The following is a 115,343-nucleotide window of genomic DNA, read 5'->3' on the forward strand; positions in this document are numbered from 1 at the left end:
ATCCCAAGCGATGGATGGAAATGGCGGAGAGTAGAGGCATAACAGCTCCGGATCGTTTTCCGTGGGACGAGGTATACGATATTTTTGGAGATGGCAGTCTGCTCGGTGTCGATGTATCGGGTCATGCGGAAGGCATGATGGGATTGTTACTGCGGACAGAACAGCATGAATATTTTTTATGTGCAGATGCGGTATGGTCAAGTCGGGCTTTTCGTGAACAACGCAGACCTCATGCACTTGCGGGTATCATTATGTCAGATCGGCAGCAGTACAGACAGAACTTTGACAAGTTGATACAGTTGCATCAGCAGTTTCCTGCACTTCGTATAGTGCCGAGCCACTGCCAAGAGGTGCTGAGCGAATGGGGCACAGGAGGAACGGGGCGATGAGTAATCCCATTCGAATTGTAACTCATTATGCTCTGGCGCGTGGCCTGCGCAGATGGCCTACACGGGCACAGCTTGAACGCTGGCAGGAACGCCGAATCAAGCGGCATGTCGAGCGGATTCGGACGCAGTCTCCATTTTATCAAAAGTGGTGGGAGGGTCTGAACGCATCCGAGTGGAGACAGTTTCCGCAGATTGATAAATCAATCATGATGCAGCATTTTGATACTCTGAACACCGTTGGGATTTCGAAAGAAGAGGCATTGATCCTGGCGGGTGAGAGTGAAGATACTCGTGATTTCAAGCAGTCTTCCATCCAGGGGGTAACGGTGGGACTCTCTTCTGGCACATCCGGTAACCGGGGCATATTTCTGGTCAGTGATCAAGAGCAGGACGCATGGACGGGTACGGTGCTTGCCAAACTGTTACCAGGCGGGCTGTGGAAACCTGCAAAGATCGCTTTTTTCTTACGCGCGAACAGCAATTTGTATGAATCGGTGAAGCGTGGCAAGCTGCAATTTCAGTATTTTGACCTGCTGGAGCGGGTGGATGTACTCATTGAGCGCATGGAAGAATATCAACCCACGGTATGGGTAGCTCCGCCCTCCATGCTTCGTATGCTGGCTGATGCTTGTCTACAGGGACGTTTAACCCACGTGCCAGACAAAATCATTTCTGTAGCCGAGGTGCTTGATCCACTGGATCGTAACGTGCTGGAGCATGTTTTCGGGCAGACCGTTCATCAGGTGTACCAGTGTACAGAAGGTTTCTTGGGGGCGACCTGCGAGCATGGGACATTACATCTGAATGAAGACATTGTGTATATTGAAAAAGAATACCTTGATCCGGCCACCCGGCGGTTCGTGCCTGTGATCACGGATTTTACCAGAACATCACAGCCGATTATCCGGTATCGGCTGAATGATATATTAACCGAGGCGGCAGAGCCGTGCGCCTGTGGTTCATTGTTTACTGCCATTGAAGGGATTGAGGGCCGCTGTGATGATACGCTTTATTTTTCACATCAACATGAGGGTAAGGCTGTTTCGGTCTTTCCGGATTTCATCAGTCGTGCGGTCATTGCGGCCTCGCCAGCCATTGAGCATTATCGCGTGGTGCAGGGCGGCAGTGGAAGGTTGGAGGTATCCGTGCGGATCAGCGAAGAAGCGGGTCAGGAGCAGGTACACGCGGCCGTGTTGCATGAACTGGGGAAATTAGCACAGCGGCTGCAATGTGTGCTTCCAGAGGTACACTTTGTGCCGTATACGTTTGAACCGGGGATAACGAAGCTGCGGCGGGTGGAGAGACGTGTGGATTCATGAGGCTTGCTTGCCCAATGAACGATATAAATTGAACTATTCTTTTACACTTAAACGGAGGTGATCTAATGACCGCGTGGGCCTATAAAATAGGAGAGGATTCGCCAAACCCTGCAGATGGCGGTGGTACAGCGGAATCGGGCAAGACAACAGCTTCTCCATCCACAGTAAAGACAAAGGAAACAAGATCAGCCGGGCCGGGCAATCAACATCCTGTAGCTTTGATCACAGGAACATCCAGTGGCTTCGGTATGCTGACTGCCATCACACTTGCCAAGCAAGGTTATCGTGTTATTGCCACGATGCGTGATCTGAGCCGTAAGGGAGAACTTTCGAACCGTGCCGAGGAGGCAGGAGTGACCGATCGACTCTACTATGTACAGCTTGATGTAACAGATTCGGAATCAGTGCAGACCGCTGTGGAGAAGGTGCTACAGCAATATGGGCGAATTGACATGTTGGTGAATAATGCGGGCTTTGCCGTAGGCGGATTTATTGAGGAAGTGTCGATGGAGGATTGGCGGCGGCAGATAGAAACGAATCTGTTTGGACTTATTGCAGTTACCCGCGCCGTTCTGCCTGTCATGCGTGAACAGAAGCGCGGGTTGATTGTTAACCTTTCGAGTGTGAGTGGTTTATCCGGTTTTCCTGGATATGCACCTTACGCTGCTTCCAAGTTTGCCGTGGAAGGGTTCAGCGAAAGTCTGCGCCATGAGATGTCCTCATTCGGTATCCGCGTGGTGCTGGTGGAACCCGGGGCATACCGTACACCCATCTGGAACAAAGGGTTGGGAGAGATCCACCAGAAGGAGAATTCCCCTTATAAACATAAGCTGGATGCGGTTCTGCGGTATTCCAAACAGGCCAGTGAGACTGCACCTGATCCGCAAGAGGTCGCTGATCTGATCGGACGGATTGCGCAAATGCGTGCACCGAGGCTACGTTATGCACTGGGCAAAGGATCACGACTACTTATCATCGGGAAGGCACTGCTACCATGGAAGTGGCTGGAGTGGCTAATTGCACGTGGTCTTCAATAGTTCATAGTTCAAGAGTGCGCGAGGGTGTGCTTATACGCCAGGCGAAGTCATAACCTTTTCAAAGGGAGGGCTGATTCATGTTTGAAGTCATTGTTACTGTTCTGCTGATTATCATTACAGGTTTGCTATTGCATATCAACAACAAATTACCGGCGCGTGATCGGGTACATGAAGCAATGGAACGGGATCGTCATCGGAGTGACAACGTTAATCAGGACTGAAAAATACAGGGAGTGGATGAGGGATGACAACAGATGCCGGACAGGGCAAGTACATTCTGCGTAATATCCGCAGGGATGAATCTGATCTATATTGGCCTTTACGGCTTGAAGCACTGCGAACACACCCCGAAGCGTTTGGAGCTTCCTACGAGTTATCCAGCAAGTTGTCCATGAGTGAAGTGCAAGATCGCATACATAACGAGCCTGATGATTACATTTTGGGGGCGTACACCTTTGACGGCAAACTCGCGGGCATGATGGGCTTTAAAAGGGAATACGGCCTGAAGCTCAGACATAAGGGAGTTATTTGGGGTGTCTATGTATCACCTGCTCATCGGGGGATCGGATTGGCATCCCGATTGTTATCCGAAATTCTGGAACGGGGCAAACATCTGGAAAACCTCAAGCAGATTAACCTGAGTGTAGTGACGAGCAATGTTTCTGCGAAACGGTTGTATGAAGGGCATGGATTCGAAACCTACGGAATCGAGCGCAACGCGCTGGAAGTAAGCGGGCAAGGGTATGATGAGGCGCACATGACGTATTTTTACAGTCAAGAGGAGATGTTCAATGACAAATCAGATCGTTCATGAGATAGATGGAATCTCGTTTATGTTAAAAGAAAAACATGCCTTCGACTGGCTAATGCCGCTCGGAACTGTCTTCTGTGTATTTGATTGGGCGGAAGATCTGTCGCTGAATTTGGTCGGGCTTGGAAAGAGGCAATGCGCAATGACGCAACAGCAGATTCGTAACAATGCAGGAAATCCCGTATAATGGAAAATATTGAGGAGGTGATGACGATGTGCCGATATGCCATGTCTGGACCCTATAAAGAGATCTATGCTTGTTTCCACTGTCGCAAGTCTTTTAAACAAGTATCACCTTACGATTTGAGCTTGGAAACCGCAGAAACTCTTGAACATAAATGCCCGCAATGTGCGGGGGTTATGGTGAGCATGGGGCATGATTTTCAAGCTCCTAAGCAAAAGGACATCAAACAGTGGACCAAAGTGATGACGCTCTATCGTCATGGTGTTACTTATCATAACTGTGGTTGTGGGGCAGGGTATCGTCCAGCCGAACTGCGTGAAGTCCCCGGATTTCTGCAGCAGCAGGCTGCTGCACGAAGAAGTGAAGGGGAGAAACTGCTTCATCGCTGGATGGAATAGGAGATCAAACCGCATGATTCGTACATTCATACAAAGAGACTTGCAATATGTCATAGAAGCGCATATCCGTATTTATCGCAACGAGTATAATTATGATGACAGCTTTGCGGCATATATTGCCGATGCGGTAGAAAAGCAGAATATGCGCCGGGAGATAGAGCAATGAAAACAGAGCCTGTTTATGCTGAAAATACAATTGTTGGCGTTTGGTTTCAGAGCCGGTGGCGCTGGTACGTCACTGAACGGGAGTATTGGTTTTTAAACGTAGAGATGGAAGAACGTTTTGGTATCCATGTGTTGAATGAGGAGACGGCGGCTGTTTTCTTACAGGCGATTCAGGAGGAGCAGGTAAGCTCGGGCGAACTGAGGAGTGTGCTTCTGCAGTTTCGGGAGATGCATCACGTGGGTGATGAATGGCTTAAGTATGTGCCGTCCTTTCTTGTCGATTTTGACAGGCGGCTATTCTTCTCTATGTTCCCGGAGCCTGCTTCCTTTGAGCATTACATGCCGGATGGCTGGACAGGGAGTTACAGGGATTTTTTAGAGCAGGTCCCAGAGGATGAACGATACTGGAAGTTGGAAGACAAGTCATTGTTTGAAGGAAACCTTTAAGCTTCACCTCCAGTCAGCATGAGCAGTAATGAGCGGTTCACCGAACCGAAAGAATACGTTATAGAGGTGACATCTTTGACGAAAAACATTGCTTTTTTTGATTCAGGCATCGGTGGATTAACGGTACTGCATACCGCTTTGCAGCAGTTTCCGGAAGAGTCCTATATCTATTACGCAGATACATTGCACGTTCCTTATGGAACCAAGTCTGCGGACGAAGTCCGTCGTTATATTTTTGCCTGCGCGGATGCTATTGTTCGAGAAGGGGCAGACGCGATTGTAATCGCGTGTAATACAGCAACAAGCCTGGCCGTTAATGCTCTTCGTTCCATGTATGGCATTCCGATCATCGGTATGGAGCCGGCGGTGAAACCGGCTGTTGAGATGAACCGGGATAACGATAAGCGCGTGCTTGTGTTTGCTACGGCTCTGACACTGAGTCAAACGAAGTATAACGAACTGGTGTCACGTGTGGATGATGAGCACCGGGTTGATTCCTTCGCGCTCCCTGAACTGGTGGAGTGGTGTGAGCAGCTGGAGTTTGATCCGGTCAAAATAACAGCATACTTCCGCTCCAAGCTGGCCGACCTGGATCTGGAACAATACGGGACGGTGGTCATGGGCTGTACGCATTATCCGTTCTATACACCCATCTTACGTAAGATGTTGCCGAATCATATTCAGATCCTTGATGGTAGCCAAGGGACGGTAAATCACTTGCAGCAGCGGCTTGGACTTGGTGTACAACAGCAATCTGAAAGTATTAAGCTGGATCAGGAAGGGAACGTGTCCTTTTTCAGTTCATCAGGCCGAACGGAAGATCAGGATAAAATGCGTATAGCACTTCAATATCTCAAAGAAAGATCATTGTAGACCATACCACCGGAGGTGTTAGCAATGGAGTCCATTGTTCTGATTCGTCACGCAAAAGCCGAAGGACAGGAGCCATACGCGAGTCTGACGGATGAGGGATACAGACAGGCTGAGAAATTGGCAGAAATGCTGTCCAGTCACCCAATTTCCTATATTGTATCCAGTCCATGGAAAAGGGCGGTGCAAACGGCCGTGCCTTTAGGCGCGGCAATACAGCAGCACATTCATACGGATGAACGCTTGCAGGAAAGGGTGCTGAGTACACAGAATCTGCCGAACTGGATGGATGTGCTGAAACGTACATATGAGGATGAAGATTGGGCCGCAGAGGGCGGAGAATCGTCTCGAACCGCGGCTTCCAGAGGTTTGGCATTGCTGGGGGAATGTTGGAGCAGACCAGAAACCCATGGAGCGGTTATCACACATGGTAATCTGTTATCATTAATCATTCGTCATTATGATTCTTCTTTTGGTTACTCCGAGTGGGCTAAGCTTTCCAATCCGGATGTATATATTTTGAGACGGGCGCAGGACTCGTCAGAAGAAGGAAGTTCCCAAGAGGAGGGGCATAAGTTCACTATATCCAGACTGTGGATGGAGTGAATGAAAAAGAGCGCTCTAGCATCACGTTCGTTCAGCTGGAACACTCTGTAAGATCGATGAAAATGGCTCTCTTTCTTCTTACAGTGCTGCGAACAGCAAGGTAATCCAGCCGGCGAGGAAGGCTACACCACCTATGGGTGTCACGGCTCCCCACTTGCGGATACCTGTAATGCTTAGTGTATAGAGGCTTCCGGAGAACAGAATAATTCCGGCAAATAAGAGCCAGCCCGCTGTTATGACAAGGGATGAGGAAGTTAGCCGATCTGCGAACAATCCAAGTAGGATGATGCCGAGTCCGTGAGCAATATGATACTGAACACCGGTTTCATAGATTTTGATCATGTCAGCGGATAACTTACGTTTGAGCGCGTGTGCCCCGAAGGCGCCTAGTGCAACGGCCAGAAACATCATAATACTGCCGAGAACTACCAGCGTTTGCATGTCGTTTTCTCTCCTTTATAAGGGTAATTTATAACTTGCGTAATTGAATCTGTTGAATGGAGTGATCAGCTTCTTTTTTCAGAATTAACCGTGCACGTCCTTTGGTTGGCAAAATGTTTTCATGCAGATTTTTCGCGTTAATGTCTTGCCAGATCTGGTTGGCCGTCTCAATGGTTTCCTCTTCGTTAATATTGGCGAATCGCTGATGGAAGAAGGAATCCTTGTTCTGGAAAGCAGTCTGACGAAGCAGTTTGAAACGTTCAACGTACCAGTGCCGGATGTGCTCCTCCTCTGCATCAATGTAGATGGAAAAATCAAAGAAATCACTAACCAGTAAAGGCGTCTCCCGCTTCACTTGTAGCACGTTGATGCCTTCAATAATCAAAATGTCCGGCTGGCGGATTGTTTTCTCTTCACCTTTAATTACATCGTAAGCCAGATGTGAATAAACAGGTGCTTTAACCTCAGGCTTGCCTGATTTCACATCGCCCATGAATTTAATGAGAGATTTGATATCATAGCTTTCGGGAAAACCTTTGCGGTTCATGATGCCTTTCTCTTGTAACACCGCATTTGGATATAAAAAGCCATCCGTGGTGACCAGATCGACCTTCGGTTTGTTCTTGCCTCTGGCGAGTAAAGCCTGGATCAGCCGGGCTGCTGTACTTTTTCCCACGGCAACACTGCCCCCGATCCCGATAATATAGGGGGTATGAAGTGCTTCCTTTTTCATAAAAGAGGCCGTTAGCTGGTCAAGCTCCCGTGAAGCTCTGGCATATAAGTCAATGAAGTGGGTAAGGGGCAGATAAACATCCTCGACTTCCTGAATGGATACTTCTTCGTTCAAGCCCTTTAACTGTTCCAGTTCAGCTTCTCTCAGCGGAAGAGTGGTCTGATGTTCTTTGAGTCCAGCCCATTCTTGGCGGTTAAACTCGATGTAAGGTGAGTATAAATTCATGAGATCCCGCTTTCTGTATGTAATGTAATCGAAGACACAATCATTAGTGTACCAAATTTCAGCGAACTGACAACACCTTTACATGCTCTGTTTTAGGATGACCGTTATGTATACAGGATGTAAAGCAGCTAAACGCGGTGTGTATAATGGCCTATAAGAAAGTGTAACCCAATTTATGTTAAAGTCAACGTATACCATGCGGAAGGGTGACAGCAAATGATCGTATATGAGAGAGAGCATGATTTTGTTTTGACCGCACAGCATGAGCATGGAATTGTCGCTGGAGACATGGCCGCTCATTGGAAAAAAGAGTGGCTTCCCCTTGGATCACATCGGGATGAATTGATTTTTGCTGCGAAGGAGCATGACCGGGGCTGGATTGAGTTGGACGCTGCACCGCTATGGAACGATTATAGTCAGATTCCGTACTCCTTTCGTGATTTTCCGTTGCGTCCGCGTTTTGTGTTCTACCGCAAGGGAATTGAAGAAGTTAGACAGCAAAATTCATATGCGGGTTTACTGTGTAGTCTGATGTATACAGAACTGTTTCAGAAAACGCTTGGAGCAAGTCCGGAGGATGATGACGACATCCGGGAATACCTGCTCGAAGAGCAGAAAAAGCAGGAACACTGGAAGCAAGAACTTGGCGGTGATGCCGCAGAGCTGGAACAGCGGCTGAAGAACGATGTAGAGATCATGTTGTTCTGCGATCAACTCAGTCTCTTTTTATGTATGGAGGAGCCAGGTACACCTACGGCACGTTATGATTTTTTTGCAGAAGGGCTCGGCTGTGGCTTCGATACCTGTCCAAGTACAAATATCCAAGTCGAGTGGGCATCAGGCGAGAAGGTAGCGTTATCCTTTTTCCCATTTGATGAGGATTTCGAAGTCACGATGTCTTATAAAGTGTTGCCCAAGGCCAGCATCCGCAAATTTGGAATGTTACAGGCATATCGCCGGGCTAATTGGAAGAAACGCAGTGTATGGATAACAGAGTTATCCTGAGCTAGAGCTATGCATACCCATGTAGTTCAGGTGATACGGCATATATACATGATCATTCAAGCGGGCATCTGATATTACGGGCGTCCGTTTTTGATGTGGAAAAAGTCTAGCAGGAATAATCGGATGATTTCCAGAAATCTTAGTGAAACGAGAGATAAGCGCATCTTGGGAGGCTGAACATGAATCATCAGGTTGAGATTTATACGATGTGTATGGTATGGAACAAAGTTACCGATCAGGTTTTGCTGATGAACCGTCCGAATCACAAGGGGTTCCCGGGATACATTGCACCTGGAGGGAAAGTGGAATTTCCCGAAAGTATCGTGGACGGGGCCATTCGTGAAGTTTGTGAAGAGACAGGGCTTGTTGTGAAGGAAATTATGTACAAAGGGCTCGATGAGTTCTGTGATCCTGAACAAGGGTTAAGATACATGGTGTTTAACTATTTGGCTACGTCATACGAAGGCAAACTTCTTACTGATCCGCCAGAGGGGGAGTTAATCTGGGTATCCTTGAACCAGGCATTGGATTTGCCGATGCAGGACTGGTTTGCAGAGCGGTTCCCGCGTTTTTTTAACTCAGGTACATTTGAACGAAGTGTTGTTTGGGAGAAGTCGAGCGGACGAACCCTGCAAGAAACCTTCAAGACATACACGGATTAGGGCGTGACATGGCCATAGAGCATTTAAGCTGTCTGAATAGGAACGATTAGATCGTATCCATATCTATATATTTAGTTCCAGATATTATGATATAATGAAGTTTACTTTGTTTTGGAGGTGCAGATGTGGGAATTGGTTTTCGGGATACGCTGGCGGGAATGGACTGTGAGCAATTAAGTGGAGGTTTTTTTGACGGTTGGCCGAACCCGCCATCCACTTCAACGTTTCTCAAATTGTTAGAGCGGTCGTATGCGATTGAGCTGGCTGTCGATGAGCAGACAGGGAATGTGGTGGGTTTTATTCAAGCCATATCGGATGGCGTACTCAGTGCATACATTCCTTTACTGGAAGTATTGCCGGAGTATAAGGGTCAAGGGATTGGCAGTACGCTTATGCAACGCATGCTTCATCGTCTCCAGGGACTATATATGATTGATCTTCTGTGTGATCCGGAAATCCAGACATTTTATGAAAAACATTCGATGCAGAGGTCAACGGGCATGTCCGTTCGCCATTATTCCAATCAAGCAGGACACATAGGCAACAAACAGAACGACTAACATAGATTGCAGAACAGCAGAAACAGCAGAAAAATCAGGAATAACAGACACATCAGGCACCTCGGGTAACTGGGGAGCTTCAGAATGAGTAGTTCAGAATGAGTAATTTGTAGATTTGCCATACATAGGCTTCTGCAAAAGGCATGGAAAGAATAATTTGGATGTGAAAAGGTGGGGATTGGCATGAACTTGTCGTTCCGAATATTGGACTGGGATGAAGAAAAACCGTATGAACTTTTGCTGATGGCAGATCCTTCAAAAACGATTGTGGACGAATACCTCAGCAGAGGCGTTTGTTTTATAGCGGAGTATGAAGGCGAAATGGTAGGAGAGTTTGTATTACTCAAAACTCGTCCGGAGACAGCAGAGATTGTGAACATCGCCGTACAAGAGGAACTGCAAGGACAGGGTGTTGGCAAACACATGATTAAGGAAGCCATGGAGGCTGCGAGAAGACTTGGTTGTCGTATGTTGGAGATCGGAACGGGGAATTCCAGTTTTCATCAATTGAAATTGTACCAGCGCTGTGGTTTTCGGATTACCGGCGTGGATCGGGATTTTTTTGTAAGGCATTATGAGGAAGAGATCATCGAGGATGGTGTTCGCTGTGTGGATATGATTCGTCTTGCCGTTGATCTAAATGCTGTAACAGATGAGGAGGAGAAGTAGAGGCGGAAACGGATGAAGAAGACTCGCTAGGAGCAATGCGGTTCACAACGGAGCAATTGAAAGTGTTGGAGTGGAGTTAAACCCGTTTGCAAAAATGCACATGATCAATCTGTCCCAGGAGGAAAATAGGACAGAGCGTAAAGAAGCCGCCGGAAGTTTTGATTCGAGCGGCTTTATTCTATGTAGTATGGGGTGATGAAGTATCAGGATTCTCCCTGGAAAAATCCAAATTTTTGTTGAATAACATGCCAATTGGTTAATGTTTAAATGCACGGTTTGTTTTTGGACAGAATGGACCACAATTCTTATTAAGGAGGTTTATACGGAAATCAGATCTGGATTTGAAGAAATCCGGCGTTCGTGGCTTGCCCTGAATTGCACCAATTATTCGATTCATCTAATTTATGCATCAATCGAGCTAAAAATAGGAAATGCTCCTGAGCGTAAAAGTTTATAGAATAGATATTAGAACACGAACTTCTCTGTAATTGGAGAAGAACGTATAACCTTCGAACGGATCAGGACATTTTTCGACATCTGTGCGACGGTAGACTAATCATTGTTTTACTTTGATTTTGAAAACGCAGACAAACCTTTGACGGAGCGTCGGAACAACGTTATTACCACGAACAGCATGAACATTGGACTTCATGAAAAATTTCGCTTAAAATGTTGAACGAACGCGAATTACGGCTTATTCAATGATTTCCGTCAAACCCTATGACAAAATCAAGACGGAGGGAACGTCGATGACGATCGAGAAAGGCAACATGAAACCCTGGGAGAGTTACTATGGTCCCAATATGGGATACGTACAAGAACAGTATGAATTATTCACTCAAGACCCGGGTGCAGTTACACCGGCATATCGTGAATTGTTTGAACAATGGGGCGCACCGCCGATGTCTGGCAGAGGTGCAGACGCTCTTTCGAATTCCGGTAATGCCCAAACTGCATCCGGAAGCGTAGATATCCAACTTTTGCAGAAAGCGGTTACAGCGGGCAAGCTCGTATGGAACATCCGTACGTACGGCCACCTGGCTGCGGATATTGATCCACTTGGAATCAGTGAAGCTACAGATACATCATTGCTGGAGCCAAAACATTTTCAATTAAACGAGGAAGATTTGAAAGCATTGCCTGCCTCTCTGATCTGGGAAGGTGCAGACGGTCAGACAACAACGGGCTGGGATGCTATTCAACGTCTTCGTCAGATTTATACAGGACCGATTGCTTACGAATTCAGTCATGTACATGAAGTACAGGAACGTGAGTGGCTGAATCGCCGTGCGGAATCCCGCACATCCCCGGCTCCGCTTACACAGCAAGAACGTACGGCGCTGTTGGAACGTTTGGTTGAAGCTGAACAATTCGAAGATTTCCTGCACAAAACGTTTGTTGGACAGAAGCGTTTCTCCATCGAGGGTAATGATGTGCTTGTACCCATGCTGGATGAAGCAGTCCGCCTTATGACAGAAGCAGGCTCCAGTCACATTCTGATGGGTATGGCTCACCGTGGACGTTTGAACGTTCTCGCTCACGTACTGGGCAAGCCGTACAGCAAAATTTTCTCTGAATTCCATCATGCCCCGAACAAAGACTTGGTTCCATCCGAAGGTTCAACAGGAATCAACTATGGATGGACGGGGGATGTCAAATATCATATGGGCGCCAACCGTTTTGTAAAAGACGGGGAGACTGTGCAGGCTCGCCTGACACTTGCGAACAACCCGAGCCATCTGGAATATGTCAATCCGGTTGTGCAAGGTTTCGCACGCGCAGCTCAGGATGACCGCCGTGAACCAGGTTATCCGAAGCAGGATGTAACGAAGGCAGCAACGATTCTGATGCACGGGGATGCGGCTTTCCCAGGTGAAGGCATTGTGGCTGAAACGCTGAACTTCAAAGCATTGCCCGGTTACCAAAATGGCGGAACGATTCATATTATCGTGAACAACCGTCTTGGTTTCACTACCGATAGCAGCGATTCACGTTCAACTTATTATGCAAGTGACCTTGCCAAAGGTTACGAGATTCCGATTGTACATGTAAACGCAGATAACCCTGAAGCTTGTATTGCGGCTATCCGCATGGCAGCAGAGTATCGCAACCGTTTCAAAAAGGACTTCCTGATCGACCTGATTGGATATCGCCGTTATGGTCATAACGAGACCGATGACCCTGAAACTACACAACCGCTCGTGTATGACAAGGTGAAGAACCACCCAACAGTAAGTCATCTGTATCAGGAAATGCTTAAGAAGGAATCTGTCATTGATGATGCATCTATCGCAAGCGTACGCGATGGTGTAGCAGATCGCCTGAAAGAAGCTTATGACCAGATGAAGAAAAATGAAGTGCATGAGTACTACCAACGCAACATCAGTGAGTCCGAGGCAGTTACAATCACGCCAACAGCGGTGCCACTGGAGCAATTGCGTAGCATTAATGCCGATCTTTTGAAATGGCCGGAAACCTTCAATGTTTATCCCAAATTGCAACGGATTTTGCAACGCCGGAATACAGCTCTGAATGACGGAGAGAAAGTCGACTGGAGCCTTGCCGAAACGCTGGCATTTGCAACCATTCTGGCAGACGGCAAGCCAATTCGTATCAGTGGTCAGGATGCAGAGCGCGCAACCTTCGCGCACCGTAACCTTGTCCTGCATGACGCGAAAAATGGTGATAAATTCTGTCCGTTGCATCATCTGCCACAGGCGAAAGCGTCGTTTGCCATCTATAACAGTCCGCTGTCTGAAGAATCTGTCGTTGGGTTCGAATATGGATACAACGTATACTCACCAGATACACTCGTGATCTGGGAAGCACAATTCGGTGATTTTGCGAACTGTGCACAGGTTATTTTTGACCAGTTCATATCAGCAGGACGTGCAAAATGGTCTCAAAAATCGAGCCTGGTTATGTTGCTTCCACACGCAAACGAAGGACAAGGGCCAGAACACACAAGCGCGCGCCTGGAACGTTTCCTGCAACTGTGCGCCGAAGACAATATGACGGTGGTGAATCTGTCGAGTGCTTCACAGTACTTCCACCTGTTGCGTCGTCAAGCTTCGTTAACCGAGACTGAAGATGCTCGTCCGCTCGTCATGATGTCTCCTAAGAGTTTGATCCGTAATCCGCGTGTTGCGTCGCCAGCTGTGGAATTCAGTGAAGGTAAATTTGAACTTGTGCTGGAGCAGCCGGGTCTGGGTACGAAACCGGATCGGGTAGAACGAATTATTTTGTGCAGTGGTAAAGTTGCCATTGATCTGGAAGATGCGATTGAGAAGGATAAGGGTGACTTGTCCTGGCTTCATATCATTCGTGTCGAGCAGCTTTATCCGTTCCCGGCGGAAGAGATCAAACGTGTACTCGCACGTTTCAGCCAATTAAAAGAGCTGGTATGGGTGCAGGAAGAAAACAAAAACATGGGTGCCTGGACGTATATGGAGCCTCGTCTTCGCGAAATCGCGCCTGAAGGCACTACAGTGAAGTATGAAGGCCGTCCGGAACATGCGAGTCCTTCCAGCGGTTATCAGCTTGTGCATAGCATGGAGCAGCAATTGATTATTACAGCAGCGTTGAAACAAACGGCGAAGAATAATATTCCACTGGGGAGGTAACAGCTGTGAGTGAAATTAAAGTACCTGCAATGGGTGAATCAATAACTGAAGGAACGGTATCCAGATGGATGGTTAAAGAGGGAGACACCGTCAACCAAGGCGATGTTCTACTTGAACTGGAGACAGATAAAGTCAACATCGAGATCAGTGCTGAAGAGAATGGCGTACTCGAAAAAATCATTCGTCAAGAAGGCGAGACGGTAGTTATCGGTGAAACGATCGGTACACTTTCGGCTGGAGCAGGGGGAGGAAGCGCTCCGGCTGCTTCCGAACCGGCAGCGGCTGAATCCAAGCCCGCTTCTGCACCAGCTCCGGAAGCTCCAGTAGCGCCAGCTGCTGTTGCGGCACCACCAGAGTCGTCCGACAGCAACAAAACAGCGTCTCCTTCTGCACGCAAGCTTGCTCGTGAGCGTGGGATCGAATTGGATCAAGTGCAGAGCAAAGATCCGATTGGCCGAGTGTATCAGGATGATGTGAAAAGCCATGGCAGTCAGCCGTCTGCTCCAGCGGCGCCACCTGCTGCCAAAGCTCCTGCTTCAGCGCCTAGCGCTCCAGCAGCCGGCGGCACAACGTCTGCGAAGCCGGTAGAGCGTCAGCGTATGTCCCGCCGCCGTGCAACCATTGCCAAACGTCTGGTTGAAGCGCAGCAGACTGCAGCCATGTTAACAACCTTTAATGAGGTTGACATGACAGCGATTATGGACGTTCGTAAACGTCGCAAGGACAAGTTCAAAGAGAAGCATGATATCAACCTGGGTTTCATGTCTTTCTTCACCAAAGCGGTTGTTGGTGCACTGAAAAAGTTCCCAACGGTTAACGCAGAGATTGATGGCGAAGATGTTGTGCTCAAGAAATTCTATGATATCGGTATTGCGGTATCCGCTAAAGAAGGTCTGGTTGTTCCGGTTGTGCGGGATGCTGACCGTCTGGGCTTTGCCGAAATCGAGAAAAGCATTGCAGACCTTGCGTCCAAAGCCCGTTCCAATACGCTGGCATTGTCTGACCTGCAAGGTGGTACATTTACCATTACCAATGGCGGAACATTTGGTTCCCTGCTGTCTACACCAATCCTGAATACTCCACAAGTAGGTATTCTCGGGATGCACAAAATTCAGCTTCGCCCAGTAGCGATTGATGCTGAGCGGATGGAAAACCGTCCAATGATGTATATCGCTTTGTCATACGATCACCGGATTATTGATGGAAGCGAAGCCGTACGATTCCTGGTAACGGTAAAAGAATTGCTTGAAGATCCAGAATCCTTGCTGATTGAAGGTTAATGAGTTTTAATGTCTGCAATGGACTATTTCATACCTATGAGATTTAAGATTTCGCGATAGAACAAAATCCCCTGATCAAGCACAGTTTGTACTGCGCCGATCAGGGGATTTTTTTGTAATTGGATCAACCTGAACTCTGGATGGAGTGGGCTGTATCTTTCCGATCATGGAGTAGTTCACCATTTTGATCAGTATTTGGCATGTGGCATTTCAACCAGTTCAGGACATCTCGTGCCACTTCTGTACGATTTGTCTCGTGCAGCATCTCATGGCGGCCTCCAGGATAAAGACGATATTGCACGTCTTTCAGTCCAAGCTTCTGATACTGGGAGTAAAGGTTAAGTACGCCTTTGCCCCGAAGCCCGACAGGATCGAGTTCACCTGAGAATAGAAAAACCGGCTTGTGTTTGGGAATACGCTCCATATTCTGCGGAAGATGAATTTGGAGTAACAATTTAAAAAAATCCCGAAAAAAACCAGCTGTGCATATCGCTCCACACATCGGGTCCTCAATAAACCGCTGCACCTCCTGATGGTCACGGGACAACCAGTCAAAGGGGGTTGTTACTGGCCGAAAGGCACGGTTAAATCCGCCAAATACAATGGCATTTAGCAGCAGGCTTCGATGATGGTCACCTTGAATGCCGCACTGTAACAAAGCAAGTTTTTCTCCAAACCGAAGCAGTCCTCGTTTGCCGTTGGTACCGGACAACATAAAAGCGTGGTACCTTTCATGTCCGGTGTACATGAGGTACTGTACTAAAAAAGATCCCATGCTGTGTCCCATGAGAAACAGGGGAACTCCAGGGTGCTCCTCGGCTGCCACTTCGCCCAAATCGACGATATCACTAGCCATCCAGCGGAATGCGTCCACCCCTGCATCGCCCAGTAACTCGGTGTTCTCTACAGTTTTGCCATGACCTCGATGGTCATTGGCATACACGGCATACCCGTGCTTGGTGAGATAACCCGCAAATTCGGCATAACGCGCTGCCGTCTCGCCCATTCCGTGTGCAATCTGCACAATGCCTTGAATGTGTTCGTCCGAATCGGGAAGCCAGCGGTACACATGAATACGGGTACCTTCATCGGCGATCAACGCAAAGGTAGATTCCTGCATCTCGTGTAATTCCTCCTTCACAGGTTATCGGTAACTAAAGCTTAAGGAAGATAGGATCGAAGAACGGTTGTATTTCCGTTCAGTGTATAGGCACCCAGATTAGCAGGCAGGAGATAACATTGACCCGCTTTCAATGTCAGATGCTCGCCCGCTTCAGCTCCATTCCATTCAAGTGTACCTTCGCCTTCACATACGACAAGAATGGTAAAGCTGTCTGGTGTAGTTGATAACTCCCAACGATCCGTTACCACGCCTTTCTCTACAACAAAGTAAGGGCAAGATGCGAGCTGTAGCCATTCACCAGCCACTGCATTGCCGGTTTTCATCGTTGTGGCCCCGGCGCCTTCATATGCAGTGACATTCAAGGAATCTTCCACATGCAGTTCACGCGGTTTGCCGTCCAGTCCGGGACGGTTGTAATCGTAGATCCGGTACGTTGTATCCGAATTTTGCTGGATTTCGGCCACGACAACGCCTGCGCATAGAGCATGCACTGTTCCAGCAGGGATAAAGAATGTATCCCCAACCTCCACGGGTACTTGACGGAGGGTATCCATCACGGTGCCTTTTTCCAACGCATGCTTCAACACGTCTCGATCTACACCTTCATTAAGGCCGTAGATAATATGAGCGCCGGGCTCGGCATCAAGCACGTACCACATCTCCGTTTTACCCAGTTCGCCCGGAGGAAGAGCAGCGTAATCATCAGTAGGATGTACCTGAACGGACAAATCATCGTTACAGTCCAGCAATTTAATCAGCAGAGGAAAACGTCCGCCTTTTTCCGAAACACCTTTGGTTCCAAGCCAGGCTGTTCCGAGCTGTTCACGTACCTCGTCAAGTCCTTTGCCAGCGAGTGGACCGTTCAGTACCTTGGTTGTGCCATTGGCATGATCTGCGATCATCCAGCCTTCACCAATATGTCCTTCGGGGGGCGTCAGGCCGAATTGCTCCAGCGCGCGACCTCCCCATACACGTTCTTTGAATTCGGGTTGGAATTGTAATGGGTAAGGCGTAGACATGGATATCTCTCCTCTAGTATATGAAATGGTGAATCGATTTAACCAGTTCCGGGCGGCCCAAAACGGCTGGCACATGAAGATGAAGCGATAACAAGTGTATACGTTTGCAATAGCTTATATGGAACACAGTGACATGGAGGAAGCCGGAGAGGCTCGTCCAGTGAATGTGTCCAGTGTATTTCATTTGGGGAACAAAGGAAATTGTTTTTTATTTTTTCTCAATACCGATTAGATAAGGTGAAGTTTCGCGTTGCATCTGGCGGTACATCACAACTTGTGCTTGTTCGACAGGCAAAGCAGCAGCCCAGGTTGACACAGCTTCAGCTTCCTGAGCTCCCCCGTCATGACCGGGATACAGAACGACTGTAATAATGCCGCGGGGACGCAATAACGTTGTAGCAGCCTCAAGTGCTGTAATTGTACTTGCCGTCTCGGTAATGACAGAAGTGTTCGCACCTTCAGCAGGTAAGTATCCCAGATTAAACATGACGGCTCCGACCCTGCCAATCCAGACGTCAGGTACGGCTTCTGCCATCCGTGCATGGCTTAATTCCAGCATGGATATAGAGCCGAGCTTGCTGCCTTCAGAATGTTTACGAATCCGGCTCTGGGCCAGTGTCAGTGCCTCGCTCTGGATATCAAATCCGATCACATGACCACGAGGTCCCACCTGTTGAGCCAAAAACAATGTATCAGCGCCTGTACCTACCGTAGCGTCGACTGCACAATCTCCTGGCTGGAGCCGGGAACCGACCCATTGATGTGCACAACTTAGAACCGATAGAAAACCCATTTAGACTTCCCTCCAATACTTACCCTGCCAGGTATCCCTTTCACGCAGCTCCCGGTCAATGGAATTCAGAACTTCCCATTTGTTCAATGACCACATGGGTCCAATAAGCAGGTCACGCGGGGCGTCTCCTGTAAGACGATGTACAATCATTTCGGGCGGGAGCATCTCGAGGGTATCCACGATCAATTTGATATATTCATCTTGCTCAAGGAATCGAAGCAAACCGGCTTCATATTGCTTCACCATTGGCGTTTTGCGCATTAGATGGAGCAGATGAATTTTAATGCCCTGTACATCCATATTGGCTACCGCACGACCTGTATCCAGCATCATTTCGTGTGTCTCTTGTGGCAAGCCATAGATAATGTGTGTACAGACTCGAATATTGTGTTTGCGCAGCTTGTCTACCGCTTCTTCATAACACTTCGTATCATGTGCACGGTTGATCAGAATCGAAGTGGAGTCATGGATCGTCTGTAGACCCATCTCTACCCATAAGTAGGTGCGCTCATTAAGCTCTGCCAAATACTCCACCACATCATCTGGTAAACAGTCTGGGCGAGTAGCAATAGATAAACCGACAACACCAGGTTGTTGCAAAATTTCTTCAAAATATTCGCGCAACTCATCGACGGGTGCATAGGTGTTGGTGTACGCCTGGAAGTAACCGATATAGTGTGCAGAAGGCCACTTCAGATGCTGCCTGTCTCGAATCGTATTGAACTGGCTTACGAGGTCTTCACGTCTGCTGCCCGCAAAATCGCCTGAACCTCGTGCACTGCAGAAGGTGCAGCCGCCTTTGGCAATGGAGCCATCCCGGTTGGGGCAAGTGAATCCGGCGTCCAGCATCACTTTGAAGACTTTGTTATTAAATTGATCGCGCATTTCGTAATTCCAGGTATGGAATCGTTTATCCCCCCACATGAGGGGAGGTTGTAAAGCGGGTGCATTCATTTTCAAGGTACTCCTTCTAAGGTCTATGTCTTTATATGCATACGTATTTCGTACGGTAATATCTTAACTGAGCAGATGTACAAGCGCTGTGCGGTTTTCGTCACTTATTGTATCAAAAATTCGAAAAAAAGGGGAATAAAAACGAAAAAAAGGCCGTCAAATCAACGTTTTTCACTTGATACAGTTTACACCTTATGTTATATTTAAATCAGCGTCAGACACCATCCAGTGAGTAGTTATCATCGTGGCATTTGAATGAATGTCGACGTCATGGATCATACTATACCGTGAGGTGATATGAATGAATTCCCAAGTTAAAGATAATGAATTCCATCATGTGTCCGTTGAACTGACTGCAGAAGAGGCGCTGGCTTTAACAGGCGTTCGTTTTAATGGAAATCCAAAAGTGAAAGCGGCTGCAAGACAAAAAGTTCGTGATGCTTTCGAAAAGACATTTGATTTTTCACACCAAGATAAGGTAGACTATGAACTACTAAAGTAGTTGGACCCCAATTCCAAATAAATCGAAAAGGGAATCTTTGAGATTTGCCCAACGTGGCAGGTCCGGAGATTCCTTTTTCATTGCTCTTTACAATTTGTCAGTTCTTCGGCAAAATAAGTTTAAGACAAGTATAGACAAACGGAGGAATAAAATGCGTTTACGTGGTAGAAAAGGGATTAGAGAAAATCTGGAGCAGCAAGAGGATCTTGTTGTACTGGAGCCAAAGCAATACAAAGGTAAATGGGCCGAGCTGTTTGGCAACGATCATCCGATCTTTGTCGAATTTGGCATGGGTAAAGGACAATTCATCAGTCAGATGAGTTATAAATATCCGGAGTACAATTTCATCGGATTTGATATGTATGATGAGCTCGTCCGTCGTGCCAGTGAGAAAGCGCGTAATGCTTGGAGTCAGGCTGAGGTGGAGACACCTCCGAATCTGAAGCTGGCGCTGGCCAACATTGAACAGATCGAAGAGGTATTCGAACCGCAGGAACTGGAGCGCATTTATTTGAATTTCAGTGATCCCTGGCCAAAAGCGAAACATGCACGCCGCCGGTTGACTCATCCACGTTTCTTGAAAAAATATATCGGATTGCTGAATCCGAAAGGACAGATTCATTTTAAAACAGATTCAGAGACGCTGTTTGAGTTCTCCCTGAACTCTATTGCTGACTTCGGCTTGCAGATGACCAATCTGTCTTTGAATTTGCACCGTGACGGTTTGAATGAAGAGCATGTCATGACCGAGTATGAACAAAAATTCATGGGTAAAGGCATGAACATTCATCGGGTCGAAGTGATTGTTGGGGAAGAGGCTTTGCGAGAATATAACGAAATGCGTCTGGATAAGTACAAAGTGCGTGAAGCGGCAGACGAGTCTGGTGAAGATCAGGACGAAGCATAATAAAAAAAGAGCGATATCTGAAGGCGGATGTTAGGCTTTCGGATACCGCTCTTTTCTTTTAAAGCTCCCGTCAGAGAGGGTCGGAATGAATCTTTTTTCGGCGATAATCATTGGGAGTAACCCCGTTTAACTTTTTAAACATTCGATAAAAATAAGAGCTATTCGTAAAGCCGGTTCTCTCGGCAATATCCGCAACGGAATTTTCAGTCTGTACGAGCATGTGTTGCGCTTTGGCAATGCGTGTCTCATTGATCACATCTGTAAGCCCTCTCAACGTGAGTTGTTTATACAGCCTGCTGACGTAAATGGGTGACATACTTAGTTCCTCAGCAATAGAGGTCAGGCACAGATTTGGGTCAGCATAGTCCCGTTCAACAATATCGTTGACTCTTTGAATGAGTTCCTCGTGCTTGAGTGTACGTTTTTCCTCTACTTTGGAACCGAGTTCATCAAACATGCGATAAAAATGTTCATGCACCTCGCTAATATCCTCAGCATTTTTCACTGGAAGCATCAAACTTCCTGATACAGAATCCAGTGTAAGTTGATTGTTCTTCTTGAGGGTGTTACGTACGTGATTAAGGGTCATTGTCAGATGTGACAAAGCGAGTTGAAACACGTTGAACGGATATGTCACGGTCTCACTCACAATCTCTGCGTAGAGTTGCTTGGCTTCCTCGGTCTTGCCTGTCATCAAGCAATCCACAAGCTGTCTTTCTTTGCCTGCGGGGAAAGTGTACTCCTTGCTCTGATACGCCATAATATTCGAGGTATGAATTAGACATCCAGGTCCCATGAACAAGCGGTGAAGTGAAGCTTCACCGGAGCGTGCATAACCTTCAATACATTCCTCAAGCGAGTTTTCCTCGGACCCCAGTGTACAGGAGATAGAGCATTTCAAATGCGTCATGACCGCGGCCTGCATCATACGAAGCAATTCTTCAATGTGATGTGAGTCCTGGTGTCTTATAAGAGAATCATTTCCCGATTTTTCATTAAACAACAGTGTAATCAAGTCACCGCCCATATCCACAGCCTCTGTATTGTAATGAAGGTCTGCTGTCTCGGTACAGATGTTCATCATCGCGTATTTTACCAGTTTAGTATCATCCCGGTAAGTCTCGCAAAATTCCGTATAGTGGTCAATGCGCAGTAAAACCAGTCTGGATGAGTGATGCACATCAACAGGAGAACCGTAGAACTTCATCCGTTCTTCCAGCATATTGCAGCTCACCGTTTCTCGCCCTTGCAGCGCTCCTCGTAGAAAGTCCTGCCTTAGCAGGTGTAAACTGCCCCGCCGTTCAGCTTCCATTACACGCATGCGTTCAAGCACATTATTGATCGGGTGATACAACTTCCGGGATACCAGATAAGAGAGAATCAAACCTGCAGCCAGTAGGCCTAGGCAGAATAGCAGAGTGTGCGTGCGCATACCGCGAATATCGGCTGTAATGACATCATATGGAGTTATCCGCACGTAACGCCATCCCAGACTATCTGGAGCGGTGTAGGTGATAAGTGAGTTTTCCCCGTCCACTTGCTCTGTAAAGTAAGCGGAATGCTCAGTATCCTGCATAATCGGACGCATGAATGTTTCGTTAGAGAGATTGCTCAGTAGGGGGCGATTCCCTAAATCGGATAACAAGTCTCCTTGTTCATTCACAATAAACGTTTTGCCTGGCTGATCTGCTGCGTTCATGTTAGGACTAAGCCAATCATCTTTAATATTTACGATGACCGCATAATTCAGCTTCGCGTTGTCATTAATGGTGTCGTAACACAGGTAAGTGTAACTGTTCACCTCACTTGCCTCGGTTGAGCCGACCTTATACGTACGCGGGATGGGTACAAAGGGTTTATAGTCATGGAAACGATCAAGAATATGCTTGATCCCTTGATCATCTATCTCAGATACAGACTGCTGCCCATTGCGAACCCCGTCGGAACTGATGAAGAATTCATTGCTTTTGGAGTTGTATACATAGATGGATTCAATAAAAGGAAGAGACATGCGGTAGTTGTCGAGCTGCTCCATGGCAGAGGTAATCTGATAAATACTTGGTTTGGAATAGAGCATCAGGGAAGAGATCGTGTAGTCTTGATAAATCTGATAGGAGAGCGACTTGGCACTTTCGGTCATTTTGGCCACTTCTCGGCTGGTCTGGGTGAGGCTGTTCACATCTGTACGGTAGACTTGGCGCAGAGCAATCTGATTATAGTTAACGTATAAAATGGCAGAGGCCACAAGCAGCGTTGCCGCTGTGCTGATAATAATGCCAATGAGAATCCGCGCGAATACTTTCTGGCTGTCTTCTGAACGTTTGCGCATTCTGTTTCCCCCTCGAACTTCCTGAGTTGAGTGAACATATGTATTTTTCATAAGACATAATTGAACTTCATATGAAGCGAGCAAGAAGAGCAAGGTAACTTGAATTATATAATATGTATGCGTTTACATCAATGCTGCACAAGCATTTTGGTTCGTTTTCCCTAGATAAAGTTCAATTTTCGCGGGATTGTTCATCTCACTTCAGCTATGCACGATATCAACTTTTGTGACCGTACATGCGTTCATTTCATGATTAGTGCAGATTGTTCACAGCTCATTTCGCAGTATCGTTCATGTATCGGCAGGAAGCTTCAGTATCCAGAAGTGAAGTGGGCAGTCTACACTAAATTTAGAGCTTCACCGGTGCATCGTATCACGCATCGCCGCTACAATTTTGGGAGGGATCGAGCCATGCTCAAAGAATTGAACAAAAACAAAATTATGTTTCTGATGCTGCTGCCCACGCTGATCTTTTTTCTCATTAACTCGTATTTTCCGATGGTTGGTATTTACTACGCATTCACCAGTTATGATTTTGCAGGAGGGTTATTTGGAAGTCCATTTGTCGGACTGGAAAACTTCAAATTCCTCTGGCAATCGGGAATGCTGCTGAAACTGACCACGAACACCGTAGGTTACAATTTGGCTTTCATTATATTAGGAAATGGTCTGGCAATCTTCTGTGCGATCCTGCTCAGTGAAATCCGGGGCAAGCTGTTCAAAAAGATTACTCAGTCCGTCATGTTCCTGCCGTACTTTATCTCCTTTGTTCTATTAAGTGTAATCGCTTACAATATGTTCAACTATGAATCCGGGTTTGTGAACACCGTGCTCAAACGTTTTGAGGCCGGGCCGGTTGATATCTACAACACCCCGTGGATCTGGGTGTTTCTGATTATTATTTTTTATCTGTGGAAAAATCTCGGGTACAGCATGGTCATCTATCTGGCGGCGATAACGGGAATAAGTGACGAGTATTATGAAGCGGCTCGCATTGATGGGGCGAATATCTTCCAGCGAATCTGGTACATTACGGTGCCGATGCTAAAACCTACATTTGTGATTCTCCTGTTATTTTCACTTGGCAGCATTATGAAAGGACAATTCGATCTGTTCTATCAATTAATCGGAAATAACGGCGTGTTGTACAACGCAACGGACATCATTGACACGTATGTGTACCGCTCCTTGAAGGTCACCTTCGATATAGGTATGGCAACAGCAGCGGGCCTGTACCAATCGTTATTCGGTTTCATCCTGATTATGACGGTCAACTATATCATCCGTAAAATTAATGAAGACTACGCCTTGTTCTAGATCAAGCAAGCCCGTAGCGCGGAAGGGAGAACATTCATGAGCACACCAATGCAGATTCAAAAGCGGGTACGAACCCATACCCGTGCCAAAGATTCGGAATTTAATCTGGCGTTTCAGTTGATCGCTTATAGTGTCATCATTATTTTGTCATTAATGTGCCTGCTGCCATTCCTGCTTATTTTGTCGGGTTCATTCAGCAGCAACGAATCCATCGTGCGGGATGGTTATCATCTCTTTCCTACGCACTTCTCTCTGGAAGGCTACAAAATGGTATTCAAATTCCCAACCCAGGTACTTAAAGCGTACGGGGTAACCGTGTTTACAACTGTAGTCGGCACGACACTAGGCTTGTTTTTTATCACTATGGCTGGATTTGTTCTTCAGCGCAAAGATTTTAAATACCGGAATACGTTCTCCTTTTTTATCTACTTCACAACGCTGTTTGGCGGGGGACTTGTACCTTGGTACATTATGCTGGCGAATTACTTCAACCTGACGGACACGTACACCGTACTGATCTTTCCGGGGCTGATGACACCCTTTCTGATCATTCTGATGAAAAACTTCATTCGCTCGGCTGTGCCGGATGAATTGATTGAATCGGCGAAGATTGATGGCGCCCACGATTTCCGGATTTATTTCAGTATTGTGTTAAAACTGGCGATGCCAGGCATTGCAACCGTTGGATTGTTTCTTGCCCTGGGGTACTGGAATGACTGGTTCACATCCTCTTTGTTTATCAACAACCCGGATATGTACCAGCTGCAGTTTTATCTGTACAACACGATGAATACGATCACTTTTATTGACCAGATGGCGATTGGTACGGGCGTTACGCTCAGCCAGGACGTTCCAACAGAGTCGACGAAGATGGCAATGGCCATTATCGTTACTGGCCCGATCTTGTTCCTGTATCCGTTTGTACAGCGTTATTTTGTCAAAGGACTCACGATTGGTGCGGTGAAAGGTTAGAACGTATACACGCTGGGGACGTCAGGCTGTCATGAATTACCCGAGGGTCTGATCCATAGCGGGGCTACGCTAACATATATAAGGTTTAACACAAAAAGGGAGGATGCATATGCGTAATAAAAGGATTCGTCATCTGTCTATGATACTGGCCCTGATCTTGTTTGCTGGAGTGCTTGCTGCCTGTAACGGCGGTTCTGGAGGAAATGCGCAAGGTAGTACTAAGGGAGGTTCATCCGATAATAAAGGCGAGAAAGTAACCCTGCAATTTTACATGCTCGGAGATGCTCCCAAAGATTTGCCTGTCATCGAAGCCGAAATTAACAAGCTGGCTGAGGCGGATTTGAACGCTACTGTAAAATTCAACTTCACTTCCTGGACGGACTGGGATCAAAAATATAAACTGCTGCTGTCTTCTGGACAGCCGATCGACCTGATCTTTACTGCTGACTGGACGAATTACCAATCCTATGCGAAGAAGGGTGCTTTCCTGCCACTGGATGAACTTTTGGCGAAGACACCGAAGCTGAAATCACATGTTCCGGATGATATGTGGAATGCGGTTAAGATTAATGACAAAATCTACACAGTCCCATCCACATGGGTTGAATATGTAACCGAGGGCATTGCGTACCGCGAAGATTTGCGTGAGAAATATAATTTGCCTAAACCAGAATCGCTGGAAACGCTGGAATCATACCTGGACGGCATCAAGGCAAACGAACCGGGCATGATTCCAATTGCAGACAGCAATGCAAACCACACACATGGGGTTCGTCAATTAACGTCCAAGCTGGTAAATACAGCGGGTCAGCTTCCATATGGTCTGGATATTATGTATGATACACCATCCACAGTGACCTCTTATTGGGGTTCACCACAGCATCTGCAGGATCTGAAAACATACAAACGCTGGATGGATAAAGGCTTTTTCCCGAAAAACGTACTAAACGTCAAGGATACATCCAATTCTCTGCTGCAAAATGGTAAAGCTGCTGTTATTCTCGCAGGGGAGAATCCGAACAAATTTAATTCTGATGTTATCAAAGTTCAGTCCACCCACCCGGACTGGAAGCTGGGTTATTTCCCGTATCCGAATGCGAAAGGGTTTGCACAACCGGTTCATCCGATCCATAACGGTTTTGCTATTCCGCGCAGCAGCAAAAATCCAGAAAGAGCACTGGCATTCTACGAGAAGCTTGTGACTGACAAACGTTATAACTGGCTGACCGAGTATGGTGTGGAAGGCAAAAACTTTGAAGTGAAAGATGGGTATTATCATATGATCGGGGATGCGCAAAGCAATGGCTTCCCTCGTGAAGGCATGAATGGTTGGGCATGGCGGAATCCGGAGTTTATGCTGTATGATAAGAGCTTTGATGAAGTACTGACAATGTTCAAAGAGCTTGATAAAATTAAAAAACCAGATATTTTCACCGGTTTTGCCGAAGATTGGACTCCTTATCAGGCGGAGAAAGCGGCTCTGGAGCAAGTTGAGAAACAATACTTGTATCCGCTTAACGTAGGCCTTGTTGCAGATGTAGAGGGTGGTCTGAACACCTTTATGGAAAAAGCAAAACAAGCAGGTCTTGAGAAGATCCAGTCGGAGTATACCAAGCAATGGCAGGAGTATCTGAAATCTGCCGGTATACAATAAGCAGCGCGGATAATATGCAGGCTTAAAAAACAGAAAAAAAGATGCCTTCGAAACCGAAGGCATCTTTTTCATTCGCTAGAAGAGTTATGAGAGCGAAATGCTCAGATCTTTAAGTCATATACGTGTTTCCTCTGAAGATGAAGGGTGCATATCCTGCAACAAATTCATGATACACTGGGCGCTTTCCATGGGATGCACTTTTGCGATTTCGAGCAGATGCCGTTTTCGCTTCCGCACCACATCAGGATAATGATGAAGCAGTTTGTTCAGCCATTTTACAACCACATCAAGTGAGGTAATTCGTTCGCCTAATCCTCTGGCTGTGAAGTAATGTACATTCTCTTCTTCCTGACCCGGGATAGGATTATGAAACAGCATCGGTATACCTTTGGCTAAACCTTCACTGCAAGTCATTCCGCCTGGTTTGGTAATTAGCAGATCAGAGACTTCCATTAATTTGTCAACTTCATTCGTGTATCCGATGATATGAATGTTTTTTTGTTGGAATAGTGGATCCTGTTCCATGCTGATCCGTATTTTGTCATTGCGCCCGAGGCAGAAAATGATCTGGATATCTTCATGCCAGCGTGCGAGCAGCTGATGCACAACCTTATCACTAAGCATTCCCCAGCCACCACCCATTACAAGTACAGTAGGCATATTTTTCAGATTAAATCGGGTGCGAACTTCATCGTGTCCAGGGTGCTCCCAGAAGTTAGGGTGAACCGGGATGCCTGTCACTTTAATTTTATCTACGGATACACCTCGAAGCATCAATTTGGACTTTACTTCGTCCGAGGAAACGAGATACAAATCAACTTCAGGACTAATCCATGTACCGTGTGCGTCATAATCGGTTAAAACGTTACATAGCGGAACCTTAGTACCCAACCGTTTTAACCGCGATATCACAGCACTTGGAATCGGGTGGGTGCAGACAATAGCATTGGGATGCAACTGACGAACCACGCTGCGGGTATGCGTATAGAACAATTTGTGCAAAGCAAGGGTGGTCAGTCGATTCAATGGTTTTTTATATTGCTGTTTGTACATGTATCCAACGAGTTTCGGTTGATTGGTCACCGTTTTTTTGTACGCATTAAGAATAAGTGGTGCTACTTTGGGATTAAGAAAGCTCCCCAGCTCAAGTACTTTAGTCTGGATATTAGGCGACAGCTTTCGTAAATGGCTGGATAATGCATAAGCGGCCTGGGTGTGGCCTGCACCAAAACCTTCAGATAATAGTAAAATTCTTTTTTTCTCCACGCTTCATTCACCTGTTCCTGCTAGGTTTTCCTGAGTCTAACATTATCGGCTTTAAGTCCATAATGCAACTGTAGCAAGTGCGACTAAAGTACCGATTGTGGCTCCTGCCAAAACATCGGAAGGATAGTGTAACCCCAGATAGATTCGAGAGAAACCGACAATAAGAGCCACAGGCAGCAATGTTAGCAATAGAAACGGCTCAGTAGCCATGAAGGGTACTGTGACCGAGAAAATAGCGGTCGTATGCCCCGACGGGAATGAATGATCCGACAGAGGATTACGGAACGTTCTTGTATCAGGCAAGGCCAGATAGGGCCGGATGCGAGGATACAATTTTTTGGCAATGGCTACAGGAATGTGACTTACTGCCAGCGCGATACAGGCCTGCAGTCCAGTCGTGCTCCATGGAGCCGGGGCAAGTAACCAGATCAATAAAGATACAGCTATTGAAGAAGTTGCTCCACCGAGATGCGTGAAATAGTACAGCCAGAAGTTCATAAATCGATTATGAAGCCGGCCGTTAATCCACATAAACACATTACGATCGTACTCTTGAAACTTTAAGAAAAAACGGCTCATATTGGCCTCCTGCCAGTCAGGCCGCCCCAAGGGCGGCAGTATTTCCGGGATGTTATCCGTGTCCGGGTTTCCACCTGATTAGTATATAACCGTATTTTAAGGTCATGAGGTTATTTCAGGCATATGTTTATCATATTTTTAAATGTTGTCCTTTTCAAGAAGAAGACATGTAAAGAACGTAAAATTCATGTAAAAGAAAGGATGAATAAACAATAAGCATAGTTTTTTGTGTGGGCAGAACAGTTTTATGCAGTGATTCAATGTTAGACGCATATATGAATAAGACACATCTTAGCATAATTAAACAATATAAATCCAGAACACTTCCAGACCATTTAAAGGTACTCATTTATGGGAGCTGTGGAACTGTCTTGAAAGGTCGAGAAATTGAAAAAAACATAAAAAACATAACAAAACAAAGAATGAATCAGACAATCTCTGACTCATCCTTTGTTTTGTTTGGTCATACAATATAAATTCTAGATAAGAGGTTATAACTACCTTGTTTTGGATTGTATAAAGGCATTATGAAGAGGAACTTGAAATCTAATTAAGGATGATTTAAGTAGGTTGCTAGCTAATTTAAACTGTTGAAAAAAACTTTTTGATAGTGGGAGATGAGTATCATCTTCAAGAATAATTTCGTATCCATCCCATTGATTAGATGAGATCGTTTTTATGAATTTGATATTAACAAGATAGCTCTTATGACATTGAAATAAAAAGGGAGAGCTAAGATTTACGATATCTTTGAGACTGGATGAACTAGTTAAAATCGTATTGTTGGTCAAGTGTAAATTGGCTAAAGTTTTCCCGCTTTTAACAATATATTTAATAGTGTTTTCGAGAAGAATCATTTTTTTTCCTTCATTTTTTATGGTTATAAAGTTTACAAAATCTTTGTCGTGCTCCATAACCTGTGCAAGTTCGTTCTCATAGAGCTGTTTTGACTCAATCTCAATAGATTTTACCAGAGTATTGAGACTCGAAAAGTGCAGTGATACAGGAGAATCCATTAAACATGATTCAAGTTGTTTATAGAATTCGAATTCTGTATAGTCGCCCAGTACTATTAATTTAATTCTTTTATTTTCTTGGAAATTAATGATTTTTATAATTTGAGGAAGAAGTGTTATTGATTCTTTTGTTATTTCATAAATGATAATGCATGAACTGTGATCTTGGATGTAGCATTCAAGATGATCTATTGATCTTAGAAGACTAATGTTATTTCTAACCCTATTACACAAGTTTAATTTCAAACAATATTTCTTGGATAATACAGCTACATCTGGATAGTATTTTAGTATTTATTTGATCTCCTTTTCAGGTCAATCTGAGATTATCACCGTGGCCTATGTATTTATCATTCTCAAAGCAAGCCACTTAGCATTATGCGCAGATAACAAATAAATTCATTTTTGTGTAAACGACTATCAGCATAATCTTGTAATTCATTGACTGAACAACGAACAATTAACAAGGGGAAATTCAATATATATGTTCATAATTGATTATAAGGATGACTGATAAAAAAGTCAAAATTTGTGATTTAATAATATGATTTGATAGATACTTACAAAAATTTGATATAAAAATAGACATAATTCTACAATATAATACATTCTATACATATAAAACATTGGAAAAAATGAATTATACTCTCAATTCATTCTCATAATTGCCATTTTGCTTTACTATTTATGGCATAGCTATTTCATATTTTGCTTGGCCAGCAAAAAAAAACTAAAACACTTTTATTAGGAGGCTTTTATTATGGTATGTGCTAATGCTTGTCCAACTGGATTCAATGCCGGTACTCCACAAATAGGCGACGATAAGGGCTGTGCTTCAACTACAGATTGTGTTCGCACACGTTGGTTATATCACTATTATACTCCTTGTAGTAATAGTAAAGGACAAATTCAAGTATGGAAGTATTGTAACTCCGAATGGGGAGATTGTTGCTAGAATTTTCTGCTAAAAAAGGGTGCCTAATTATAGGCACCTAATTTAATATCATTTGGATTAATATATTTACATGAAGGAAGTGGATTAATGTTAGTGGACAAGAAAGACTATAGGAACATTTTGAAAAAAAGATCTATTGCGCCTTTCCCGATTGGGAACATAATACAAAACAAGTTTCATTATTCACGAAATTCTGCTGAAGCTGAAATTGAGTGGGGAGAAACAGGTACACTTGTTTTCTTTATGAGTAAGACATGTGAAATGTGCGATTTTTCTAATATAGAATCTTATTCTAAATTGTTTCATTTTAAGACATATATTTTTGTCGAAGCTAATGATGAGTATATTGAAATTTTAACGGAAAAATTTCCGAATTACAAAATTTTTAAAAGTAATTTTTCTATACTGTTAAAAGAATTGAATATTGAGGTAGTACCTCTCGTTTATGCTCTTAATAAACTAGGACAGCTTGTTGCTGCGGGAGCTTTTAATTCCTATGAAAGTTTAGTGAGAAGAATACTTCCGTTAGTTGAGGTTTTTGGAACAGGGAGAATAATTCATGAAAGTGATCACTGAAAAGCTGAAGGTTTTTATTATATCTTTTCGGGAAGTATGGAAGATAGATAGAAAATACGTCATATTAAATTTATTTTTGACCATATTAACTCCTTTTCAATTAAATGCTTCTATATATTTAGGAGCTCAGCTGATAAATAATATTTCTGCTCAGAACTTTGCATTTTGGACTACTATTCATATTTTAATCATTATTATAGTATTGGAACTTGTTGTTCAAATTTTCACTCAAATTAAATCAAAGTATAGCATTGCTTTTACGGAAAAATTTAATATTTATCAAAAAATAAAACTGGCAGATTATCATTATTACGCAATTGGTTTAGTTGAAAAAGAGAATCCGCAGTTTCATGGGAAAGCAAACTTTAATGAGTTTGCTCTTACTAAAATGGAGAGTAACTATCAAAGTCTTCTTACGTTGGTATCGCTTATTATAGGGATTTCTTTATCTTCAATATTAATTCAGAAATTAGATGTTTTTGTTTTTCTGCTTTTGATAGTTATTTGTATTTTACGTTCATATTTGGAATTAAAGACTATAAGAAGTCGGATGGAAATAACTAATATATTACAAACTTCGCATCGTTCCTATGGATATCTGAGTCAACTGTTAAATGATTTTTCTCTGCATAAAGAATTAATGGTTAACCAGATTTATGAATTTATCAAAGGGCTTTGGTTGAAGAGAAGAAAAGTTGCTTTTGATTTACAGTATAACATTGAGATAAAGACAATAAATTACGTAACGCTGAGTAAAGTTATTTCTATTTTATTCAAGCTTTTTTTAATGGTTTTACTCGTGTATGGGATATTTAAAGGAGAGCTAAAGATCGGCGATTATATGGCAATAACAATGGCGGTACCCCTTATTGAAGCTAACATCTTAAGTTTTGTGAATATTATGGGTAAGTTTTATGAGAACACAGCTTATCTAACAACAGTTGATGATAAGATCATTGATAATCATAAAAATAAAGAGCGAAATTCAAAAATTCAGATTAATAGTATAGAATCCATTGATATTAAAAATCTTTCCTTTAGGTACCCCAATAGAGAGAACAAGGCATTGAAAAACATCAGTCTTAACATAAAAAAAGGTGAGAAAATAGCTATTGTTGGAGATAATGCTTCTGGAAAAACCACACTTACTAAACTGCTCTTAGGTTTATATGATTCTCCAGATGATAGCATTTATATAAATAGTAGAAAAATATCTGATATAGATATGACATCTATGTGGCAGCAAGTGAGCGCGATTTTTCAGGATTTCACTAGGTTTCAACTTGATATTCGTCACAACATTGCTGTTTCTGATATTAACAAATTAAATGATGATGATTCTATTTTAAAGACTCTAACTCAATTTGGAATAATGAATATTATAGATTCTAAAAAAGGATTGGAAACAGAATTAGGGTATCTCTCTGAAGATTCAATCAATTTATCCGGTGGACAGTGGCAACGCATAGCTTTGGCTAGAGCGATGTTCAAAAATGCTTCGCTTGTTGTTCTTGATGAGCCAACATCTGCCATTGATCCTAATAGTGAATTAAGATTACTTACAGATCTCATCAACGCATCGACTGATAGAACATTGCTAATTATTACACATCGGATTGGGATTGCGGCCAAGGTAGATAGAATAATAGTTATGAAAGAAGGAGAGATAGCGGAAACAGGGACACATTTGGAATTGATTCAAAAGAGAGGTCACTACTACGAGATGTGGATGATACAAAAAGAACTATACACCGACAAGCAAGAGGAGGTTTTATGTTGATTACTCAAATGGTTAGTTATAGCAGTGTCATTGATTATAAAGGCAACAAAATAAACTTTTCAAAAGAAAAGTGTCAGCTTTTTTTGTTTGTTTCTTTGTATTGTAATCATTGTGTTGATTTTTTGCCTGAAATCACAAGTTTGCGTAACAAAATCCCAAATATCGAATTTGTCTTATTCTGTAATGGAGATGAAGAAGAACATGACGGATTAATTGAGTATTTTAACTGGGATTTTCCGGTTGTACACATTGAAACTGAGGATGCCACACTAATGTATGATATTAATACTTTTCCTTACTTTATTTTCATAAAAGAAAACCAAAAAGTTCTAGGAGAATCTTTGACTAAGTGGGAGAAATACGAACATATTCTTTTAGAGGAGTCTGACAAAAAATGATTGCATTTATGGGTCAGTTATTCCTCGCAGGTCTATTCTTAGTATCCTCTATTTCTAAATGTCTTGATATGAATGAATTTCGTATGAGCATTAAAGAATTTGGGGTTGTTGATGATAAACGATTAATCACTATCGGCTCTTACTTTTTTGTTTTTATAGAAATTATGTCTGCCTATCTCTTAATTAATATGTTCAGTCATGTTTTTTCGCTTATTTTACCTGTAGGAATGATGACCTTGTTTGTTATTGTCTTTATTAAAGTGATTTTGGAGAAAAAAAAGCTGAAGTGTAATTGCTTCGGTAAAAGCGACAAAGGAACTAATAATATTTATGCTGTTATTAGGAATTTAGTCATCATTGGTTTGATTGTTTTCTGCTGGATCTATCAGAGTGATGATCTATTATCTCCATTAGATAATTTTCTGATTTTCACGATCGTGCTCTTCATCTCATTTATAATATGTTTTGTGAAAGATCATTATTTTGAGAAAAGAAAGGAAATACAGAATGCATAATATTTTAAACTATTTATTATGTTTCTCAATAATCAGTTTGATTATTATATCCACAAAGATATTGAAAAAAAATAATGATAATCGAAAATTGTTGGCAATAGTTAAAGCAATTAATGTAAACAATATATCACTCAATGAACTTGGGGATAGTTTCAACCTCATTTTCATTGATCCAGCAACTGAACAAAAATTTAATAATCTTTCGTTAAAAGATGAAGAATACTTGGTGTTTTACCAAGCTCCTCAATATCGGATAAAATTATTTGAGAAAAAAGTCCCGAAAAACATGATGATCTGCAGTGATTTTGATAAAAAAATATTGAATTCTTTAGAAATAAGAAGTTTTCCTTGTTTAATTGAGGTAAATCTAAACAATTTTAAACTTAGTAAAACATATGGGGGGTAACTATAATGCAAGCGAATTCTTTTATAGTTAACAATTGTGAATTTGAGCAAGTAGGCGAGAAAAAACAAATCATTCATTCAGCTCCTCTAGAATCTATTACTCTGCCAACATTGCCTTATGTAAACGATTTATATGCTGTATTAGAACTTACTGAACTTGAAAAAGGTCAAGACATTGCGTTGTTTATCACCATTACTGATGGTAAAGGCAAGATCATTGCTTTTACGGATGAAAATAATACGATGGCTATTGGCGAAAAAATGAAAACCTTTTGTAAGATACAAGTTGTTCACAGTATGAAAGGGAATCATCAATTAACTTTATATTGCAATGGTGAGCCATTACATATTTATGATTATAGTATAATATGTGAAGATCCATATTTAATTTATTCTGACGAGATTGAACTCGCCAATCTGAGATCTAAAATTGAGATTTGATATCGTATAATAAAGCGAATATGCTAGTAAAACATAAGGGGGTTGCACAAATCCTCTTTTTTAGTTTTTTTTTTTCTTGTACAGTGTTGTACAATGTACAGTGACACCTAAACCTAACTAAAGAACAATTTATTTTTGATTCGGAAATAAATAAAAAGGTTAAGGTTAGTGTATAATTGTGGTACGTATCTAAATTTTTAAGGAGGGGGCTCGCATTTCAAACAAAAAAATTGACAAATGAATCAAATTCGATTAAAACTATATGACGTTAAAATATATTGCCAACAGACAAAAATATATGGCATTTAATCAATTATTTGATGAAATTTAAAAACGGGGGTCAGTAAAGTGATTAATAACATAATGATAGTCCTTCAAGTTTTTTTCGGACTTGTGGGATTGTACCAATTGTTTCTTTCCTTTTTTGGTTGGTACAGAAAGAAAGAAGAGATTACACATGCTCCGAAAAAAACATTTGCCTTGTTAGTGGCAGCTCACAATGAAGAGCAGGTTGTAGGAGCTCTGTTAGAGAATCTTCAACAGATGAAATATCCGCGAGAAATGTATGATATTTTTGTAATATGTGATAACTGTACCGACGGTACAGAAGCAATATCTAACAGTTACGATGGAGTTACAGCTTGTGTAAGAACGGATCTTGAAAAAAGAGGTAAGGGTTTTGCTATTGAGTGGATGCTCAACAAACTTTGGGAAATGCCAAAGTCTTATGATGCAGTTGTAGTATTTGATGCGGATAACCTTGTTAACACTAATTTCCTTCAGTACATGAATAATGACTTGTGTAATGGACGTCAAGTTATCCAAGGATATCTCGACACTAAAAATCCAAGCGATTCTTGGATTAGTGCTTCTAACGCCATAAATTATTGGTTCTGTAATCGTTTGTGGCAACTCCCGAGATATAATTTAGGGTTAGCCAATTTCCTGGGGGGCACAGGAATGTGCTTTGACAGCAATTTGCTCAAAGAAATGGGCTGGGGAGCTACAAGCTTAGTTGAAGATTTAGAGTTTACTGTTCGTTGTATCCAAAGAAACATCTATCCAAAATTTAATTTTGACGCTAAAGTTTACGATGAAAAACCACTAACGTTCAAAGCTTCTGCTAGGCAGCGTTTAAGATGGATGCAAGGTCACTTTGAAGTCACCAGAAAACATTTAATCCCGCTTCTGTTCCAAGGGATTAAAGAAAGAAGCATGACTAAAATTGACGCAGCGTTATATGTTTTTAATTCATACAATTTTCTGTTTGGCTTTTTCATCACTATAGTTTTCTACCTGAATTACCTTCTACCGGTAAATTCACAATTAATTTCAGTGTATGGTTACTTGCCGATCTGGCTGTCTGTGCCTTTCATGATTTATGGTCTGTTACAGTTGCCGTTAGCCATGTATCTTGAAAAAGTAAGTTCTAAAATGTACTTTAGAATTATTACTTATCCGATATTTTTGCTTTCTTGGTGGCCTATCACAGTTCACGCATTCTTTACGCAAAATAACAAACAGTGGAGCCATACACAGCATACAAGAGGAGTTCGCCTGGAAGAAGTACAAAGTAAACAGGGATGAGTTCCGTTTTAATTACACTGTTTCAAAAAAAAGAATTCATGTGTTGACAATGATGTGTAACTGATGTTATAGTATTCAAGTGCGTTAAACAAATAGCAAAATGGAATCACAAGAAGAAGTCCGACTTCTCACCTGACCAACATAAGTTGGCTGGTCAACGATCCCAATGATTTATGAAGTGTATACTCATGAAGAATTGTGTTGATTACAGGGATGTCGGTAGCTTGACCGGCATCCCTTTTATTTTTGTGTAACTGGATATTCAAAATGACCTGGAGGTGGACGGTTATTAGTAAAGATCACATGATTAATGACGAGATTCGGGCGAAAGAAGTACGCCTTGTCGGAGCTGAAGGAGAACAAATCGGGATTACTCCCATTCGTGAAGCACTTCAAATGGCAATTGACCTGAACTTGGACCTGGTTAATGTGGCCCCACAGGCTAAACCGCCGGTGTGCCGCATCATGGACTATGGCAAATTCCGCTATGAGCAACAAAAGAAAGACAAAGAAGCCCGTAAGAACCAGAAAATTGTTGATATTAAAGAAGTATGGTTCCGTTCCAATATTGAGGAGCACGATTATCAAACGAAGCTTCGTAATGTAGTCAAGTTTTTGAAAGAAGGCGACAAAGTGAAATGCTCCGTTCGTTATCGTGGACGTGAGATTGCACACGCTTCTATTGGTCAACGGATTTTGGAACGCGTTAAGGTGGAAGTTGCAGAACTTTGTACCGTTGAACGTCAACCAAAACTGGAAGGCCGCAGTATGATCATGATTTTGGCTCCTAAAGCCTGATAACATTGGAGGAGGAAACACAACATGCCTAAAATGAAAACACACAGCAGTTTGAAAGGACGCTTCAAAATTACCGGTTCCGGTAAAGTCCTTCGTTACAAAGCTCACAAAAATCACTTGCTTTCTCACAAATCCAAACGTGCGAAGCGCGTCCTGAACGGTAACCCAGTTATGGCTGCCGGAGATGTTAGACGTTTGAAACAAGGCTTGGCTAACCTGAAAGGTTAAATCAAAAAAGTAGATTCCGTATGGGGGATTGGCTTCGGCCTTACACATACCACGGATACATTTATATTTATTTGGGAGGTTCTTTAATATGGCAAGAGTAAAAGGCGGTTTTGTAGTACGTCGTCGTCATAAAAAGGTTTTGAAACTGGCAAGAGGTTATTTCGGTTCCAAACACCGTATCTTTAAAACAGCTAATGAGCAAGTAATGAAATCCCTGGTATACGCATACCGTGACCGTCGCAACACGAAACGTAACTTCCGCAGACTGTGGATCGTTCGTATCAATGCTGCAGCACGTATGAATGGTTTGTCTTACAACAAACTGATCCACGGATTGAAACTTGCTGGAGTAGATATGAACCGCAAAATGTTGGCTGATCTGGCCGTTAACGACATCAATGCGTTCAACTCTTTGGCTACTGTAGCTAAAGGCAAAATCAACGCTTAAATTGTATTATGTAAGCCGCCGTACTACGGCGGCTTTTTTTACGGCTAGGGAATAAGAATGGCATAGGAAGAACAACCTAAACATATCGCAGAAGCTTGAAGTGAAGGTAAACTGCGAGCGCCGTGGGTGAATAACGCAACATGACATTACATAAAACACGATCGGTGAAAAAGTACAAAGAAAATAGATTTTTTTGCATGGGTTTTGAAAGCAGTGTGATATTTATGTTACGCAACATCACATTGCTATAACGTTAGCGTGTTAAAACGCTAAATTATTAAGCGCTTTCAGTAAAAAAAGTACAAAAATAAGTGAACTTTGGTGATTATACATCTGGATTTTAACACTGGTTGATTGTATAATCACCTCTAGTAGCCTAGTCCTAGATTTTTCTTTTCGGGTCGTAATGTTCGGTTTTTCGACAGTTGAGCAGAAGTTGCATGCATAAGAATGCGCTTTTATTGAGCCATTAACGAAACATTTCGCTTATAACCTGCTCTTCCTTCCAGTTGATCCGTGCAATGCAGACAAGATTTGAAAGGGACATATTATTAAGGGGGAAAAAGAGAAATGAAAAAAATGCTCAGCCTGTCTCTAGTGATGTTGCTGGCAGTATCGGTTATGCTCGCAGGATGCGGTAGCAAACCGAAAGAAGAGTCTAATGCCGGAGGAAACAACGGTGGTGCTGCGACTGAAGCTAAATCCGATGTTCAAATCGGTATGGTAACTGACGTAGGCGGCGTTAACGACAAATCCTTTAACCAATCTGCTTGGGAAGCTCTTCAAGCAACTGAAACTGAAACAGGTGCTAAAGTTAAATACCTGCAAAGTAAATCCGACGAAGAATATATTCCAAACCTGAACGAATTCGTTAAAGGTGGATACAGTCTGACTTGGGGTATCGGTTTCCAATTGGCTGATGCGATCAAAACGGTAGCTGGGCAAAACCCTGATGCTAAACTGGCGATCATCGACAGCGTAGTGGATGCACCTAACGTGAAATCCGTAACATTCGCTGAAGAAGAAGGGTCTTTCCTGGTTGGTGTTGTTGCTGGTCTGTCAACAAAAACAAACAAAGTTGGTTTCGTAGGTGGTATGGACAGCCCGCTGATCAAAAAGTTTGAAGTTGGTTTCAGAGAAGGGGTTAAAGCAGTAAACCCTAAAGCTGAATTCATTTCAAACTACACAGGTGCTTTTGACAAGCCTGATCTGGGTAAAGCAGCTGCAGCTACACTTTACAACAAAGGCGTAGACATTATTTTCCACGCTTCCGGTGCGACAGGTAACGGTGTGTTCAATGAAGCAAGTGCTCGTAAGAAACAAGGTCAAGAGGTATGGGTAATCGGTGTAGACAAAGACCAATCTTTGGAATTTGGCGACGAAATTACACTGACTTCCATGATCAAAAAAGTAGACGAAGCGGTTAAACGCGTAAATAAAGAAGTCGTTGACGGTAAATTTGCTGGTGGATCTGAAAATCTGACGCTGAAAGAAAACGGCGTAGGTATTGCAGACACTTCCAGTAAAAATGTAAAACCAGATGTTCTGGCTAAAGTTGACGAATACAAAGAAAAAATCATCAGCGGCGAGATCAAAGTACCTACTGAGTAATACGAATAAGTAGCCATTTTGATATTCGCTGTATCATAATCACTGGGGCCGGTCTTGACCGGCCTTGTGATTGTAAAGACAGGAACATTTGATCAAGCCATAATAACATTTGTACAAGCTAACAACTGTAACAATGCTCCGGGTAGGAGCTTTTCTTTCGTTTGCGGAACACACTATATTAGTTATAAGGGTGATTACATGGGTGCAGCAACCCCCGTCGTTGAGTTGAAACAAATAACGAAGCGTTTCCCAGGCATTGTTGCCAACGACGCCATCAGCCTTCAGCTCCAGAAAGGCGAGATCCATGCTCTACTGGGCGAAAACGGCGCTGGTAAGTCAACATTGATGAACATTGTTTTTGGTCTCTATCAGCCGGATGAAGGTTCCATTGAAGTGAATGGCAAACCTGTCATCATCGACAGCCCGAACCGGGCAATTGATCTTGGCATCGGTATGGTGCATCAGCATTTCAAGCTTGTGCAGCCGTTCACGGTAACAGAGAACATTATTTTGGGATCCGAGCCTATGAAGGGTCTCAATATTAACTATAAAAAAGCCGCTGCAGAAGTACAGCGTTTGTCCGAGCAATATGGACTTAAGGTTAATCCTCACGCCAAAATTCATGATATTTCTGTCGGCATGCAACAACGTGTTGAGATTGTAAAAACATTGTATCGCGGTGCAGACATTTTGATCTTTGATGAACCAACAGCGGTACTTACGCCGCAAGAGATCAAAGAGCTAATGATTATCATGAAAAAACTTGTTGCAGAGGGCAAGTCAATCATCCTGATTACACACAAGTTGAAAGAAATCATGGAAATTTCGGATACGGTAACCATTATTCGTCGCGGTAAAGTTATTGACTCGGTCAAAACATCGGAAACAAACCCGAATGAGCTGGCAGAGAAAATGGTTGGTCGCAACGTTACGTTCAAAGTAGACAAGAAGCCTGCTACACCTGGAGCTAACGTCCTTGAGGTTAGCAAACTGACGGCTAAAAACAAAGATGGTATCGCGGTTCTGAACGAATTGAATCTAAATGTACGTGCCGGAGAAATTGTTGGTATTGCCGGAGTTGATGGGAATGGGCAGAGTGAATTGATCGAAGCCCTCACCGGTCTGCGCAAAGTGGACAGCGGATCGATCCGTTTGGAAGGAAAAGAGCTCTCCAATCATTCCCCTCGTCATATCTCGGAATCAGGCGTTGCTCATATTCCGGAGGATAGACATAAGCACGGACTTGTACTGGATTTCTCAGTGAGCGAAAATATCGTTCTGGAATCGTATTACAAGGAACCCTATACACGCAAAGGTTTCTTGAACTTTGACGCGATCAAAAAACAGGCTAAGCGGCTTGTTGAATCATTTGACGTGCGCACACCAAGCATCGAGACGAAAGCGCGTTCTCTGTCTGGAGGGAACCAGCAGAAGGCTATTATTGCCCGTGAGGTCGATAAAAATCCTGAATTGCTGATTGCCGCCCAGCCAACACGGGGTTTGGACGTAGGGGCTATCGAGTTTGTACAAAAGCAGTTGATCGCTCAACGTGACCAAGGCAAGGCCGTTCTGCTCATTTCGTTTGAACTCGATGAGATCATGAACGTCTCGGATCGCATCGCGGTTATCTATGAAGGACAGATCGTTGGCGAGGTGCTGCCGGAAGAAACCAATGACAGGGAGCTCGGCTTGATGATGGCGGGCAGCACCCAAAAGAGAGGTACTGCGCATGAATAAGGTATTAAAATGGTTTACCCGAGATTCATTTATTTTGCCTGTTGTGGCAATTTTGATGGGGCTTATTCTCGGTGGGATTGTGATGATGATTGGTGGATATAACCCGTTTGAAGCTTATGGTGCCTTGTTCAAAAAAGTATTTGGCGACATGTACAACTTCGGTGAAGCTGTTAGGGAAATGACTCCGCTCATCATGACGGGACTAGCCTTCGCTTTTGCTGCCCGTGCCGGTTTGTTCAATATCGGGGGCGAAGGACAGTTTCTTGTAGGTATGACAGCAGCTACCTTCGTTGGTGTAAAGTTCGCAGGTCTGCCTATTTATATTCACGCACCGCTGGCGCTGATTGCAGGTGCAGTATTTGGCGGGCTCTGGGCCGCGATTGCTGGTTATCTGAAAGCAGCCCGTGGAGTAAACGAAGTAATCAGCAGCATCATGCTGAACTGGATTGGTCTATATTTGGCTAATTTGGTTGTTCGTCAATTTTTGCTGTTGCAAGGAGAGAATCGCTCTGTAAATATTAGCGAGTCAGCTTCCATCAGTCTGACCTGGCTTTCAGAGTTGATGGGTAACTCACGTGTTCATATGGGTACGTTGATTGCTCTTGTAATGGCAGTGCTCTTTTATATTTACATGTGGAAAACAAAACAGGGTTTTGAAATCCGTGCCGTCGGTTATAACCCGAATGCAGCGGAGTATGCGGGAATGCACGTCAACCGGAATATCGTAAAAGCGATGTTTATCAGTGGTATGCTTGCAGGGCTTGGCGGAGCGTTCCAGGTTCTTGGGGTCTTCCAGTATCAGACGGTAATGTCTGGTTCGCCAGGTACTGGTTTTGACGGTATTGCGGTAGCTCTGATTGGTTTGAATCATCCGTTTGGAGTACTTCTGGGTGCATTGCTCTTTGGTACGCTCACTTACGGTTCTGCAGGTATGAGCTTTGCTGCGGATGTACCACCTGAGATTATTCGGATTGTCATCGGTTCGATTATCTTCTTTATTGCCGCACAAGGCATCGTGCGCTGGGTACTTAAACCGTTCTATTCCAAGCGCAAGAAAGAGAAGGTGTTGTAGATGGACTTCTTGACAATCGGGCAAATTATCAACACGACGCTTGTCTTTGCTACGGCATTGATTTTTGCTTCCCTCGGCGGGATTTTCTCGGAAAAATCCGGGGTAACGAACCTCGGACTTGAAGGTTTTATGGTATTTGGTGCTTTTGCAGCGGGTATTGGTGCTCACTATGCTCAAGAAGCGGGTATGGGCGGAACAACTTCCGCTTGGATGGGTGTACTGCTTGCCATCGTGCTTGGTGTACTTGTTTCGCTTATTCACGCAGTGGCTTCCATTACGTTCAAAGCTGACCAAATTATTAGCGGTATCGTGATTAACTTTTTGGCAGCAGGAAGTACACTGTATTTGGTCAAACTGTTATTCGAGGGTTCAGGTGATTCACCTCTGGTTCAAGGATTCAGCAAATTCAATGTACCATTTCTTGAAGACATTCCATTGCTGGGAGAGGCGTTCTTCAAAAATGTGTATCCAACGACTTACTTGGCGATTTTGTTTGTGTTCGTGACATATTACATCATGTTTAAGACGCCATTTGGACTTCGTTTGCGTTCTGTAGGCGAACATCCAAGTGCGGCCGATACGGTTGGTATCAAAGTGCGTCGTTACCGTTACATCGCTGTTATGATCAGTGGTGCTCTTGCAGCTATTGGTGGAGCGGCGATTACACTGACAACAACAGGTACGTTCTCACATAATACTGTTTCCGGCCAAGGTTATATTGCGATTGCAGCAATGATCTTTGGTAAATGGAATCCAATTGGTGCCTTTGGTGCGGCTGTATTCTTCGGGTTTTCTCAAGCCATCCGTAACTATGTGCAGTTGTTCGAATGGTCGCAAAGTATTCCCCAGGAAATTATTTTCATGTTGCCTTATCTGCTCACGATCATCGTTCTTGTGGCTGCGGTTGGACGTTCTTCGGCTCCGTCTGCGCTGGGTGAACCATACGATCCGGGTAAAAGATAATGACAATGACACCATTTCATTAGTGTCACAGATGTTTATAAAAAAAGATCCGCAACCAAGCGGATCTTTTTTTGTGCAATCCATTTGAAAGTACCCAACTTTTTCGGTAGGGACAAAGAAACAGGCGAATCTGGTGATGGACGAATACACTGTTTTGAATGATCCGAGGAGGAGGGATAGTATGAGAAAACATGTTACGCGTACTGAAGCGATGAAACTTATAGGCAAAAATATTGTGGCGGTCAAAAAAGACGGTACTCGGGTTACAGGGAAGCTATTAAAAGTTTCAGGCAATAAACTCGTTCTCAAGCGTTCAGGTGGAAAAAAAGTACGTACCAAAGCTATTTTGCCTTTGGTATTATTTGATCTGCTCGCCATTGCGACGTTGCCTTATGCTTATGGTTCTGGTCCAGGTTTTGGTTCCGGGTATGGCCCAGGTCCGAAACAGGATTGTTGCCAGGGGTATGGCCCTGGTTATGGACCGGGACCGGGATACGGCCCTGGCCCAGGATATGGTCCTTACGGTCCTGGACCGAGACCACCAGGACTTTTCTAGGATACAATTAAAGTCTCTTTTCCATTTCATAACAACGGCTTATCATAATATATCTCAGTATTTGATATCCATTTTTTTGATAAAATTGAGTTCCTTTTGCATTACCTTCGTCTACCATGACTTTGGATTTTCTACAGCCACGGGATAGCGCAAAATTCTCTGCTTTATGCAGTAAATTATGTCCGTAACGTTTGCGCTGCTCTTTCGGACTTACGGCCATCATATCCACGTATAGTAATTCTCCGTGCATGAGAAAATGAATGAATGCGACAGCAGCTTTATTCGGCTCCGGCGAGATTACAAAGGTCATGCCCCTGTTCATCCGCAGGGGTATTTCTTTGCGTATTTTATGGATTTCCTTCTCGCTCATATGTGACAAAGGAACAAGCTGTGTGTCAATCAGCTTCATAATTGCGCCGTCATCCAGTTTGGATGAACGCTGACGAATGATCATGCGGAGCCTCCTTTCAAGTCCACTCTTGCGGCCTGTATATCTTATGCCTGAGGCTAGATAAAAGGTGACTGCATGAAGGTCAGGCATTGGGGAAATCATAGAGTGAAGAGCAGGTTTGAAAAGTGGTCTGCATATTTTTATCAAAAACAGGTATTGACTTATCGCTTGGAGGAATCATATAATGTTCCTAACATTTAACGAGAATATTTGATCGGCTATGAAGAGGACGAAGTTTTAAGGGCTCTTTTGCTCAGAGAGTGGATGGATCTGCTGAAACCACCACCATTACCCCTTATATACGAGCTCACCTCGGAGCTGTTTTCCTGAAAAGCACTGGATCGTCAAATCCATTGCGTATTAGGGGGAATCGTAAGTCTGCGTTACAGACAACAGGTATGGGAGACGACTTTGTTCGTTTGAACATCGTTTTGTTATACCTGGTAAGGTCCGTTATTGCGAAATTTCGGACAAAGTTGGGTGGTACCACGGAAGCGATAACCTTTCGTCCCTCGCAAGCATGAACTTGTTTGCAGGGATGGAAGGTTTTTTTGTAACTTTTTATGTCAGAATGGTGTAAATTTCGAGAGGAGGATGACTAATGGGAGCTCATATTCCAGAAGTACGATCGACAGATGAATTACGTGAAAGATGGATGAAGCCGGAGGTCATTAGCGGTTCCGAGATTTTGCTAAGAAGTTTGCTGCTTGAAGGTGTAGATTGTGTCTTCGGTTATCCGGGCGGTGCGGTATTGTACATTTACGATGCGATGTATGGCTTTGAGGATTTCAAACACGTTCTGACTCGTCACGAACAAGGTGCCATTCACGCGGCGGACGGTTATGCAAGAGCCAGTGGCAAAGTAGGCGTGTGCATTGCGACCTCTGGTCCAGGTGCAACGAACCTCGTTACAGGAATTGCAACGGCGTATATGGATTCCGTACCTTTGGTTGTCATTACGGGTAATGTCAATTCCAGTTTGATTGGCTCGGATGCTTTCCAGGAAGCGGATATCACCGGGATTACAATGCCGATTACCAAACACAGTTATCTGGTGAAGGATGTTAAGGACCTTGCGGGCATCATTCATGAAGCATTCCATATCGCCAACACCGGGCGTAAAGGACCAGTATTGATCGATATTCCAAAAGATGTATCGGCGAACAAAACATTGTTTGAACCAAGCACTGAACCTGTTATATTGAGAGGGTACAATCCACGCACGGTGCCGAATAAATTGCAAGTAGATCGTCTGGCACAGGCCATTCAGGAAGCGGAACGGCCAATGATCATTGCAGGTGGCGGCGTAGTATACTCCGGTGGACACGAGGCACTCTTCGAGTTTGTGGAGAAGACAGGCATTCCGATCACGACAACTCTTCTTGGACTTGGGGCTTTCCCAAGTGGTCATGAACTTTGGACAGGGATGCCGGGAATGCACGGAACGTACACTTCGAATCTGGCGATTCAAAACTCTGATCTTCTGATTAACATTGGAGCACGCTTCGATGACCGGGTTACTGGTAAACTGGATGGTTTTGCGCCACATGCCAAAATCGTGCATATCGATATTGACCCTGCGGAGATTGGTAAAAATATTGCAACGGATATTCCAATTGTAGGCGATGTGAAGACGGTACTGGAAATGGCCAACAAAGAAGTTCAGCGTGCTGAGCGTGCGGATGCATGGCGAGATCAGATTAAACAATGGAAACAAGAGAAACCATATAGTTACACCGATTCAGATGAAGTATTGAAACCACAGTGGGTTATTGAAATGTTGAACGATACAACCAAAGGGGAAGCGATCGTAACAACAGATGTCGGACAACATCAGATGTGGGCAGCCCAATACTACAAATTCAATCAACCACGCTCTTGGGTTACTTCAGGTGGACTCGGCACAATGGGCTTTGGATTCCCTTCTGCCATCGGTGCACAAATGGCTAATCCGGATCGACTGGTAATCTCCATTAACGGAGATGGCGGGATGCAGATGTGTTCTCAGGAACTTGCTATCTGTGCGATCAACAACATTCCGGTAAAAATTGTAATTATTAACAATGAAGTGCTTGGAATGGTTCGTCAATGGCAGGAACTGATTTACGAGAATCGTTACAGTCACATCGATCTGGCAGGAAGTCCTGATTTTGTGAAGTTGTCTGAGGCATACGGCGTTAAAGGACTGCGTGCTACGAACAAAGAAGAAGCTGAGCGTGCTTGGCAAGAAGCTTTGGATACACCAGGGCCTGTCGTTGTAGAATTCGTTGTACGCAAGGAAGAAAATGTATATCCGATGGTTCCACAAGGAGCAACAATCGATCAAATGCTGATGGGAGATGCTGAAGAATGATAAGACATACGATTTCGATATTGGTTAATGACCAGCCAGGTGTCCTTCAGCGTGTATCCGGATTGTTTGGTCGACGTGGGTATAACATTGAAAGTATTACTGTGGGTCAATCCGAAGAGCCCGGACTTTCCCGGATGGTCATTGTTACGATTGGTGACGACAAAACGCTTGAACAGATTGAGAAACAGCTGTATAAAATTATTGATGTCATCAAAGTCGTTGACTTTAGCTTGAAACCGATGGTTGCACGCGAACTTGCGTTGATCAAGGTGAAGGCAGAACCTTCCGAGCGTCCGGAAATTTTGGGTGTGGTGGAAACATTCCGTGCATCGGTTGTTGATGTAGGCCCATCAAGTTTGATGGTACAGGCAGTCGGTGATACAGACAAAATTGATGCCATGATCGAGCTGCTCAAGCCATATGGCATTCGTGAATTGTCCCGTACGGGTGTAACGGCATTGGTACGAGGCAACGTATAGAGGTATAATATAATCAGGATGGGCTGATGCATACATGAACACAATGATATACTTGTGAAAATGCACAGTTAGCGTAGAGTGTATAACCGCTATCTGATCGAAATGTGTCAGTCCCATAATTGCTGTAAAGTAACATTTTAGTGATGTAACGCTTGAAAAGAGAGCCACACCCCCGCATTAACGAGCGGGTGTCTGAACGGATCGGCTGATATGCAGTAACGGGATCAGTATTGATCAGACAGTTTTTACACCAAGATGCGAAAATGACCGGTCCATTGAGACACCCGCTCATTAATGAAGGGTTCTTTACAATACAAAGGAGGACTTATAACATGCCAGTAACTACTTATTATGAACAGGATGCAGAGCTTAGCGTATTGAAAGGAAAAACGATCGCGGTGATCGGATATGGTAGCCAAGGTCATGCTCAGGCACAAAACCTGCGTGACAGCGGATTGAACGTAGTCATCGGACTTCGTGAAGGTAAATCTTTTGACGCTGCTAAAAATGATGGATTTGAAGTATTGTCTCCGGCTGAAGCAACTAGCCGTGCAGATGTTGTTCAAATCTTGCTGCCTGACGAAACACAAGCTTCTGTATACAAAAACGAAATCGAACCAAACCTGAAACAAGGTGCGGCATTGCTCTTCTCTCACGGTTTCAACGTTCATTTCGGCCAAATCGTTGCTCCAAAAAACAGCGATGTATTGCTGGTAGCTCCTAAGTCCCCTGGTCACATGGTACGTCGTACCTATGTGGAAGGATTCGGTGTTCCTGGTCTGATCGCAATCGAGCAGGATGCAACAGGAAAAGCGAAAGAAATCGGCTTGGCTTACGCTAAAGGTATCGGTTGTACTCGCGCAGGCGTTATCGAAACATCCTTCCGTGAAGAAACAGAAACAGACTTGTTCGGTGAGCAAGCGGTTCTGTGTGGTGGTGTAAGTGCCCTCGTTAAAGCTGGATTCGAAACGTTGACGGAAGCGGGTTATGCTCCAGAAATGGCATACTTCGAGTGTCTGCATGAATTGAAACTGATCGTTGACATGATGTATGAAGGCGGACTGGCAAGCATGCGTGATTCGATCAGTAACACAGCTGAGTACGGTGACTATGTAACTGGACCTCGCGTGGTAACTGAAGATACGAAGAAAGCAATGAAAGAAGTACTGACGGATATCCAACAAGGTAAATTTGCACGTGACTTCATCTTGGAAAATCAATCCGGCCGTGCATTCTTGACTGCAACACGCCGTAATGAAGCTGAACACCCAATTGAAGTAGTTGGCGGACAATTGCGTGAAATGATGCACTGGATCAAAAAGTAAGCAACGAATTTCGTTAAACTTTTTGAACAAGCATTTTAAGAGATTGAAGCAACTTATGGTGTGACCTGGTAATAGCGGCCGTGCTTATGCGTGAGCCGCTATTCTGGTTTGCAGGAATCTATAATGAAACAGGTGGTGCGAAGCGTGCGTAAAATCTATGTATTTGACACAACGTTGCGTGATGGAGAACAGTCTCCAGGAGTCAATCTGAACACTCGCGAAAAGGTGGAGATTGCGCATCAACTGGAGCGGCTTGGCATTGACCGGATGGAGGCAGGGTTCCCGGCGGCCTCTCCAGGTGACCTCGCTGCAGTCAACGCCGTAGCGAAAGCGGTTAAAAACGTTACAGTGATTGGTTTGTCCCGCTCCAGAGAGCAGGATATTGATGCGGTTAAGGAAGCTCTAAAAGGTGCAGAGGACCCGTGTATTCACGTATTTCTGGCTACTTCACCGATTCACCGCCAGCATAAGCTGCGCATGGATAAAGGACAAGTGCTGGATACGGCACGTTCCGCGATCCGATATGCAAAAAAGACATTTTCGAAAATCGAGTTTTCTCTGGAAGATGCCGGTCGTACCGAGTATGATTTCCTCGTGGAAATGGTAAATATGGCAGTGGAAGAAGGCGCTTCTGTTGTTAATATTCCAGACACGGTTGGTTACCTGAGCCCATACGAATACGGTAATATTTTCAAACATCTAAAAGAAAATGTTCATAACATCGATAAAGTTCAGCTGAGCGCGCACTGTCACAACGATCTGGGTATGGCAACAGCCAATACGCTTGCAGCCATTTTGAACGGGGCCGATCAGATTGAAGGAACAATCAACGGAATTGGAGAACGTGCAGGTAACACAGCGATTGAAGAAATCGCGATGGCGCTGGAAACACGTCAGGAATTTTTCCAGGCGAAAACAACGCTCCAATTGTCCGAGATTGCACGTACCAGCCGTTTGGTTAGCCGTTTGACCGGTATGGTTGTTCCGGGGAACAAAGCGATTGTTGGTGCAAATGCCTTTGCTCATGAATCGGGTATTCACCAGGATGGCATGTTGAAGGAAAAAACAACATATGAGATCATGACACCGGAAACGATCGGTCTCAAAGAAAGTAAGCTGGTGCTTGGTAAACACTCTGGACGTCATGCATTCCGTGAACGTTTGATTGATCTTGGGTATGAGCTGGACGATGAGGCGTTGAACCGTGCTTTTGCACAGTTTAAAGATCTGGCAGACAAGAAAAAAGAGGTTACGGATGATGATCTGCTTGCTGTGATCGAAGAGAAATTACAGGATGCACCTGAAGTGTACAAACTGGAATCAATCTTTGTTACGTACGGAGATGAATCCGTGCCTACGGCGAAGGTTCGCATTGCAACGCTGGATGGCGAAACGGTAGAGAAACAGGCTGAGGGCAATGGTTCGGTGGATGCGATCTATAACGCTATTGACCAGGTGAGCGGAGAAGAAGTAACGCTATCCGACTATTCCATCAAATCAGTAACACATGGTAAAGATGCGCTTGGTGAAGTACATGTAATCCTTACCCAGAATCAAGTTTCCGTTCAAGGACGCGGCGTGAGCACAGATATTCTTGGCGCTAGTGCCCGTGCGTATGTAGACGGCTTGAACCAATTGCTTGAGAAACGCAAAACATACACCAACCGGGTGAACGTCAATCTGTAGAAGAGACTTCATTCTTGGTGCACAATTCTCATTCATGCTGACCAGGCCGATATAATAAAAGCCGAGTAACCTAAAAAGTCTGACCCCTATGGAAATGAACTGCCCGTGTAGTACAGACGATGTAACTGGTCTATACTACACGAATAGTTCAGCAGGAGTCAGACTTTTCTAGTTCATTTACCACGCGTATGCATTAGGAGCATGTCCACCAGGACCAGGGAAGATTTCATCCAAACGTTTGAGCGTAGACTCGTCCAATTCCAAATCAAGACATTTCAATGCGGTTTCGAATTGCTCGAGGGTACGCGGACCGATGATTGGTGCAGTTACAGCCGGATTGGCAGCTACCCAGGCAAGTGCAACCGTATCCTGTGGCTCACCGAGATCACGGCAAAGCGCAGCAAAATCTTCAAGCTGCGTCTGGTGTTTCTCAATGCGTTCAGCAATGCCTCCACTGCGGGTTCCTTCCAGTTTCTGTAACGCATTACGTCCAAGCAAACCGCCATCCAGCGGGCTCCATGGAATGACGCCGAGCCCAAGTGCTTTAGCGGCTGGTAATACTTCCAGCTCGGGCAGACGGCAGTTCAGACTGTATTTATGCTGCTCGGATACAAGACCGAGGAAGTGACGGTTTTTTGCTTCGCTCTGGGCAAGGGCAATCTGCCATGCGGCAAAATTGCTTGAGCCGACATATCCGATTTTGCCTTGATATACTGCATGTTCGAATGCTCCCCACAGCTCGTCCCAAGTGATGACCGGGTCAATATGATGCATCTGGTACAGTTCAATATGATCGGTTTGCAGACGTTGGAGCGAACCTTCAAGGTGACGTCTGATTTTATATGCGGATAGACCTGCTTCGTTGTTGGGGCCGTCTGTTTCATCATGCATGGAACCATAGACCTTCGTAGCTAGCACAACTTTTTCGCGCCGACCACCGCCTTGTTTGAACCAGCGTCCAATGATTTCTTCCGTCAAACCGGAATTCTCACCCCAGCCATAAATGTTAGCGGTATCAAAAAAGTTCACGCCTGCATCCAATGCTGCGTCCATAATGCGGAAAGCTTCTTTCTCGTCAGTGGCTGGTCCAAAATTCATCGTACCAAGACAGATACGGCTGACTTTAAGGCCTGATTTACCCAAATAAGAATATTGCATGATGAACACCCTCCAGCATACCTAATTTGATTTCAGGTATATTTTACCTTACCCTGCAGGAACGAACAACTTGGATTACCGTGATCTGTCTTTTAGCTCGAATATTTGTCATTTTCCTGCTTATAGGTAAAAACTATTAAAGTCATAGATTGTATATCTTGGTCAAATGACCGTAGAATATGATACAAAGAAGAGAGTTATTTATGAGACGATGTTGAATGAAGATGAAGGAGTGGACAACCTATGGCAGACGTGAAAAAAATTGCAGTAATCGCAGGTGACGGAATTGGTCCTGAAGTTGTGGCCGAGGCAGAGAAAGTTCTGAAGCGTACGGAGGAAGTGTTCGGTTATCGCTTTGAAACTGAACATGCACTGTTTGGTGGTATTGCCATTGATGAGAAAGGCACACCTCTTCCAGAAGAAACACTGACGGTATGTAAAAATGCAGATGCCGTGTTGCTCGGAGCAGTAGGCGGTCCAAAGTGGGACAATAACAGCAAGGAATTGCGTCCTGAAACAGGACTGCTCGGCATTCGCAAAGCGCTCGGGTTGTTCTCTAACCTGCGTCCAGCTGTCGTGTTTGATTGTCTGAAAGACGCATCCACACTGAAACCGGAAGTGCTGGAAGGTACAGACCTCATGGTTGTTCGTGAACTGACGGGCGGAATTTATTTTGGAGAAAAATTCAGACGTGAAAGTGCACAAGGTGAAGAGGCAGTAGACACTTGTGCTTACAATGTAACGGAAGTAGAGCGTATCGTGCGTCAAGCGTTCGAGATCGCTCAGGGCCGCCGCAAAAAGTTGGCTTCGGTCGATAAAGCAAACGTGCTCGAAACGTCCCGTCTCTGGCGTGAAGTCGTTAACCGGGTAGCACCGGATTATCCTGACGTTGAGTTGGAGCACGTACTTGTAGACAATTGTGCGATGCAGTTGCTGCGTCGTCCGGCAAGCTTTGACGTCATCGTAACAGAAAATATGTTTGGTGACATTCTGAGTGATGAAGCGGCAATGCTGACAGGTTCCATTGGTATGCTCGCTTCTGCTTCATTGGGAGAAGGAAGCTTTGGCCTATACGAACCGGTACACGGCTCTGCTCCGGATATTGCAGGTCAAGGATTGGCTAACCCGATTGCAACCATCCTGTCACTGGCATTGATGTTCCGTACAACGTTTGGATATGCTGAAGGTGCAGATGCGATTGAAGAGGCAGTAGCGAATGTGCTGAATTCGGGTCACCGTACAAGTGACATCGCTGTGGATAAGAGCAAAGCGATCAGCACAACCGAAATGGGCGACCTGATTGTCGCAGCTATTCAGAAAAAAGCCTAAGTTTCAGTTTTAGACTAATCATCTGTTCATACATGAACAGACCACAGAATGAATCCTGTGATTTGTATAAGAAACAGCCCTTTGATGCCCAAAGTAGACCTTTCTATTGGTTTCTAAATTGGAAAATACAGAGGGCTGTTCTTTTATCATTTTTGGTGTGAATTCGGCACGAAAAATCCTTATTTATAATTATTATAAAAAAATAACGTTTATAATCTTGACTTTAAGAAGTACGGATGATAACATTTTATTTGTACTTGAGAACAAGTATCAAATTGATTAATAACAGGACAAGCGCTTGCGTGTATCCTGATGATGAGCAATCCATATGGATGCTTACATAATCCCAAAGGAGGAATTTTTAGTTATGGCAGAACGTTTGGTAGGTAGACCAGCACCAGATTTCGCAATGGAAACAGTATCAGGAGACGGACAAGATTTTGGCTCCGTTAAACTGTCCGATTACCGTGGCAAATGGCTCGTATTCTTCTTTTATCCTTTGGACTTCACATTTGTGTGCCCAACTGAAATTACAGCTTTGAGCGACGCTTCCGAGCAATTCAAAGCTTTGGATACAGAAATTCTTGGCGTGAGCGTAGACTCCGTACACAGCCACAAAGCATGGATCAATACACCGAAAGATAGCAATGGTCTTGGTCAATTGAACTTCCCGCTCGCTTCCGATATCACGAAGCAAGTCGCTAAAGATTACGGCGTTCTGATCGAAGAAGAAGGCGTAGCATTGCGCGGTCTGTTCATCATCGATCCAGAAGGCGAACTGAAATATCAAGTCGTTAACCACAATGATGTAGGTCGTAGTGTTGAAGAAACACTTCGTGTACTGCAAGCACTTCAATCCGGCGGATTGTGTGCAATGAACTGGAAACCAGGCGACAACAACCTGTAAGCCGGGTTTACTTGAACGATTGATGTTCAAGCCCTCATCCCACTCGGGATTGAGGGCTTTTTGCAACATTTTTCTGCAAAAGAACGTTAACTTCATTAAGGTGTTTGAACAGGCTATCAGGCGTGTTAATAATGTAATAGAAGAACATCTTCTTTTTTATAGGATGAAAGAGGAATTGAAGGCTTGTAAGGCGAATAGGGTATGGAAACCCGGTATTCTTTCCGGTAGTCCGCATTTATAATTCAATATGAATGTGATACACGGTTTGGACGATTCCCTTTCGGAAGTTTTTGAAGTGCACGGGTTGTTATTTTATAAGATCCCGGCACCTAATAAGGAGGGTGAACAAAAATGAGTTACTGTTGTGGGGCAAGTATGGTGGGAACGAAGGGCACGCTGAAGCATTACCGCACCCAGGTTCATAATGTTCCCCTGCTGTTCTGTCCGGTATGTCACCGGGTAGAGGTGCATTACAAGGTGGAGAACGAATACGAGATTCTTGCTGAGTATGCGCATGGCGATGGAGCTTCTGAAATTGATTTTCAGGACTATGTGACAGAGGACGAGGATGCTATCTTCGAAAATTGCGTAAACCGTGAAAGTGAAGATGCGATGGTGATCGTTCAACGGCAGATTGATATGTCACTGGATCTGCTACGACTCGCCAAGGAAATGAACGATGAGAAGTGGGAGAGCGAATTGAAGCGTCGCCTTGCCGTCATGAGTCAACGTAAACTTAAAATTCAGCATAACAAGACTGGTCTATAGATTGCAGTGAGATGTTACATGGATAGACATATATCGGAAAAAGCAATATGAAACGAAGCTGATTTGCCTTTAGGCTGATGAAGCTTCGTTTTTTGTTTATTTCAGATTGATCTTTTGTTATTTTTGCAAAATAATTTCCATTCGACACTTTCTCCGATTGACTCTATTCCCTAAACTTGTCTATGATAAAAACAGACTTGCAAAAGAGGCGGAGCGTTATAAAAGGTTTTCGTTTGGGAATTGGAAAAGGTTGGAAAGGAACAAAACGTATATGATTTCTCCGGATCAACTGTTACTTACCGGATTAGACCAAGCTTACGTTCCGGACATGCCATCCATATTTTCGGCTCAGCCCCCTAATGAAAGGGACCCGGTAATCAACAACAAAATCGGCCCTTCCTGTTTCTGTGATGATATGATGTCCGAACGGCAAAGTTTATCATTTACGTGAAAAGGAGGAACCTGAAGTGATCAGTGAATTTCAGGATACAGTGCCTCGACCAACGGATGTGCTTCCTCAAGTGCATCTGGATCACAATAAGTATGAGAATGTGTTGGAACACATGGATAGTGGCATCATGCTGTTTGACAACCAAGGTATCTTGACCTTTATTAACGTTCAGATGGCTAAACTGCTGGAACTTCCCAGAGATCTGTTAAGTGGCTGCACATTGATGCAGATGCTGCGACTACCACAGATGAGTCGATTCAAGAAAAAGAAAATTTTGCGGATTTATCGGGAAACGATCTTTCATCGTAAGCGCTATCATGAATTGACGGATGAATATGGACGGCACTGGCTGGTTACAGTCACCTATGGGGATCAGATGGATGGCGATTTTCTGTTTAGCGTCAAGGATGTTTCAGATTATAAGCAGATTGAGCAGACCGCCTATCAAAACGATAAACTGGCTATGCTTGGCCGTATCTCCGCATCGATTGCCCATGAAATCCGTAATCCATTGACGGCCATCCGTGGATTCATTCAGCTGCTCCGGCCCCATCTGCTGCAGCTTGGTAAAGACGAGTATGCACGAATTATTTTAACGGAGATTGATAGGGCGAACGATATTATTTATGAATTTCTGAATTCCTCCAAACCTTCAGCTCCGCAGAAAACAGTCATGACCGTAGAGTCTTTGCTGAAAGAGGTCGTTCTGCTGACCGAAAGTGAAGGGCTGATGAAAGGGTGCGAAATTCTGCTTGAGGTGGAAGACACTCCACTTAATGTATCCATCGATGTTAAGCAGATTAAACAGGTCATTCTGAATATGGTCAAAAATGCAATGGACGCGATTGAAGAAGTTGGGGAAGAGCATACGGGCATGATTCGGATTACGACAGCTACGGAAAATAACTTTGTACAAATCACGATAGCTGATAATGGCCATGGCATGGATCACAATACGCTGGTACGTCTGTTTGATCCTTTCTTCACAACGAAAGAGAGCGGAACGGGTCTTGGGCTTTCCGTGAGCTACCGCATCATTAAAAATCATGGAGGTACCATCTCTGTAGATAGTCAAAAGGGTGAGGGCACCAGCTTTATGATCAAACTTCCATTGGTGAATTGACACAGACGATATCAGAAGGGATCGGTATCTTGCCGATTCCTTTGTTTTTTGTTCGTGCAATTAGGGTTATAGTTAGAAATGAATGCGAATACATATGCATCGCGGAAGGAAGGGATTACGTTGAATATTCAGGATATGGAGCGCATGAACGGACAATTAATCGAGCATGCAGGTAAAGTAATTGTGGGGAAAGAGCGTACGATAGAACTGATTGTGACAGCGATCATCGCGTCAGGTCATGTGCTTCTGGAGGATGTTCCGGGTACAGGCAAAACCATGCTTGCCAAATCAATGGCTTCATCACTCGATTGTACATTTCAGCGGATACAGTTTACGCCGGACTTGCTGCCGTCCGATCTGACAGGTATCCATTTCTATAATCAAAAATCCGGTGATTTTGAATTCAGACCTGGTCCGCTGTTTGCGAATTTTGTGCTGGCAGATGAGATTAATCGGGCGACACCGCGGACACAGTCCAGCTTGCTGGAATGTATGGAAGAACGTCAGATCAGTATCGATGGCTCAACGAGACAGCTCGAACGACCTTTTATTGTTATCGCTACACAGAACCCCATTGATAATCAAGGGACATTTCCGTTACCTGAAGCACAGATGGATCGGTTTATGATGAAGATTCGTATGGGTTATCCCACCGGGGAAGAAAGTGTAGAGATATTGAGAAGAACCGTTAACGGCCGTTCCGTTGAAGACCTGTCTTCCATTATCTCTCGCGAGCAGCTACTGGAAGCACAGGAAACGTATAAGACGGTTACCGTTAACGAGGATCTCATGAATTATATCGTGCAGCTCACTGAAGCGACCAGAAAACATCCTGAATTGTCACTTGGCGTTAGTCCACGAGGCGCACAAGCGCTGTTAAAAGCAAGCCAGGCTTGGGCTGCACTACATGGCAGAGACTATATTGTCCCGGATGACATTAAAATACTGGCAGAACCTGTATTGGCTCACCGACTGGTGTTTCGTAATCGGATCAGACAGCAGGAAGGGCTTGCGGAACAAATTATTCAACAGATTCTGAGTCAGACCGAGGTGCCAACCGAGACAATTACTACAGGCGGACATTAGGTTTATGACACTTCTATGGCTTGTCGTTGTTGGAAGTTTGGTCATTGTGCTACATGGCATATGGTTTGGACGTCCGGTGTTGCATAATCTCAAGTACAGCAGACAGTTCAGCAAAACACGGTGTTACGCTGGCGATGAACTCGAGATGATTGAGACGATATCGAATGAAAAGCGAGTATCCGTTCCTTGGCTCAGACTTGAGGCAATGATGCCAGCTTCATTTGTTTTTCGCTCAGGTTCCGGCATGGATATTAGTCAAGGTAATATTTATCAGAATCATAAAAGTGTTTTCACACTAAAACCCTACAATCGGATAACGCGCACACATCCGTTTGTCTGCTCCAAGCGGGGAGTGTATACGATGGATACAGCCACCATGACGGGTGGAGACCTGTTTGGTGTATGGCGCTCCACGAAACCCATTCCTGTGCAGATGTCGATGATTGTGTATCCTTCGCTCGTAAGCATCGATGATATGCCGGCCATCTATCAGGTGTGGCAAGGAGAGGTGGAGGTTGCCAGGTGGATTGTGGAAGACCCGTTTCTGATCTTGGGGGTTCGGCCTTATGGGGCTGGTGATCCAATGAATCGTATTCACTGGAAAGCGAGTGCACGAACAGGAGAACTCCAGGTGTATAAGCAAGGCTGGACCGCAGATCCACAGTCCTGGATTATTGTCAATATTCAAGATTCGGCGGAGATGTGGAGTGTTGTCACCCGGCCTGAGCTGATTGAGCAGGCGCTCCGCTATGCAGCTACTGCAGCTGTGGAGGCTATTGGCAGAGGTTTGCCTGCTGGATTTGCTCATAATGGTTATCGTTCCGGCGGAGGACGTGATGTACTTCGGATCGAACCGGATTATGGCACACCTCATCTGGAATCGTTGCTAGAGGCCATGGCTGAAACCGAGTTAAAGTGTTTGGTGCCGATGGAGCAGTTTTTGCAAGATGAAGTCAGATTAAATGAAGAAGAGCAGCAGGTACGCAGTTATTTGTTGATTACGCCATATGTCTCGGCAGCTATGGAACAGGAGATTGAACGTTTGCATGATCAGGGACATCGGGTAACGATTCTGCCTGTAGAGCAGGTGAAACGTGATGTAGGGGCGGTGGGCGCATGAGTGAAAATGATGAAAAAAAGAGAACGTACATCATATCCGTTTTGGCTATTCTTACAGTAGGAATATACCTGTTTCCGATCTTCACGATCACATCACTGTATACGAGCGCTTATTTCCCATATCTGTTATTCGGTCTGTTTGTTGTGACAGGCTGGTTCGGTCAGTGGATTCGGCATCGATTTACGAACTTTGTTGAGAAAAGCATATTTATACGAGGGCTAACAGCTGTTGCTACAGGTATTTTATTTGCCCTGATTCCGAGTATGGCAGTGACACTTTCGCTCCCGGAAGTTATTACGCTTGGTGCAGGGGGATTCTTTTCTGGCTATTTAGGTTTGGGTTTTGATCCTGATTTTCGTTCTATCTACCTTTGGCGTCTGCAGATCACGGGTACAATCAGTGCCATTGTACTCACCCTCGCAGCAACTCAGATCGAATTCATGCTGTCGATACAGAGCTATACGGTTCCCATCTATGTTGCTGGAGTCATCAGCTTTGGATGTTGGATTGTGGGGCAATACAGGGCACAACTGGATCGTGCGGTACTTAACGATGGCAGACGCAGAATAGTATTGCGGGAATTCACAAGGGCGAACCACCTGCGGATTACATGGATGTTGATCGTTATTGCAGGGATCGGCGCGTTCCCCAGTCTTGCTGCATGGCTTGCGCCGTTACGGGATCGTTTGCTTACATGGATCAGAGGTTTATTTGGTTCTTCTGCTTCGCAGGAGCCACCACTGACACCTGAGATGCCGAATGAGCCGATGAACCTGCCGGATGAATTAAGAGCTCCACCTTCGGAGCCTTCTGTATTCTGGGAAATCCTTGGTTGGATTGTTTTTGGAGCAGCTGCTGCTGTAATCCTCTGGCTTCTGATCAAGCTCGGTAAAACAATTATGAATAAACTGGCGGAGCGGTTCAAAGGATTGTTACAGCCCGTGGAGAAAAGGCAAGAACCCAAAACAGAGTATGTGGATATCAGCGAAACGCTGGAAGTGCCAACTAAAGTCCGTAAGCGATGGTTCCGTAAAAAGGAACCTGTTCCAGTTCACGCTGTAGACCGTATCCGATATTACTATCGAATTTGGGTGGGGAATGCAATGGAACGTGGAGCCCAGGTGGAGAAGTCCCATACGCCGCTTGAGGCAGCAGAAAGCATTAAGAAGAGTCATTCGAAGCATAAAGAGGGTACGGAGGAAGAGATAGCAAGAAGGCTTCCTGAAGTCTACAATGCTGTGCGCTACGGGGAGAAAGCGGATGATACCCCACATATGGCTGAGATGGACCGAATCTGGAAATCTTATAGTAAATAAGCCCGGAATCCCTTTACTTTTCTTGTCTCGTTCAAGTATCATGAGAGGAATACACAAGTTGGTCAGAAAAGGAGCAGACTTTAATGAAGACAAATCATTGCAAAATTGTAGATTGTACCATCCGTGATGGTGGATTGGTGAATAATTGGGATTTTAGCGTCGACTTTGTTCAAAAGCTGTATGCAGGACTGAACGAAGCTGGCGTTGATTATATGGAAATTGGCTACAAAAACTCGCCGAAGTTGCTTAAAGGCTCCGAAGATGCTGGACCTTGGCGTTTCCTGAACGATGATTTTCTTCGTAAAGTGATTCCGCAAAAAGGGAATACCAAATTATCTGCACTTGTTGATGTAGGACGTGTGGATGAGAACGATATTTTGCCGCGCAGTGAGAGTATGCTCGATCTGATTCGTGTCGCTTGTTACAGTAAAGATGTGGACAAGGCACTTGCACTGGTGCAAACGTTCCATGATCGTGGTTACGAAACGACAATAAATATTATGGCGCTCTCCAATGTTATGGAAAATGAATTGCTGGAAGCTTTTGAGTTGATTAAAGAGAGTTCGGTTGATGTGGTATACATCGTAGACTCCTACGGCAGCCTGGACCATAACGATGTGAAATATCTGGTGGAGAAGTTCAAGACTCATCTTCCGAACAAACGTCTTGGTGTTCACACACATAACAATATGCAGCTGGCATTCTCCAACACGCTCGTAGCCGCGGAACTTGGTGTTGAATTGCTCGATGCTTCTGTATACGGTATGGGGCGTGCGGCAGGAAACTGCCCGACTGAACTGCTGGTAGCTCATTTGAAAGGCACAAAGTATAATCTGCGTCCAGTACTTGAAGTATTGGAACAGCTTATGGTTCCTCTTAGAGAAAAAGAAGAGTGGGGTTACATTTTACCTTACATGATTACAGGTGCATTGGACGAGCATCCACGTTCAGCTATGGCACTTCGTTCATCGGAGAACAAAGACAACGTCGTTGACTTCTACGATAAGTTGACAACACCTGAAGTGAACTTCGATAAATAAAAATAGTCTGAAATACAGTTGTAAATTCGAAAAAACATGGCCTCTAATCTGAGGACCATGTTTTTTAGTTCTTTATGCCTTGTTTTTACTCACTTTTATGAATAGATATTCCTATGTGTAACTATTTTTTAGTTCACGAATACGGATTTAAATGTTATTATGTACCAGATAGAACAAGAAGATAATTAAATTAAACAATGGTCAATATATTTTTTTGTCGAAATGTGTAATATACTTGGTGAATCAGATCAATAGAATTCATTTATACACGTATATCAGGATAGTGATCCCGGGAAGGAAAACATGGCATGAAGTTTAAAATGCAAGGTCAGAGTCAAATAGGTTGGGTCGCCATCGGCGGTTTATTGTTTTTCCTCGCAAGTCAATGGTTTCGTTCTTCTTCAGGCTCTGATCTGATTTTTTCGGGTTACCCGGTGATAACGCTTCTGGCTGGATTCGCTGCAACGGCCGCCTGTATTGGGATTTATAATCAAAGCTGGCTATTTCAAACTCAAAAATTAACACTGCGCAGAGTGTTACTGACTACACTCTTTTTAATGATAGGTCTCTTTGAACTGGTGCACATCGTTTCATTTGCAGAAGAAGTCCCCAGTAGAGCCATGATGGAATCCGATTTCTCATTAATGATGTCAACGATGGGATCATTGGTTTGTTCAGCAGGACTGCTCTTGATTTACACCTTACACGAGAAGCAAGTTGCATTACCGCGCAAATTTCTTCTGTTCAGTGCCACTATAGGTGTCTTCCTGATTTTATACATCTGTTCTATTCAACAGTGGAGTTTTATGCCTGAGATGCTTGATGGTCCTTTGCTTGGCAAAGTATTCACTCGTATGCATGGGGCTGCAGGTGTGCTGTATTTCACTGGGGCTGTGGTTCTCTACATGCAGTGGAAAAAGACGAAAAATGACGATTTACCACCCATCCTCTGTGGCATACTCTGTTTTTTGCTAGGACAGGGCTATTTCGTGACCGCAAGTGCAGTGGACGATCTCAATCTACTGCTTGGTATGCTTAGCAATTGTATGGGGTATTTTTTCATCCAAAAAGGGCTTTATGCGTCTGTGGTTGATACGCCATTCCTGCAGCAACAGGCTGCTGAGGCCAAAATGAATTATATTGCACATCATGATGATGTTACAGGCCTTCCGAATCGCCGTCGTCTAAGTCAAACGCTCCAACTTACATTGGATGATGCGGTTAAGGAGGAGAAGCTCGTAGGTGTGCTGGTGCTTAATATTAATCGATTCAAAACGATTAATGACTCCCTTGGACAACAGGCCGCTAACCGGGTTTTGCGACAAGTCGGACAACGTCTGAATCACTCATCTCTTCCGGGAGAAGAAGTGTTTGGGCTGGGTCGAGATGAATTTGCGTTGACCATGACTGATTTTTACAGTACAGATACAGCGTTACGCCGCACAAGGTCGATTCTGCAGCTCTTCGAGAAACCTGTGATGGTGGATGGGAGCGAGTATCACCTTACGCTGGGCATAGGCATGGCGATTTTTCCTTATGATGGGGAGTCTCCGCAAGAGATTATTCAGAATGCTGACACAGCTCTGCATAGTGCGAAGGAACAGGGAATTGAACTCAACCGCTATGCACATGCCATGCAGATGAAAGCACAGGAACGTTTACAACTTGAAAATGATCTGCGTAAAGCACTGGCTCGGGGGCAGTTTTACCTGGTATATCAGCCTCAGGTGAATCTGCAAAGCGGACTGGTCGTAGGCATGGAAGCCCTTGTGCGGTGGCAGCATCCGCAGCGAGGCTCGGTATCCCCGGCGGAGTTTATCCCGCTGGCAGAGGAGAGCGGACTGATTGTCCCGCTTGGAGAATGGGTGCTGCGAGAGGCATGTGCACAGAACAAGCTTTGGCAGGAAGCAGGGTATCGCAAGCTGTGCGTATCGGTCAACCTGTCGATGAGACAGTTCAGACATTCCCACCTGCTCGATAGTATCAACAGTATTCTCAGAGAAACGGGACTCGAGCCAGTATGGCTTGAACTGGAGATCACGGAGAGCATGACATTTGACAAGGACCGAGCCTTTGAACAGCTTCATAAAATTAAGGAGATTGGTGTACATATCAGTATTGATGATTTTGGCACGGGATACAGCTCACTACATTATCTCAAAGATTTGCCGATTGATCGGCTCAAGATTGACCGCTCATTTGTGAATGAAATAATGGAAGACAGTAATAACGCTGCTATTGTATCGACCATCACTTCGATGGCACACCATTTGCAATTAAAGGTTACAGCTGAAGGGGTAGAGAACGAGGAACAGATGACGTTTCTACGTAATCAGCATTGCCATGAGGCACAAGGGTATTTCTTCAGTAAGCCGATCGAAGCAGCAGACTTCGAGATGAGGTTTCTGAGGGAAGTAGACAAACCTGCGGGGTAAGCAGCAGGGCCGCGAGAGCGTTCCTGCCTTTTTCGTATACCGCTTTATGGGAAAAATCACCAATATCCCTTGCACGTTGGTTCGGATCATGGTATATTAGTTTTTGTAAAATTACTGTTAACTTCCATGTGGAATTTAACGGGACGTAGCTCAGCTTGGTAGAGCACCTGGTTTGGGACCAGGGGGTCGCATGTTCAAATCGTGTCGTCCCGATTGTTCATCTTGCGGGTGTAGTTCAATGGTAGAACTTTAGCCTTCCAAGCTAATAGCGTGGGTTCGATTCCCATCACCCGCTTAACAGCAGTACTCAAAAACCCTTGGTTATCAAGGGTTTTTATTTTTTGCCTGAATTTTAGATAACGTCCGCGACATCCTCACCTTTGCTTTTTCTCAATGATCTGGTACAATAACGGAGTATTGATACTACACATGAATGAGAGGTAACCATACGTCCCATGAAGTAAGACACATGAAGTGAACCCCAGTTAACTGCACATTGATTACAACGCAGTCAGCCGAGCGGCTGAGCAATGAGGGGATTCGTGTGTCCAAATTCAGCTATAGGGAATAGTATGGAACGAGCAGTTTTTCTGCTTACGTATGCCCTCATTGGGGTTTCTTTGTTCATGCTAGGATCATCCTCATCTCTGTATTTTGAACGCGTTAATCCATTAAGAATTGCTAAACCGCCGGCTGATGCCAGCGGTTTTTTTAATTTTTTTGTTCAGGAAAGGATGAGGACTCATGACGACATTGGTGCGCTTACATGGAGTATCAAAAGAATGGAACGGAAACGAAATATTTGCGGGATTAAACCTTGAAATAAACGAAGGAGAACGACTTGCCATCCTGGGCCGTAATGGATGCGGCAAAACCACACTTTTACGGATTATACTCGGAGAAGAGGATGGGGGTGGACGGATTGATCGTCAACTTCCCCTGTCAGAGTGGGGATTCATGCGTCAGCGTTCAGAGGTGCCCAGCGGAATAAATGTTTTGGATGCAGTAAGGCGGGAGAGTGGTCGGATCGATGAGATCAAACGGAAGCTGGAAGAGCTGGAGCGCCGATTGAGCGATGCCGGGGCTGCCGAAGGTACCGCCTTGCTGGGTGAATATGCTCGTTCAATGGAGGAATATGAGCAATTGAACGGGTACATGTGGGAAACAGAGGTGGAGAAGGTGTTGAGCCGGCTCGGTTTGACGACAGAACACTGGAGCAGGCCCTATCACTCGCTCAGCGGTGGTCAGAAAACGAAGGCACGGCTTGCAGGACTGCTGGTCAGCAATCCCAAGTTTCTGATTCTGGATGAACCGACTAACCATCTGGATGAGGAGAGCATGCGCTGGCTGGAGACGTGGTTATCCGCATACGAGGGAACAGTGCTGTTTGTATCCCATGACCGGACATTTATTGATCGGGTAGCTACCGGTGTAATAGAATTCAGCCCAGACCAATTAAAAAAATACAAAGGCGGTTACACCGATTACAAAGGGCATAAAGAGCGGGAGTTGAAGGAACAGGAGACGATTTATCGCAAGCAGCAGCTGGAACGTAAAGCACTGGAGGAGACCATTCGTAATTATCAGCAGTGGTTCCATAAAGCTCATAACGCGGCAGGAGGCCAAGAGGTGAAGATTACCCAGAGCTTCTACAAGGCCAGAGCCAACAAAAATATTTCGCGTTATCATGCCAAACAGAAGCAGTTGGAACGGCTCGAAAATGAGCGGGTGGATAAACCGCGGGAAGCCACGAAACTGAATATGGAGCTGCAGATGACTTCACTCGGTGCACGTCAACTTCTTGCACTGGAGGGAGTAAGCTTTTCGTACGACCTCAAGCAGTCATTTCTTCATGATTTGCGCATTGCAGTCGAACGTGGGGATCGGCTTGCCGTGCGTGGAGCAAACGGGACGGGCAAGAGCACACTCCTGAAATTAATGATTGGAGAGCTACAGCCTTCTGAGGGTGAAGTGAGCCGTCATCCCCAGCTTAGCATCGGTTATTTCTCACAAGAGCTGGAGGGATTGCCTGAGACGGCAACACTGCTGGACAGCTTACTGGTTCTTCCTTCTATGACGCAAAGTGCTGCGAGAACCATCTTGGGATGTTTTTTATTTTCAAGAGAAGATGTGTTCAAACGCATTGGGGACTTAAGCATGGGGGAGAAATGCCGTGTAGCCTTTCTAAGGTTGTATTTCGGCGGTGCTAACCTGCTTGTACTGGATGAGCCAACGAATTATCTCGACATCGACACCCAGGAAGTGATGGAAAATGTGTTAAAAGAAGCCTCTGGTGCGCTGGTTATCGTATCCCACGACCGGATGCTGATTCGATCACTGGCGAACCGCCTGTGTGATTTGAAGCCGGATGGAACAGCATCGCTCTTCGAAGGCGGTATAACCGATTGGGAACAATCGGTGCAGCTGAGAGAGTCCGCGCTGGATACACGTGACTCGGACGATGAGCGTCTGCGGCTGGAAATGCGGCTGTCAGAATTACTTTCACCGGTAAGCGCTACTGGAGGAGAGCGACTAACAGCAACGAATAATGAGACAGAGGCAGCAGAGATCCGCGAAATTCAGCAGCGATTGAAAGAGCTGAGAAATCAGCGTATATCTGCAAATTAGCTTCCTGGGCAAGCTTGCTATTTCGCCGTATTTTGCATATAATATGAACGATCATCGATCATTGGTATCGATAAAGGTTAGTCCAATTGAACAAACGTATTGATGGAGACAAGTAAGCAGTGCCTCTGGACAGGGAGGAAGCGCCGTAGATTGAGAGCGTTTCTGTAGAACCAGGCTGACGAAATTCACTCCGGAGCGGTTCCCTGAACCTGATGATGTGTGCGTACACAGAGGCGACAGTAGGGGTAAACGGTTAACGGTCGTTATTCCGTACAAAGTGAGACAGAACGTGTTGCAGAGCTTGATGTGCTGTGACAACGGGAGTCTAACAAGGGTGGTACCACGGTCTTTTCGTCCCTTTTGGGGAGAAAAGGCCTTTTTTTGTTGCAATTACAGCACATTAAGGAGGCAATTACACATGAAAGAACGTTTAGAAGCATTAAAGATCGAAGCGCTGGAACAGTTGTCCAGTGTGAATGATCCGCAGACGCTGGCTGATCTGCGTGTAAAATATTTGGGCAAAAAAGGGGCATTGACTGAGATTTTGCGCGGCATGGGTTCACTTAGTGCGGAAGAGCGTCCAGTCATTGGTCAAGTGGGTAACGAGGTTCGGGGAGCGATTGAAGAAGTTATCAACAGCAAGCAGGAGCAATTCCAGAAGGAAGAAACCGCGAAGCGTCTTCAATCCGAGAAGGTTGACGTGACCTTGCCAGGACGCCGCGGGCGTCAAGGCGGACTGCATCCACTGACGAAAGTGGTGCAGGAGATCGAAGATATTTTCATCGGTATGGGATATCGTGTAGCTGAAGGTCCTGAAGTTGAGATGGACTATTATAACTTTGAAGCATTGAACCTGCCCAAGAATCACCCGGCACGCGATATGCAGGATTCCTTCTATGTTACTGAGGATCTGCTGATGCGTACACATACTTCTCCCGTACAGGTTCGTACGATGCAAAGCATGCAGGGCGAAGTGCCTGTCAAGGTCATCTGCCCAGGTAAAGTATATCGCCGTGATGATGACGATGCGACACACTCCTTCCAGTTCCATCAGGTCGAAGGTCTGGTCATCAGTGAAAACATTCGTATGAGTGACCTGAAAGGAACGTTGCTGCAATTTGTACGTGAAATGTTCGGGGCTCACACTGAAATCCGTCTGCGTCCAAGCTTCTTCCCGTTCACTGAGCCAAGTGCGGAAGTGGATGTAACTTGTGTGCAATGTGCTGGTAGCGGCTGTCGGGTCTGCAAACAAACAGGTTGGCTCGAAATTTTGGGCGGCGGTATGGTTCACCCGAAAGTGCTTGAGATGGGCGGATATGATCCGGAGAAATACAGCGGTTTTGCCTTTGGTATGGGGGTAGAGCGAATTGCGATGCTGAAGTACGGTATTGATGACATCCGTCATTTCTATAACAGTGATCAGACGTTCCTGAAACAATTCGGACGGCTGTAATTATATTAAACGTCAATGAATGGTAAAACTAATATATAGATTAAGGAAGTGAACGTGCATGAGAGTATCGACAGATTGGCTGTCTGATTATATTGCCCTTGAAGGTGTGACGCCACATGAGCTGGCAGAGAAAATCACCCGTGCAGGGATCGAGATTGATGTTGTGGAGAACCGTAATCAAGGCGTAAACAAGGTTGTTGTCGGTTACGTGAAGAGCAAAGAGAAACACCCGGATGCGGATAAACTGAATGTATGTATTATTGATGCAGGACAAGAGGAAGAGTTGCAGATCGTATGCGGCGCGAAAAATGTGGATGCGGGTCAAAAGGTAGCGGTAGCCCTTGTTGGTGCAAAGCTTCCCGGTGGGCTGGATATCAAAAAAGCGAAGCTGCGCGGCGTAGTATCGCTCGGCATGATCTGTTCCGCCAAAGAGCTTGGCATGAACGACAAATTGCTGCCGAAGGATCAACAAGAAGGCATCCTGGTTCTGCCTGAGCTTACCGAGATCGGTACGCCGATCAGCCAAGTGCTCGGTCTGGACGATCATGTGCTCGAACTGGATCTGACACCGAACCGTTCGGATGCTTTGAGTATGCGCGGTGCGGCATACGAAGTGGGTGCGATTCTGGGACGTGAAGTGACACTGCCGGATCCGAAAGATCAGTTGGTCGAAGCTGGCGATGAAGCGGCTAATCACATTTCTGTAGAGATCAAAGCTCAGGAGCAATGCAGCCACTATGCCGCTCGTTATGTGACTGGCATCAAGCTGGGTGCTTCCCCGCTCTGGATGCAAAATCGTCTGATGGCGGCAGGTGTTCGTCCAATCAACAATATCGTGGATATTACGAATTATGTCATGCTGGAATACGGTCAGCCACTGCACGCGTTTGATGCGGATAAGCTGGATAACGGTCGCATTGAAGTGCGTATGGCACATGAAGGCGAAACGATTGTGACGTTGGATGGTCAGGAGCGCAAGTTGGAACCGCACATGTTGCTCATTACCGATGGCGTGAAACCAGTCGCCATCGCTGGGGTTATGGGCGGTGAAAATTCCGAGGTATCGGAAGGCACCGTGAATCTGCTCTTGGAGTCCGCCAAGTTCGACGGCGGAACGGTTCGGAAGACGTCGCGCCAACTGGGGCTGCGTTCCGAAGCAAGCTTGCGTTTTGAAAAGGAAGTAGACCCGGGTGCGGTCATTACGGCTCTGGATCGTGCGGCTGAACTCATTCAGCAGTATGCATCAGGCGTGGTGCATCAGGGGATTGTTCAAGCTGGGGAAGAATCTTCGGAGAAGCGGGTCATTCAAATGTCACTGGACAGACTCAACCGTTATCTGGGAACGGATCTGTCTCTGCTTGAGGTAAAAACAATTTTTGCTCGTTTGCATTTTGCATGCGGAGATGCGGAGCAGGGCGTTCTGGATGTTGAAGTGCCGACACGCAGAGGAGATATCACGCTTGATGTCGATCTGTTTGAAGAGGTTGCGCGTTTGTATGGATATGACAACATTCCGACAACATGGATTGAAGGCCCAACTACACCGGGAGCATATACCCGTCCTCAAGCCATTCGTCGTACGATCCGTGGTGTAATGTCTGGAACGGGCTGGCAGGAAATGATCAGTTATTCCTTTGTTCATCCGGACAAAGCGGTTCTGTTCCCTGCGCTGACTCAAGGTAGCAAAGCGGTTAAGCTGGCTATGCCGATGAGTGAGGATCGCAGTGTGCTGCGGACGAGCATTTTACCACAGATGCTGGATGCTGCTGTATACAACATGAACCGAAAGCAGGATTCGCTCGCTGTGTTTGAAGTAGGAAGTGTTTTCTTCACGGAGGAAGAGAAGCTGACCAAGCAACCGCATGAAATTCCAGTTTTGGCTATGTTGCTTACGGGTAATCGTTCGGTTCAGCAATGGAATGTTGGAGCAGAGAAGGTGGATTTCTTTGACCTGAAAGGTGCACTCGAGAACCTGTTTGCTTACATGGGACTGGAGCAACGTATTCGTCTCGTGGCAAACAGTCCGGAAGGATTCCATCCGGGGCGCTCTGCTTCCGTATATCTGGATAGCAAGGATGGCAGTGAAGGCACATTGATCGGTACACTCGGTCAATTGCATCCAGAGCTGCAGCAGCAATATGATCTGAATGATGTTTATGTTGCTGAAATTGCCCTTGAAGCAATTTATAAGGAAGCAGATGCAGATATTCGTTATCGGGAGCTTCCGCGCTTCCCGGCAATTGAGCGTGATATTGCGGTGGTCGTAAGCAAGGATATTGAAGCTGGGGATATGCTGCGTGCCATTCGTGAATCTGCAGGTGAATTGTTGCAGACAGTACAGGTATTCGATGTATTCACAGGCAGCAAGCTTGGCGAAGACAAGAAAAGTGTGGCCATGGCTCTGGTCTACCGGAATCGTGAGCGTACGTTGACAGACGAGGAAGTTACCGAAGTTCATGCGCGTGTAGTCACACGTCTGGAAGAGCAATTCGACGCAGAACTGCGCAAATAGGACAGAAGTCAATTTTTTGAACAAAGATTAGCAGGAATTGCTTGAAGTCACATCGAATCCTTAGCAATAGAGGATCGATGTGACTTTTTTGTCATTACAGCTTAGAATCAACATACAGACTTGAAGGAGGGCACAACTGTGACTACACCTGATCGTACACGCGTCACCGTAGAGATCTACGGGACTTCCTATAAACTGGTCGGCAGCAGTGCCGACTATATGAAACAAGTAGCTAATCTGGTAGATGAGCGTATGAGCGCTATCTCCAAAAGTCATTCCCGTTTGGATACGCCGCGTATTGCTGTACTTGCGGCTGTACATATGGCTGAACAGTCACTTCAGACGCAGGAAATCCGAAACGAGCTCAAAATGCTCACAGGGGAACGTACAGAGCTCCGCAATGAATTAAATCGGTTAAACGCCATTCAGAGTGAACACCAACAAGAACTGCAGCAACGGGACCAGTCTCTTGTTGAGGTTCAGCAACAGAAAAATGAAGCCGAACAGGCTTTGAAAAAATGGACAGCGGACAAACAGGCGGAAATCTCCAAGCTGAATGCTTTGCTGGAGCAAGAGCGCAAACAGACCAAAGAGCAGGTTCAGAAGCTACAGACGCAGTCTGCGACGCAACTGAAAGAGGCAGAGACGAGAGCGAATTCACGGGTTAAGGAAGCAGAGGAAAAGGCGGCCAATCAGCTCAAACAAGTGCAAGCACAGTCTGCTTCTCAACTTAAAGAAGCGCAGAACCGTGCGGCAGCGGAATTGCAACAGGTACAGGCCAAAGCCGCGGCTCAATATAAAGAGCTGCAGGACAGAACCGCAGCTCAGTTGAAGGAGGCGGAGAGCCGTGCGTTAGCAGAACGTCAGAAAGTACAGGCTCAAGCGGCGCAACAAGTGCAAGCAGCCAAGGAAGAAGCGGAGTCAGCTATCTTGTCCGAGCTGGAACAGGCGGAGGCCAAATTGAAGCAGGTGCAGGAAGAGGCAGCTCTACAATATAGCGAACTTGAAGAACAAATGAAGCAACGTCTGGAGCAAGCCGAGCAGAATGCACGAAAGCAGGCAGCTGAATGGGAAGTGGAAGCGAAACAGGAGCGTGAATCCTTGCTCGCTGAAGCCGAACAGATGCGCCAGGCTGCAGTTGAGAAGATACAGGCTGAGTTCAAAACTCTTTCCGAGCAGTCCGAATTGGAATGGATGGAGAAAGAGGCTCTGTATGAAGAACAGTTGAAAGAAGAACAGGAGTCAGCGGCTTCTCGCATTGCGGAGGCAACAATTGCAGCTGAGGAATTGCTACATCAAGAGCAGCGTAAGCTGGAGCATCAATTGCAGGAAGAGCGCGCTCAGGCCGAAACTCGCATAACCGAGATCAATGAACAGCTTACTGAAGTTCGTAGTCAGCTACAGCATGCACAGGAAGTTATTTCTGAACAGGAACATTTGCTTCAGACAGAACGCACCCAAGTGGAGTCCCTACGTCATAAGCATGGAGTTCTTGTTCAGGAGCAAGAGACTCAAACACGTCGAATCACGGAGCTTCAGCAGCAACTGGAGCAATTGAGAGAGCACAGCACGGAGTTGCAAAATAAACTCCGTGAAACGGAGCAGTCGTTGAAGCAGGCACGAGACTCGCAGCAGCAATGGCAAGATCAGTATAATGAAACGATCGATCGTGAAACGGCACTGACAGCCCAGTTACGCAAACTTCAGGAGCAACATGCCCAGCTTGAACAGGATGCGCAGCATCTGTTGGAAGCAGAGACCAAGTCAGAAGAAGAACAGCGTAGACTGCATAAGGTGCTGGAGCAGGCTCATGCTGCTGTGCGTGCATTGCAAAATGAAATCACTGCACTTACGGAGAGTGAGCAGTCATGGAAAGAGATCGCCGAACAGCGACTGGCAGATATCGGTGATCTGGAAAATCAGATCCTTGAGGCAGCTGAACAGAATGAAACGCTGGAATCTGGCGTTCAGTCCTTGCATGATGAGCTTTCGGTCGTGAAGGATGAGGCTAGGCTTTACAACGAAGAGGCCGTCCGTTATGAGAAAGAAAACGAGACTCTGGAAGAGAAAATCAAATCATTGAATGAGGAACTACATGTCACTCGTAGTGAGTTAAATGATAATCGTAAGGAGCTAGAGGATAATCATAAGGACTTGAATAATGCTCGTGGTGAATTGCAGGGTGCTCACGAGGAATTAAGCCGTCTGCAAGAGCAATATAAGCAGATCCGTAACGATTATAGCGACGCTCTTCAACGAGAAGAGAATGTTGGCTCTCGGATGAGTGAACTTGAAGCGGAGCAGCAAGAGTTGGAGGTTGCCCTAAACGAAGCAAGACAGTCCGCTGAGCAGCTTGCCAAGCGTTATACGGAGCAGGCGAATCAACTAGCACAGACGGAAGAGGAAGCCCTCGAATGGCAAATCAAACATGAGGATCTGTCTGCCAATCAGGGGGAACTGTCTTCTCGCATTCAGCAATTGTTAACACGTGAAGAAGAGCTTCGCTCACAATTGGAACAGGCAGCTCAGGAAGTTGAACAGAACGAACAAGTGTGGCAGCTCCGTGCAGATGAATGGGCAACCCAAGAGAAAGCCTGGCAGGAGCGCTGGACGGCACTGGAAGACGAATTGACAGCTTGGCAGCGTGAAAGTGCAGTAAGTTCAGAGAAGTTGAACGAATTGGCACAGGAACGAGACCAGTTATTGAAGGAGCGAACGGAGCGAGAGCAACTTCAAGCCGAAATAGACGAAGAGAAACAGATTATGGAGAATGAACTGCGGGAAATCGGTGAACGTTATGAACTGGCAGCGAACCAGTTACGTTTGTTGCAAGTCGAGCGGGAAATGGAACAGGAAAAAGCGGAGCAGTTAAATACAGAGTATCGTCAGTTGCATGATGAATATACGAAATTACAGACGGAATATAACGAATGGATTGAATTGATTGAGCAGGATCAGACGTAGCGGACCATGCTTTCCGTTCAGGGTTTGACCAGCGAACTCGTGCATAATTTGTTATAATACAAAAAGAGCTCCCGTCGCTACGGGGGCTCCTTGTATTGAAGTCTTATTCTTCGACGATAATTTTAGAGATCATACTGCTGTGTCCGGAACCACAAAAAACGGAACAGGACATTTCAAATTCACCCGTTTTGTCTGGAGTAATCACTTTGGAGCTCTTTTGGGTGTCCAGCTGAAGATTCAGCTCTGGCACAAGCATACCGTGATTTCCGTTGACGTTTTCATAGACAATCTTCACGGGTACACCTTTTTTAAGTCGATATTCGGGTTGATCAAATTTGTAGTTACTGGCCTTGATCACCAGTTGTTCACTGGCTGTAACCTCCGGCTCGGATGCTTCGGAGTCTTTGGCGCTGCCGCATGCAGTAAGAATAAGGATGAACATACAGACAGCAAGCCATGTTATACCTTTCTTCATTATGTGCCTCCTTCAACGTGTGAGATGGATAAAATTTGAATGATTTCATAAGTCATCATACCGCAATCTTGCGATGCCTGTACATGTCGGGTATGTCGTTTTTTTGAAAATTATTTGCGTATGACTTCCATTGGCTTAAATATGAAAAAAACCTCTTCAGACCTAAGGCCTTCCGAGGTTTACATTTATTGCGAGTGTAGTCAACATGAGTAGCTGTTTAGCTTTTGGAGTTACGTCCGGCATCAAACGGTGTGGAGACCGGAATAAAGAGATCGATAATCCCGATGACCAAAGCGGCGAGAATGGCACCGAGCAGGCTGACTTCAACGTGATCAACTACATATTGGCCCAGCCAAATAACCAGTGCACTCACGATAAAGCCGACGATTCCCCGGCCAAAAGGATTGACTCTTTTGCCAAAGATGCCTTCAACGATCCAGCCCAGCAAGGCAATGACCAAGGCAAGCATCAGTGCGCTCCAGAAGCCACCAACGGCGAAACCGGGAACGATCCAGCTAACCACCATTAATACAATAGCTGCAATAATAAATCGTACGACATGGCCAAGAAAATTCATGGGGGTACCTCCTTTGTTCAGATTGGACTGAGCATAAGCATGTAGATTCACAGTGAGCGACATGAATAGCACAATCCTGACACTCGTAGTTTGTGGCGTCATGCTTCAAGTTATGTGTGGAAGGATTCGTTAAATAGCGCAGCAAAGTTTCTTTCGTTATAATACAGATATAGTTTGGAAGGAGTTGTACACTTGGACACGAAAATATTACACACGCTTGAATATCGCAAAATTTTAAATACATTGCTGGGATTCGCCCAAACGTCAATGGGCAAGAAAAAAGCAGAACTTCTTGAACCCGTTGGTGAGTTGGAAGAAGTAAAACGTCTGCTTCAGCAAACAGATGAAGCGTTCACCTTTGATCGTCTGAAAGGTTCACCGTCTTTTGGCGGGATTGTAGACATCACGGCTTCCGTGAAGCGGGCTGAAATTGGCGGTACTCTCAATCCACATGAACTTCTCAGCATTGCCACGACGACGCACGCAGCCAGACGTTTGAAACGTCAGATTGCATCGCTCCATGAGGATGAGACAATGGAGTCACTTTTCTATATCAGTGATCAGTTGTCCGAGCAGAAAGAGCTTGAAGACGAGATTCGTATCTGCATCGACGATAATGCCGAAGTTGCAGATAGTGCAAGTGTTACGCTGGCACAGATTCGGCGTGAATTAAGGGGCGGGGAGGCACGTATCCGAGAAAAACTGGATTCTATGATCCGTTCGTCTACCGTATCCAAAATGCTGCAGGATCAGCTCATTACGATTCGTGGAGATCGATTTGTTATTCCGGTCAAAGCAGAATATCGATCCTATTTCGGCGGTATTGTTCATGACCAGTCAGGTTCAGGTGCAACGCTCTTCATTGAGCCGGAATCCATCGTGGCTATGAACAACAAATTACGTGAAACCCGAATTAGGGAAGAGCGCGAAATTGAAGTGATTTTGCAAAAATTGACGGCGCATGTCAGTGAGCAAGGTGAATGGCTGTTATATGATGTCGATTTGTTGGCATCGCTTGATTTTATTTTTGCCAAAGCACGATTGGCCCGTGAATTGAAAGCAACGTTGCCTCGGATGAACGACAGGGGGTTCCTGAAGCTGAAAAAGGGACGTCATCCGCTGATCCCGATTGAGCATGTTGTTCCCATTGATGTAGAGCTGGGCAACGATTACACCTCTATTATCGTGACTGGACCGAATACAGGTGGTAAAACGGTAACTTTGAAAACGATCGGTTTATTGAGCTTGATGGCCATGTCTGGATTGTTTGTTCCAGCCGAGGATGGCAGTCAGCTATGTGTGTTTGATGCCATTTATGCTGACATTGGTGACGAGCAGAGTATCGAACAGAGTCTGAGTACATTCTCCAGTCATATGACCAACATCATTCGTATTTTGAAAAATATGACGCCGAAAAGTCTTGTCCTGCTGGACGAGCTTGGAGCAGGGACAGACCCGGCAGAAGGTTCAGCACTGGCAATCTCCATGCTGGAGCATATGCACCGGACAGGCTGCCGGATGGTGGCAACCACTCACTACAGTGAGCTCAAAGCCTACGCTTATGAGCGCAAAGGTGTTATCAATGCCAGTATGGAATTTGATATCAATACACTGAGCCCGACGTACCGTCTTCTGGTAGGTGTACCTGGACGTAGTAACGCATTTGCGATTGCGGAGCGCTTGGGACTTCCGGGTTACATTCTGGATTACGCCCGCGGTGAAGTGAAAGAAGAAGATCAGCGGATTGAACATATGATCGCTTCCCTCGAAGAGAACCGCCTTACAGCTGAACAAGAGCGTGAGAAGGCAGAGGCTCTTCGCCAGGATATGGAAAAATTACGCAGCCGTCATCAAGCCGAGCTGGAGAAGCTGGAACAACAGCGTGACCGCCGGATTGAAAAGGCAGAGGATGATGCTCGCAGCATCGTAGACAAGGCACGTGCAGAAGCGGAGAAAATCATTGCTGATCTTCGCCAGCTCGCTTTGGAAGAGGGCGCATCTGTCAAAGAGCATAAATTAATTGCTGCTCGTAAACAGCTGGATGAAGCAGAGCCGGAGAAACGAAGAAAAACCGTCAAAAAAGCGGCGGTACCAAAAGCCCGCGCGATCGGACCTGGGGACGAAGTGCTTGTCTACAGCCTTAATCAGAAGGGACATGTTGTGGAGATGGCTGGCAGCAAGGATGCTGTTGTGCAGCTCGGCATTATGAAAATGAAGGTATCGCTGGATGATTTGGAATTGCAGCAGTCAGCCCCGGCAGCGAAGCAACCAAAGCAAAAACCGGTCACAGGTATGAAACGTACTCGGGATGATAATGTGAAGAGCGAGCTGGATCTGCGGGGGACGAATCTGGAAGAGGCGCTGATGGAAACAGATCGTTTCATCGATGAAGCTTTCCTAGCCAACTTGGGTCAAGTGTACATTATTCATGGTAAAGGAACAGGAATTTTGCGTACGGGTATTCAGGATTACCTGCGGAAGCATAAACATATTAAAAGTTATCGTCTGGGCAATTACGGAGAAGGCGGCAATGGTGTAACCGTCGCAGAACTGGAATAGCTTGAACAAGAATGAAAAATATCTGCTGTCCAGGCAAGTTGGACAGCGGATTCGAAAGGAGAATGGGGAGTGAAAGAAGCGATTGACGGACTACTGTCTCATCCTTTAGGGATGGTCCTCGGTTTCTTCTCGGTCGCAATTATGGAGTTGCTCGTTTTTCTGGCATGCTTTGAGTTGGTGACCAAATATAAATGCTGGACGGAAATCAAAAAAGGCAATGTGGCTGTTGCAATGGCTACAGGGGGGAAAATCTTCGGTATATGCAATGTCCTCCGTTTTTGTATTCAGGCGAAATCTTCAGTATATGAAGCGATGACATGGTCATTCGTCGGATTTATTTTGCTGCTGATTGCATACTTTTTGTTTGAGTTCCTGACGCCAGTGTTTTCAATTGACCGGGAGATTGAAGCGGACAACCGTGCAGTCGGATTGATATCGATGATCATTTCTATCTCATTGTCCTTTGTTATCGGCGCAAGCATTATCTAGGGGGATCGATGATGAAAATATTGATACGGATTTTGTTTGCGGCATCGATTGTATTTTTTGCCATCGGTGTAATCTATGTGTTGAATACGTGATTATCTGAAAGAGAAAGGTTGATACATGATGGAAACAACAGTATGTCCTTGGTGTCAAACAGAGATTGTTTGGGATGAGGAACTCGGGCCAGAAGAAGAATGCCCTTATTGTCACAATGAATTGAAGGGTTACCGTACGCTGAACATTAACATTGGTGACGAAGAGAGTGATGAAAACGAAGATGATTTTTCTGCCCAGGACATTGCAAATGATAAAGAGCAAATATCAGACCTAACTTCACTTTGGGGCGATGAAGTTGAACTTAAATTGCCAGAGCTGCGCACATTGAACAAATATGCGGATGAGGGTAACGATCTGATCCAGTATGAACAAGGTGTTGAGAAGCAATTGGATCAACAAGAGGAAGTGCCAGAGTGTCCAAATTGCCGGGAGTTTATGATCCTTGCCGGATCACAGGCAGCTAGTCAAGATACATTTACGCCGATTGCCAATGCGGTTTCAGGTAAAGGTTCTGTTTTGTCACCTCCATTTACTGTCCTGACTTATGTTTGCTCCGGTTGTTTCCAGGTTCAATACAGTTTGTCTGAGGACGACCGCCTGCGGTTGATTCAGAACCTGAGTGCACAGTGATTAATCCTAAATAGACTGCAAGTTAATTTTATACAAACCTAAAAATTCATCATGTTTTCCTTCTGCTTGGGGTAGGTTAAGCCTAACACCAGCCTGTTCATGTTATTGCTTCAGGTGATCAAGGAGGGGCAGATGAAGATTACTTTGGGAAGACAATCCATTCTGCTTTTGGGCGTGAATGGATTGTTTGCGTTAGCCGGAGCGTTGTCTGGCACATTTTTGAACGTGTTTCTCTGGAAGAGCCGTCCGGATTATACTATGCTCGGATGGTTTACTATTAGTCAGCAACTCGCGATCGGTATTACATTTTGGCTTGCAGGCAAATGGGTCAAAGAGCATAACAAAATGAGTGCGCTCAGGCTGGGGATTGCGTTATCTGGAATGTTCTATATGCTCGTTCTGTGGACGGGCGCGAGTGCAGTGGATTGGATCTGGCCGCTTGGGTTGTTGTTAGGTTGTGCACTGGGGCTGTTCTGGATTGCTTTTAATGTGGTGTATTTTGAAATTACAGATCGGGAAAACAGAGACTTGTTTAATGGTTGGGTTGGATTGTTGGGCTCCATGACAGGCATTATCGGGCCATGGTTTTCTGGTTTCCTGATTTCACGTATGGCGGACAATACAGGATATCGGCTAATATTTACCGTTTCTCTTGTCATTTATATCATCGCCGTGTTTTTTAGTTTTTTTCTGAAAAAAAGAAAAGTCAGCGGTACATATCGCTGGTCAGAGCCGATTCGCCAGCTATCGGTAGCGAAGAGTCCTTGGCGGCCACTAGCAATGGGGTTATTTGCCCAAGGGGTCAGGGAAGGTGTTTTTGCTTTCCTAATTGCTCTACTTGTTTACTTGGCGACGACTCAGGAATATAAACTCGGACAGTTCTCCCTTATTACTTCGGCAGTGGCTCTTGCCAGTTACTGGGCCGCAGGAAAATGGTTCAAACCGCAATATCGAACTAAAGGTATGCTGACTGGTTCTGTGTTACTGCTTTTGGCACTATTTCCACTGCTCTGGAAAGTGACATACGGGACGTTGCTTTTTATGGGGATCGGAAGCGCAATAGCGATGCCGTTATATATTTTGCCGATGATCGCCGCAGGTTTCGACATGATGGGCACGAGCGGCGAAAATGTAGAAAAAAGGGTTGAACTTGTCGTATTAAGAGAGCTGTGCCTGATGACTGGACGACTTTTTGGGTTGACCGTATTTATGATTACCGTATTGAATTCGCCATCCACTCCAATGTTAGTTTGGCTGATCATTATCCTGGGTGCATTTCCGCTCATTGGCTGGATATTTATGAGGAGGCTTTTGACCGAGACTGCGCCTCGTGATTCGTAAAGTAAAATAATTTGGTAAAGAATTTGCAAAGGGTACGGCATAGGGAGGTGTAAACTCTCCCTTCGCCGTACCCTTTGCAATTTCAACACGATAAATGGTTAGTGAGTGATATTGATTTTTTTTAAACTGGAGATGGTTTGCTGGTTCTGGTTAGAGAGAACAACTTCATATCATCATTTTCTATACCGTTGATAGCATCTGCGATCAGAGAGGCTGCAATCATACTGTATACTGTTCCGTTTCCCCCGTATCCTTCAACAAAATAAGAATGTGGATAATCCGGATGTGTACCGATAAGGGGGAGACCATCATGCGTATTACCGAACACAGCACCCCAGGCGTAATCAACCTCAAGCGTATCAGACGGGAAATAGGACCGAACTTCTTCCAGTAACACTTCACCTTGGTTTTTCGCACGTAGCTCACGCTGATCTGGCTCAGGTATTTCCTCATCAAGTCCACCCACAATGATTCGATTGTCTGGCGTGGTACGCATATAAAGATAAGGACGGGCTGTTTCCCAAATCATGGCTTGCTCATGCCAACGGTTCAGATCAGGCAGAGGTTTGGTGGTAATCGCATATGTTGCTTTTAGATAGGCTCCCTTGTCTTTCTTGATTTCCTGAGTTTCATATCCAGCCGCATATACAACCTGTTTAGCTCGTATTTTACCTTGAGGGGTGTAACACCATACGCCTTCATCATCATAGTCACAGTGAATCATTTCCGTTTGTTCATAAATTCGTGCCCCGTGTTGCGCGGCCGATTCAAACAAGCCTTGAACAAAGCGATACGGATTTACCTCCGCATCCCCTTTTGTGTACAGAGCAGCCGGCTTTTCAAATGGAAAATAGCTTTTGATCTGATCTGCGTACCACAGCTCTGCATCAAATGCATGCTTTTGCAACGTTTGATACTCTTCCTCCAGCATGGCAACATCTTCTTCACAGCTGGCAAAGCAGAAGCTATTTCGGGGAATAAACCAGGCGTCGGTCTTCAGACTTCCGGCCATCTCGGTAAGCTGCTGCATGGCTTTACGGCATAATTCATAAAAGCGAACGCCTTTTTCTTCCCCAAACGTGTTGATACAAGAAGTCAACGTTTTGTCATTGGTATATTGTAACAGACCCGTATTGGCTGAACTGCTGCCATGAGCGATTTTACGCTTATCAATTACAACAGTTTCCAGACCGCGCTCTGCAAGTATTCTTGAAGTCAGTGCACCTCCCATACCGCCGCCGATAATCAGGCAGTCACAAGAGATTTCGCCATGTAAAGAGGGATAATCAACATTCGAGTTATAAGTAGAAGGCCAGTAAGGTGAGCCATAAACGAGATCCATTAGAACCGCTCCTTTGTCATCACATTGGTATAGTTTTGCAATTCGAGGTAACAATAAAGTCGCATAAACTTTAGCTCAAGGAGGTAAGACGTACATGCAACAATCACAGATGCAAGCACTGAGCCCGAAGGAATTGAACTATATCGCGGATTCCATCTCTAACGAGGAGATGCTGATCAAACAATGCTCCGCTACAGCTTCGATCTCCACGAATCCGGCTATCCAGCAGGCGCTGAATCAATATGTCCGCTCGCATGAGCAGCATATGAATACGTTGATCCAGACCCTTCATCAACATCAGTCACTTGCGCCTTCACCATCGCAATAACTTCACAGGCATACGACAGGAATATCAGCGTATAGGAGGAAATCACATGTACAATCAAACCGGTAATTTTATGCAGGAACAGGATTTGTTGAAAACGATCCTTGCCGATCTAAGACGAACTTCGCGCGAATACACAACAGCCACAACAGAGTCTTCTTGTCCCACGGTTCGCAGCATGTTCAATAATTTGACAAATGATACGCTACGGCTGCAAGGAGAATTGTTCAACTTGATGCAGCAGAACAATATGTATTCGGCTTCTGCCAAAGCACCACGTCAGGACTTGGACAAGCAGATTCAATCTGCACACCAGGCACAGCAGAAATGTCAGCAATTTGTGCAGGAGAAAACGGTACAAAATAGCCCTTACAGCCAAGTGCCTAATGTGTCTCCACGCCAGCCGAATTACAACAACCCTTATTACATGTAACCTGTGGTTAAGGGTTTTGAAGCATATCTTGAAGACCATACCACCGCTTGCCTGAATTGAAGGCAGGCGGTCTTTTGTCTATGCATCAACGTTAAATTCATGTAATATAAGTATTAATTCATTTTAGGAACCTGGATGACGCTGGAGGGAAAACGATGAAAGATTTGAACGATCTGCAACTCAAAGTTCTGGATCTGTTGAAGGAAGACGCGAGAAGGACTCCCGCACTGCTGTCAACGCTACTGGGGGAGTCGGAAGATAAGATCAAAGATGCTGTAGCAAAGCTTGAGCAAGACCACGTCATCGTGAAATATGCAACGGTTGTGAATTGGAGCAAGATTGATGATGAGAAAGTGACAGCCCTGATTGAAGTTCAGATTACACCTGAGCGTGGCCGTGGTTTCGAGGGGATTGCTGAACGTATTTATCTCTATCCACAAGTGAAGTCCGTATACCTTATGTCAGGGGCGTACGATCTGCTTGTTGAAGTAGAAGGCGGCAACCTGCGTGAGGTTGCAAATTTTGTGTCGGAGAAACTGTCTCCGATTGATTCAGTACTGTCAACCAAGACGAATTTTATTCTTAAAAAATATAAGCAGGACGGGATTATTTTTGAAGACCATCAGGAAGACAACCGTCTCATGATCTCGCCGTAAAGGAAGATGTGTCATGATAGTGAATGAACAGACAACCGGGAATAACAAAACGATGTCCTCATATCTGGCTCCGCTCGTGAAGCAGATCCCCCCATCCGGTATTCGCAAGTTTTTTGATCTGGTGGGCGATAACAAGGATATCATTACATTAGGCGTAGGTGAGCCGGATTTCGTAACACCATGGCATATGCGCGAAGCTTGCGTATACTCGCTTGAAAGAGGCATGACCAGTTACACATCGAATGCAGGTATGCCCAAGCTGCGTGAAGCGATCAGCAATTATCTGGATACGCAGTTTGACACCAAGTATGATCCAAAAGACGAAATTATCGTTACTGTAGGCGGAAGTGAAGCAATTGACCTTGCTTTGCGTGCATTGATCGTACCTGGAGACGAAATTCTGATCCCGGAGCCTTCTTATGTAGCCTACTCACCCATTGCATCTATCGGCGGAGGTATCCCTGTTGGTGTGGAGACCTATGCCAAGGATCAGTTCAAGGTGACGGCTGAAGCACTGGAGGCTAGCATTACACCGAAATCAAAGGTCGTTATTCTATGTTATCCAAGCAACCCTACAGGGGCTATCATGACTTATGAAGAATGGCTTCCTATCGCTGAAGTTATCAAAAAGCATGATCTGATCGTGATTGCTGACGAAATTTACGCTGAATTGACGTATAATCAAAAACATGTCAGTTTTGCTTCGATTCCTGATATGAAAGATCGCACGATTCTGGTGAGTGGTTTCTCCAAGGCGTTTGCGATGACGGGCTGGCGAATTGGATACATGTGCGGACATCCTGAACTGATAGGAGCGATGCTCAAAATTCATCAGTATACCGTGATGTGTGCCCCGGCCATGGGACAGGTCGCTGCCCTAGAAGCGCTGACGAATGGACTCGGTGAGAAAGACCGGATGGTTGAATCTTATAATCAGCGTAGACGTTTGATTGTACAGGGATTCCGAGATATCGGGCTTGAATGTCATGAACCTCAAGGAGCATTCTATGCTTTTCCAAGTGTTCAGAATACAGGCCTGAGTTCTGATCTGTTTGCTGAACGATTGTTAACAGAGAATAAGGTGGCTGCTGTGCCGGGTAACGTATTCGGCCCGCAAGGAGAAGGATTTTTACGTTGCTCTTATGCGACCTCGGTTTCCCAGTTGAGTGAAGCATTGGAGCGAATTGGAAACTTTGTTTACAAAGTTCAAAAAGAGGGTTAATAATCAGAAAGAAGTACAGTATAAATAAGGCATTTGGAACTTTTCCAAAAAAATACTTTCTTTTACAAAATATTATGATATAATTTCAATTTGAAATGGGATTTCATATATTTGGAAAAATATTTTCCGAGGAGGGGTTAGCTTTGTTTTGTGTTGAATATGATTTACCGACGAATCGTGGACAAGTTCTAGCAGAAAGCGATCATGGCGACCGATGGTCGGTGAACCCTGATCACGCATCCTTGCATATCATTTCCTTGGAAGATGAGATTCGCATGCTTCGGAGCAAGATGGAGCAGATTTTCCGGGAAGAAAAATCATTTACGTCCGATATTGTGATTGAGATCAGTAGTCTGCTGGACTTGAAGATCAATGAATACATGAAGGCTAATCCGGTCAAACCAAAGTAACCTTTGCTTGACTGAGATATGCTTTGTTTACATGTTTGAGAAGATACAGGATAACAAAGGCAAGAGGGAGATCCGAGAGGGTCTCTTTTTTTGCTGTGCAAGTCGATATCATTTTGAATGAGCGAGGTTATTTTTTTGCGTAGAACAATTGTGATATATTGGACTTAGGAGACTAAAGGGGGAGCTGGAATGAAAAGATTTTGGGGACTTGCCGCAATAATTTCATTAATCTTTATATTAGCTGGGTGTGGCGGCAAAGATGGGTTTACAGTGTTTATTATTGATAATCAAGGTAATCCATCCGGTATTTCCGAGCAGCTGCAAGCAAATTTGCAGAAAAAGCTCGGTGAAGAGCCGAAAGTCGAAATTATTACAAGTGCGATGTATGATGTTCAAAAAATAATGGTTGAATATGCTGCAGGCAGCCATGACATCTTCATTTTGCCGGAAAATGATATGAAACAGTATGGTCAGAACGGATCGAATGTCCCGCTAGATGATACTTTTGATGCCAAAAAATATGAACGCGGCGTATTTGAAGGATCCGTATTGGTCGAAAAAGGGAAGGGCGACGATGGTTCTGATATGAAAAAGGAAACTCATCTGTATGGTATTCCGCTTGAAGACATGCAAATGTTCAAGGATGTAAACTATGCCCCGAGTAATCTGTTTGCTACCATTCCTTTGTCAGCAGCTAACAAAGAAGAGTCGAAAAAAGTACTAAAAGCACTGACAGAGTAACATCCATTTAGATCAGGTATGGAAGGAGGGGGCGGATTGCTGATTACGGTCACAGGCGGCATAGGTAGCGGAAAAACGCGCTTTGCGTTGAAATATGCGGCTCAAATGAGCCGGGAAGGTGTATATTTATCCACTGGTGATCATGATCCCGTTATTCCCGAATTGCCATCCGCTCATTATCGTGCTATTCAGGCGGGGAACGGCCCGAAACTTACAGAAGTGGTGACCCAGATTAATCGAGAATCTAATCTTTTTCTGGCGGATCAACGCATTTTGATCGTGGACAGTCTGACGTCCTGGATGGCGGCCAGTTTCAGGGCAACGGAAGATTTACATGAACAGCGGCTGGAGACGCAACAGCTACTTGATGCACTGCTTTCCTATCAGGGGAAAATACTTGTCATCACGAACGAGATGCATGGCAGCTTGCATCCGTCGGAAGAAGAACGTATTTTTACGGCGAGGATGGCTTCGGTTAACCGAATTTTGCAGAAAAATGCCGAGCAGATGTACATGCTGGTGTCTGGCCTTGCCATAGATTTGAAGAGCCAACACGTGCGCTACGAAGAGTAGGAGATCAGGGATAGATGAGCGCAAGGTGATCGGGTAAGCTGCTTCACCAGTTTACGATAGGACTTAAATGCACAATTGGAGGGATTATGATGGGTATATATACACGAACCGGTGATGAAGGACAGACTTCTGTGATCGGAGGCCGAGTTATCAAGGATGATGACCGGGTAGAAGCGTATGGTACGATTGATGAATTAAATTGCTTTGTGGGTCAAGCCATTAGTCTGATTGACTCTGCTAATGGGAAGTTCGAAGATTTGCGTGAACATTTGCTAGAGGTACAGCAGGAGCTGTTTGACTGTGGATCGGATCTAGCTTTCGTGCGCATAAGTGAGACAAAGTACAAGGTACGGGATGAAATGGTTACACGCCTGGAACAGTGGATCGATCAATACGATGCTGAAAATCCCAAAGTGGAACGTTTTATTATTCCAGGAGGAAGTCAGCTTTCATCTTCACTGCATGTATGCCGGACGGTATGCCGCCGTGCAGAGCGCCGTACCGTTACGCTGGGACAGCATACGGATATTAATCCGTCGGTGCGTCGGTATTTGAACCGTTTATCTGATTATTTTTTTGTTGTTGCACGGACAGCCAACGCAAGACAACAAGTTGCGGATATTGAGTATGTGCGGAGCAAAAAAGTATTCCGCCGCCAAGAATGAGCCTGTATTATGCGCCGATTACCTACAGGGTTACCGAAGTGGAGGACGGCTGGCTGCTGAAGACCGTGCTCCAGAAGCGGCTGCAGGTTTCGCGCAAGCTTTTGTCGAAAATCAAGCTGACAGAGCAAGGGGTCATGCTTAATGGCGAACGGGTATACATCAGTGTGAAGGTGAGTGCAGGTGATCTGGTAGAGGTGCGGATGGAGCAGGAAGAATCCGATGATATTCTGCCTGAGGATATTCCGTTCACCGTGCTGTATGAAGATGAACATCTACTGATCGTGAACAAAGATGCCGGAATTATCGTTCATCCAACTCACGGACACTATACAGGTACGCTGGCTAATGGGGTGGTGCATTATTGGCAGAAAAAAGGTGGGAAATTCCGCTTTCGGCCCATCCACCGATTGGATCAGGAAACATCTGGCGTGCTGGCGATTGCCAAAAATCCGTACGTGCATCAGCATGTGTCGGAGCAAATGATCGCAGGTACTGTGGATAAAAGATATATCGCGCTGGTGCACGGTAGCCCTGTTCCAGAATATGGAGCAGTCGACGGCCCAATTGACCGCGACCCGGAAGAGCCGCATCGCCGTATTGTTACACCAGACGGATATGCCGCAAGAACGCTCTACACAACGCTCTCACGTTGGGCTAATGGCAGTGCCAGTGCCGTAAGTCTGAAGCTCGAAAGCGGACGAACGCATCAGATCCGGGTACATATGACATCGATTGGTTGCCCGCTGATCGGTGATCGAATGTACAAGACGCTGCCTGTACATAAAGTGGATGAACAGACAATGGCTATAAGGGAAGAACGGGATACATGGATTGAACGCCAAGCGCTGCATGCGTGCGAACTGGAATTCGAACATCCGATCCTCCGGGAACGTATGACGTTCCAGGCACCACTGCCGCCAGATATGGCCGCACTGGAGAAACGTTTGCATACTGAGGCGGCCCCAAGAGAAACGGTGCAAAACGCAGAGGTAAACACCCAAGCTGAAAAGTAACAACCGACTTAGGGCTCCAGAAGAGAGCCCGTAAGTAAAGGTTTCCCCACCCTTCAGTGAGCAGGGCGCCTGAACGATACGCCGATGGCTAGAGAGATTTTAAAGCTTTTAAGATTCTTCAGGCTTTAAGGTCGTTAAAGCTTGAGTTCGTAAATCCCTAGCTCTAGAAATGTTGAAAATCACGTCGTAATGAGGGGCGATAAGCCCGCATTCGACTAAAAAAATTGCTGAGCGAGGGTATTGGGATGGAGCGACTTTTGGATTTGCGGAGCAAACCAAGGGAAGCGAGAGACCAAAACCCGAGCGGGAGGAACATCCATGACAAAACTTAAAGTATATCAATATGCCAAATGCGGTACATGTCGCAAAGCAGTGAAATGGCTTGAAGCGAAAGGACATGAGCTGGAGCTGATCCCTATTTTTGACACACCGCCATCCAAAGATGAGTTAACCGAGCTGATTCAGAAAAGCGGACTTGAAGTGAAAAAGTTTTTTAACACCAGCGGAGAAGTGTATAAGGAGCAAAAGCTCAAGGATAAGCTGCCAAACATGTCTGAGGAAGATCAGATTGCGTTACTGGCTTCCAACGGCCGTCTAATCAAACGTCCTATTGTAACCGATGGAGATCAAGTGACCGTTGGCTTCAAAGAAGAAACGTACGAGCAGCAATGGAACAATGGATAACGGATAGTTCGACACATGTACCTGGACAAGAAACGTTCGTGGGTACATACCAGAGCCTTGAATTGTTCGCAATTCAGGGCTTTTTTGGTGTGAAGGCGGAGTGGCATAATTATGCTCTAATGAGGGTTGGCGTAACTATGGTATAATGATAGAATGAGTTTCGACATTTAATATACTATTGAAGTTGGTAGCGAAGTTTGTTTATCCGGCTTTCATAGATCAAGGAGAGAATAAATTCAAGTGAATCAACGTAATGAACCTACTTTGTTACTGGTAGATGGTATGGCAGTGTTGTTCCGGGCATTTTATGCAACATCTGCAAGCGGGTATATCAGACGTACAAAGGCAGGGCTTCCGACCAATGCAGTCTATGGTTTTATCCGTTATTTTTGGGATGCGGTTCAGACGTTTGGACCGAGCCATGTCATCTGCTGCTGGGATATGGGAGGCAAGACGTTTCGCGGTCAGGAGTATGCAGCGTATAAAGGAAATCGTGCCGAGGCACCGGATGACCTTATACCGCAGTTTGCTTTGATTCGTGAAGTAATGGATAGTCTCAACATTCCGAATATAGGCGCTGAGGGATTTGAAGCCGATGATTGTATCGGAACATTAGCTAAATATTACACGGAAGAAACCGATATGAATGTAATGGTACTGACAGGCGACCATGATATGCTACAGCTGATTAATGACCGCACAAGTATTATTATTATGAAAAAGGGTCACGGCAACTACATGGTTTACGATCCAGAGACATTGATGGCAGAGAAACAATTGACGCCTCGTCAGGTGATTGATATGAAGGGCTTAATGGGCGATGCCAGCGACAATTATCCTGGAGTAAGGGGGATCGGTGAGAAAACGGCTTTGAAGCTTGTGCAGGAGTATGGATCAATTGAAGGGATTTTAAGCAATCTGGATCAACTCACCCCTTCGGTACGTAAAAAAATTGAGAGTGATCTCGATATGCTGCATCTGTCTCGCAAACTGGCAGAGATTCATTGTGCGGTTCCGGTGGCGTGTACGCTGGATGGCTGTGAATTGCGTCTGGACCCCGATATGGTGATGGATAAGTTTGAACAACTTGAGATGAAGAGCCTTGGCTCTTGGATGGGAGTGGCGATAGGATGAGTAATCTGATGATGAGAAAAACGAGTAAAACGTGGTGGACTGGGGCGCTGGCCCTTGTCCTGGCACTTCCGGTATTGCTTACGGGGGCGGTAAGTGCACCGCAGACCGTGGAGGCCAAAGCAGCCATTACCACGAAGGTGCAGAAAGTGAAAGCAGCAGGACGTAGTTTTAATGTACAGACTGTTTCGATTCCCAAAGGTACACCGGTGACCGTAGGTCTTGCGAAGAAACAAGTTGGCCAAACAGCGACATTGCCATCTATTATAAAAGCGTACGGTGCACAAGCGGCGATTAACGGAGCTTTTTTTGAAGCATATCACGGAGCACCTGACCCTTACGGTATGTTAATAGCAAACGGAAAAGTTATACATATAGGAAGATATGGCACATCAATCGGCTTTAAGGCGGATGGTTCAGCTATAATGGATTCACTTCAAGTGAGCTTGACGGGCACGGTCACAGATACGAATGGAAAATCACGCAGCTGGTATGCAACGTTTGTTAACCGAACTCCTTCAGCAGATGCAAGCATTTCAATGCTGTATACACCGGAGCGTGGAGCCAATGTTGGATTTAAGGGCGGGACAGCAGTGGTTATAGAAAAGGGCATAGTGACCAAAAAAGTACTAAATACGAATGTAGCAATTCCTAAAAATGGTTCTGTCCTTGTTTTTACAGGACGGGAGAAATCTACTTCAGATCGATTTACTGTAGGTTCCACCGTAGAGATGAATTACAGATATACAAATGCAGCCGGTCAGGAAATTCCTTGGCAGGATGTAGTGACGGCTGTGGGGGCTGGCCCGCGTCTGGTGAAAGACGGTAAGATATCGGTTAATCCGGCAAGTGAGGGGTTCAGAGATCCAAAAATTTTGAATTCGTCCGGTGCGAGAAGCGGAATTGCGATCATGGCTGATGGTTCAGTGATGCTTGCTACCGTTTCTGGTGCTACAATAAAAGAATGGGCAGCAGTGATGCAGAAGCTGGGAGCCAAACAGGCGATGAACCTGGACGGCGGCGCTTCCTCTGGTATGTATGCGGGTGGCAAGATGCTGACCTCACCAGGGCGGCTCTTAAGTAATACACTTGTGTTTGGTGGTTCTGTTCAATAAAAAGTGATTGCAGGAGGTATGATGCGACATGACATTTATACCCGATTCGATAACTGAAGAGGGCAGCACGGCAGTTCTGGCAATTAATGTAGGGCAGCCTAAGCCACTACCTGGTCAGAAGCATGAAGTGTTGAGTGGTATCGTGAAACATCCTGTCTCTATCCCGTTGTTCTTGTCATTCAATGGAATGACAGGAGATGGCCAAGCAGATCTGGTGCATCACGGTGGTCCAGATAAAGCGGTCTGTGTATACGATCATAGTCGCTATTCATCGATTGAACAGTTGATGAATCGTAAGCTGGAGTGGGGCGCATTCGGAGAGAACCTGACCGTTACAGGCTGCGCAGAAGAAGAGGTTCGCATTGGTGATGTATTTGAACTTGGCGGTGCTCAGGTGCAAGTCAGTCAGCCGAGACAGCCTTGCTTCAAGCTTGGTATAAGATATGATTACAAGGAGTTGCCTGTCTATTTTCAGGAAAGCGGGCATACCGGCTTTTATTTTCGAGTATTGCAAGAGGGAGAGGTTGGCCCAGCATCACGTTTCAGAAGAATTCACACAGATGCTCTGTGCATGACGATTCTTGAAGCTAACCGGATTATGCATCAGGGGAAGCAGGATTTGGAAGGAATCCGGGCATTGCTGGCTATTCCGGCTCTTTCAGACAGCTGGAAACAGACGTTGTTACAAAGGCTGAGCAAGCTTGAGGGTAACTGAGCCGTACCGCAGAGCCTAGGCTATTTTCATTGAGGCATTCGAGTTTCTTGATTTTAAACCAACGTGGGAGTGAGACCAACATGACAGTTTTAGGTGCGATTGAAGCAGGTGGAACCAAATTTGTATGTGGCATTGGGACAGAGCACGGAGAGGTACTGGAACGAGTGAGCTTCCCTACAACTACACCGGAAGAGACAATGGCTCAGGTCATTTCTTTCTTCGAAGGCAGAGGCATTGAAGCGCTGGGTGTCGGTTCATTTGGTCCAATCGATCCGATCGAGGAAAGTCCAACCTATGGTTACATCACAACAACACCGAAGCCGCATTGGGGACAATACAACATGATTGGCAAACTCAAGGAACACTTTGATGTACCCATGACGTTTGACACCGATGTGAACGGAGCTGCTCTGGGTGAAGCCACTTGGGGAGCCGCACAGGGACTGGATAGCTGTCTGTATATAACGGTAGGTACAGGTATCGGTGCAGGTGCTGTCGTTGGTGGTAAAATGGTGCATGGATTGTCTCATCCAGAGATGGGGCATATCATCGTACGGAGACATCCTGAAGATTCATACGAAGGGTTTTGCCCATATCATGGGGATTGCCTGGAAGGTCTTGCTGCCGGTCCTGCCATCAACAAGCGCTGGGAACAACCTGCTTATGAACTGCCAGCAGATCACAAGGCTTGGGAGATTGAAGCACATTATCTCGCACACGCGCTGATGAATTATGTGTTGATTTTGTCCCCTCAGAAAATTGTGATGGGCGGAGGAGTGATGAAGCAGGAGCACCTGTTTCCGATGGTTCGCAGCAAATTGCAGGAATTACTCGCAGGTTATGTGCAGCACCCTTCTCTTCATGCTGGAATTGAAGAGTATGTTGTCCCACCAGGTCTGGGAGATAATGCTGGTTTGTGTGGTTCACTGGCACTGGCAAAATTAGCTTTGTTAAAATAAACGCTTCAGGGATTGACGAATTTTACCAGTGTGGTATGATATGAGTAACAGCATAGTACGGTTAATGAGGAAGCACCTCTCTTGCAATGATTTTGCAGGAGGGGTGCTTTTTTGTGCTGCCTGGACACAGCGACAGAGAGTACTTTTGTTAATCGGACAGGCTGTAACGCCAAAGGAGGGAACAAACAATGGAAGTCATTTTCATGAACAAATTATCCAGAGTGTCAGAGCAGAATGAGGAAATTGCTCAGTTATGGATTGGTGAGGAGGAGAATATCTGGCATCTGGGATGGAGTCAGTATGAGGCAGGCGATCGAGAGGATACGATGTGGTACGAAGGAACTTCATGGGAGGAATTGCTACATATTTATCGTCATCAGCTTGCGATGCAGATGAGCGAAGGCTATCGTCCATTGATGCATGGGTTATATCATGAAAATGAGGATGTGAAGCTGCGCAGTTATGCAGGTCAACGTCTGTATTGTTTTAGTGAATTGTACGGAAACGAGCCATTATATGAGGAGTTGTGCACATGGCGCAGACAAAAAGCGGCTTCGGATCGAAAGGCTCCTTATTTTGTGGCAACGAATCGTCTGTTGCGTCTAATCAGCGCTTTTATTCCACATACAATGGACGAACTGATGCAGCTACCGGGTGTTGGTGAGAGTAAAGCAGCAGAATACGGGCTGGAATGGCTAGAAATGACAAGTGGGATCGAACGGTCAAGACCCTTCCCGCTGGACTGGGTGTACACCGTACTGAACGAAGAAGAATACGAAAGCTGGTTATACAAGCAAAAAGAGCAGAAATACAAGCAGGAACTGGATAAATTCATCACACGTAAACATGTGCTGGAAGGAATGAAAGAAGGACAAACCTTGGAAGCAATCGTGACTCGATCAGGATTATCCCGCCGGGAATTAATCGAACTGCTGGAGATGCTGGATCTGGAAGGCTATGATACGGATTCTTTGCTGGATGTAGAATTGGCTGTAATGCCTGAAATTGAACAAGAGGCGGTATGGAATGCATATGAGGAGTTGGGAGACACGTTTCTGAAGCCAGTGTTACATAAAGTGTATGGAGGAGAGCGTCCCGAAGGAGGAAGCCTGGAGCAAGTATATGAACGGTTACGTATGATTCGTATTCGTTTTCGCAGACATGTTGAAACCGAGCGTAATGCAGGTTAGTGGAGAAGGATGCTGAAGTAAAAAGACGAAGCTGTTCCTGTGAAGGAGCGCTTCGTCTTTTTCAATGAATAGTATGACATTGCGGATATATCGGGAATGTCAGATCCAATCTTTTTTACGGAAAATGAAGAACATAGTCAGACCTAGTGTGACCATCAGGCCAATAACCGCATAATAACTATATTTCCAGTGCAATTCAGGCATGTTATCAAAGTTCATCCCGTATATTCCCGTAATCACGGTCAACGGCATGAACACCGTGGTGATGGCGGTAAACACCCGCATGATTTCATTGGCCCGGTTGGCAATACTGGACTGATAGGCTTCTCGCAAGTTGCCCATCAGATCGCGGTATGTTTCGAACGTTTCCGATATTTTTACGGCGTTCTCATAGATGTCACTGAAGTATTTCTGCAGCTGATCATCAATGAGACGCAGATCTTTTTTGTTCAGTGTGTTGATGACCTCTTTTTGAGGACCCAGTACCTTTTTTAGCCACAAAATTTCGCTTCGCAGACCGATAATCTCACTCAGGTGTGACTTTTTGGTATGCATCAGGATGTCTTCCTCAAGCTTCTCAATTCGCGCCTCAATTCGATCTCCAACGGTAAAGTAATTATCTACGATCAAGTCAACCAGCAGGTAAAGCAGGCGATCAGGGCTGCTGATCTCCTGTTCCCAGAGAATAGGCTTCAATGTACGTAATTCGCTGATTTTTTGTTTGGTAACCGTGATGATAAAATGTCTGCCGAGAAAGAGATTGAGTGCTCTCAGGAAAATTTCTTCATCATCAAAACGAATGCTATTAATAACGATAAAATAATGGTTCTCATAAATTTCAATCTTCGGACGCTGCTCCTCATCACTCAAGCAGTCCTCCACAGCCAGATCATGCATGGAAAAGAGCGGCTGAAGTACAGCCAGATCGTCCACGTCCGCATCAATCCAGTAAAATCCTTCCGTTGGTGGAGTCAGCGCTTGCTGAATGTCATCCACCGGGATAAATACACCATTGTTAACCAACCGGATTTTCATGTTATCTACTCCTTCTGCACCCGCCATCTTGGCGGATTTCATCATTAATATGGGCGCAAAAGAACAGATCAGCCGGTCGGCAGCGGAGCCTGATAATCAGGGCTGTACTGCGTTCATCAATCTATAATCAAACGGAAGAAACGTCCCGTTGCCGACATGCTGATGTCAATTCTCTATGCAGTTGTTCGGAATTCGACTGCCAGTTGGGCCTCGGGTCGCCATCCATTTAATATGTCACCTCTCACATAAGGGTTTATAAACACTTGTATAGTATACCGCTGGTCCAGAGTGCTTTCAAGCGCAAAAATGTGTCTATTTCGCGCTCTGAGGCAGTGTATGAAAACAGAGGATGAACGGTTCCGAGTGCAAGCCCAAATCAAACAACTGGTTCTTGACGTGAGGGCGGTAATGTTTTAAAGTAAAAGTTAATATATTTGAATTATAATTGAATACAGCGAAATCTTATCAAGAGTAGGTGGAGGGACCAGCCCGATGAAACCCGGCAACCGGCGAATAACGCACGGTGCTAATTCTTGCAGCGACCAAGCACCCTTGTGGTGCTGTTGTAACTGAGAGATGAGAGAGGCGCATATCTGTTTACATATGACCTTTCTCGGAATCCGAGAGAGGTCTTTGTCATATGCCCCAACTTCTCAGAACGTGATTTTTGTACCCAATGCGACCTATGAAAAAGGAGGAGTCGACTCACCATGCCAATTAAAATTCCGGATACACTGCCAGCAAAAGAAGTGCTTGAAGGGGAGAATATTTTCGTCATGGACGAATCATCTGCGTACAAGCAGGATATTCGACCGTTACGCATAGCCATACTGAATCTGATGCCTACAAAGGAAACGACCGAAACGCAATTGCTGCGTCTGGTGGGTAACACACCGATTCAAGTCGATGTTGTGCTGGTGCATCCCAAATCGCACACGTCCAAGAACACATCCCAGGAATATTTAGATCTATTTTACAAAACGTTTGATGAAATCCGGCACCGTCGTTTTGACGGTATGATCATTACCGGTGCACCGGTGGAGCAAATGGATTTTGAGGATGTGAACTATTGGGAAGAGATTCAGGAAATTTTTGAATGGACCAAAACCAACGTGACCTCAACGATGCATATATGTTGGGCATCACAGGCAGGTTTATACCACCATTTTGATGTACCCAAAGTTCCTCTGGATGAAAAGTGTTTTGGCGTATTTCCACATACAACGAACAAATCTCATGTTGCATTGATGCGCGGGTTTGATGAAGTTTTCAACGTTCCACACTCCCGCCATACCGAGGTAAGACGCGAGGATATCGAGAAAAACGATATACTTGAGATCTTGGCAGAGTCCGAAGAAGCAGGGGTATTCCTGGTTGCGACCAAGGATGGGAAGCAAATTTTTGCGACAGGACATGCCGAGTATGATCCATTTTCATTAAAATGGGAATATGATCGTGATGTTGCCAAGGGATTGGATATCGCGCTGCCGAAGAATTATTATCCAAATGATGATCCATCCCGTGTACCTCCAGCTACATGGCGTGCGCATGCTAACTTATTATTCTCTAACTGGCTCAATTACTATGTGTATCAGGAAACGCCTTACGATATTGGCCCACAAATCTAATCGAGATTACAGGAGGATACAGTAATGGATGATAACAAGTTGAAAATGGAAAGCCGTCTAGCTCAAATTGGGTCCATCAATGAACCGGTAACAGGTGCTGTTAACTTTCCGATCTATCAATCCACGGCGTTTCGTCACCCGAAGCTGGGACAAAGCACGGGGTTTGACTACATTCGTACAACAAATCCAACACGTAAAGTGCTTGAGGAAGCAGCAGCGGCGCTTGAGTCAGGAGATGCAGGCTTTGCCTGTAGCTCAGGTATGGCAGCGCTACAAACGATCTTTGCTTTGTTCAGTCAAGGGGATCATCTGATCGTTTCTCTTGACCTGTATGGCGGTACGTATCGTCTGCTTGAACGGATTTTGTCCCGGTTTGGTGTAACGGCAAGTTATGTGGATACCAATGATCTTGCAGCACTGGAGAACATCCGTCAGCCGAATACAAAGGCCATATTCATCGAGACACCAACGAATCCACTCATGATGATTACAGATGTGGAAGCCGTTGCTTCCTGGGCAAAAACGCACAACCTGCTGACCATTGTGGACAATACGCTTCTAACCCCATTCTTCCAACGTCCGATTGAACTCGGAGCCGACATTATCATTCATAGTGCGACCAAATATCTGGGTGGACATAATGATGTGCTCGCTGGATTAATTATTACCAAAGGTGAGGCCCTATCTGCAGAGATGGCATTCCTTCATAACTCCATTGGAGCCGTGTTATCGCCAAGTGATTCCTATCAATTAATGAAAGGCATGAAAACGCTGGCTCTACGCATGGAACGTCATGAGTATAACGCACTCACCATTGCGAAATTCCTGTTGGAACATCCGGCCGTTGCCGAGGTATTTCATCCGGGGTTGTCCGATCATCCTGGATATGAGATTCAGCAGAAGCAATCCTCCGGTAATACAGGTATTTTCTCATTCAAAGTGAAGGATGCACGCTATGTAGAACCATTGCTGCGCCATATCGAGTTAATTGCATTTGCTGAAAGTCTCGGGGGTGTAGAATCACTCATGACGTATCCAGCAGTGCAAACTCACGCGGATATTCCACTTGAGATTCGTGACGCGGTTGGAGTGGATGATCGCCTGCTCCGATTCTCGGTAGGCATCGAACATGCGGAAGATTTGATTGCCGATCTGAATCATGCGCTACTGGAAGCACAGCAGGAAGTTGAAGGAGGCGTAACCTCATGAGTGAGTCGAACAACAATAAGCCTAATTCGCCCGAACTAAAGTTTGATACCAAGTTGCTTCATTTTGGGGATGAGATTGATAAAACAACAGGTGCTTCAAGTGTACCGATCTATCAGGCGTCCACTTTCCATCACTTTGATATCTTTAATCCGCCGCAACATGATTACAGCCGTTCAGGTAACCCTACCCGTCAGGCACTCGAAGATTACATTGCGCTTCTTGAAGGCGGGGTTCGCGGATTTGCGTATTCGTCAGGAATGTCTGCAATATCCAGTGTGTTCATGATGTTCTCCGCAGGAGATCACGTGATTGTAACGGAGGATGTTTACGGAGGAACGTACCGCCTGCTGACAACTATACTAAGCCGGATGCAGATTGAGACTACTTTTGTGGACATGACTGACATTGAACAAGTCAAAGCAGCACTTAAGCCTAACACCAAGGCTGTGTATATGGAGACACCCTCCAACCCGACCTTGAAGATTACGGATATTGCGGCTGTGACATCCTGGTCTAAGGAAAACGATTTGATTACAATTTTGGATAATACATTTATGACACCGTACTATCAGCGTCCGATTGAGCTTGGCGTAGATATCGTTGTACATAGTGCTACGAAGTTTCTCGGCGGTCACAGTGATGTGTTGGCAGGTTTGGCTGTTGCGCGTACAGATGAACTGGGCAGACAGTTGAAACAGTTGCAAAATGGACTTGGCACTGTTCTGGGAGCTCAGGAATCCTGGCTGCTGATGCGAGGCATGAAGACACTTGGCGCAAGGATGGCTCATAGTGAACAGAGTACAGCCAAACTGGCTGCTTGGCTCAACGAGCGTCAGGATATAACCGCTGTGTATTACCCTGGACTTGCGGATCATCCGGGTCGTGAGGCACATGAGCGCCAGTCTACAGGGTACGGAGCGGTTGTATCGTTTGACGTAGGTTCAGGGGATCGTGCAAAAGCCCTTCTGAATCAGGTGAAACTGCCCATTGTTGCAGTAAGTCTGGGAGCAGTCGAAAGTATTCTTTCGTACCCTACGATGATGTCTCATGCGGCTATGCCGGCAGAGGTTCGACACGAGCGCGGAATTACCGATGGGTTACTGCGTTTCTCCGTAGGGCTTGAGGATATTGATGATTTGATTGCCGATCTTGAGCAGGCTTTGCAGGCAACTTTATAAGTTGAACGAAATTTAAATGATTTCATATGTCAAAATTTTAAGTGATTTTTGAAGCACCTTTTAATAAGGTGCTTTTTTTCACATGTAACCTGTGTTACGATATGTGGAGTACAGAAATGCGATGTTGCAGCCAGGACTTGCTTTTACAAACAAGCCGGGACGGATTGTCGTATTATTTTCTCTTTACGAGGGAGGCTTTTTACGATGAGTACGGTAGACCGTATCTTAGATAAAGCCCTTCGGGGCGAACGTTTGGACTTGGAAGACACGATTCAGTTATTTGAATCCGACGAAGTGGATAAAATCGGGGCAGCTGCCAATGTGATCATGAAACGTATGCACCCTGAACCATACAGAACATTTGTCATTGGGCGTAACGTCAACTACACGAATGTGTGCGACGTATACTGCCGTTTTTGTGCTTTTTACCGCAGACCCGGGTCAGAAGAAGGGTATGTTCTTCCGGATGAAGTGATTTTCCAGAAGATTAAGGAAACGGAAGATGTCGACGGAACCGAGATTCTGATGCAGGGCGGAACGAACCCGAATCTGCCTTTCAGCTATTACACGGATTTGTTGAAGGCAATCAAGGAACGTTTCCCGAATATTACGATGCACTCCTTCTCACCAGCTGAGATTATGAAAATGGTTGAAGTATCCGATGGTCTTACGCTGGAAGAGGTTGTACGTGCCATTCATGAGGCGGGACTGGATTCCCTGCCTGGTGGTGGAGCAGAGATTCTTGATGACCGTACACGCCGCAAAATAAGCCGTCTGAAAGGCTCATGGCGCGACTGGATGGATGTTATGCAGACTGCTCACCGGATCGGGATGAATACAACTGCTACAATGGTGATTGGTCTGGGTGAATCCATGGAAGAGCGTGCGCTGCATCTGATGCGTGTGCGTGAAGCACAGGATGAGTGCATTGCCAATAAGTATGATTCCGAAGGCTTCCTCGCCTTTATTCCGTGGACATTCCAGCCGGACAATACCAACCTGAAGCTGGAGCGTCAGACTCCACAGGAGTATCTGAAAACGGTAGCGATTAGCCGTCTGGTACTGGATAATATCAAAAACATTCAATCGTCCTGGGTTACCATGGGACCTGAAATTGGCAAGAAATCGCTCGAATTCGGCTGTAATGACTTCGGCAGCACGATGATTGAAGAGAACGTTGTATCCTCCGCAGGAGCAACGTACAAAGTAAATATTGAATCCATTCTTCGTCTGATTCGGGAGTCCGGTTACATTCCGGCACAGCGTAATACCCGTTACGATATTCTGCGTATGTTTGATGAAGAGAGCATTGTGCCTAAAGATTTCGTAATGCAGAACTAATATTTTACATTTATAGCTATTATGAGTTTGTATTCGAATACCATTATGTAAAATGAATAGTAACTCGTTCCGCAAAATTAGGGATGAAGCAGGTCAAACCTGTTTTGTCCCTTTTTGCCGTGCGTGTATAGTTCAGGCACACGTTATCTTATTACAGTGTCAACCGTAGTGAAGTAGTTTGTTGTCCGTTTACTCAGGAACAGAGATCATCAAACAGTACATATTACGCATTTAACGATATGTTATATTGATTTTTAACTGATACAATGAAGGGACAGTTGTGTAGTCAAACCTGCTGGGAGGAACGAAACGATGAAAAGAAGAAAACTTGGAAAGACAGCACTGGACGTATCTGTTTTAAGTTTTGGCGCATCCTCACTGGGTTCTGTATTTCGTGATATTGACCGGAACGAAGGCATCCGTACCGTTCATGCAGCGATCGATGCAGGCATGAATTATATAGACGTGTCGCCATACTACGGTTTAACCAAGGCGGAGACAGTACTTGGTGAAGCGATCCGAAGTTTGCCGCGCAGCTCTTATATGTTATCTACCAAAGCCGGACGTTATGGCGAAAACGAGTTTGATTTTTCACGCAAGCGTATTCTGGATAGTGTGCAAGAAAGCTTGGCAAGGCTGCATACCGACTATCTAGATATTTTATTTTTGCATGATATTGAGTTTGTGGCTCCTGAGATTATCATTGAGGAAGCTTTTCCGACGCTTTTAGAACTGAAAGAGCAGGGTGTGATTCGTTATGCCGGAATCTGCGGGTTGCCACTGCCTTTATTTGAAAAGATGCTGCCTCAGCTGGATGCGGATGCGATTATCTCCTATTGTCATTATGCTTTGAATGATACGTCGTTGGTGTCGCTCTTGCCATTGCTTGAGGAAAAAGGGGTTGGACTTGTAAACGCTTCCCCGCTCTCAATGGGACTGTTAAGTACACGCGGAACGCCAGACTGGCATCCAGCAGGTGACCGGGTGAAAGAGCTGTGCTTGAAGGCTGCACGTTTCTGTGAGGAACAAGGCAGTAATATTGCGAAGCTGGCTGTGCAATTTTCTACAGCGAATGAACAAATACCGACGACACTCGTAAGCAGTGCAAGTCAGCAAAATATTATTAATAATGCGGCTTGGGTTGAGGAGCCTTTGGATCAGCAGCTATTGGAAGAGGTACTGCGTATTCTGGCTCCATTAAACAATGAAACATGGCCGAGCGGACGAGCCGAATATAACGTGCACAGCAATATAAGGTCCGATGCATCTAAGGGGGATCAAGGATGAGAGCTATCGTATGTGAAGAAATTGATCGTTTGGTGCTTAAGGAGTTGCCACAGCCGGTAAGAGCTGAAGGAGAAGCGTTGGTCGCTATTCAGCGAATCGGCATCTGCGGTACGGATTTACATGCCTATAAAGGTAATCAGCCGTTTTTTACGTATCCTCGCATACTTGGTCATGAACTTGCAGGCATCATTGAAGAGATTGGTCCTAATGAGGCTGGTTTACAGCCAGGAGATCAAGTTAGCATTATTCCTTATCTGCATTGCGGGCACTGTATTGCTTGTCGTTCAGGTAAGACAAACTGTTGTGCATCCATGCAGGTTATGGGTGTACATATTGACGGAGGTATGAGAGAACACATCACAGTACCTGTCTCTCATCTGTTGAAAGCGGAGGGATTAACACTGGACGAGACAGCCATGGTTGAACCGCTTAGCATTGGGGCGCATGCCGTTCGCCGAGCTGCACTGCAACCAGGGGAGCGTGTTGTTGTTATTGGCGCCGGACCCATTGGACTTGGTGTAATGGCCTTTGCCAAAGAAGCAGGTGCGTATGTCATTGCGGTGGATCGCAATCTGGACAGGCTGCAACTAAGCCGAACCTGGGCTGGGGTAGATGAGACGGTGCAGGCGGACGAACAGGCTTTGCAGCGAGTATCCGAGATCACTGGTGGTGATTATGCGACGGCTGTATTTGATGCGACAGGTAATGTGCATTCTATGAATGGCGCTATTCCGTATGTGGCACATGGGGGACAGTTGATTTTTGTTGGGCTAGTGAAGGCGGATATTACGTTTCATGATCCCGAATTTCACAAACGTGAGATGAGTATGTTGGGCAGCCGGAATGCAACGCGTGAAGATTTTGAACAAGTGCTCTCGACGTTGCGTGACAGAAAACTAAGCATGGATGGTTACATCACACATCGAGCACCATTTGATGAGCTGCCAAACGCGATGGATAATTGGTTGTTACCAGAATCGCAAGTGGTCAAAGCCATTGTAGAATTATAATTCTTATAATGTAAGGGTTAATTGAAGAAACGCTCTCTTCCGAGGCGATGAGCACATGGAATCCAATCCATCGGCTCATCGGGGATGAGAGCGTTTTGTATTTGTTTTGCTAGTTATTTTTCTGGATTCGATACAATACCTGCATGGGGGTCAATATGCCGAACAATAGACTTTAACCAGATCATCTCCAGAAAGTGTACTTCGTAATAAAGGGTCCCGGGGATCTGTCCGATCCAGGCTTCCGTCCCGGCGATTGGAGAAGTCTCAAGTGTAGGGTCGAGCTTCCCTGGTTCCCTGCGCAGGCGATTGCGTACAGCTTTTTCAACTCGAGTGCTTTGTGTGGTCAGAATGCATATTTTGCGTTTGGGGGAGAACCCCCGGAATGCAAGGTACACCATTTCATAGGCAATCAGATAAGCGATGACAGAATACATGGCCTGATCCCAGCCAAAAACAACACCAGCAGCTGTGAGAATGATCAAGTTAAGCAGCATGATTATTTTTTCGATAAGCATCCGTTTCCCGCTAAAAACACGTTCAGGCGGCCGGGAGGACGGATCACCGATTTCCAGCGTATCCAGTGTCCCTCCATACCGAACAACTAGCCCGATCCCGAGCCCCAGGCATAATCCGCCAAACATGGCAGCAGCCAAAGGGTGCTCGACGAGCGGCGGCATGGGATGTAGCACGATGGCACCGATCGAAAAGACAACCAAACCCAGAACAGTAACCAGTACAAACTTCTTCTTCACGATCTTGTAAGACAGAAATATAAACGGAACATTGAATAAGAACAAGAACAGGCCGATTCGAAGCTCAGTCCAGTGTGCAAAAAGTGAAGAAATTCCCGTTATGCCGCCAATAATAATTTTATTGGGGTGTAGAAACAACTCAAGTCCAACGGAGGCCAATATTCCGCCAATGATGACCAGAAACAGATTCAACCAGGAGCGGGATGGCGATATGCTGCTCTTAGCAGTGCGTGGCACCGGATTAGCCGATATCAGAGGTGTTTTCACAGGTCATCCTCCTTCAGTGCGGCTTCGAGCCATTCTCCCTGGGTTCTTCACAGAAAGTTCGGCGTGCAGCCGCTCAGTTGCTTGATATGATCATAGGTCTGCTCAGCACAGACATCTCACTTATCCTTCTTTCTGCAGAACTTTAGGTTCCTCTTTTTTCTTGCGAGGATCTTTGAACTTGAATATTTTATCCAAAATACGGAATACGTGTTTGGACTCTTTGGTGAGCAACGGTCCAAGAATAGCCAGAATCAATACATACAGCGCAGCAAACGGTTGGATTAATGGTAACAGTCCACCAGCCTTACCCATGTTAGCCAAAATAATTGAAAATTCACCACGGGATACAATGGTTAATCCGATATTCGCGGATGCTTTTGGTGAAAGTCCTGCACTTCGTCCAGCTAACATACCCGCAAGGAAGTTACCAAACAGTGTGATTACGACAGCGATCAATGCGAGCCAAATGGCTTCACCGCCAAGGGACAACGGATCAATGGACAGCCCAAAGCTGAAGAAAAAGATAGCTCCAAAGAAATCACGGAACGGGAGAATCAGGTGTTCAATTCGTTTAGCATGCTCTGTTTCTGCAAGTACAAGACCGACCAGCAATGCACCAATCGCTTCAGCCACATGAATGGTCTCGGAGAAGCCCGCTACCAGGAACAGTGCTCCGAAAACAACAAGTGAGAATAATTCATTGGAACGAATTTTGAGCAGTTTATTCAATAGTGGTGTCGCTTTGCGACCGATTATAATAACGACAAGCATGAAGCCAAGAGCAATGAGTGCCGACATGATCACGCCTCCGATGGAGGAGGAATCACTAAGTACAAGTCCAGAAAGGATAGAGATATATACAGCGAGGAATACGTCCTCGAACATAATAATACCCAAAATCATTTCGGTCTCGGGATTGGCTGTTCGTTTCAAGTCAACGAGTACCTTGGCTACAATGGCACTGGAGGAAATCGTTGTGATCCCTGCGATGATGAGTGCTTCAGCGGCCGGGAAGCCGGAAGCAAAACCGAACACTAATCCGAGTGTGAAGTTAATCCCGATATAGATCGAGCCGCCAACGACGATAGAGCGACCCGATTTGACTAAACGGCCAACTGAAAATTCCAGTCCCAGATAGAACAACAGGAACAGAATACCGATCCGACCCATAAAACTGATGAACGGCTGACTTTCGATAAAACGGAAATCCAGATGCCAGATTTGCATGGCATGTGGTCCCACGGCCATCCCGATCAAAATATAGAAAGGAACAACCGAAAATCTTAGTTTTGCGGATAAAAGGCCGGCTGCTGCAATCAGCACAAGCGCCAGACCCACCTCAAAAATCAAATGATCCATCGAGTTACCCCCTTCCTGTCAGGAGGAGGGACTTGAAAAGCTTCTGCTGGTTGCGTTCGCCAACGGCAACTACTGTAGATTCTGAGCTAATCACAACCTCCGGACCTGGGCTGATGTGTTTTTTATGATTTTTCTCCACAACGGCAATGACCGTTGCCCCAGAGTTTTGACGTACATTCAACTCACCAATGGATTTGCCAATGCATCCAAAGGATGCTTCGATTTTGTACCATTCGATAATCAGATCGTCAAAGGTAACCTCAATATTTTCAAGCTGTTTCGGTTTGTACGTCAATCCGCCAACGATGGCGGCAATCTGTCTGGCTTCATTATCATCCAGTGTAATCATGGAAATGCTTTGATCTGGATCATCATATTCAAAATGGTACATTTCACGGCGTCCATCGTCGTGAATAATAATGACGATTTTATCACCGCTGCTCGTTTCAATTTGAAATTTTTTGCCGATTCCAGGCAAGTCTGTTTCGCGTACATCCATGGATAGTATGCCTCCTTAGTGATTGAGGCTGGCCATAGAAGGAAGGCTTATCTTCCCGTAATCAGTTCATCTGCTGCTCAGGACGGAACATCAAATGGTGCGGGTAAACAGAGCCAGTAATTCCTGACACAGCCGAATTATATATTGTGAAATAAAATTAATTTGTAAAAAAAGTGCAACAAAAACACTTCAATAATTAGTGGTTCATACCATGTTTTAAATCTAACGTTTACATAAAGGGTTATAAGTTATGCATGAGAACACCGTCTTCATTGAAGAGGCGGCTCCATGCGCAGGCAGCCTGACGAATACGGCCAACAGGCTCTTATCGAGCGTAGGCGTATTTCGGTGCCATCGGAGAGAGGGATAAATACATGCTGGTAAACTTAATAGGAAGCAGAAATAATCTGCGTTTGAACAGACAATACCACGGTTTGAAAGACAGACCTGTTGTGGGAATTCGCAGAACGATTAACAATGCGAGGACAAGAAATGCAGGTTTGGATTGCTTGATAGCAGCCAGTTTAGTCATGACTTGCAGGTTTTTGCGAATGACAGGTTTCTGCTTAGATTCGGGTATTTGGGACAGTACTTCAAGCCCTTCTTTATTTGAAGTGGCATCGACGGATACGACGGATACACCAACGGCAGATTCCGTCTGCATTGGGATGGGGAAGCACAGCGCCTGAAAGACACACAAAATGATGATAATCGTGTAATGAAGCAGTCTAGGATGTTGTCTCATTATTGGCTTCCCCCCTTCCGTGAACATACTGTTATAAAAATAATAACACATTTTTGCGTGATCTCCAAACGATTCATTCAGAGTTCACTAAACCTTCATTAAGAATTCTCAGACTCCAAACCTTTCCTTAAGTGCTGAGAAATCATGACACCCTTTCCATCAAACCGCTTCGTATATCCCTTTGGGCCTTGCCATATACTTTGAAGAGAAGGAAAGGAGTGATTCTTATGGAACTGTTTGCAGTATGGACCGATGTGCCCGGGCAAGAGGAGGCAGATCATTTTCACCGATGCATCAAGGAAAAAATCAAAGGTCTACATATAAGCAAAAGAGGCTTTCGGCTCACCTTCAAATATAACGACGGGAGAGCAGTCTGGATGTGCAGAGGGAATGAGAATCACGAAGATTTCCAGCAATGGCTCCCGCGCATCAGTGATTTGCTTTCCTTTGGTTTAGCTGATTTTATTATGGAGACACAAGAACGCAAATTGGTAGAAAATATCATTGCCAAAACGTGTTCGGTCATGGATGAGCATGAGGTTGAAAAAGTTCACCGCATTTGTATGCCGCTTCTGATGAACAGTGATTTGGATCAGCCCGACCTTCGTAACCGTCGCCGTACAACGTTAGCCAAAGGGTTACAGCAGGATTTGGAGGATATTCATTTTTTTCATCTCGAAGGGATCATGAATTTCCGTATACGTTCTTACAAGCAAGAATTGCAGGAGCTCGTAGAATACGCTCTCGATGAATTCTGGATGGATCGTCAGTATGAAGAGTTCATGGGCCTGCTGAAGTATTTTGTATTTTTTCAGGAAGCCAAGGTGCCCTTAATCCATCTGATTCACAAAGGCAAACATGAATTTCAAGTGCTGGATGCAGGACTTAATCTGCTGCCGGTTCAGAAGGATGAGCAAGTTGTTGTGGAGATGCCAGGGCTGGAACTGGAGATGGATATCGAGGACATGATCGTGAGTACACTCATTTCGATATCGCCGGAGAAGGTCATGCTGCACACCAGCACACCGGAGCTGCCCATCATCTCGACGATATGTCAGATTTTCGAGGATAAGGTGCAGATTTGCCATCAATGCCCTGAATGCGAAGTACTACGTTCAGGATTGCTGACAAGTCTTGACGCAGGCGATCTGGGCAATTATAATAACTGTTGATTGATACAAAAGCGTTGACAGAGACAAGAGCCACACGTTAGATCGGTGCAGAGAGAGGGAACTGGGCTGAAATTTCCTCCGGATATCACGTATGGTTTACCCCTTTGGAGCTGCAATTTTGAAAATAAAACCATTCCACCATTCTTGGTGATGGCGGTTTTGTGAGTAAGGATTTGCCGGGTCATGCCCGTTACCGACATGCCAACGAGGGCTGTATTCCTGTCATCAGGAACAATCAGCTGAATTAGGGTGGAACCACGAGTATAACACTCGTCCCTTTACTGGGACGGGTGTTTTTTGCGTTCTTTCCGTTTATCTTCCGAGAGCAGCGGAGATACGCAATAGATGATTAGTCCATGCAGAAGAATGAAAATGGATGATGTTTATTTATTTTACAGGAGGAATGAGACAAATGGCAGTGAACATTAAACTACCGGATGGTTCTGTACGAGAGTACGCAGATGGCAGCAGTATTGAGGATGTAGCCGCTTCGATCAGCAGCGGACTTCGCAAAAATGCCGCAGCAGGCAAACTGGATGGAATTGTGGTGGACCTATCTACTGCAATTCATGAAGGAGCTTTGGTTGAGATTGTAACGCTGGATTCCGCTGAAGGTCTTGAAGTGATGCGTCACAGCACAGCTCACTTGCTGGCTCAGGCGGTTAAACGTTTGTACGGAAACAAAGAAGTGCATCTGGGCGTAGGGCCAGTCATCGAAGACGGTTTCTACTATGATATGGATCTGGAACATCCGCTTAATCCGGAAGATCTGCAGAAGATCGAGAAGGAAATGGAACGCATCGTTAATGAAAATCTGCCTATCGTTCGCAAAGAAGTCAGCCGTGAGGAAGCCATCAATATTTTCAATGAAGTCGGTGACCCCTACAAGCTTGAGTTGATCAATGCTTTACCGGAAGATAGCGTAATTACAATTTATGAACAGGGCGAATTTTTTGACTTGTGCCGTGGGCCACACTTGCCATCTACAAGCAAAATTAAAGTGTTCAAACTGATGAACGTAGCGGGTGCGTACTGGCGCGGGGACAGCAAAAACAAAATGTTGCAACGGGTATACGGTACAGCGTTTGTGAAAAAAGCACAGCTGGACGAGCACTTGCACTTCCTTGAGGAAGCGCGCAAGCGTGACCACCGCAAACTGGGTAAAGAACTTGAAATGTTCACGTTCTCTCAACTGGTGGGTCAAGGTCTGCCGATCTGGCTGCCAAACGGTGCGAAGTTGCGTCGTACATTGGAACGTTACATCGTAGATTTGGAAGAAAGCCTTGGTTATCAGCACGTATACACTCCGGTTCTGGGCAATGTTGAGCTGTACAAAACTTCCGGTCACTGGGAGCACTACCAGGAAGATATGTTCCCGAAAATGATCATGGATAACGAAGAACTGGTTCTTCGTCCGATGAACTGTCCTCACCACATGATGGTGTATAAATCCAATATGCACAGCTACCGGGATCTGCCGATCCGTATTGCCGAACTGGGCATGATGCATCGCTATGAAATGTCGGGAGCTCTGACAGGTCTGCATCGTGTACGTGCGATGACACTGAATGACTCTCACATTTTTGCACGCCCGGATCAGATCAAAGAAGAGTTTGCTCGTGTTATCGAACTGATTCAAACGGTATATAAAGACTTTGGCATCCACGAATATCGTTTCCGTCTGTCCTACCGTGATCCGCAAGACACCGAGAAATACTTCCAGAATGATGAGATGTGGGAAATGTCCCAGCGCATGCTGCGTGAAGTTGTGGAAGAGCTTGATCTTCCATTCTATGAAGCGGAAGGTGAAGCAGCATTCTACGGTCCGAAACTGGATGTTCAGATCAAAACCGCACTGGGCAAAGAAGAAACATTGTCTACCGTTCAACTGGACTTCTTGTTGCCTGAGCGCTTTGAGCTTGAATATGTCGGTGATGACGGACAGAAGCATCGTCCGGTTGTTATCCACCGCGGCGTGATCAGTACGATGGAGCGTTTTACAGCATTTTTGCTGGAGAACTTCGCAGGTGCATTCCCGCTCTGGTTATCTCCTGTACAAGCTAAAGTCATTCCGGTATCCGGAAACTACGACGAGTATGCGCGTGAAGTGGAAGCGAAGCTGAAGCGTGCAGGCATTTCCGCAGAAGCGGATCTGCGCAACGAGAAGTTGGGATACAAGATTCGTGAAGCGCAGCTGGAGAAAATGCCTTACATGTTCGTTGTGGGTGAGAACGAGAAAAATGCTGCATCGGTATCCGTACGTAAACGCGGAGAGGGTGATCTGGGCATGAAGCTGGTGGATGAAATTGTGGCCCAATTGAAAGAGGAAATTGCTTCCAGACAAGTTTAATTGAGATGAGTGCTCTGTAAAATAAATGAAACGAAACCGTCTGAGAACATGGATCAATCCATCGTTTTTAGACGGTTTTTTGTGCTTGTCGCTCTGGTTATGTTCTGCACAAAGGTATAGAATGAAAGCTTTTTGGTAACCCTTTGCAAGTGAGGGGGAGGTTATACCATGAAAAAGCATCTTTTAAAATTCAATGAAAACCACAAGTTCATCATCATGTGCTTCTTCATACTTGCCGGGATTTTGATGAGTTTCAATGAGGCCAAGGCCTATATATTTGAAGAGGAAAGTAATGTACCGCATGTGCAGGAATCAAACAGCCATGCCGAAAATAATGTGACCAGCGCCGGAAAAGCAGAGCGGGTATACGGGTTAAACCAAGCTAAACCCATATACACGGATGAGGCTCAATTGACGACTCTCGTTTATATGGCTTTCATGTGGTCTCCACAGCCGATGGTACTGCCAAAACCTGATTTGCCACAGAAAAGAGTGATGGGATATGTTGATCCCGCTATACCCGTACTAGCTCCACGTTCTGAACAAATTTTGGAGACACAGAAGGTGACCGCAACCGGGTATACAGCCGGGATTGAGTCCACAGGTAAAACACCAAAACATCCGCTATACGGTATTACGTATTCAGGAGTAAAAGTTCGACGGGATAAGGAGACGGTTTCCACCATTGCAGCGGATCCGAAGCTATTTCCGATGGGTTCCATTTTGTATATTCCTGGATACGGTTACGGTATCGTAGCGGATACGGGTTCAGCCATAAAAGGCAACAAGATTGATTTATATTTTCCCACAACCAAGCAGGTCTACAAAGAATGGGGCAAAAAGGATGTTGAGGTACAGGTGATCAAGCAGGGTGCAGGAAAATGTACCGAACAGATGCTGGCCGAGTTGTCCAAAGCCATTGATGTCTATAAAACGGTTCCGGATTCCTGGCTGGACAAAGCCATCTGATAATGGAATGTTATGCCTGAATAACACAACGGCTCTCTTCACATAATATTGACTGGGGACGAACCCCGCACTGCAGCAAGCAGTGTAAATATGAAGAGAGAGGTGATTCGTTGTGGCAAAGAAATCCCAAGGTTATCAAACGCCAAACGAGAAGTACAATGCAGAGTTCGGACAGGAAAATGGAACAGGTAGCGCGGCTTCCAAAGTGAAGCAATCCGCTCAAAACAAAGTACAAGACAATTTCCAAACACCTGATGAAAAATATAATGCTGAGTTTGGTGTAGAAAACACAGGTCAAACGGGCCGTGCAGGAAAATTCCAAAAGTAAAATTCAGTGAAGATAAAACGGCAAACCATGCAAGATGAAAAAAACAAATGTTGATGTATGCACCCTGGGGCGAACGCTCCAGGGTGTTTTCATGTTCCCTTTTCATAAACGGAAAATTTACATAATGTTCCTCAAGCCTCAGTCTTGAGACTGAGACAACTTCCACCTGTCGGCGCTGTTAACGTTGGCATGTCTGAGGTACACTGGATATAGAATAAAAACAAAGGAGACATGAGTGATGAAACGATCTACGCGGGACCGTTGGTGGGTTGGCATACCTCTTATCGCTATAGGTGCACTGATCTTGTTCAGACAATTGGGATACGACATTGATATAGGGTATGTGTTTAGAACATACTGGCCGGTCTTTTTGATCTGGTGGGGCGTTAAAGGGTTAACCGAAATTTGGCGCAACGATGGATATGCTGCGATTGGGCCCGTTGTTGTACTTGCTATAGGCGGTTTTTTCCTGGCTCGCAATTTGGGTGTGATTGGTTACTCATTTGGAGAGTTTATCCGTTATCTAATTCCAATTCTGCTGATTGGTGGAGGGTTATATGTATTAATTGGTCCAGGACATCGGGATCGGAAGCATCCTAACAATAAAATGGAAACACCATCTTCACCGCCTGAGCAGCCTTATCAGCCTATGTCTCCGCAGGATTTGGAGATGCCTTCTTCATTCGACGAAGAGTTCGAGAAGACATTTGGCAAACCCAAGCAGGAGCCAGCCTCCGGTAAACAACAATCCTTTCATTCTGAAGAGGAACAGCATCAGAACATGAAAAGTAAAATGCATGGTCAGTCTTATAAACAGTACAACCAACATTCGGGTGATCAAAACTCCGAAGGTTACGGTCACTACCACAACTATGGGTATCAAGAAGGCAATGGAAAAACATTTAATAAATCAACGTTCATTGGTGACTTTCATATGGGCAAAGAAGTGTTCACCCTGAAACCGATGAACATCTCCTCGTTTATTGGCGATACGGTTATTGATTTGACCAAAGCGCAGATCCCATACGGCGAGACCAAAATTGTCATCTCTCATTTTATTGGTGATGTTAAGGTATTTGTTCCTGAAGATATGGATGTGGGCATCTCGTTAACCACGAGTTCTTTTCTGGGAGACATGAAGCTCCTGGGCACGAAACGTGGAGGTTTTATGGGAAATGCGCAGGAAGAGACTCCGCATTATCGGGAAGCTGGCAAGAAAGTACGCATTATTGTCAGTGTGTTTATTGGCGACGTCAAAGTGAACAAGGTGGGTTAACACATGATTCGTACAATCTTCAAAGCAAACAAGTGGGAACTGATGATGTATTTTGTGTTAACCGGATTAATAACACTCGGTGGATTCTACCTGTTATATGGGGAAGTGCTTACAGGAAGTAATCCCAATCGGGCATGGACGTTCATTGCTGTTGTTATTGTAGGAACCGTTGTCACGGGATATATCGCCGCATTGCGGCTTCAACGCAAAATTGATGTTCTGGATCTCAACATGCTGAAAGTGTCTAAAGGCAACTTGTCGGTTCGAATGCCGGAAGCGGATGATGCATCCTTTGGCCGGGTCTATCAGGAATTCAATGTGATGATGGAGTCGATCGAGAAAAAAATGAGGTTGCTCCAGCGGCTTGGCGAGCAGGAAGTGATCGAGAAAGAGCAGGCTTCCGAGCGTGCCGTTATCGAAGAACGTAAACGTATGGCACGGGATCTGCATGATACGGTAAGTCAGCAATTATTCGCAATGCATATGTCTGCTTCATCCTTGCCACGTTTGCTCGAAATGAATCCTGAGCATGGCCGGAATGTACTGGATCAGTTAATTCAGATGTCTCATATTGCACAGCGCCAAATGCGTGGACTGATCGCCCAGCTCAGACCCGTAGAATTGGAAGGACGCGACTTGGCTGGCGCACTGGATAGCTGGTTTCCTGATTATTGCCGCCAAAATGGCCTAAAAGGCGTGAAAGAGCTGGAACTGGATGGCGGAGTATCAGACGCCATTGAGCACCAGCTGTTTCTTATTATTCAGGAAGCTGTCGCGAACGTTGTCAAACATGCTGAAGCCGGACTGGTTAGTCTGGCCATTCGTGAATCGGAACATCAGATCAGTATGAGTATTAGTGATGATGGGCAGGGTTTCTTGCAACAAGCGGAACGACCGGGATCATACGGGTTGTCCACGATGCGTGAACGTGCAGAGAAGCTGGGCGGACAAGTGCAGATCATATCCAAGCCTGGAGCGGGTACGACAGTGCGGGTGCTCATCCCGAAATTTCAGAACGTGTCAGAGGGGGAAGCGGAATGAACAGCAAAATAAACGTAATGATTGTGGATGACCACGATATGGTACGAATGGGTTTGAAGACATATCTGATGTTAGAGCCTGCTTTTCATGTGACGGCAGAAGCAGGAAATGGACAGCATGCACTGGATCAACTTCGTCAGATGAAAGACGTGGATATGCCGAATTTGATTCTAATGGATTTGATGATGCCGGTAATGAACGGGGCTGAGGCAACACAAGCCATTATGTCTGAATTTCCGAGCATGAAGATTGTAATGCTGACCAGTTTCCTTGAAGATGATCTCGTTGTTCAAGCCATTGAGGCCGGGGCGGTTAGTTATGTTCTGAAAACCGTATCAGCCGAAGAACTGATCTATGCTCTACAAGGGGCTAATAGAGGTATGCCTGTGATGACAGGAGATGTCTCCCAGGCGTTGACACGGGGAATCCGGCAGCGGACGGCAAGAGAGAGTGAATCTGGACTCACGGAACGGGAGAAGGAAGTACTTTTGCTCATTGCGGAAGGGAAAACCAACAAAGATATCGGAGAAGAATTACATATCAGTATCAAAACCGTTAAAACACATGTAAGTAACCTGCTGATGAAATGTGAAATGGATGATCGAACACAGCTCGCTATTTATGCTCATCGACAGGGCTGGGTAAAGAAGTAGAGCTAAAATGTTGTTATGGCGGGAAAAAACATCAATTATTGCATGCTTTTATCTCCTTTTTAATTGTTTTTAAGGTACGATTAAGGTTCAAAGTACAAAATAAGGACAGTTAAAGAATATCTCTTGCGAATAAGAGATTGGGAGGTAGAGAGGCATGGACGAACGTAATTATAGATCTAATCGACAAGATGAGGAAAAGGAAACCAATCCAACTGAGAATCGCAATCCTGCCGGAAATGAAGACTCCTCGTATTATTATTCTTACGGGCCTTTCCAGTCCGTGAATCAGGAAGATACAGCAAGTCGCAACGGTACGCGTCAAGAAGGAAATGTAGAGATTACCAGACCCGATCCTTTGAAACCCGTACCTTCTCATTACAATAGTGAAATCCCTGAACAGGCGGGAAGAGTCTCTGGTGGCAGTGGTCAAGGCGGAGGCCAGGGGAATAACAATGGCAACTGGAATTACAACAGCCGCAGACCCCGTTCTTCTGTAAGATCACTTCTGTTCTCCTTTATTGCCGGTATGCTGGTGATCACGGTGTTGATGTACACTGCAGACAGAACGAATATGTTCACACCGCAAGCTGCGCTGACGAATAACGGTACAGAATCTGCTCAGGGAACTTCGAGCAATACAGGCGGTGGCAACAATGTGACGGCATCCTTGCTGCCAACAGGTAAAGAGGATGTATCATCTGTGGTAAAACAAGCCAGCCCGGCTGTTGTCAAAATTGAAACATTAGCGAAACAGTCCTCCCGTAATGGTGCAGGACAGGGTGGAGCGAATACAAGTGATCCTCTGTACCAATATTTCTTTGGTGGCGGACTGGGTGGACCTAGCGGAAATCAAGGTCAAGAGCCTCAACAACCGCAAGCTAGTAATCAACTTGTACCGATGGGCATTGGTTCCGGATTCATTTTTGATAAAGAAGGATATATTCTGACGAACCAGCACGTTGTTCAAGGTGCAGACGTCATTCAGGTCATGCTGGAGAACAACAGCAAACCGTACGAAGCTAAATTGCTGGGTAGCAGTTTTGACCTTGATCTTGCCGTATTAAAAATTGAGAAAAACAGCGGAGATAAAGATTTCCCTGTTGCCCCGCTGGGCAATTCAAGCAACACACAAGTTGGTGAATGGCTCGTAGCGATTGGTAACCCGGAAGGGTTCGAGCATACGGTAACTGCAGGAGTTCTTAGCGCCAAAGAACGTACAATCAGCATCCCGGACAAAGAAACAGGTAAAACACGTGAATACAGCCATTTGTTGCAAACAGATGCTTCCATTAACCCGGGTAACTCGGGTGGTCCATTGCTTAATCTGAACGGAGAAGTTATCGGTATGAACGTTGCCGTGAGTGCAGATGCGCAAGGTATCGGTTTTGCGATCCCGTCCAGTGTGATTTCTGAAGCGGTGAAATATTTGAAAGAGAACAAAGATGTTCCAAAAGAACCTGTACCGTTTATTGGTGCTTCTCTGATGAATCTCACCCCGGAAGTGGCTAAACAAATGGGAACAGATATTAAAGAAGGTTCAGTTGTTGCGAGTACGGTTTATCAATCACCAGCTTATCTGGCTGATCTAAGAGCATATGATATTATTACTGGTGCAAACGGTACACCATACGCTACAAGTCAGGAACTGATCGACTTTATTAAAACACAGAAAGTGGGCGGTGAGGTTACGCTCAATGTGGTTCGTGACGGTAAGAAAATCGATGTGAAAGTGAAGGTCGGTAACAAGAATGATTTCAATACCTCACAAACACAACAGCAATAATTGCAGTTAAGAGATGAAGGATAAGAACGGAAGGGTTTGAGGCCCTTCCGTTTTTTTTGCACGATGTTTCTATTTTGTTTGCACAGCCTCTCTATCATGGATTATGGAGAAGATGCGAATCAGGCCTTGGCCTGTTACAATGGGGATACAACGATAGGGTAAAGGAGAAAGACCATGCGCTCAACGATTTTAATTGTAGATGACGACGAGAAAATTGTGTCTATGCTGCGCCGAGGCCTGGCATTTGAAGGATATGAGGTACAGACGGCTTCTAACGGAGCAGAGGGCCTCAGCAAACTGATGGATAAGGAGCCGGATATTGTGGTGCTTGATGTGATGATGCCGCAGATTGATGGCTTTGAGGTCTGTCGCAGATTGCGGGAAGCAGGTAGTAAAGTTCCAGTGCTGATGCTTACTGCCAAAGATGAGGTTCAGAGCAGGGTAACTGGACTGGACACGGGGGCCGACGATTACTTGGTGAAGCCATTTGCGCTGGAGGAATTGCTCGCTCGTGTCCGTGCTTTGCTACGCCGCAAAGCGGATATCTCTAACGTAACGGACAATCGCCTGATGTATGAAGATATCATTTTGGATAATGATTCTCGCGAAGTGCTTCGAGATGGCAAGCGTCTTGAACTGACGGCAAAAGAGTTCGAATTACTTAACCTTTTTATGCAAAATCCGAGACGAGTACTCTCCCGTGATCTGATTATGGATAAAATATGGGGATACGATTATAGCGGAGAGTCTAATGTGCTAGAGGTCTATATCGCGATGCTTAGACAAAAAACAGAAGAGCATGGCGGCAAACGTCTGATTCAGACCATCCGGGGAGCCGGCTACATTTTGAGAGGTGACTCGTAATATGTCCATTCGGTTGAGACTAACCGCATGGTATTCGGGAATTTTGGCAGCCGTGCTGATTTTTTGGGGTGTAGTCATTTATGCTTTTGTTTACTTTAATACGTACAATGAAGTAGAGCAGCAGCTACGGGAAAAGAGTTTGAGGATCACGGAACAGATTGGCGTTAATCCGTTATCGCAGACCCTGGATCTCGATCCATTTGCAGAGAGCCAGCTTCAGGAGGCTCAGATCTATATTCAACTGGTGGACTATCAGAGCCGATCGGTAAAATATTCAGGAAATATGGAGAAAGCGGACATTGCTTTTCCTGTTGTCAATATAGGCCGGATTCGTGATGAGATCGGTATCTCGAAAGTGAATGTCAATGGCATCCCTTTTCTGGTTAATCAGCAGGCGTTATCTCTCCAAGGAACAAATGAGATCAGAGGACTACTTCAAGTAGGGGCTAATGTCAGTTCACAGGAGCGTTTGCTCGAGGCGTTGCGGAATATCCTTGTGTTTGGATGGCTGGTAGCTATGGCACTTGCCATTACATCAGGTTTGATTCTCGCCCGTAAATCCATGCGCCCGTTGGTTAATGTTATTGACGCGGCAAATCAGATACAGTCCGGGGATGATCTTAGTGTCCGTATCCAGTACACAGGGCCGAAGGATGAAATTGGCCGCCTGATCGAAACGGTGAACAATATGCTGGAGCGTACCGAGCTGTCCTTTCGCGGATTGGAGGAGACCAATACTGCGCAGAGACGATTTGTATCCGATGCTTCGCATGAGTTGCGAACACCGCT

The 115,343-nt window shown here is 45.3% G+C and carries 109 protein-coding genes, 2 tRNA genes and 1 riboswitch (2 of these 112 only partly in view); of the genes, 91 read left to right on the forward strand and 20 right to left on the reverse strand.

The genetic code is table 11. The features are described 5' to 3' along the window. From ACUTVW_RS03220 to ACUTVW_RS03270, 11 genes are all read left to right on the forward strand, one after another. Positions 1 to 389, forward strand: the end of a protein-coding gene (locus ACUTVW_RS03220; protein WP_445644452.1) for an MBL fold metallo-hydrolase. Its footprint begins 496 nt before the window's first position; only the last 389 of its 885 coding nucleotides appear in the window; its start codon lies off the left edge, out of view; the stop codon is at positions 387 to 389. After that, entirely contained in the window at positions 386 to 1,708 is a 1,323-nt protein-coding gene (locus ACUTVW_RS03225; protein ID WP_445644453.1) for a F390 synthetase-related protein, read from the forward strand. Before ACUTVW_RS03220 ends, ACUTVW_RS03225 begins: the two co-directional genes overlap by 4 nt. Before the next feature lie 65 nt (positions 1,709 to 1,773). After that, positions 1,774 to 2,745 carry an SDR family oxidoreductase gene (locus ACUTVW_RS03230; RefSeq protein ID WP_445644454.1) on the forward strand — a complete coding sequence of 324 codons (972 nt, stop codon included), beginning with the start codon at positions 1,774 to 1,776 and terminating at the stop codon, positions 2,743 to 2,745. Between the two features lie 77 nt (positions 2,746 to 2,822). Then, the gene (locus ACUTVW_RS03235) at positions 2,823 to 2,966 is read left to right on the forward strand and encodes a hypothetical protein (protein ID WP_445644455.1); all 144 of its coding nucleotides are present in this window, start codon (positions 2,823 to 2,825) and stop codon (positions 2,964 to 2,966) included. A gap of 23 nt (positions 2,967 to 2,989) precedes the next feature. Further along, positions 2,990 to 3,559 carry a GNAT family N-acetyltransferase gene (locus ACUTVW_RS03240; protein ID WP_445644456.1) on the forward strand — a complete coding sequence of 190 codons (570 nt, stop codon included), beginning with the start codon at positions 2,990 to 2,992 and terminating at the stop codon, positions 3,557 to 3,559. After that, entirely contained in the window at positions 3,537 to 3,743 is a 207-nt protein-coding gene (locus ACUTVW_RS03245) for a hypothetical protein (RefSeq protein ID WP_445644457.1), read from the forward strand. The genes ACUTVW_RS03240 and ACUTVW_RS03245 overlap by 23 nt, the downstream gene beginning before the upstream one ends. Further along, on the forward strand, positions 3,743 to 4,138 hold the full coding sequence (locus tag ACUTVW_RS03250; RefSeq protein WP_445644458.1) for a hypothetical protein: 396 nt from the start codon (positions 3,743 to 3,745) through the stop codon (positions 4,136 to 4,138). Before ACUTVW_RS03245 ends, ACUTVW_RS03250 begins: the two co-directional genes overlap by 1 nt. Before the next feature lie 13 nt (positions 4,139 to 4,151). After that, a complete protein-coding gene (locus ACUTVW_RS03255) occupies positions 4,152 to 4,304 on the forward strand; it encodes a hypothetical protein (protein WP_445644459.1) in 153 nt (50 codons plus the stop codon). Next, complete coding sequence (locus ACUTVW_RS03260; protein ID WP_445644460.1) at positions 4,301 to 4,750, forward strand: hypothetical protein; 450 nt, start codon at positions 4,301 to 4,303, stop codon at positions 4,748 to 4,750. Before ACUTVW_RS03255 ends, ACUTVW_RS03260 begins: the two co-directional genes overlap by 4 nt. Before the next feature lie 75 nt (positions 4,751 to 4,825). Beyond that, positions 4,826 to 5,623, forward strand: a complete 798-nt coding sequence (gene murI, locus ACUTVW_RS03265; protein WP_445644461.1) for a glutamate racemase — start codon at positions 4,826 to 4,828, stop codon at positions 5,621 to 5,623. Between the two features lie 24 nt (positions 5,624 to 5,647). After that, positions 5,648 to 6,226 carry a histidine phosphatase family protein gene (locus ACUTVW_RS03270; RefSeq protein ID WP_445644462.1) on the forward strand — a complete coding sequence of 193 codons (579 nt, stop codon included), beginning with the start codon at positions 5,648 to 5,650 and terminating at the stop codon, positions 6,224 to 6,226. A 78-nt stretch (positions 6,227 to 6,304) separates the two neighbouring features. Here ACUTVW_RS03270 and ACUTVW_RS03275 read toward each other — a convergent pair whose 3' ends face one another. Next, positions 6,305 to 6,667, reverse strand: a complete 363-nt coding sequence (locus tag ACUTVW_RS03275; RefSeq protein ID WP_445644463.1) for a DUF423 domain-containing protein — start codon at positions 6,665 to 6,667, stop codon at positions 6,305 to 6,307. Between the two features lie 28 nt (positions 6,668 to 6,695). Next, positions 6,696 to 7,625, reverse strand: a complete 930-nt coding sequence (coaA, locus tag ACUTVW_RS03280) for a type I pantothenate kinase (RefSeq protein ID WP_445644464.1) — start codon at positions 7,623 to 7,625, stop codon at positions 6,696 to 6,698. A 216-nt stretch (positions 7,626 to 7,841) separates the two neighbouring features. Here coaA and ACUTVW_RS03285 point away from each other — a divergent pair, with 216 nt between their 5' ends. The 6 genes from ACUTVW_RS03285 to odhB all read left to right on the forward strand — a co-directional run bounded on the left by ACUTVW_RS03285 (position 7,842) and on the right by odhB (position 15,424). Continuing rightward, positions 7,842 to 8,630 (forward strand): DUF3891 family protein, encoded by a 789-nt coding sequence (locus ACUTVW_RS03285; protein WP_445644465.1) that lies wholly within the window; start codon positions 7,842 to 7,844, stop codon positions 8,628 to 8,630. 179 nt (positions 8,631 to 8,809) lie between these two features. Next, positions 8,810 to 9,292: an 8-oxo-dGTP diphosphatase gene (locus ACUTVW_RS03290; RefSeq protein ID WP_445644466.1), complete on the forward strand. Its 483-nt coding sequence runs from the start codon at positions 8,810 to 8,812 to the stop codon at positions 9,290 to 9,292. Between the two features lie 125 nt (positions 9,293 to 9,417). After that, positions 9,418 to 9,852 (forward strand): GNAT family N-acetyltransferase, encoded by a 435-nt coding sequence (locus tag ACUTVW_RS03295; RefSeq protein WP_445644467.1) that lies wholly within the window; start codon positions 9,418 to 9,420, stop codon positions 9,850 to 9,852. Between the two features lie 183 nt (positions 9,853 to 10,035). Then, the gene (locus tag ACUTVW_RS03300; RefSeq protein WP_445644468.1) at positions 10,036 to 10,521 is read left to right on the forward strand and encodes a GNAT family N-acetyltransferase; all 486 of its coding nucleotides are present in this window, start codon (positions 10,036 to 10,038) and stop codon (positions 10,519 to 10,521) included. A 749-nt stretch (positions 10,522 to 11,270) separates the two neighbouring features. Next, complete coding sequence (locus ACUTVW_RS03305; protein WP_445644469.1) at positions 11,271 to 14,144, forward strand: 2-oxoglutarate dehydrogenase E1 component; 2,874 nt, start codon at positions 11,271 to 11,273, stop codon at positions 14,142 to 14,144. A gap of 5 nt (positions 14,145 to 14,149) precedes the next feature. After that, the gene (gene odhB, locus ACUTVW_RS03310; RefSeq protein WP_445644470.1) at positions 14,150 to 15,424 is read left to right on the forward strand and encodes a 2-oxoglutarate dehydrogenase complex dihydrolipoyllysine-residue succinyltransferase; all 1,275 of its coding nucleotides are present in this window, start codon (positions 14,150 to 14,152) and stop codon (positions 15,422 to 15,424) included. Between the two features lie 124 nt (positions 15,425 to 15,548). Here the strand turns inward: odhB and ACUTVW_RS03315 are convergent, their stop codons facing one another. The 4 genes from ACUTVW_RS03315 to ACUTVW_RS03330 all read right to left on the reverse strand — a co-directional run bounded on the left by ACUTVW_RS03315 (position 15,549) and on the right by ACUTVW_RS03330 (position 19,313). Further along, positions 15,549 to 16,544 (reverse strand): alpha/beta fold hydrolase, encoded by a 996-nt coding sequence (locus tag ACUTVW_RS03315; RefSeq protein WP_445644471.1) that lies wholly within the window; start codon positions 16,542 to 16,544, stop codon positions 15,549 to 15,551. Positions 16,545 to 16,585: 41 nt separating this feature from the next. Beyond that, entirely contained in the window at positions 16,586 to 17,566 is a 981-nt protein-coding gene (locus ACUTVW_RS03320) for a type I phosphomannose isomerase catalytic subunit (RefSeq protein ID WP_445644472.1), read from the reverse strand. Between the two features lie 208 nt (positions 17,567 to 17,774). After that, positions 17,775 to 18,359 (reverse strand): class I SAM-dependent methyltransferase, encoded by a 585-nt coding sequence (locus ACUTVW_RS03325; protein ID WP_445644473.1) that lies wholly within the window; start codon positions 18,357 to 18,359, stop codon positions 17,775 to 17,777. Further along, positions 18,360 to 19,313, reverse strand: a complete 954-nt coding sequence (locus tag ACUTVW_RS03330) for a TIGR01212 family radical SAM protein (RefSeq protein ID WP_445644474.1) — start codon at positions 19,311 to 19,313, stop codon at positions 18,360 to 18,362. Positions 19,314 to 19,614: 301 nt separating this feature from the next. Here ACUTVW_RS03330 and ACUTVW_RS03335 point away from each other — a divergent pair, with 301 nt between their 5' ends. Beyond that, positions 19,615 to 19,815 (forward strand): hypothetical protein, encoded by a 201-nt coding sequence (locus ACUTVW_RS03335; protein WP_434752150.1) that lies wholly within the window; start codon positions 19,615 to 19,617, stop codon positions 19,813 to 19,815. 151 nt (positions 19,816 to 19,966) lie between these two features. Beyond that, the gene (trmB, locus tag ACUTVW_RS03340) at positions 19,967 to 20,722 is read left to right on the forward strand and encodes a tRNA (guanosine(46)-N7)-methyltransferase TrmB (protein ID WP_445644475.1); all 756 of its coding nucleotides are present in this window, start codon (positions 19,967 to 19,969) and stop codon (positions 20,720 to 20,722) included. Between the two features lie 70 nt (positions 20,723 to 20,792). Here trmB and ACUTVW_RS03345 read toward each other — a convergent pair whose 3' ends face one another. Next, positions 20,793 to 23,051 (reverse strand): AraC family transcriptional regulator, encoded by a 2,259-nt coding sequence (locus tag ACUTVW_RS03345; protein WP_445644476.1) that lies wholly within the window; start codon positions 23,049 to 23,051, stop codon positions 20,793 to 20,795. 411 nt (positions 23,052 to 23,462) lie between these two features. Here ACUTVW_RS03345 and ACUTVW_RS03350 point away from each other — a divergent pair, with 411 nt between their 5' ends. From ACUTVW_RS03350 to ACUTVW_RS03360, 3 genes are all read left to right on the forward strand, one after another. Continuing rightward, positions 23,463 to 24,368 (forward strand): ABC transporter permease, encoded by a 906-nt coding sequence (locus ACUTVW_RS03350; protein WP_434752147.1) that lies wholly within the window; start codon positions 23,463 to 23,465, stop codon positions 24,366 to 24,368. A 36-nt stretch (positions 24,369 to 24,404) separates the two neighbouring features. Continuing rightward, positions 24,405 to 25,340, forward strand: coding sequence for a carbohydrate ABC transporter permease (locus ACUTVW_RS03355; RefSeq protein WP_445644477.1), 936 nt, complete (start codon positions 24,405 to 24,407; stop codon positions 25,338 to 25,340). A 103-nt stretch (positions 25,341 to 25,443) separates the two neighbouring features. After that, positions 25,444 to 26,994, forward strand: coding sequence for an ABC transporter substrate-binding protein (locus ACUTVW_RS03360; RefSeq protein WP_445644478.1), 1,551 nt, complete (start codon positions 25,444 to 25,446; stop codon positions 26,992 to 26,994). Positions 26,995 to 27,108: 114 nt separating this feature from the next. Here the strand turns inward: ACUTVW_RS03360 and ACUTVW_RS03365 are convergent, their stop codons facing one another. From ACUTVW_RS03365 to ACUTVW_RS03375, 3 genes are all read right to left on the reverse strand, one after another. Then, complete coding sequence (locus ACUTVW_RS03365) at positions 27,109 to 28,260, reverse strand: MGDG synthase family glycosyltransferase (RefSeq protein ID WP_445644479.1); 1,152 nt, start codon at positions 28,258 to 28,260, stop codon at positions 27,109 to 27,111. A 51-nt stretch (positions 28,261 to 28,311) separates the two neighbouring features. Further along, positions 28,312 to 28,839 (reverse strand): phosphatase PAP2 family protein, encoded by a 528-nt coding sequence (locus ACUTVW_RS03370; protein ID WP_445644480.1) that lies wholly within the window; start codon positions 28,837 to 28,839, stop codon positions 28,312 to 28,314. A gap of 497 nt (positions 28,840 to 29,336) precedes the next feature. Continuing rightward, positions 29,337 to 29,855, reverse strand: a complete 519-nt coding sequence (locus ACUTVW_RS03375) for a LytR/AlgR family response regulator transcription factor (RefSeq protein WP_445644481.1) — start codon at positions 29,853 to 29,855, stop codon at positions 29,337 to 29,339. Between the two features lie 1,042 nt (positions 29,856 to 30,897). On the opposite strand from ACUTVW_RS03375, the gene ACUTVW_RS03380 reads away from it, so the two are divergent. From ACUTVW_RS03380 to ACUTVW_RS03450, 15 genes are all read left to right on the forward strand, one after another. Beyond that, a complete protein-coding gene (locus ACUTVW_RS03380) occupies positions 30,898 to 31,386 on the forward strand; it encodes a hypothetical protein (RefSeq protein ID WP_445644482.1) in 489 nt (162 codons plus the stop codon). Next, entirely contained in the window at positions 31,370 to 33,166 is a 1,797-nt protein-coding gene (locus tag ACUTVW_RS03385) for an ATP-binding cassette domain-containing protein (RefSeq protein WP_445644483.1), read from the forward strand. Before ACUTVW_RS03380 ends, ACUTVW_RS03385 begins: the two co-directional genes overlap by 17 nt. Next, positions 33,160 to 33,564 carry a TlpA family protein disulfide reductase gene (locus ACUTVW_RS03390; protein ID WP_445644484.1) on the forward strand — a complete coding sequence of 135 codons (405 nt, stop codon included), beginning with the start codon at positions 33,160 to 33,162 and terminating at the stop codon, positions 33,562 to 33,564. Before ACUTVW_RS03385 ends, ACUTVW_RS03390 begins: the two co-directional genes overlap by 7 nt. Continuing rightward, positions 33,561 to 34,079 (forward strand): MauE/DoxX family redox-associated membrane protein, encoded by a 519-nt coding sequence (locus ACUTVW_RS03395; protein ID WP_445644485.1) that lies wholly within the window; start codon positions 33,561 to 33,563, stop codon positions 34,077 to 34,079. The genes ACUTVW_RS03390 and ACUTVW_RS03395 overlap by 4 nt, the downstream gene beginning before the upstream one ends. Then, on the forward strand, positions 34,072 to 34,485 hold the full coding sequence (locus ACUTVW_RS03400) for a hypothetical protein (RefSeq protein ID WP_445644486.1): 414 nt from the start codon (positions 34,072 to 34,074) through the stop codon (positions 34,483 to 34,485). The genes ACUTVW_RS03395 and ACUTVW_RS03400 overlap by 8 nt, the downstream gene beginning before the upstream one ends. 5 nt (positions 34,486 to 34,490) lie before the next feature. Next, on the forward strand, positions 34,491 to 34,925 hold the full coding sequence (locus ACUTVW_RS03405; protein ID WP_445644487.1) for a hypothetical protein: 435 nt from the start codon (positions 34,491 to 34,493) through the stop codon (positions 34,923 to 34,925). A 348-nt stretch (positions 34,926 to 35,273) separates the two neighbouring features. Then, positions 35,274 to 36,512: a glycosyltransferase family 2 protein gene (locus tag ACUTVW_RS03410; RefSeq protein WP_445644488.1), complete on the forward strand. Its 1,239-nt coding sequence runs from the start codon at positions 35,274 to 35,276 to the stop codon at positions 36,510 to 36,512. A gap of 303 nt (positions 36,513 to 36,815) precedes the next feature. After that, positions 36,816 to 37,310 carry a translation initiation factor IF-3 gene (infC, locus tag ACUTVW_RS03415; RefSeq protein ID WP_434753053.1) on the forward strand — a complete coding sequence of 165 codons (495 nt, stop codon included), beginning with the start codon at positions 36,816 to 36,818 and terminating at the stop codon, positions 37,308 to 37,310. 24 nt (positions 37,311 to 37,334) lie between these two features. Next, positions 37,335 to 37,538, forward strand: a complete 204-nt coding sequence (gene rpmI, locus ACUTVW_RS03420; protein WP_017689665.1) for a 50S ribosomal protein L35 — start codon at positions 37,335 to 37,337, stop codon at positions 37,536 to 37,538. 88 nt (positions 37,539 to 37,626) lie between these two features. Beyond that, the gene (gene rplT, locus ACUTVW_RS03425; RefSeq protein ID WP_017689664.1) at positions 37,627 to 37,986 is read left to right on the forward strand and encodes a 50S ribosomal protein L20; all 360 of its coding nucleotides are present in this window, start codon (positions 37,627 to 37,629) and stop codon (positions 37,984 to 37,986) included. A gap of 570 nt (positions 37,987 to 38,556) precedes the next feature. Continuing rightward, the gene (locus ACUTVW_RS03430) at positions 38,557 to 39,597 is read left to right on the forward strand and encodes a BMP family lipoprotein (protein ID WP_434752141.1); all 1,041 of its coding nucleotides are present in this window, start codon (positions 38,557 to 38,559) and stop codon (positions 39,595 to 39,597) included. Between the two features lie 198 nt (positions 39,598 to 39,795). Beyond that, positions 39,796 to 41,334, forward strand: coding sequence for an ABC transporter ATP-binding protein (locus tag ACUTVW_RS03435; protein ID WP_445644489.1), 1,539 nt, complete (start codon positions 39,796 to 39,798; stop codon positions 41,332 to 41,334). Next, positions 41,327 to 42,406 (forward strand): ABC transporter permease, encoded by a 1,080-nt coding sequence (locus ACUTVW_RS03440; RefSeq protein WP_445644490.1) that lies wholly within the window; start codon positions 41,327 to 41,329, stop codon positions 42,404 to 42,406. The genes ACUTVW_RS03435 and ACUTVW_RS03440 overlap by 8 nt, the downstream gene beginning before the upstream one ends. Further along, on the forward strand, positions 42,407 to 43,369 hold the full coding sequence (locus ACUTVW_RS03445; protein ID WP_434752138.1) for an ABC transporter permease: 963 nt from the start codon (positions 42,407 to 42,409) through the stop codon (positions 43,367 to 43,369). A 181-nt stretch (positions 43,370 to 43,550) separates the two neighbouring features. Beyond that, positions 43,551 to 43,925: a hypothetical protein gene (locus ACUTVW_RS03450; RefSeq protein WP_445644491.1), complete on the forward strand. Its 375-nt coding sequence runs from the start codon at positions 43,551 to 43,553 to the stop codon at positions 43,923 to 43,925. A gap of 7 nt (positions 43,926 to 43,932) precedes the next feature. Here ACUTVW_RS03450 and ACUTVW_RS03455 read toward each other — a convergent pair whose 3' ends face one another. After that, positions 43,933 to 44,376: a GNAT family N-acetyltransferase gene (locus tag ACUTVW_RS03455; protein WP_445644972.1), complete on the reverse strand. Its 444-nt coding sequence runs from the start codon at positions 44,374 to 44,376 to the stop codon at positions 43,933 to 43,935. Between the two features lie 601 nt (positions 44,377 to 44,977). On the opposite strand from ACUTVW_RS03455, the gene ilvB reads away from it, so the two are divergent. The 4 genes from ilvB (at position 44,978) to ACUTVW_RS03475 (ending at position 50,219) form a co-directional block, all read left to right on the forward strand. Continuing rightward, positions 44,978 to 46,729, forward strand: a complete 1,752-nt coding sequence (ilvB, locus tag ACUTVW_RS03460; RefSeq protein ID WP_445644492.1) for a biosynthetic-type acetolactate synthase large subunit — start codon at positions 44,978 to 44,980, stop codon at positions 46,727 to 46,729. After that, positions 46,726 to 47,208: an acetolactate synthase small subunit gene (gene ilvN / locus ACUTVW_RS03465; protein WP_445644493.1), complete on the forward strand. Its 483-nt coding sequence runs from the start codon at positions 46,726 to 46,728 to the stop codon at positions 47,206 to 47,208. The genes ilvB and ilvN overlap by 4 nt, the downstream gene beginning before the upstream one ends. A 332-nt stretch (positions 47,209 to 47,540) precedes the next feature. Then, positions 47,541 to 48,533 carry a ketol-acid reductoisomerase gene (ilvC, locus tag ACUTVW_RS03470; protein WP_434752135.1) on the forward strand — a complete coding sequence of 331 codons (993 nt, stop codon included), beginning with the start codon at positions 47,541 to 47,543 and terminating at the stop codon, positions 48,531 to 48,533. 144 nt (positions 48,534 to 48,677) lie between these two features. Continuing rightward, on the forward strand, positions 48,678 to 50,219 hold the full coding sequence (locus ACUTVW_RS03475) for a 2-isopropylmalate synthase (RefSeq protein WP_445644494.1): 1,542 nt from the start codon (positions 48,678 to 48,680) through the stop codon (positions 50,217 to 50,219). A 177-nt stretch (positions 50,220 to 50,396) separates the two neighbouring features. Here the strand turns inward: ACUTVW_RS03475 and ACUTVW_RS03480 are convergent, their stop codons facing one another. Then, positions 50,397 to 51,377, reverse strand: coding sequence for an aldo/keto reductase (locus ACUTVW_RS03480; protein ID WP_445644495.1), 981 nt, complete (start codon positions 51,375 to 51,377; stop codon positions 50,397 to 50,399). Between the two features lie 243 nt (positions 51,378 to 51,620). Between ACUTVW_RS03480 and leuB the strand changes: the two genes are divergently transcribed. From leuB to ACUTVW_RS03555, 15 genes are all read left to right on the forward strand, one after another. Then, on the forward strand, positions 51,621 to 52,706 hold the full coding sequence (leuB, locus tag ACUTVW_RS03485) for a 3-isopropylmalate dehydrogenase (protein ID WP_445644496.1): 1,086 nt from the start codon (positions 51,621 to 51,623) through the stop codon (positions 52,704 to 52,706). A gap of 367 nt (positions 52,707 to 53,073) precedes the next feature. Further along, positions 53,074 to 53,613, forward strand: a complete 540-nt coding sequence (locus ACUTVW_RS03490; RefSeq protein WP_183521295.1) for a peroxiredoxin — start codon at positions 53,074 to 53,076, stop codon at positions 53,611 to 53,613. Positions 53,614 to 53,964: 351 nt separating this feature from the next. Continuing rightward, complete coding sequence (locus tag ACUTVW_RS03495) at positions 53,965 to 54,381, forward strand: hypothetical protein (RefSeq protein ID WP_434752132.1); 417 nt, start codon at positions 53,965 to 53,967, stop codon at positions 54,379 to 54,381. A gap of 467 nt (positions 54,382 to 54,848) precedes the next feature. Beyond that, the gene (locus ACUTVW_RS03500) at positions 54,849 to 55,955 is read left to right on the forward strand and encodes an ATP-binding protein (protein WP_445644497.1); all 1,107 of its coding nucleotides are present in this window, start codon (positions 54,849 to 54,851) and stop codon (positions 55,953 to 55,955) included. 78 nt (positions 55,956 to 56,033) lie between these two features. Next, on the forward strand, positions 56,034 to 57,041 hold the full coding sequence (locus ACUTVW_RS03505; protein WP_445644498.1) for an AAA family ATPase: 1,008 nt from the start codon (positions 56,034 to 56,036) through the stop codon (positions 57,039 to 57,041). A gap of 4 nt (positions 57,042 to 57,045) precedes the next feature. Next, positions 57,046 to 58,161 carry a DUF58 domain-containing protein gene (locus tag ACUTVW_RS03510; protein WP_445644499.1) on the forward strand — a complete coding sequence of 372 codons (1,116 nt, stop codon included), beginning with the start codon at positions 57,046 to 57,048 and terminating at the stop codon, positions 58,159 to 58,161. After that, positions 58,158 to 59,477 carry a hypothetical protein gene (locus ACUTVW_RS03515; RefSeq protein WP_445644500.1) on the forward strand — a complete coding sequence of 440 codons (1,320 nt, stop codon included), beginning with the start codon at positions 58,158 to 58,160 and terminating at the stop codon, positions 59,475 to 59,477. Before ACUTVW_RS03510 ends, ACUTVW_RS03515 begins: the two co-directional genes overlap by 4 nt. A gap of 83 nt (positions 59,478 to 59,560) precedes the next feature. Next, positions 59,561 to 60,517: an aldolase catalytic domain-containing protein gene (locus ACUTVW_RS03520; protein WP_445644501.1), complete on the forward strand. Its 957-nt coding sequence runs from the start codon at positions 59,561 to 59,563 to the stop codon at positions 60,515 to 60,517. A gap of 308 nt (positions 60,518 to 60,825) precedes the next feature. Next, a complete protein-coding gene (locus tag ACUTVW_RS03525) occupies positions 60,826 to 62,952 on the forward strand; it encodes a bifunctional diguanylate cyclase/phosphodiesterase (protein ID WP_445644502.1) in 2,127 nt (708 codons plus the stop codon). A gap of 139 nt (positions 62,953 to 63,091) precedes the next feature. Continuing rightward, a tRNA-Pro gene (locus ACUTVW_RS03530) sits at positions 63,092 to 63,165 on the forward strand. Positions 63,166 to 63,176: 11 nt separating this feature from the next. Next, positions 63,177 to 63,247: transfer RNA gene (locus ACUTVW_RS03535), tRNA-Gly, on the forward strand. Positions 63,248 to 63,696: 449 nt separating this feature from the next. Further along, positions 63,697 to 65,580, forward strand: a complete 1,884-nt coding sequence (gene abc-f / locus ACUTVW_RS03540; protein WP_445644503.1) for a ribosomal protection-like ABC-F family protein — start codon at positions 63,697 to 63,699, stop codon at positions 65,578 to 65,580. Between the two features lie 418 nt (positions 65,581 to 65,998). Continuing rightward, positions 65,999 to 67,033, forward strand: a complete 1,035-nt coding sequence (gene pheS / locus ACUTVW_RS03545) for a phenylalanine--tRNA ligase subunit alpha (protein ID WP_445644504.1) — start codon at positions 65,999 to 66,001, stop codon at positions 67,031 to 67,033. Between the two features lie 58 nt (positions 67,034 to 67,091). Beyond that, complete coding sequence (gene pheT / locus ACUTVW_RS03550; protein WP_445644505.1) at positions 67,092 to 69,545, forward strand: phenylalanine--tRNA ligase subunit beta; 2,454 nt, start codon at positions 67,092 to 67,094, stop codon at positions 69,543 to 69,545. A gap of 138 nt (positions 69,546 to 69,683) precedes the next feature. Then, positions 69,684 to 72,509 carry a hypothetical protein gene (locus ACUTVW_RS03555; RefSeq protein ID WP_445644506.1) on the forward strand — a complete coding sequence of 942 codons (2,826 nt, stop codon included), beginning with the start codon at positions 69,684 to 69,686 and terminating at the stop codon, positions 72,507 to 72,509. Positions 72,510 to 72,612: 103 nt separating this feature from the next. Here the strand turns inward: ACUTVW_RS03555 and ACUTVW_RS03560 are convergent, their stop codons facing one another. Together ACUTVW_RS03560 and ACUTVW_RS03565 are read right to left on the reverse strand one after the other, a co-directional pair. Next, positions 72,613 to 72,984, reverse strand: a complete 372-nt coding sequence (locus ACUTVW_RS03560; protein WP_445644507.1) for a cytochrome C oxidase subunit II — start codon at positions 72,982 to 72,984, stop codon at positions 72,613 to 72,615. Positions 72,985 to 73,201: 217 nt separating this feature from the next. Continuing rightward, positions 73,202 to 73,561, reverse strand: coding sequence for a phage holin family protein (locus ACUTVW_RS03565; RefSeq protein WP_123065070.1), 360 nt, complete (start codon positions 73,559 to 73,561; stop codon positions 73,202 to 73,204). Between the two features lie 192 nt (positions 73,562 to 73,753). Here ACUTVW_RS03565 and ACUTVW_RS03570 point away from each other — a divergent pair, with 192 nt between their 5' ends. The 4 genes from ACUTVW_RS03570 to ACUTVW_RS03585 all read left to right on the forward strand — a co-directional run bounded on the left by ACUTVW_RS03570 (position 73,754) and on the right by ACUTVW_RS03585 (position 78,634). After that, complete coding sequence (locus ACUTVW_RS03570) at positions 73,754 to 76,120, forward strand: endonuclease MutS2 (RefSeq protein WP_445644508.1); 2,367 nt, start codon at positions 73,754 to 73,756, stop codon at positions 76,118 to 76,120. Between the two features lie 111 nt (positions 76,121 to 76,231). Beyond that, entirely contained in the window at positions 76,232 to 76,609 is a 378-nt protein-coding gene (locus ACUTVW_RS03575) for a DUF350 domain-containing protein (RefSeq protein ID WP_434753050.1), read from the forward strand. A gap of 117 nt (positions 76,610 to 76,726) precedes the next feature. Further along, positions 76,727 to 77,293 (forward strand): hypothetical protein, encoded by a 567-nt coding sequence (locus tag ACUTVW_RS03580; protein WP_445644509.1) that lies wholly within the window; start codon positions 76,727 to 76,729, stop codon positions 77,291 to 77,293. Between the two features lie 132 nt (positions 77,294 to 77,425). After that, positions 77,426 to 78,634, forward strand: a complete 1,209-nt coding sequence (locus ACUTVW_RS03585; RefSeq protein ID WP_445644510.1) for an MFS transporter — start codon at positions 77,426 to 77,428, stop codon at positions 78,632 to 78,634. 121 nt (positions 78,635 to 78,755) lie between these two features. Here the strand turns inward: ACUTVW_RS03585 and ACUTVW_RS03590 are convergent, their stop codons facing one another. Further along, positions 78,756 to 79,976: an NAD(P)/FAD-dependent oxidoreductase gene (locus ACUTVW_RS03590; protein ID WP_445644511.1), complete on the reverse strand. Its 1,221-nt coding sequence runs from the start codon at positions 79,974 to 79,976 to the stop codon at positions 78,756 to 78,758. Positions 79,977 to 80,070: 94 nt separating this feature from the next. Between ACUTVW_RS03590 and ACUTVW_RS03595 the strand changes: the two genes are divergently transcribed. From ACUTVW_RS03595 to ACUTVW_RS03665, 15 genes are all read left to right on the forward strand, one after another. Beyond that, a complete protein-coding gene (locus tag ACUTVW_RS03595; RefSeq protein WP_445644512.1) occupies positions 80,071 to 80,304 on the forward strand; it encodes a hypothetical protein in 234 nt (77 codons plus the stop codon). Between the two features lie 46 nt (positions 80,305 to 80,350). Next, positions 80,351 to 80,734, forward strand: a complete 384-nt coding sequence (locus ACUTVW_RS03600) for a spore coat protein (RefSeq protein WP_445644513.1) — start codon at positions 80,351 to 80,353, stop codon at positions 80,732 to 80,734. A 155-nt stretch (positions 80,735 to 80,889) separates the two neighbouring features. Beyond that, positions 80,890 to 81,390 carry an Lrp/AsnC family transcriptional regulator gene (locus ACUTVW_RS03605; RefSeq protein ID WP_434752114.1) on the forward strand — a complete coding sequence of 167 codons (501 nt, stop codon included), beginning with the start codon at positions 80,890 to 80,892 and terminating at the stop codon, positions 81,388 to 81,390. A gap of 13 nt (positions 81,391 to 81,403) precedes the next feature. Continuing rightward, entirely contained in the window at positions 81,404 to 82,612 is a 1,209-nt protein-coding gene (locus tag ACUTVW_RS03610; protein ID WP_445644514.1) for an aminotransferase class I/II-fold pyridoxal phosphate-dependent enzyme, read from the forward strand. A gap of 143 nt (positions 82,613 to 82,755) precedes the next feature. Continuing rightward, positions 82,756 to 83,022: an aspartyl-phosphate phosphatase Spo0E family protein gene (locus ACUTVW_RS03615; RefSeq protein WP_445644515.1), complete on the forward strand. Its 267-nt coding sequence runs from the start codon at positions 82,756 to 82,758 to the stop codon at positions 83,020 to 83,022. A gap of 189 nt (positions 83,023 to 83,211) precedes the next feature. Beyond that, positions 83,212 to 83,763 (forward strand): hypothetical protein, encoded by a 552-nt coding sequence (locus tag ACUTVW_RS03620; protein WP_445644516.1) that lies wholly within the window; start codon positions 83,212 to 83,214, stop codon positions 83,761 to 83,763. A 36-nt stretch (positions 83,764 to 83,799) separates the two neighbouring features. After that, positions 83,800 to 84,336: a bifunctional adenosylcobinamide kinase/adenosylcobinamide-phosphate guanylyltransferase gene (locus ACUTVW_RS03625; protein ID WP_445644517.1), complete on the forward strand. Its 537-nt coding sequence runs from the start codon at positions 83,800 to 83,802 to the stop codon at positions 84,334 to 84,336. A gap of 89 nt (positions 84,337 to 84,425) precedes the next feature. Further along, positions 84,426 to 85,001: a cob(I)yrinic acid a,c-diamide adenosyltransferase gene (locus tag ACUTVW_RS03630; RefSeq protein WP_445644973.1), complete on the forward strand. Its 576-nt coding sequence runs from the start codon at positions 84,426 to 84,428 to the stop codon at positions 84,999 to 85,001. Beyond that, positions 84,998 to 86,014 carry an RluA family pseudouridine synthase gene (locus ACUTVW_RS03635; RefSeq protein WP_445644518.1) on the forward strand — a complete coding sequence of 339 codons (1,017 nt, stop codon included), beginning with the start codon at positions 84,998 to 85,000 and terminating at the stop codon, positions 86,012 to 86,014. Before ACUTVW_RS03630 ends, ACUTVW_RS03635 begins: the two co-directional genes overlap by 4 nt. Positions 86,015 to 86,332: 318 nt before the next feature. Then, positions 86,333 to 86,698 carry an arsenate reductase family protein gene (locus ACUTVW_RS03640; protein WP_445644519.1) on the forward strand — a complete coding sequence of 122 codons (366 nt, stop codon included), beginning with the start codon at positions 86,333 to 86,335 and terminating at the stop codon, positions 86,696 to 86,698. A gap of 240 nt (positions 86,699 to 86,938) precedes the next feature. Next, the gene (locus ACUTVW_RS03645; protein ID WP_445644520.1) at positions 86,939 to 87,832 is read left to right on the forward strand and encodes a 5'-3' exonuclease; all 894 of its coding nucleotides are present in this window, start codon (positions 86,939 to 86,941) and stop codon (positions 87,830 to 87,832) included. Next, positions 87,829 to 88,944 carry a phosphodiester glycosidase family protein gene (locus ACUTVW_RS03650; RefSeq protein ID WP_445644521.1) on the forward strand — a complete coding sequence of 372 codons (1,116 nt, stop codon included), beginning with the start codon at positions 87,829 to 87,831 and terminating at the stop codon, positions 88,942 to 88,944. The genes ACUTVW_RS03645 and ACUTVW_RS03650 overlap by 4 nt, the downstream gene beginning before the upstream one ends. Before the next feature lie 28 nt (positions 88,945 to 88,972). Further along, on the forward strand, positions 88,973 to 89,659 hold the full coding sequence (locus ACUTVW_RS03655; protein ID WP_445644522.1) for an MOSC domain-containing protein: 687 nt from the start codon (positions 88,973 to 88,975) through the stop codon (positions 89,657 to 89,659). Between the two features lie 80 nt (positions 89,660 to 89,739). Then, the gene (locus ACUTVW_RS03660) at positions 89,740 to 90,618 is read left to right on the forward strand and encodes an ROK family protein (RefSeq protein WP_445644523.1); all 879 of its coding nucleotides are present in this window, start codon (positions 89,740 to 89,742) and stop codon (positions 90,616 to 90,618) included. Positions 90,619 to 90,806: 188 nt separating this feature from the next. Then, a complete protein-coding gene (locus ACUTVW_RS03665) occupies positions 90,807 to 91,808 on the forward strand; it encodes an HRDC domain-containing protein (RefSeq protein WP_445644524.1) in 1,002 nt (333 codons plus the stop codon). A gap of 99 nt (positions 91,809 to 91,907) precedes the next feature. Here the strand turns inward: ACUTVW_RS03665 and corA are convergent, their stop codons facing one another. Then, a complete protein-coding gene (corA, locus tag ACUTVW_RS03670; RefSeq protein WP_445644525.1) occupies positions 91,908 to 92,843 on the reverse strand; it encodes a magnesium/cobalt transporter CorA in 936 nt (311 codons plus the stop codon). Positions 92,844 to 93,302: 459 nt separating this feature from the next. Beyond that, positions 93,303 to 93,426: riboswitch (SAM riboswitch) on the forward strand. A 127-nt stretch (positions 93,427 to 93,553) separates the two neighbouring features. Here corA and metA point away from each other — a divergent pair. From metA to ACUTVW_RS03700, 6 genes are all read left to right on the forward strand, one after another. Next, positions 93,554 to 94,471: a homoserine O-acetyltransferase MetA gene (gene metA / locus ACUTVW_RS03675; protein WP_445644526.1), complete on the forward strand. Its 918-nt coding sequence runs from the start codon at positions 93,554 to 93,556 to the stop codon at positions 94,469 to 94,471. Between the two features lie 24 nt (positions 94,472 to 94,495). Then, a complete protein-coding gene (locus ACUTVW_RS03680; protein WP_445644527.1) occupies positions 94,496 to 95,680 on the forward strand; it encodes an aminotransferase class I/II-fold pyridoxal phosphate-dependent enzyme in 1,185 nt (394 codons plus the stop codon). Beyond that, positions 95,677 to 96,858, forward strand: a complete 1,182-nt coding sequence (locus ACUTVW_RS03685; RefSeq protein WP_445644528.1) for a trans-sulfuration enzyme family protein — start codon at positions 95,677 to 95,679, stop codon at positions 96,856 to 96,858. The genes ACUTVW_RS03680 and ACUTVW_RS03685 overlap by 4 nt, the downstream gene beginning before the upstream one ends. A gap of 204 nt (positions 96,859 to 97,062) precedes the next feature. Continuing rightward, on the forward strand, positions 97,063 to 98,199 hold the full coding sequence (gene mqnC, locus ACUTVW_RS03690) for a cyclic dehypoxanthinyl futalosine synthase (protein ID WP_445644529.1): 1,137 nt from the start codon (positions 97,063 to 97,065) through the stop codon (positions 98,197 to 98,199). Positions 98,200 to 98,511: 312 nt separating this feature from the next. Continuing rightward, complete coding sequence (locus tag ACUTVW_RS03695; RefSeq protein WP_445644530.1) at positions 98,512 to 99,486, forward strand: aldo/keto reductase; 975 nt, start codon at positions 98,512 to 98,514, stop codon at positions 99,484 to 99,486. Continuing rightward, a complete protein-coding gene (locus ACUTVW_RS03700; protein WP_445644531.1) occupies positions 99,483 to 100,496 on the forward strand; it encodes a zinc-binding alcohol dehydrogenase family protein in 1,014 nt (337 codons plus the stop codon). Before ACUTVW_RS03695 ends, ACUTVW_RS03700 begins: the two co-directional genes overlap by 4 nt. A 113-nt stretch (positions 100,497 to 100,609) precedes the next feature. Here the strand turns inward: ACUTVW_RS03700 and ACUTVW_RS03705 are convergent, their stop codons facing one another. The 4 genes from ACUTVW_RS03705 to ACUTVW_RS03720 form a co-directional block, all read right to left on the reverse strand. Then, entirely contained in the window at positions 100,610 to 101,515 is a 906-nt protein-coding gene (locus ACUTVW_RS03705; RefSeq protein ID WP_445644532.1) for a YitT family protein, read from the reverse strand. Positions 101,516 to 101,635: 120 nt separating this feature from the next. Continuing rightward, positions 101,636 to 102,874 (reverse strand): cation:proton antiporter, encoded by a 1,239-nt coding sequence (locus ACUTVW_RS03710; protein WP_445644533.1) that lies wholly within the window; start codon positions 102,872 to 102,874, stop codon positions 101,636 to 101,638. A gap of 4 nt (positions 102,875 to 102,878) precedes the next feature. Beyond that, on the reverse strand, positions 102,879 to 103,373 hold the full coding sequence (locus ACUTVW_RS03715) for a cation:proton antiporter regulatory subunit (RefSeq protein ID WP_434752074.1): 495 nt from the start codon (positions 103,371 to 103,373) through the stop codon (positions 102,879 to 102,881). 325 nt (positions 103,374 to 103,698) lie between these two features. Then, on the reverse strand, positions 103,699 to 104,118 hold the full coding sequence (locus ACUTVW_RS03720) for a hypothetical protein (protein ID WP_445644534.1): 420 nt from the start codon (positions 104,116 to 104,118) through the stop codon (positions 103,699 to 103,701). Between the two features lie 227 nt (positions 104,119 to 104,345). Between ACUTVW_RS03720 and ACUTVW_RS03725 the strand changes: the two genes are divergently transcribed. The 10 genes from ACUTVW_RS03725 to ACUTVW_RS03770 all read left to right on the forward strand — a co-directional run. After that, positions 104,346 to 105,290 (forward strand): putative sporulation protein YtxC, encoded by a 945-nt coding sequence (locus tag ACUTVW_RS03725; RefSeq protein ID WP_445644535.1) that lies wholly within the window; start codon positions 104,346 to 104,348, stop codon positions 105,288 to 105,290. 412 nt (positions 105,291 to 105,702) lie between these two features. Further along, positions 105,703 to 107,640 carry a threonine--tRNA ligase gene (gene thrS, locus ACUTVW_RS03730; protein ID WP_434752071.1) on the forward strand — a complete coding sequence of 646 codons (1,938 nt, stop codon included), beginning with the start codon at positions 105,703 to 105,705 and terminating at the stop codon, positions 107,638 to 107,640. A gap of 168 nt (positions 107,641 to 107,808) precedes the next feature. Further along, positions 107,809 to 108,609: a 3D domain-containing protein gene (locus ACUTVW_RS03735; RefSeq protein WP_445644536.1), complete on the forward strand. Its 801-nt coding sequence runs from the start codon at positions 107,809 to 107,811 to the stop codon at positions 108,607 to 108,609. A 112-nt stretch (positions 108,610 to 108,721) separates the two neighbouring features. After that, a complete protein-coding gene (locus ACUTVW_RS03740) occupies positions 108,722 to 108,937 on the forward strand; it encodes a hypothetical protein (protein ID WP_445644537.1) in 216 nt (71 codons plus the stop codon). A gap of 238 nt (positions 108,938 to 109,175) precedes the next feature. Further along, complete coding sequence (gene liaF / locus ACUTVW_RS03745) at positions 109,176 to 110,213, forward strand: cell wall-active antibiotics response protein LiaF (RefSeq protein WP_445644538.1); 1,038 nt, start codon at positions 109,176 to 109,178, stop codon at positions 110,211 to 110,213. Positions 110,214 to 110,216: 3 nt separating this feature from the next. Continuing rightward, positions 110,217 to 111,254 (forward strand): HAMP domain-containing sensor histidine kinase, encoded by a 1,038-nt coding sequence (locus ACUTVW_RS03750; protein WP_445644539.1) that lies wholly within the window; start codon positions 110,217 to 110,219, stop codon positions 111,252 to 111,254. Further along, complete coding sequence (locus ACUTVW_RS03755) at positions 111,251 to 111,907, forward strand: response regulator (protein ID WP_445644540.1); 657 nt, start codon at positions 111,251 to 111,253, stop codon at positions 111,905 to 111,907. Before ACUTVW_RS03750 ends, ACUTVW_RS03755 begins: the two co-directional genes overlap by 4 nt. 154 nt (positions 111,908 to 112,061) lie before the next feature. Further along, positions 112,062 to 113,690: a S1C family serine protease gene (locus ACUTVW_RS03760; RefSeq protein WP_445644541.1), complete on the forward strand. Its 1,629-nt coding sequence runs from the start codon at positions 112,062 to 112,064 to the stop codon at positions 113,688 to 113,690. Between the two features lie 174 nt (positions 113,691 to 113,864). Next, positions 113,865 to 114,554, forward strand: coding sequence for a response regulator transcription factor (locus ACUTVW_RS03765; RefSeq protein ID WP_445644542.1), 690 nt, complete (start codon positions 113,865 to 113,867; stop codon positions 114,552 to 114,554). 1 nt (position 114,555) lies between these two features. Then, positions 114,556 to 115,343 carry the 5' portion of a sensor histidine kinase gene (locus ACUTVW_RS03770; protein WP_445644543.1) on the forward strand. It continues 673 nt past the right edge of the window, so 788 of the gene's 1,461 nt are visible here — the first part of the coding sequence; the start codon lies at positions 114,556 to 114,558; its stop codon lies off the right edge, out of view.

Source organism: Paenibacillus sp. TSA_86.1 (genome assembly GCF_052691815.1).

What these genes read in the sequence shown, in the direction of transcription:
- ACUTVW_RS03525 (WP_445644502.1), top strand. Translation starts at nt 60,826, where the DNA reads ATGAAGTTTAAAATGCAAGGTCAGAGTCAAATAGGTTGGGTCGCCATC.
- ACUTVW_RS03495 (WP_434752132.1), top strand. Translation starts at nt 53,965, where the DNA reads ATGAGTTACTGTTGTGGGGCAAGTATGGTGGGAACGAAGGGCACGCTG.
- ACUTVW_RS03600 (WP_445644513.1), top strand. Translation starts at nt 80,351, where the DNA reads ATGTACAATCAAACCGGTAATTTTATGCAGGAACAGGATTTGTTGAAA.
- ACUTVW_RS03430 (WP_434752141.1), top strand. Translation starts at nt 38,557, where the DNA reads ATGAAAAAAATGCTCAGCCTGTCTCTAGTGATGTTGCTGGCAGTATCG.
- mqnC (WP_445644529.1), top strand. Translation starts at nt 97,063, where the DNA reads ATGAGTACGGTAGACCGTATCTTAGATAAAGCCCTTCGGGGCGAACGT.
- ACUTVW_RS03450 (WP_445644491.1), top strand. Translation starts at nt 43,551, where the DNA reads ATGAGAAAACATGTTACGCGTACTGAAGCGATGAAACTTATAGGCAAA.
- ACUTVW_RS03440 (WP_445644490.1), top strand. Translation starts at nt 41,327, where the DNA reads ATGAATAAGGTATTAAAATGGTTTACCCGAGATTCATTTATTTTGCCT.
- rpmI (WP_017689665.1), top strand. Translation starts at nt 37,335, where the DNA reads ATGCCTAAAATGAAAACACACAGCAGTTTGAAAGGACGCTTCAAAATT.
- ACUTVW_RS03655 (WP_445644522.1), top strand. Translation starts at nt 88,973, where the DNA reads ATGACATTTATACCCGATTCGATAACTGAAGAGGGCAGCACGGCAGTT.
- corA (WP_445644525.1), bottom strand. Translation starts at nt 92,843, where the DNA reads ATGAAAATCCGGTTGGTTAACAATGGTGTATTTATCCCGGTGGATGAC.
- ACUTVW_RS03305 (WP_445644469.1), top strand. Translation starts at nt 11,271, where the DNA reads ATGACGATCGAGAAAGGCAACATGAAACCCTGGGAGAGTTACTATGGT.
- ACUTVW_RS03480 (WP_445644495.1), bottom strand. Translation starts at nt 51,377, where the DNA reads ATGCAATATTCTTATTTGGGTAAATCAGGCCTTAAAGTCAGCCGTATC.
- ACUTVW_RS03585 (WP_445644510.1), top strand. Translation starts at nt 77,426, where the DNA reads ATGAAGATTACTTTGGGAAGACAATCCATTCTGCTTTTGGGCGTGAAT.
- ACUTVW_RS03350 (WP_434752147.1), top strand. Translation starts at nt 23,463, where the DNA reads ATGCTCAAAGAATTGAACAAAAACAAAATTATGTTTCTGATGCTGCTG.
- ACUTVW_RS03610 (WP_445644514.1), top strand. Translation starts at nt 81,404, where the DNA reads ATGATAGTGAATGAACAGACAACCGGGAATAACAAAACGATGTCCTCA.
- ACUTVW_RS03755 (WP_445644540.1), top strand. Translation starts at nt 111,251, where the DNA reads ATGAACAGCAAAATAAACGTAATGATTGTGGATGACCACGATATGGTA.
- ACUTVW_RS03515 (WP_445644500.1), top strand. Translation starts at nt 58,158, where the DNA reads ATGAGTGAAAATGATGAAAAAAAGAGAACGTACATCATATCCGTTTTG.
- ACUTVW_RS03505 (WP_445644498.1), top strand. Translation starts at nt 56,034, where the DNA reads ATGAATGCGAATACATATGCATCGCGGAAGGAAGGGATTACGTTGAAT.
- ACUTVW_RS03235 (WP_445644455.1), top strand. Translation starts at nt 2,823, where the DNA reads ATGTTTGAAGTCATTGTTACTGTTCTGCTGATTATCATTACAGGTTTG.
- ACUTVW_RS03735 (WP_445644536.1), top strand. Translation starts at nt 107,809, where the DNA reads ATGAAAAAGCATCTTTTAAAATTCAATGAAAACCACAAGTTCATCATC.
- ACUTVW_RS03580 (WP_445644509.1), top strand. Translation starts at nt 76,727, where the DNA reads ATGATGGAAACAACAGTATGTCCTTGGTGTCAAACAGAGATTGTTTGG.
- ACUTVW_RS03315 (WP_445644471.1), bottom strand. Translation starts at nt 16,544, where the DNA reads ATGCAGGAATCTACCTTTGCGTTGATCGCCGATGAAGGTACCCGTATT.
- pheS (WP_445644504.1), top strand. Translation starts at nt 65,999, where the DNA reads ATGAAAGAACGTTTAGAAGCATTAAAGATCGAAGCGCTGGAACAGTTG.
- metA (WP_445644526.1), top strand. Translation starts at nt 93,554, where the DNA reads ATGCCAATTAAAATTCCGGATACACTGCCAGCAAAAGAAGTGCTTGAA.
- ACUTVW_RS03445 (WP_434752138.1), top strand. Translation starts at nt 42,407, where the DNA reads ATGGACTTCTTGACAATCGGGCAAATTATCAACACGACGCTTGTCTTT.
- ACUTVW_RS03285 (WP_445644465.1), top strand. Translation starts at nt 7,842, where the DNA reads ATGATCGTATATGAGAGAGAGCATGATTTTGTTTTGACCGCACAGCAT.
- ACUTVW_RS03405 (WP_445644487.1), top strand. Translation starts at nt 34,491, where the DNA reads ATGCAAGCGAATTCTTTTATAGTTAACAATTGTGAATTTGAGCAAGTA.
- ACUTVW_RS03360 (WP_445644478.1), top strand. Translation starts at nt 25,444, where the DNA reads ATGCATATGCGTAATAAAAGGATTCGTCATCTGTCTATGATACTGGCC.
- trmB (WP_445644475.1), top strand. Translation starts at nt 19,967, where the DNA reads ATGCGTTTACGTGGTAGAAAAGGGATTAGAGAAAATCTGGAGCAGCAA.
- ACUTVW_RS03330 (WP_445644474.1), bottom strand. Translation starts at nt 19,313, where the DNA reads ATGAATGCACCCGCTTTACAACCTCCCCTCATGTGGGGGGATAAACGA.
- ACUTVW_RS03560 (WP_445644507.1), bottom strand. Translation starts at nt 72,984, where the DNA reads ATGAAGAAAGGTATAACATGGCTTGCTGTCTGTATGTTCATCCTTATT.
- ACUTVW_RS03355 (WP_445644477.1), top strand. Translation starts at nt 24,405, where the DNA reads ATGAGCACACCAATGCAGATTCAAAAGCGGGTACGAACCCATACCCGT.
- ACUTVW_RS03595 (WP_445644512.1), top strand. Translation starts at nt 80,071, where the DNA reads ATGCAACAATCACAGATGCAAGCACTGAGCCCGAAGGAATTGAACTAT.
- ACUTVW_RS03720 (WP_445644534.1), bottom strand. Translation starts at nt 104,118, where the DNA reads ATGAGACAACATCCTAGACTGCTTCATTACACGATTATCATCATTTTG.
- ACUTVW_RS03290 (WP_445644466.1), top strand. Translation starts at nt 8,810, where the DNA reads ATGAATCATCAGGTTGAGATTTATACGATGTGTATGGTATGGAACAAA.
- ACUTVW_RS03510 (WP_445644499.1), top strand. Translation starts at nt 57,046, where the DNA reads ATGACACTTCTATGGCTTGTCGTTGTTGGAAGTTTGGTCATTGTGCTA.
- ACUTVW_RS03605 (WP_434752114.1), top strand. Translation starts at nt 80,890, where the DNA reads ATGAAAGATTTGAACGATCTGCAACTCAAAGTTCTGGATCTGTTGAAG.
- ACUTVW_RS03635 (WP_445644518.1), top strand. Translation starts at nt 84,998, where the DNA reads ATGAGCCTGTATTATGCGCCGATTACCTACAGGGTTACCGAAGTGGAG.
- coaA (WP_445644464.1), bottom strand. Translation starts at nt 7,625, where the DNA reads ATGAATTTATACTCACCTTACATCGAGTTTAACCGCCAAGAATGGGCT.
- ACUTVW_RS03590 (WP_445644511.1), bottom strand. Translation starts at nt 79,976, where the DNA reads ATGGATCTCGTTTATGGCTCACCTTACTGGCCTTCTACTTATAACTCG.
- ACUTVW_RS03520 (WP_445644501.1), top strand. Translation starts at nt 59,561, where the DNA reads ATGAAGACAAATCATTGCAAAATTGTAGATTGTACCATCCGTGATGGT.
- abc-f (WP_445644503.1), top strand. Translation starts at nt 63,697, where the DNA reads ATGACGACATTGGTGCGCTTACATGGAGTATCAAAAGAATGGAACGGA.
- ACUTVW_RS03680 (WP_445644527.1), top strand. Translation starts at nt 94,496, where the DNA reads ATGGATGATAACAAGTTGAAAATGGAAAGCCGTCTAGCTCAAATTGGG.
- ACUTVW_RS03695 (WP_445644530.1), top strand. Translation starts at nt 98,512, where the DNA reads ATGAAAAGAAGAAAACTTGGAAAGACAGCACTGGACGTATCTGTTTTA.
- ACUTVW_RS03380 (WP_445644482.1), top strand. Translation starts at nt 30,898, where the DNA reads ATGTTAGTGGACAAGAAAGACTATAGGAACATTTTGAAAAAAAGATCT.
- ACUTVW_RS03725 (WP_445644535.1), top strand. Translation starts at nt 104,346, where the DNA reads ATGGAACTGTTTGCAGTATGGACCGATGTGCCCGGGCAAGAGGAGGCA.
- ACUTVW_RS03395 (WP_445644485.1), top strand. Translation starts at nt 33,561, where the DNA reads ATGATTGCATTTATGGGTCAGTTATTCCTCGCAGGTCTATTCTTAGTA.
- ACUTVW_RS03300 (WP_445644468.1), top strand. Translation starts at nt 10,036, where the DNA reads ATGAACTTGTCGTTCCGAATATTGGACTGGGATGAAGAAAAACCGTAT.
- ACUTVW_RS03620 (WP_445644516.1), top strand. Translation starts at nt 83,212, where the DNA reads ATGAAAAGATTTTGGGGACTTGCCGCAATAATTTCATTAATCTTTATA.
- ACUTVW_RS03230 (WP_445644454.1), top strand. Translation starts at nt 1,774, where the DNA reads ATGACCGCGTGGGCCTATAAAATAGGAGAGGATTCGCCAAACCCTGCA.
- ACUTVW_RS03650 (WP_445644521.1), top strand. Translation starts at nt 87,829, where the DNA reads ATGAGTAATCTGATGATGAGAAAAACGAGTAAAACGTGGTGGACTGGG.
- ACUTVW_RS03275 (WP_445644463.1), bottom strand. Translation starts at nt 6,667, where the DNA reads ATGCAAACGCTGGTAGTTCTCGGCAGTATTATGATGTTTCTGGCCGTT.
- ACUTVW_RS03630 (WP_445644973.1), top strand. Translation starts at nt 84,426, where the DNA reads ATGGGTATATATACACGAACCGGTGATGAAGGACAGACTTCTGTGATC.
- ACUTVW_RS03640 (WP_445644519.1), top strand. Translation starts at nt 86,333, where the DNA reads ATGACAAAACTTAAAGTATATCAATATGCCAAATGCGGTACATGTCGC.
- ilvC (WP_434752135.1), top strand. Translation starts at nt 47,541, where the DNA reads ATGCCAGTAACTACTTATTATGAACAGGATGCAGAGCTTAGCGTATTG.
- ACUTVW_RS03710 (WP_445644533.1), bottom strand. Translation starts at nt 102,874, where the DNA reads ATGGATCATTTGATTTTTGAGGTGGGTCTGGCGCTTGTGCTGATTGCA.
- ilvB (WP_445644492.1), top strand. Translation starts at nt 44,978, where the DNA reads ATGGGAGCTCATATTCCAGAAGTACGATCGACAGATGAATTACGTGAA.
- ACUTVW_RS03765 (WP_445644542.1), top strand. Translation starts at nt 113,865, where the DNA reads ATGCGCTCAACGATTTTAATTGTAGATGACGACGAGAAAATTGTGTCT.
- ACUTVW_RS03685 (WP_445644528.1), top strand. Translation starts at nt 95,677, where the DNA reads ATGAGTGAGTCGAACAACAATAAGCCTAATTCGCCCGAACTAAAGTTT.
- ACUTVW_RS03660 (WP_445644523.1), top strand. Translation starts at nt 89,740, where the DNA reads ATGACAGTTTTAGGTGCGATTGAAGCAGGTGGAACCAAATTTGTATGT.
- ACUTVW_RS03250 (WP_445644458.1), top strand. Translation starts at nt 3,743, where the DNA reads ATGGAAAATATTGAGGAGGTGATGACGATGTGCCGATATGCCATGTCT.
- ACUTVW_RS03665 (WP_445644524.1), top strand. Translation starts at nt 90,807, where the DNA reads ATGGAAGTCATTTTCATGAACAAATTATCCAGAGTGTCAGAGCAGAAT.
- ACUTVW_RS03715 (WP_434752074.1), bottom strand. Translation starts at nt 103,373, where the DNA reads ATGGATGTACGCGAAACAGACTTGCCTGGAATCGGCAAAAAATTTCAA.
- ACUTVW_RS03335 (WP_434752150.1), top strand. Translation starts at nt 19,615, where the DNA reads ATGAATTCCCAAGTTAAAGATAATGAATTCCATCATGTGTCCGTTGAA.
- infC (WP_434753053.1), top strand. Translation starts at nt 36,816, where the DNA reads ATGATTAATGACGAGATTCGGGCGAAAGAAGTACGCCTTGTCGGAGCT.
- ilvN (WP_445644493.1), top strand. Translation starts at nt 46,726, where the DNA reads ATGATAAGACATACGATTTCGATATTGGTTAATGACCAGCCAGGTGTC.
- thrS (WP_434752071.1), top strand. Translation starts at nt 105,703, where the DNA reads ATGGCAGTGAACATTAAACTACCGGATGGTTCTGTACGAGAGTACGCA.
- ACUTVW_RS03575 (WP_434753050.1), top strand. Translation starts at nt 76,232, where the DNA reads ATGGTCCTCGGTTTCTTCTCGGTCGCAATTATGGAGTTGCTCGTTTTT.
- ACUTVW_RS03370 (WP_445644480.1), bottom strand. Translation starts at nt 28,839, where the DNA reads ATGAGCCGTTTTTTCTTAAAGTTTCAAGAGTACGATCGTAATGTGTTT.
- ACUTVW_RS03270 (WP_445644462.1), top strand. Translation starts at nt 5,648, where the DNA reads ATGGAGTCCATTGTTCTGATTCGTCACGCAAAAGCCGAAGGACAGGAG.
- ACUTVW_RS03225 (WP_445644453.1), top strand. Translation starts at nt 386, where the DNA reads ATGAGTAATCCCATTCGAATTGTAACTCATTATGCTCTGGCGCGTGGC.
- ACUTVW_RS03700 (WP_445644531.1), top strand. Translation starts at nt 99,483, where the DNA reads ATGAGAGCTATCGTATGTGAAGAAATTGATCGTTTGGTGCTTAAGGAG.
- leuB (WP_445644496.1), top strand. Translation starts at nt 51,621, where the DNA reads ATGGCAGACGTGAAAAAAATTGCAGTAATCGCAGGTGACGGAATTGGT.
- ACUTVW_RS03435 (WP_445644489.1), top strand. Translation starts at nt 39,796, where the DNA reads ATGGGTGCAGCAACCCCCGTCGTTGAGTTGAAACAAATAACGAAGCGT.
- ACUTVW_RS03245 (WP_445644457.1), top strand. Translation starts at nt 3,537, where the DNA reads ATGACAAATCAGATCGTTCATGAGATAGATGGAATCTCGTTTATGTTA.
- liaF (WP_445644538.1), top strand. Translation starts at nt 109,176, where the DNA reads ATGAAACGATCTACGCGGGACCGTTGGTGGGTTGGCATACCTCTTATC.
- ACUTVW_RS03760 (WP_445644541.1), top strand. Translation starts at nt 112,062, where the DNA reads ATGGACGAACGTAATTATAGATCTAATCGACAAGATGAGGAAAAGGAA.
- ACUTVW_RS03320 (WP_445644472.1), bottom strand. Translation starts at nt 17,566, where the DNA reads ATGTCTACGCCTTACCCATTACAATTCCAACCCGAATTCAAAGAACGT.
- pheT (WP_445644505.1), top strand. Translation starts at nt 67,092, where the DNA reads ATGAGAGTATCGACAGATTGGCTGTCTGATTATATTGCCCTTGAAGGT.
- rplT (WP_017689664.1), top strand. Translation starts at nt 37,627, where the DNA reads ATGGCAAGAGTAAAAGGCGGTTTTGTAGTACGTCGTCGTCATAAAAAG.
- ACUTVW_RS03255 (WP_445644459.1), top strand. Translation starts at nt 4,152, where the DNA reads ATGATTCGTACATTCATACAAAGAGACTTGCAATATGTCATAGAAGCG.
- ACUTVW_RS03325 (WP_445644473.1), bottom strand. Translation starts at nt 18,359, where the DNA reads ATGGGTTTTCTATCGGTTCTAAGTTGTGCACATCAATGGGTCGGTTCC.
- ACUTVW_RS03565 (WP_123065070.1), bottom strand. Translation starts at nt 73,561, where the DNA reads ATGAATTTTCTTGGCCATGTCGTACGATTTATTATTGCAGCTATTGTA.
- ACUTVW_RS03260 (WP_445644460.1), top strand. Translation starts at nt 4,301, where the DNA reads ATGAAAACAGAGCCTGTTTATGCTGAAAATACAATTGTTGGCGTTTGG.
- ACUTVW_RS03390 (WP_445644484.1), top strand. Translation starts at nt 33,160, where the DNA reads ATGTTGATTACTCAAATGGTTAGTTATAGCAGTGTCATTGATTATAAA.
- ACUTVW_RS03750 (WP_445644539.1), top strand. Translation starts at nt 110,217, where the DNA reads ATGATTCGTACAATCTTCAAAGCAAACAAGTGGGAACTGATGATGTAT.
- ACUTVW_RS03345 (WP_445644476.1), bottom strand. Translation starts at nt 23,051, where the DNA reads ATGCGCAAACGTTCAGAAGACAGCCAGAAAGTATTCGCGCGGATTCTC.
- ACUTVW_RS03400 (WP_445644486.1), top strand. Translation starts at nt 34,072, where the DNA reads ATGCATAATATTTTAAACTATTTATTATGTTTCTCAATAATCAGTTTG.
- ACUTVW_RS03490 (WP_183521295.1), top strand. Translation starts at nt 53,074, where the DNA reads ATGGCAGAACGTTTGGTAGGTAGACCAGCACCAGATTTCGCAATGGAA.
- ACUTVW_RS03375 (WP_445644481.1), bottom strand. Translation starts at nt 29,855, where the DNA reads ATGGATTCTCCTGTATCACTGCACTTTTCGAGTCTCAATACTCTGGTA.
- ACUTVW_RS03385 (WP_445644483.1), top strand. Translation starts at nt 31,370, where the DNA reads ATGAAAGTGATCACTGAAAAGCTGAAGGTTTTTATTATATCTTTTCGG.
- ACUTVW_RS03240 (WP_445644456.1), top strand. Translation starts at nt 2,990, where the DNA reads ATGACAACAGATGCCGGACAGGGCAAGTACATTCTGCGTAATATCCGC.